Annotated in this window: 96 protein-coding genes and 3 pseudogenes (2 of these 99 cut by a window edge); 62 read left to right on the top strand and 37 right to left on the bottom strand. The window is 64.6% G+C overall.

The annotated features are described in order from the left end of the window. Together radA and HDG37_RS15530 are read left to right on the top strand one after the other, a co-directional pair. Window positions 1-542: the final stretch of a DNA repair protein RadA gene (radA, locus tag HDG37_RS15525; protein ID WP_184049076.1), read on the top strand. Its footprint begins 835 nt before the window's first position; 542 of the gene's 1377 nt are visible here — the last part of the coding sequence; its start codon lies beyond the left edge, outside the window; its stop codon occupies window positions 540-542. Window positions 543-695: 153 nt separating this feature from the next. Continuing rightward, window positions 696-974 (top strand): DUF2866 domain-containing protein, encoded by a 279-nt coding sequence (locus tag HDG37_RS15530; RefSeq protein WP_090800615.1) that lies wholly within the window; start codon window positions 696-698, stop codon window positions 972-974. Window positions 975-1044: 70 nt separating this feature from the next. On the opposite strand, the gene HDG37_RS15535 is transcribed toward HDG37_RS15530, so the two are convergent. Beyond that, window positions 1045-2100, bottom strand: a complete 1056-nt coding sequence (locus HDG37_RS15535) for a CaiB/BaiF CoA-transferase family protein (RefSeq protein WP_184049079.1) — start codon at window positions 2098-2100, stop codon at window positions 1045-1047. Window positions 2101-2208: 108 nt separating this feature from the next. Beyond that, entirely contained in the window at window positions 2209-4164 is a 1956-nt protein-coding gene (locus HDG37_RS15540; protein ID WP_184049082.1) for an ATP-binding cassette domain-containing protein, read from the bottom strand. A 166-nt stretch (window positions 4165-4330) separates the two neighbouring features. Between HDG37_RS15540 and HDG37_RS15545 the strand changes: the two genes are divergently transcribed. Then, entirely contained in the window at window positions 4331-4810 is a 480-nt protein-coding gene (locus tag HDG37_RS15545) for a glutathione peroxidase (protein WP_090800611.1), read from the top strand. A 10-nt stretch (window positions 4811-4820) separates the two neighbouring features. On the opposite strand, the gene cls is transcribed toward HDG37_RS15545, so the two are convergent. The 6 genes from cls to dapC all read right to left on the bottom strand — a co-directional run bounded on the left by cls (window position 4821) and on the right by dapC (window position 11176). Further along, entirely contained in the window at window positions 4821-6308 is a 1488-nt protein-coding gene (gene cls / locus HDG37_RS15550) for a cardiolipin synthase (RefSeq protein ID WP_184049085.1), read from the bottom strand. 201 nt (window positions 6309-6509) lie between these two features. Next, window positions 6510-7394: a 50S ribosomal protein L3 N(5)-glutamine methyltransferase gene (gene prmB / locus HDG37_RS15555; protein ID WP_184049088.1), complete on the bottom strand. Its 885-nt coding sequence runs from the start codon at window positions 7392-7394 to the stop codon at window positions 6510-6512. Window positions 7395-7408: 14 nt separating this feature from the next. Beyond that, window positions 7409-8548, bottom strand: coding sequence for a succinyl-diaminopimelate desuccinylase (gene dapE, locus HDG37_RS15560; RefSeq protein WP_184049091.1), 1140 nt, complete (start codon window positions 8546-8548; stop codon window positions 7409-7411). Window positions 8549-8689: 141 nt separating this feature from the next. Then, window positions 8690-9055, bottom strand: coding sequence for an ArsC family reductase (locus HDG37_RS15565; protein WP_090800605.1), 366 nt, complete (start codon window positions 9053-9055; stop codon window positions 8690-8692). Next, window positions 9055-9882: a 2,3,4,5-tetrahydropyridine-2,6-dicarboxylate N-succinyltransferase gene (gene dapD / locus HDG37_RS15570; protein WP_184049094.1), complete on the bottom strand. Its 828-nt coding sequence runs from the start codon at window positions 9880-9882 to the stop codon at window positions 9055-9057. The genes HDG37_RS15565 and dapD overlap by 1 nt, the downstream gene beginning before the upstream one ends. A 73-nt stretch (window positions 9883-9955) precedes the next feature. Further along, window positions 9956-11176 carry a succinyldiaminopimelate transaminase gene (gene dapC / locus HDG37_RS15575; protein WP_184049097.1) on the bottom strand — a complete coding sequence of 407 codons (1221 nt, stop codon included), beginning with the start codon at window positions 11174-11176 and terminating at the stop codon, window positions 9956-9958. Between the two features lie 304 nt (window positions 11177-11480). On the opposite strand from dapC, the gene HDG37_RS15580 reads away from it, so the two are divergent. The 5 genes from HDG37_RS15580 to def all read left to right on the top strand — a co-directional run bounded on the left by HDG37_RS15580 (window position 11481) and on the right by def (window position 20438). Continuing rightward, a complete protein-coding gene (locus HDG37_RS15580) occupies window positions 11481-12542 on the top strand; it encodes a DMT family transporter (RefSeq protein ID WP_184049100.1) in 1062 nt (353 codons plus the stop codon). A gap of 184 nt (window positions 12543-12726) precedes the next feature. Then, on the top strand, window positions 12727-16245 hold the full coding sequence (gene smc, locus HDG37_RS15585) for a chromosome segregation protein SMC (RefSeq protein ID WP_184049102.1): 3519 nt from the start codon (window positions 12727-12729) through the stop codon (window positions 16243-16245). 113 nt (window positions 16246-16358) lie between these two features. Then, window positions 16359-17675, top strand: a complete 1317-nt coding sequence (locus tag HDG37_RS15590; RefSeq protein WP_184049105.1) for a cell division protein ZipA C-terminal FtsZ-binding domain-containing protein — start codon at window positions 16359-16361, stop codon at window positions 17673-17675. A 166-nt stretch (window positions 17676-17841) separates the two neighbouring features. Further along, window positions 17842-19905 (top strand): NAD-dependent DNA ligase LigA, encoded by a 2064-nt coding sequence (gene ligA, locus HDG37_RS15595; RefSeq protein WP_184049109.1) that lies wholly within the window; start codon window positions 17842-17844, stop codon window positions 19903-19905. Further along, window positions 19905-20438 carry a peptide deformylase gene (def, locus tag HDG37_RS15600; protein ID WP_184049112.1) on the top strand — a complete coding sequence of 178 codons (534 nt, stop codon included), beginning with the start codon at window positions 19905-19907 and terminating at the stop codon, window positions 20436-20438. Before ligA ends, def begins: the two co-directional genes overlap by 1 nt. 96 nt (window positions 20439-20534) lie before the next feature. Here def and HDG37_RS15605 read toward each other — a convergent pair whose 3' ends face one another. From HDG37_RS15605 to map, 3 genes are read right to left on the bottom strand one after another with little or no spacing between them, the layout of a single operon-like run. Then, entirely contained in the window at window positions 20535-22679 is a 2145-nt protein-coding gene (locus tag HDG37_RS15605; RefSeq protein ID WP_184049115.1) for a pseudouridine synthase, read from the bottom strand. 6 nt (window positions 22680-22685) lie between these two features. Next, a complete protein-coding gene (locus tag HDG37_RS15610) occupies window positions 22686-25265 on the bottom strand; it encodes a [protein-PII] uridylyltransferase (RefSeq protein ID WP_184049118.1) in 2580 nt (859 codons plus the stop codon). Between the two features lie 29 nt (window positions 25266-25294). Further along, complete coding sequence (gene map / locus HDG37_RS15615; protein WP_184049121.1) at window positions 25295-26104, bottom strand: type I methionyl aminopeptidase; 810 nt, start codon at window positions 26102-26104, stop codon at window positions 25295-25297. Between the two features lie 555 nt (window positions 26105-26659). Here map and rpsB point away from each other — a divergent pair. The 16 genes from rpsB (at window position 26660) to HDG37_RS15695 (ending at window position 42957) form a co-directional block, all read left to right on the top strand. Beyond that, on the top strand, window positions 26660-27412 hold the full coding sequence (gene rpsB / locus HDG37_RS15620; protein WP_013089705.1) for a 30S ribosomal protein S2: 753 nt from the start codon (window positions 26660-26662) through the stop codon (window positions 27410-27412). 218 nt (window positions 27413-27630) lie between these two features. Next, window positions 27631-28512: a translation elongation factor Ts gene (gene tsf / locus HDG37_RS15625; protein ID WP_184049124.1), complete on the top strand. Its 882-nt coding sequence runs from the start codon at window positions 27631-27633 to the stop codon at window positions 28510-28512. A 222-nt stretch (window positions 28513-28734) separates the two neighbouring features. Further along, window positions 28735-29448 carry a UMP kinase gene (gene pyrH, locus HDG37_RS15630; protein ID WP_090800588.1) on the top strand — a complete coding sequence of 238 codons (714 nt, stop codon included), beginning with the start codon at window positions 28735-28737 and terminating at the stop codon, window positions 29446-29448. A 97-nt stretch (window positions 29449-29545) separates the two neighbouring features. After that, on the top strand, window positions 29546-30106 hold the full coding sequence (gene frr / locus HDG37_RS15635; RefSeq protein WP_184049127.1) for a ribosome recycling factor: 561 nt from the start codon (window positions 29546-29548) through the stop codon (window positions 30104-30106). A gap of 62 nt (window positions 30107-30168) precedes the next feature. Continuing rightward, window positions 30169-30948 carry a polyprenyl diphosphate synthase gene (uppS, locus tag HDG37_RS15640; protein WP_184049130.1) on the top strand — a complete coding sequence of 260 codons (780 nt, stop codon included), beginning with the start codon at window positions 30169-30171 and terminating at the stop codon, window positions 30946-30948. Further along, complete coding sequence (locus tag HDG37_RS15645) at window positions 30942-31763, top strand: phosphatidate cytidylyltransferase (RefSeq protein ID WP_184049133.1); 822 nt, start codon at window positions 30942-30944, stop codon at window positions 31761-31763. Before uppS ends, HDG37_RS15645 begins: the two co-directional genes overlap by 7 nt. Window positions 31764-31773: 10 nt before the next feature. Beyond that, the gene (locus HDG37_RS15650) at window positions 31774-32979 is read left to right on the top strand and encodes a 1-deoxy-D-xylulose-5-phosphate reductoisomerase (protein WP_090800582.1); all 1206 of its coding nucleotides are present in this window, start codon (window positions 31774-31776) and stop codon (window positions 32977-32979) included. 7 nt (window positions 32980-32986) lie between these two features. Beyond that, window positions 32987-34381, top strand: coding sequence for an RIP metalloprotease RseP (gene rseP, locus HDG37_RS15655; protein ID WP_184049136.1), 1395 nt, complete (start codon window positions 32987-32989; stop codon window positions 34379-34381). A gap of 67 nt (window positions 34382-34448) precedes the next feature. After that, window positions 34449-36752: an outer membrane protein assembly factor BamA gene (gene bamA / locus HDG37_RS15660; RefSeq protein WP_184049139.1), complete on the top strand. Its 2304-nt coding sequence runs from the start codon at window positions 34449-34451 to the stop codon at window positions 36750-36752. Window positions 36753-36841: 89 nt separating this feature from the next. Next, entirely contained in the window at window positions 36842-37363 is a 522-nt protein-coding gene (locus HDG37_RS15665; RefSeq protein ID WP_026225318.1) for an OmpH family outer membrane protein, read from the top strand. Between the two features lie 142 nt (window positions 37364-37505). Then, window positions 37506-38618, top strand: a complete 1113-nt coding sequence (lpxD, locus tag HDG37_RS15670) for a UDP-3-O-(3-hydroxymyristoyl)glucosamine N-acyltransferase (RefSeq protein WP_184049142.1) — start codon at window positions 37506-37508, stop codon at window positions 38616-38618. A 185-nt stretch (window positions 38619-38803) separates the two neighbouring features. Next, window positions 38804-39268 carry a 3-hydroxyacyl-ACP dehydratase FabZ gene (gene fabZ / locus HDG37_RS15675; RefSeq protein WP_006048683.1) on the top strand — a complete coding sequence of 155 codons (465 nt, stop codon included), beginning with the start codon at window positions 38804-38806 and terminating at the stop codon, window positions 39266-39268. Between the two features lie 100 nt (window positions 39269-39368). Next, window positions 39369-40157 carry an acyl-ACP--UDP-N-acetylglucosamine O-acyltransferase gene (lpxA, locus tag HDG37_RS15680; protein ID WP_184049145.1) on the top strand — a complete coding sequence of 263 codons (789 nt, stop codon included), beginning with the start codon at window positions 39369-39371 and terminating at the stop codon, window positions 40155-40157. Window positions 40158-40160: 3 nt separating this feature from the next. Beyond that, window positions 40161-41330 carry a lipid-A-disaccharide synthase gene (gene lpxB, locus HDG37_RS15685; protein WP_184049148.1) on the top strand — a complete coding sequence of 390 codons (1170 nt, stop codon included), beginning with the start codon at window positions 40161-40163 and terminating at the stop codon, window positions 41328-41330. Then, complete coding sequence (gene rnhB, locus HDG37_RS15690) at window positions 41327-42076, top strand: ribonuclease HII (protein WP_184049151.1); 750 nt, start codon at window positions 41327-41329, stop codon at window positions 42074-42076. Before lpxB ends, rnhB begins: the two co-directional genes overlap by 4 nt. Before the next feature lie 92 nt (window positions 42077-42168). Further along, window positions 42169-42957, top strand: a complete 789-nt coding sequence (locus HDG37_RS15695) for an RNA methyltransferase (RefSeq protein WP_090800571.1) — start codon at window positions 42169-42171, stop codon at window positions 42955-42957. Between the two features lie 63 nt (window positions 42958-43020). Here the strand turns inward: HDG37_RS15695 and HDG37_RS15700 are convergent, their stop codons facing one another. Then, complete coding sequence (locus HDG37_RS15700; RefSeq protein ID WP_090800570.1) at window positions 43021-43836, bottom strand: pyruvate, water dikinase regulatory protein; 816 nt, start codon at window positions 43834-43836, stop codon at window positions 43021-43023. Between the two features lie 515 nt (window positions 43837-44351). Between HDG37_RS15700 and ppsA the strand changes: the two genes are divergently transcribed. The 3 genes from ppsA to HDG37_RS15715 all read left to right on the top strand — a co-directional run bounded on the left by ppsA (window position 44352) and on the right by HDG37_RS15715 (window position 48362). Then, the gene (gene ppsA, locus HDG37_RS15705; RefSeq protein WP_184049154.1) at window positions 44352-46754 is read left to right on the top strand and encodes a phosphoenolpyruvate synthase; all 2403 of its coding nucleotides are present in this window, start codon (window positions 44352-44354) and stop codon (window positions 46752-46754) included. Between the two features lie 118 nt (window positions 46755-46872). Further along, window positions 46873-47328, top strand: coding sequence for an NfeD family protein (locus HDG37_RS15710; protein WP_184049157.1), 456 nt, complete (start codon window positions 46873-46875; stop codon window positions 47326-47328). 86 nt (window positions 47329-47414) lie between these two features. After that, window positions 47415-48362: an SPFH domain-containing protein gene (locus tag HDG37_RS15715; protein WP_184022647.1), complete on the top strand. Its 948-nt coding sequence runs from the start codon at window positions 47415-47417 to the stop codon at window positions 48360-48362. Between the two features lie 99 nt (window positions 48363-48461). Here HDG37_RS15715 and smpB read toward each other — a convergent pair whose 3' ends face one another. After that, window positions 48462-48908 carry an SsrA-binding protein SmpB gene (gene smpB / locus HDG37_RS15720; protein ID WP_013089686.1) on the bottom strand — a complete coding sequence of 149 codons (447 nt, stop codon included), beginning with the start codon at window positions 48906-48908 and terminating at the stop codon, window positions 48462-48464. Window positions 48909-49008: 100 nt separating this feature from the next. Here smpB and HDG37_RS15725 point away from each other — a divergent pair, with 100 nt between their 5' ends. Continuing rightward, complete coding sequence (locus HDG37_RS15725) at window positions 49009-49446, top strand: type II toxin-antitoxin system RatA family toxin (RefSeq protein WP_018417666.1); 438 nt, start codon at window positions 49009-49011, stop codon at window positions 49444-49446. Further along, on the top strand, window positions 49443-49775 hold the full coding sequence (locus tag HDG37_RS15730; protein ID WP_090800565.1) for an RnfH family protein: 333 nt from the start codon (window positions 49443-49445) through the stop codon (window positions 49773-49775). The genes HDG37_RS15725 and HDG37_RS15730 overlap by 4 nt, the downstream gene beginning before the upstream one ends. Window positions 49776-49841: 66 nt before the next feature. On the opposite strand, the gene HDG37_RS15735 is transcribed toward HDG37_RS15730, so the two are convergent. Then, on the bottom strand, window positions 49842-50828 hold the full coding sequence (locus HDG37_RS15735) for a DMT family transporter (protein ID WP_184049160.1): 987 nt from the start codon (window positions 50826-50828) through the stop codon (window positions 49842-49844). Between the two features lie 317 nt (window positions 50829-51145). Between HDG37_RS15735 and guaB the strand changes: the two genes are divergently transcribed. The 6 genes and pseudogenes from guaB to HDG37_RS15765 form a co-directional block, all read left to right on the top strand. Beyond that, on the top strand, window positions 51146-52606 hold the full coding sequence (gene guaB / locus HDG37_RS15740; RefSeq protein ID WP_184049163.1) for an IMP dehydrogenase: 1461 nt from the start codon (window positions 51146-51148) through the stop codon (window positions 52604-52606). Window positions 52607-52612: 6 nt separating this feature from the next. Further along, on the top strand, window positions 52613-53356 hold the full coding sequence (locus HDG37_RS15745; RefSeq protein ID WP_184049166.1) for a hypothetical protein: 744 nt from the start codon (window positions 52613-52615) through the stop codon (window positions 53354-53356). Window positions 53357-53569: 213 nt separating this feature from the next. Continuing rightward, window positions 53570-55153 (top strand): glutamine-hydrolyzing GMP synthase, encoded by a 1584-nt coding sequence (gene guaA / locus HDG37_RS15750; RefSeq protein WP_013089680.1) that lies wholly within the window; start codon window positions 53570-53572, stop codon window positions 55151-55153. Between the two features lie 307 nt (window positions 55154-55460). Next, window positions 55461-56670: pseudogene (locus tag HDG37_RS15755) on the top strand (tyrosine-type recombinase/integrase). A gap of 34 nt (window positions 56671-56704) precedes the next feature. Beyond that, the gene (locus tag HDG37_RS15760) at window positions 56705-57175 is read left to right on the top strand and encodes a GIY-YIG nuclease family protein (RefSeq protein WP_184049169.1); all 471 of its coding nucleotides are present in this window, start codon (window positions 56705-56707) and stop codon (window positions 57173-57175) included. A gap of 299 nt (window positions 57176-57474) precedes the next feature. After that, a pseudogene (locus HDG37_RS15765) lies at window positions 57475-57645 on the top strand (nucleotidyl transferase AbiEii/AbiGii toxin family protein); the annotation flags it as partial. 294 nt (window positions 57646-57939) lie between these two features. On the opposite strand, the gene HDG37_RS15770 reads toward HDG37_RS15765, so the two are convergent. Next, complete coding sequence (locus tag HDG37_RS15770) at window positions 57940-58422, bottom strand: GNAT family N-acetyltransferase (protein WP_184049172.1); 483 nt, start codon at window positions 58420-58422, stop codon at window positions 57940-57942. 73 nt (window positions 58423-58495) lie between these two features. Further along, a complete protein-coding gene (locus HDG37_RS15775; protein WP_260334877.1) occupies window positions 58496-58690 on the bottom strand; it encodes a DUF1778 domain-containing protein in 195 nt (64 codons plus the stop codon). Between the two features lie 103 nt (window positions 58691-58793). On the opposite strand from HDG37_RS15775, the pseudogene HDG37_RS15780 reads away from it, so the two are divergent. Both HDG37_RS15780 and HDG37_RS15785 read left to right on the top strand, forming a co-directional pair. After that, window positions 58794-58928 (top strand): annotated as a pseudogene (locus HDG37_RS15780) (integrase); the annotation flags it as partial. A 45-nt stretch (window positions 58929-58973) separates the two neighbouring features. Next, entirely contained in the window at window positions 58974-61685 is a 2712-nt protein-coding gene (locus tag HDG37_RS15785; protein WP_311541399.1) for a DEAD/DEAH box helicase, read from the top strand. 93 nt (window positions 61686-61778) lie between these two features. Here HDG37_RS15785 and HDG37_RS15790 read toward each other — a convergent pair whose 3' ends face one another. From HDG37_RS15790 to HDG37_RS15815, 6 genes are all read right to left on the bottom strand, one after another. Continuing rightward, window positions 61779-62963, bottom strand: a complete 1185-nt coding sequence (locus HDG37_RS15790) for a Wadjet anti-phage system protein JetD domain-containing protein (protein ID WP_090800543.1) — start codon at window positions 62961-62963, stop codon at window positions 61779-61781. Next, complete coding sequence (locus tag HDG37_RS15795; protein WP_184049175.1) at window positions 62960-66331, bottom strand: ATP-binding protein; 3372 nt, start codon at window positions 66329-66331, stop codon at window positions 62960-62962. The genes HDG37_RS15790 and HDG37_RS15795 overlap by 4 nt, the downstream gene beginning before the upstream one ends. Continuing rightward, window positions 66324-66980: a DUF4194 domain-containing protein gene (locus HDG37_RS15800; RefSeq protein ID WP_090800540.1), complete on the bottom strand. Its 657-nt coding sequence runs from the start codon at window positions 66978-66980 to the stop codon at window positions 66324-66326. The genes HDG37_RS15795 and HDG37_RS15800 overlap by 8 nt, the downstream gene beginning before the upstream one ends. Before the next feature lie 2 nt (window positions 66981-66982). After that, complete coding sequence (locus HDG37_RS15805; RefSeq protein WP_184049178.1) at window positions 66983-68443, bottom strand: DUF3375 domain-containing protein; 1461 nt, start codon at window positions 68441-68443, stop codon at window positions 66983-66985. 586 nt (window positions 68444-69029) lie between these two features. After that, window positions 69030-70010: an amidohydrolase family protein gene (locus HDG37_RS15810; RefSeq protein WP_184049181.1), complete on the bottom strand. Its 981-nt coding sequence runs from the start codon at window positions 70008-70010 to the stop codon at window positions 69030-69032. Between the two features lie 51 nt (window positions 70011-70061). Continuing rightward, entirely contained in the window at window positions 70062-71345 is a 1284-nt protein-coding gene (locus tag HDG37_RS15815) for an MFS transporter (protein WP_184049184.1), read from the bottom strand. Between the two features lie 125 nt (window positions 71346-71470). Here HDG37_RS15815 and HDG37_RS15820 point away from each other — a divergent pair, with 125 nt between their 5' ends. The 12 genes from HDG37_RS15820 (at window position 71471) to HDG37_RS15875 (ending at window position 82642) form a co-directional block, all read left to right on the top strand. Next, window positions 71471-72373 carry a LysR substrate-binding domain-containing protein gene (locus HDG37_RS15820; RefSeq protein WP_184049187.1) on the top strand — a complete coding sequence of 301 codons (903 nt, stop codon included), beginning with the start codon at window positions 71471-71473 and terminating at the stop codon, window positions 72371-72373. Between the two features lie 119 nt (window positions 72374-72492). Next, window positions 72493-73092 (top strand): 2'-5' RNA ligase family protein, encoded by a 600-nt coding sequence (locus HDG37_RS15825; RefSeq protein ID WP_184049190.1) that lies wholly within the window; start codon window positions 72493-72495, stop codon window positions 73090-73092. 507 nt (window positions 73093-73599) lie between these two features. Then, complete coding sequence (locus HDG37_RS15830) at window positions 73600-74001, top strand: DnaJ family domain-containing protein (RefSeq protein ID WP_184049193.1); 402 nt, start codon at window positions 73600-73602, stop codon at window positions 73999-74001. Further along, window positions 73998-74726 (top strand): tRNA adenosine(34) deaminase TadA, encoded by a 729-nt coding sequence (gene tadA, locus HDG37_RS15835; protein WP_184049197.1) that lies wholly within the window; start codon window positions 73998-74000, stop codon window positions 74724-74726. Before HDG37_RS15830 ends, tadA begins: the two co-directional genes overlap by 4 nt. A 26-nt stretch (window positions 74727-74752) precedes the next feature. Further along, entirely contained in the window at window positions 74753-75679 is a 927-nt protein-coding gene (gene ldcA / locus HDG37_RS15840; RefSeq protein ID WP_184049200.1) for a muramoyltetrapeptide carboxypeptidase, read from the top strand. Between the two features lie 319 nt (window positions 75680-75998). Continuing rightward, complete coding sequence (locus tag HDG37_RS15845) at window positions 75999-76712, top strand: GntR family transcriptional regulator (RefSeq protein ID WP_184049203.1); 714 nt, start codon at window positions 75999-76001, stop codon at window positions 76710-76712. Window positions 76713-77079: 367 nt separating this feature from the next. Beyond that, window positions 77080-78561 (top strand): NCS1 family nucleobase:cation symporter-1, encoded by a 1482-nt coding sequence (locus tag HDG37_RS15850; RefSeq protein ID WP_184049207.1) that lies wholly within the window; start codon window positions 77080-77082, stop codon window positions 78559-78561. 48 nt (window positions 78562-78609) lie between these two features. Continuing rightward, a complete protein-coding gene (locus HDG37_RS15855) occupies window positions 78610-79392 on the top strand; it encodes an aspartate/glutamate racemase family protein (RefSeq protein ID WP_184049210.1) in 783 nt (260 codons plus the stop codon). Between the two features lie 194 nt (window positions 79393-79586). Continuing rightward, window positions 79587-80537 (top strand): allantoinase PuuE, encoded by a 951-nt coding sequence (puuE, locus tag HDG37_RS15860; RefSeq protein WP_184049213.1) that lies wholly within the window; start codon window positions 79587-79589, stop codon window positions 80535-80537. Then, the gene (gene uraD, locus HDG37_RS15865) at window positions 80534-81055 is read left to right on the top strand and encodes a 2-oxo-4-hydroxy-4-carboxy-5-ureidoimidazoline decarboxylase (RefSeq protein ID WP_184049216.1); all 522 of its coding nucleotides are present in this window, start codon (window positions 80534-80536) and stop codon (window positions 81053-81055) included. The genes puuE and uraD overlap by 4 nt, the downstream gene beginning before the upstream one ends. A gap of 67 nt (window positions 81056-81122) precedes the next feature. Further along, window positions 81123-82133 (top strand): allantoicase, encoded by a 1011-nt coding sequence (gene alc, locus HDG37_RS15870; RefSeq protein WP_184049220.1) that lies wholly within the window; start codon window positions 81123-81125, stop codon window positions 82131-82133. Then, complete coding sequence (locus tag HDG37_RS15875; protein WP_184049224.1) at window positions 82130-82642, top strand: ureidoglycolate lyase; 513 nt, start codon at window positions 82130-82132, stop codon at window positions 82640-82642. Before alc ends, HDG37_RS15875 begins: the two co-directional genes overlap by 4 nt. Before the next feature lie 95 nt (window positions 82643-82737). On the opposite strand, the gene HDG37_RS15880 is transcribed toward HDG37_RS15875, so the two are convergent. The 4 genes from HDG37_RS15880 to uraH all read right to left on the bottom strand — a co-directional run bounded on the left by HDG37_RS15880 (window position 82738) and on the right by uraH (window position 86334). Beyond that, complete coding sequence (locus HDG37_RS15880; protein ID WP_184049227.1) at window positions 82738-84084, bottom strand: type II toxin-antitoxin system HipA family toxin; 1347 nt, start codon at window positions 84082-84084, stop codon at window positions 82738-82740. Then, the gene (locus HDG37_RS15885; RefSeq protein WP_184049230.1) at window positions 84081-84347 is read right to left on the bottom strand and encodes a helix-turn-helix transcriptional regulator; all 267 of its coding nucleotides are present in this window, start codon (window positions 84345-84347) and stop codon (window positions 84081-84083) included. Before HDG37_RS15885 ends, HDG37_RS15880 begins: the two co-directional genes overlap by 4 nt. A 270-nt stretch (window positions 84348-84617) precedes the next feature. Then, window positions 84618-85811, bottom strand: a complete 1194-nt coding sequence (locus tag HDG37_RS15890; RefSeq protein ID WP_184022672.1) for a urate hydroxylase PuuD — start codon at window positions 85809-85811, stop codon at window positions 84618-84620. Window positions 85812-85980: 169 nt separating this feature from the next. Then, a complete protein-coding gene (uraH, locus tag HDG37_RS15895; protein ID WP_090800513.1) occupies window positions 85981-86334 on the bottom strand; it encodes a hydroxyisourate hydrolase in 354 nt (117 codons plus the stop codon). 504 nt (window positions 86335-86838) lie between these two features. Between uraH and HDG37_RS15900 the strand changes: the two genes are divergently transcribed. Next, complete coding sequence (locus HDG37_RS15900; RefSeq protein WP_260334879.1) at window positions 86839-88227, top strand: 8-oxoguanine deaminase; 1389 nt, start codon at window positions 86839-86841, stop codon at window positions 88225-88227. A gap of 100 nt (window positions 88228-88327) precedes the next feature. Here HDG37_RS15900 and HDG37_RS15905 read toward each other — a convergent pair whose 3' ends face one another. Beyond that, window positions 88328-89260 carry a LysR substrate-binding domain-containing protein gene (locus HDG37_RS15905; protein WP_184049233.1) on the bottom strand — a complete coding sequence of 311 codons (933 nt, stop codon included), beginning with the start codon at window positions 89258-89260 and terminating at the stop codon, window positions 88328-88330. A gap of 281 nt (window positions 89261-89541) precedes the next feature. Between HDG37_RS15905 and HDG37_RS15910 the strand changes: the two genes are divergently transcribed. The 4 genes from HDG37_RS15910 to HDG37_RS15925 all read left to right on the top strand — a co-directional run bounded on the left by HDG37_RS15910 (window position 89542) and on the right by HDG37_RS15925 (window position 94467). Then, entirely contained in the window at window positions 89542-91140 is a 1599-nt protein-coding gene (locus tag HDG37_RS15910; RefSeq protein ID WP_184049236.1) for an ABC transporter ATP-binding protein, read from the top strand. A 93-nt stretch (window positions 91141-91233) separates the two neighbouring features. Then, on the top strand, window positions 91234-92340 hold the full coding sequence (locus HDG37_RS15915) for an ABC transporter permease (protein WP_090805345.1): 1107 nt from the start codon (window positions 91234-91236) through the stop codon (window positions 92338-92340). Window positions 92341-92379: 39 nt separating this feature from the next. Continuing rightward, window positions 92380-93309, top strand: a complete 930-nt coding sequence (locus HDG37_RS15920) for an ABC transporter permease (RefSeq protein WP_184049239.1) — start codon at window positions 92380-92382, stop codon at window positions 93307-93309. Window positions 93310-93372: 63 nt separating this feature from the next. Beyond that, a complete protein-coding gene (locus tag HDG37_RS15925) occupies window positions 93373-94467 on the top strand; it encodes a BMP family ABC transporter substrate-binding protein (protein ID WP_184049242.1) in 1095 nt (364 codons plus the stop codon). 109 nt (window positions 94468-94576) lie between these two features. On the opposite strand, the gene HDG37_RS15930 is transcribed toward HDG37_RS15925, so the two are convergent. After that, on the bottom strand, window positions 94577-94786 hold the full coding sequence (locus HDG37_RS15930; protein WP_184049245.1) for a dodecin: 210 nt from the start codon (window positions 94784-94786) through the stop codon (window positions 94577-94579). Between the two features lie 267 nt (window positions 94787-95053). Between HDG37_RS15930 and HDG37_RS15935 the strand changes: the two genes are divergently transcribed. Then, window positions 95054-95581: an NAD(P)-binding domain-containing protein gene (locus HDG37_RS15935; protein ID WP_184049248.1), complete on the top strand. Its 528-nt coding sequence runs from the start codon at window positions 95054-95056 to the stop codon at window positions 95579-95581. A gap of 93 nt (window positions 95582-95674) precedes the next feature. Then, the gene (locus tag HDG37_RS15940) at window positions 95675-97267 is read left to right on the top strand and encodes an ABC-F family ATPase (protein ID WP_090800503.1); all 1593 of its coding nucleotides are present in this window, start codon (window positions 95675-95677) and stop codon (window positions 97265-97267) included. 110 nt (window positions 97268-97377) lie between these two features. Here the strand turns inward: HDG37_RS15940 and HDG37_RS15945 are convergent, their stop codons facing one another. Together HDG37_RS15945 and HDG37_RS15950 are read right to left on the bottom strand one after the other, a co-directional pair. Next, the gene (locus tag HDG37_RS15945; RefSeq protein ID WP_184049251.1) at window positions 97378-97581 is read right to left on the bottom strand and encodes a DUF1289 domain-containing protein; all 204 of its coding nucleotides are present in this window, start codon (window positions 97579-97581) and stop codon (window positions 97378-97380) included. A gap of 123 nt (window positions 97582-97704) precedes the next feature. After that, window positions 97705-99006: an Nramp family divalent metal transporter gene (locus tag HDG37_RS15950; RefSeq protein ID WP_184049254.1), complete on the bottom strand. Its 1302-nt coding sequence runs from the start codon at window positions 99004-99006 to the stop codon at window positions 97705-97707. Window positions 99007-99540: 534 nt separating this feature from the next. Between HDG37_RS15950 and HDG37_RS15955 the strand changes: the two genes are divergently transcribed. The 4 genes from HDG37_RS15955 (at window position 99541) to HDG37_RS15970 (ending at window position 103642) form a co-directional block, all read left to right on the top strand. Then, window positions 99541-100641: a polyamine ABC transporter substrate-binding protein gene (locus tag HDG37_RS15955; RefSeq protein ID WP_184049257.1), complete on the top strand. Its 1101-nt coding sequence runs from the start codon at window positions 99541-99543 to the stop codon at window positions 100639-100641. Between the two features lie 90 nt (window positions 100642-100731). Next, window positions 100732-101898 carry an ABC transporter ATP-binding protein gene (locus HDG37_RS15960; RefSeq protein ID WP_184049260.1) on the top strand — a complete coding sequence of 389 codons (1167 nt, stop codon included), beginning with the start codon at window positions 100732-100734 and terminating at the stop codon, window positions 101896-101898. Next, the gene (locus HDG37_RS15965; protein ID WP_184049263.1) at window positions 101895-102827 is read left to right on the top strand and encodes an ABC transporter permease subunit; all 933 of its coding nucleotides are present in this window, start codon (window positions 101895-101897) and stop codon (window positions 102825-102827) included. Before HDG37_RS15960 ends, HDG37_RS15965 begins: the two co-directional genes overlap by 4 nt. Further along, on the top strand, window positions 102824-103642 hold the full coding sequence (locus tag HDG37_RS15970) for an ABC transporter permease subunit (RefSeq protein WP_090805341.1): 819 nt from the start codon (window positions 102824-102826) through the stop codon (window positions 103640-103642). The genes HDG37_RS15965 and HDG37_RS15970 overlap by 4 nt, the downstream gene beginning before the upstream one ends. 247 nt (window positions 103643-103889) lie before the next feature. Here the strand turns inward: HDG37_RS15970 and HDG37_RS15975 are convergent, their stop codons facing one another. Continuing rightward, window positions 103890-105380, bottom strand: a complete 1491-nt coding sequence (locus HDG37_RS15975) for an NAD(P)/FAD-dependent oxidoreductase (RefSeq protein WP_184049266.1) — start codon at window positions 105378-105380, stop codon at window positions 103890-103892. A 212-nt stretch (window positions 105381-105592) separates the two neighbouring features. Between HDG37_RS15975 and HDG37_RS15980 the strand changes: the two genes are divergently transcribed. After that, window positions 105593-106261: a TetR family transcriptional regulator gene (locus tag HDG37_RS15980; protein ID WP_184049269.1), complete on the top strand. Its 669-nt coding sequence runs from the start codon at window positions 105593-105595 to the stop codon at window positions 106259-106261. 93 nt (window positions 106262-106354) lie between these two features. Here the strand turns inward: HDG37_RS15980 and HDG37_RS15985 are convergent, their stop codons facing one another. From HDG37_RS15985 to HDG37_RS15995, 3 genes are all read right to left on the bottom strand, one after another. Beyond that, a complete protein-coding gene (locus tag HDG37_RS15985) occupies window positions 106355-107539 on the bottom strand; it encodes a M48 family metallopeptidase (protein ID WP_184049271.1) in 1185 nt (394 codons plus the stop codon). 161 nt (window positions 107540-107700) lie between these two features. Further along, complete coding sequence (locus tag HDG37_RS15990) at window positions 107701-108381, bottom strand: PspA/IM30 family protein (protein WP_184049273.1); 681 nt, start codon at window positions 108379-108381, stop codon at window positions 107701-107703. A gap of 478 nt (window positions 108382-108859) precedes the next feature. After that, window positions 108860-109525 (bottom strand): hypothetical protein, encoded by a 666-nt coding sequence (locus HDG37_RS15995; protein WP_184049275.1) that lies wholly within the window; start codon window positions 109523-109525, stop codon window positions 108860-108862. 557 nt (window positions 109526-110082) lie between these two features. On the opposite strand from HDG37_RS15995, the gene HDG37_RS16000 reads away from it, so the two are divergent. After that, window positions 110083-112584 (top strand): penicillin-binding protein 1A, encoded by a 2502-nt coding sequence (locus HDG37_RS16000; RefSeq protein ID WP_184049277.1) that lies wholly within the window; start codon window positions 110083-110085, stop codon window positions 112582-112584. Between the two features lie 76 nt (window positions 112585-112660). On the opposite strand, the gene HDG37_RS40335 is transcribed toward HDG37_RS16000, so the two are convergent. From HDG37_RS40335 to HDG37_RS16015, 3 genes are all read right to left on the bottom strand, one after another. Beyond that, complete coding sequence (locus HDG37_RS40335) at window positions 112661-112834, bottom strand: hypothetical protein (protein WP_184049279.1); 174 nt, start codon at window positions 112832-112834, stop codon at window positions 112661-112663. 390 nt (window positions 112835-113224) lie between these two features. Continuing rightward, entirely contained in the window at window positions 113225-114790 is a 1566-nt protein-coding gene (locus HDG37_RS16010) for an efflux transporter outer membrane subunit (protein WP_184049281.1), read from the bottom strand. A gap of 14 nt (window positions 114791-114804) precedes the next feature. Next, window positions 114805-115343: the 3' end of an efflux RND transporter permease subunit gene (locus HDG37_RS16015; RefSeq protein ID WP_184049283.1), read on the bottom strand. The gene runs 2590 nt beyond the window's last position; 539 of the gene's 3129 nt are visible here — the last part of the coding sequence; the start codon falls outside the window, past its right edge; its stop codon occupies window positions 114805-114807.

Consider the following 115343-nt stretch of genomic DNA (forward strand, 5'->3'; position numbering starts at 1 on the left):
ATCCGTCGGCATTGTTTTTATCGCAGCACGAGCAGTCGGTGCCGGGCTCATGTGTGCTCGTCACGCAGGAAGGCACGCGGCCGTTGCTCGTCGAAGTGCAGGCGCTCGTCGATGCGGCCAACGCGCCAAATCCGCGACGCCTTGCGGTCGGCCTCGAACAGAACCGGCTCGCGATGCTGCTCGCGGTGCTGCATCGGCACGCGGGCATCGCCTGTTTCGATCAGGACGTGTTCCTGAACGCGGTGGGCGGGGTGAAGATCTCCGAGCCCGCCGCCGACCTCGCGGTATTGTTCGCGATCCATTCGTCGATGCGCAACAAGCCGCTGCCGAAGGGGCTCGTCGTATTCGGCGAAGTGGGCCTCGCCGGCGAAATCCGGCCGTCGCCGCGCGGTCAGGAGCGCCTGAAGGAAGCAGCCAAGCTCGGCTTCTCGGTGGCGGTGATTCCGAAGGCCAATGCGCCGAAACAGCCGATCGAAGGCTTACAGGTCGTTGCGGTCGAACGGATCGAACAGGCCATCGACCGCGTCCGCACGCTCGAATAGACGGGGGCAGGGACGGCTCGCAAGTACTTTGTACGCTTGCGGTACCGTAATGCCCGGTAAATATCTTCATATTGGCTGTAACCTGGTCGCCATACCTTTTTTCTAAGCTGTAATGATATGCATCCCGTCTGATGCTCGAAAAAGGATCGCGCCTTGAAACAGTCTCGTGAAACCGCTGCCCACCATAACATCCAGGTGCGCGGCTGCCGGGTCTCCGCCCCGATTCATCAGCCGTGGGGCGGCGCTTGCCGGATCGTCGAGTGGATCGACACCGCGGGCCAGATCTCGCGGCGGGTGGTGGCCGAAGACGTAACGGCCGCCGAAGTGCGTGCCACGATCAGCCGCCATGTGGAAGGCCGCAAGCACCTGCTGTACGACGACGAAAAGTCGCCGCGGCAAACGCTGCCGAGGCAGACGCCGACGCGGCGTTGACGGCGGCGGGTTTTTCGATTGAGCGGGCCTTGATCTTCATTGCGCCCGCGTCGCGGCTGCGCCACGCGCATCAGGCCCCGTCGTCGTGTGAGTCGGCGGCGCTCGCGGCCACCGCCGCATACGCGTGCGGATTGAACAGCGGATGCTGCGCCGCTTCAGCGGGCGTCAACACCGGCGACACGCAGCAATCGAGCGATTCCAGCGATTCCACCCATTCGCCGAGCGTGCGCGTCGCAATCAGATTGGCGACTTCCTGAATGAGTGCCACGGCATCGGGACCGCCGATCGCCTGACCCAGGCTCCAGTGACGCGTCGCCCATTCCGGCCGATCGAGCGCCATGCACAGCGTTTCCCAGAACTTCAATTCGAGCGCGCCGACCGCGAGCCAGCGTTCATCGCTGGTGCGGTAGAGGTTGTAGCAGGGCACGCCGCCGTTCAACAGACCACTGCCCGCGGCGGGCGCCGCACCTTCGTTGACGAGCGACACCTGCGCGACGAAGTTGTGCGCATAGCTCGCGTGCGTCATCGATACATCGACGAAGCGGCCCGCGCCGCCTCGCGCGACATGCCAGAGCGCCGCGAGAATCTGCGTGACCGCGCTCAATGCGCCGCCGAGCAGATCGGCGATCTGGAAGTTCGGCAGGATCGGCGCACCGTCGCGGTTCGCCAGTTGATCGAGCACGCCTGCATAGCCGATGTAATTCAGATCGTGGCCGGCATGGTCCGCGAACGGACCGCTCGCGCCATATCCGCTGATCGCGCAATAGACGAGCCGCGCATTGGCTGCGCTGAGCGTCGCGTAGCCGAGGCCGAGCCGCTCCATCACGCCGGGCCGGAAGCTCTCGATCAGCACGTCGGCTTCAGCCGCGAGTGCGCGCAGCACCTGGCGTCCTGCTTCGGACTTGAGGTCGAGGCGCGTCTCGCGCTTGCCGCGATTGACCATCCGGTAAAACGCGCCGGGTCGGCCCGCGACACGATCGCTCGACGACTGCATCATCGTGCGAGTCGGGTCGCCCGCGCCGGGCGCCTCGATCTTCAGCACATCGGCGCCGAGCTCGGCGAGGCGCAGCGCGGCCACCGGACCCGGCAGCAGACGCGTGAGGTCGAGCACGCGCAGTCCTTGCAACGGCGGCGCATCGGCTGCCGATGCAGCTACGGATTCTGGGGCCGATAACCCGGACGATGAATTCGCAAATGACAAAGCCAAGCTCCCGTGGATGCCGGCGCGGTGCCGCTAGCCGATCTGTTCGAGTTCCTCGTGCGTCTCGAGCCATTCGGCTTCGAGCGTGTCGAGGCGCGCGTGCACGTCTGCCTGACGGCGGATCGACTCCGTCAGCTTGCTCTTCTGCTCCGGTTCGTAACTCGCGGGATCGGCGACGAATGTATCGAGCGTCGCTTTCTCCGCGTTGAGTGCGTCCATTTCCCTTTCGATCTTCGCGATGCGGCTTTGCAGCGGCTTCTTCAGATGCGCGAGCTTCTGCCGCGTTTCCGCTTCGAGGCGGCGCTGTTCCTTGCGATTGACGTTGCTGTCGCCACTTGCCGCGCCGTTGGACGCTGCGTCCGACGCACCGGAAGCATTGGCCTTCAGCGCGGCGCGCTGCTCGGCCGCATGCTGCAGCAGCCAGTCGCGGTAGTCGTCGAGATCGCCGTCGAATTCCTGCAGACGATGCTTCGCGACCAGCATGAACTGATCGGTCGTCGCGCGCAGCAGATGCCGGTCGTGCGAGACCAGGATCAGCGTGCCTTCGAATTGCGCGAGCGCCATCGTCAGCGCGTGGCGCGTTTCGAGGTCGAGGTGGTTGGTCGGCTCGTCGAGCAGCAGCAGGTTCGGCTTTTGCCAGATGATCAGCGCGAGCGCGAGGCGTGCCTTCTCGCCGCCCGAGAACGGCGCGATCTTCGCGGTCGCCATGTCGCCGGAAAAGTTGAAGCTGCCGAGGAAGTCGCGCAGCTCCTGCTCGCGCGTATCGGGCGCGAGACGCGCGAGGTGCTGCAACGGGGTGTCGTCCGGACGCAGCGTTTCGAGCTGATGCTGCGCGAAGTAGCCGATGCGCAGACCCTTGCCTTCCCGTACGTGGCCGCTCAACGGTTCGAGCGTGCCCGCGAGCGTCTTGATCAGCGTCGACTTGCCCTGGCCGTTCGCGCCGAGCAGGCCGATGCGCTGACCATTCTGGATCGACAGCGTCACGCGCTCGACGATCGGAATCTCGCTGCCGTCTTCGGCATGGTAGCCGCAGCGCACGTCTTCCATCACCATCATCGGATTCGGCGCGGAGTCGGGCGTGCGGAACTCGAACGTGAACGGCGACCCGACGTGCGCGGGCGCGATCAGCTCCATCTTCTCGAGCGCCTTCACCCGGCTTTGCGCCTGACGCGCCTTGGTGGCCTGCGCCTTGAAGCGGTTGATGTAGCTTTGCAGATGCGCGACCGTGCGCTGCTGCTTTTCGTACGCGTTCTGTTGCAGCGCGATCTGCTGCGCGCGCAGCACTTCGAATTGCGAGTAGTTGCCGCCGTAGCGTTTGATCTGCTGGTTCTCGAGATGCAGCGTGACGTTGCAGACGGAATCGAGAAACTCGCGGTCGTGCGAGATCACGATCAGCGTGCCTGCATAGCGATTCAGCCAATCTTCCAGCCAGACGATCGCGTCGAGGTCGAGGTGGTTGGTCGGTTCGTCGAGCAGCAGCAGATCGGAGCGGCACATCAGCGCCTGCGCCAGATTCAGGCGCATGCGCCAGCCGCCCGAGAAGCTGCTGACCGGCTCGCGGGTCTGGTCGAGCGTGAAGCCGAGGCCGAGCAGCAACGCTTCGGCGCGAGCCGGCGCGGTGTAGCCGTCGGCGTCGGCGAACGCGGCGTGCGCTTCGGCTTCTGCCGCGCCGTCGTGCGCTGCGGAGGCCGAAGCGATGCGCGCTTCGATGTCGCGCAGCGCGGCGTCGCCGTCTAGCGTGTAGGCGAGGGCGGTTTTGTCGACGGCGGGCGTTTCCTGCGCGACGTGCGCGATGCGCCAGGTCGGCGGGATCGAGAAATCGCCGCCGTCCGCATGCAGCTCGCCGAGCAGCACGGCGAACAGCGTCGACTTGCCCGCGCCGTTCGCTCCGACGAGGCCGGCTTTTTCACCGGGGTTCAAGGTGAACGTGGTGTTGTCGAAAAGCGGCTTGGTGCCGCGCGCGAGGCTGAACTGATTGAAGCGGATCACGACGTGGCCGGCTGAAGAAAACCGCTATTTTAGACTGCCCGGCGCGTTGCCGGGCGCGCGGCGCCGATTGCCCGTCTGTCACTTCGCGCGCAGCGCTCATCGGCCATCCGGCCGACTGTATCGGCAGCGCTTTTGGCATAGACTGACGGCTTTTACGGGAGGGCACATGACATCGATCTTTTCGTTTTCGGCACGCACGCTCGGCGGCGAGGAAGCGAGTCTCGCGCAGTACGAAGGCAAAGTGATGCTGATCGTCAATACCGCGAGCGAATGCGGGTTCACGCCGCAATACGCGGGCTTGCAGAAACTGTATGACGCGTACGCGGCGCGCGGGCTCGCGGTGCTCGGTTTTCCGTGCAACCAGTTCGGCAAGCAGGAGCCGGGCGACGCCGCGCAGATCGGCAGCTTCTGCGAGAAGAACTACGGCGTGACGTTTCCGATGTTCGACAAGATCGACGTGAACGGCCCGAACGCGCACCCGCTGTTCCGCTATCTGACGATCGAGGCGCCGGGACTGCTCGGTCTCGAGGCGATCAAGTGGAATTTTACGAAGTTTCTGATCGGCCGCGACGGCAACGTGGTCAAGCGCTATGCGCCGCTGACCAAGCCCGAGGCGATCACCGGGGATATCGAAGCGCTGCTGTAAGCAGGCACGCCTACAGGATCGGCGAAAAGAGCCGCGCGACGTGCATCAGCATGCGTCGCAGCGCGTTCGATTTGCGGTACTCGTCGCGGTCGATTTCGCGCGACTCGGCAAAGTCGTCGAGCAGCATCGTCTCGACTTCGAGCGCGAAGCCGCGGTCGACGGTCAGCACCATGATCTCGAAGTTCAGGCGAAACGAACGGTTGTCGAGATTGGCGCTGCCGATCGCGGCCGCGCTGCTGTCGATCAGCACGACCTTCTGATGCAGGAAGCCCGGCTGATAGCGGAAGATGCGAATGCCCGCGCGCAGCGAGTCGTACGCATAGAGCTTCGACGCCGCGAACACCACGAGGTGATCGCGCCGGCTCGGAATCAGGATGCGCACGTCGACGCCGCGCAGCGCAGCGAGGCGCAACGCAGCGAATACGGCTTCGTCGGGGACGAGGTAGGGCGTCGTGATCCAGATGCGTTCACGTGCCGCGTTGATTGCTTCGACGAAAAACAGCGAGCAGGTCTCCTGCTTGTCGGCCGGGCCGCTCGGCAGCACGAGGCAGTGCATGTTGTTCGCGGCGCGCTCGTTGGCGCCGTGGTCGCCGGGCTGGTCGAAGGATGGGGTCACGGAATCCGCGGCCGGCGCGTCGAACTCGGGCAACTGCTGCGTGGCCCAGTACCAGTCCTCGATGAAGACGAACTGGATGCTTGCGACCGCCGGACCACGCACTTCGATGTGCGTATCGCGCCACGGCGACAGCGGCGGCTTCGCGCCCAGATATTCGACCCCGACGTTATGACCGCCGACAAACGCGCGCTCGCCGTCGACCGCCACGATCTTGCGGTGATTGCGGAAATTCAGTTGCAGACGGTTGACGAAGAGGCGGTTCGTGGCGAACGGCTGCATCTCGATGCCGGCGGCGCGCAGCGCCGCGACGTAGCGGTGCGGCAGATCGAAGCTGCCGATACTGTCATACAGGAAGTAGACCCGCACGCCCTGTTTGGCTTTGGCGATCAGCGCGTCCTTCAGCATGTCGCCGAGCGCGTCGTCGCGCACGATGAAGAATTGCACGATCACATAGCGGCGCGCGTTCTCGATCGCCTCGAAGATCGCCTCGAAAGTCGCCGTGCCGTTGACCAGCGTGCGCACGGTATTGCCGGGCAGGAACGGCATGCCGCCGAGGCGCGTCAGCGACTGCACGAGCCGCGAGCCGAGCTGCTGCGTCGGCACCCCGGCCGACGACGCCTGCGTGTCCCACACCAACGGATGCGCGCGCGTGCGCAGCAGCTCGTTCTCGACGCGGCGCGCGTCCGCGTAGCCGGCGAACTTGCTGCGGCCAAGGAACAGGTAGGGTATGAGCGTCAGATAAGGCATCGCGACCAGCGACACGGCCCACGCGATCGCCCCTTGCGAGGTGCGGGTATGGAGAATCGCGTGAGCGGCCGCGATGATGCCGAGAATGTGGGCAACAGCAACCAGCGTGCCGACGTGAAGCAGGTCGAATGACATAAGCTCGCGAACAGTTGGCGAAGCGCCGTGGTTCAGGAAACGGAGGCGGGCACGGGCTCGCTCCGTGGTCTGCGGCGAACGCGTCGGGCAACGGGCTCAGGCTGCGGTTGCGGGCAAGGCCACGCGCTGTCGCGGCGATTGCTCGTGCCCCTGCCTGAGAAACGCGCTTGAAACGACGATCAAACGGTCAGCATGCCGGACTCAGACCGGCAAGTCGCTGGCCTGGATCAGAAACACGTTGTCGTCGCCGGCGCTGGTCGACAGCCACACGAGGTCGAGACCGCCGAACGCGGCATCGACGTGCTCGCGTTCGTTGCCGATCTCGATGACGAGCACGCCGTCTTCGGTCAGCCAGTTGCGCGCGTCGGCAATGATCCGGCGCACGATGTCCATGCCGTCGGCGCCACCGGCGAGCGCCATCTCCGGCTCGTGCTTGTATTCGGCCGGCAGCTCCTGCATCGAGGTGGCGTTCACGTACGGCGGATTGCTGATGATCACATCGTAGCGGCGCTCGGCGAGCGGCGCATACAGATCGCCTTCGAACAGCGCGATGCGCTCGTCGAGGTGGTAGTCCAGCACGTTGCGCGTCGCGACTTCGAGCGCGGGCGCGGACAGATCGACCGCGTCGACGTCGGCGTTCGGGAAGGCGTGCGCGGCGAGGATCGCGAGGCACCCGGAGCCGGTGCACAGTTCGAGCACCGCGCCGACCTGCTCGGGGTCCTCGACGTACGGCTGCAGGCCATCCTGCAGCAGCTCGCCGATGAACGAGCGCGGCACGATCACGCGCTCGTCGACGTAAAAGCGATAGCCGTGCATCCACGCTTCCTGCGTGATGTACGCGGCCGGCACGCGTTCGGCGGCGCGTCGCTCGATCACTTTCAGCACCGCCTCGATTTCGGCCGTGGTCAGGCGTGCGTCGAGAAACGGTTCGAGCAGGTCGAGCGGCAAATGCAGCGTGTGCAGGATCAGATAGGCGGCTTCGTCGTAGGCATTGGCCGAGCCGTGGCCGAACGACAGTTTGGCCTCGCTAAAACGCGACACTGCATAACGCAGCAGGTCGCGGACGGTGCAAAAAGGAAGCGTCATCGCAAAGTTCCAGGTTACGCGATCAGTTGTTCGAGCACGCGGCGATACACGTTCTTCAGCGGCTCGATATGGGCGACTTCGATATGTTCGTCGATCTTGTGGATGCTCGCGTTCAGCGGACCGAACTCGATCACCTGCTTGCAGATGCGCGCGATGAAGCGGCCGTCCGACGTGCCGCCGGTGGTCGACAGTTCGGTGTCCACGCCGGTTTCGTCCTTGATCGCCTGCGCGAGCGCGCTCGACAACTCGCCGCGCGGGGTGAGAAATGGCAGGCCGCTCACGGTCCATTGCAGTTCGTATTCGAGGCCGTGTTTGTCGAGAATCGCATGCACGCGCTTTTGCAGTCCTTCGACGGTGCTCGCGGTCGAGAAGCGGAAGTTGAACATCACGTCCGCGTGGCCGGGGATCACGTTGGTCGCGCCGGCGCCGCTGTGGAGGTTCGACACCTGCCAGGTGGTCGGCGGGAAATAGTCGTTGCCTTCGTCCCAGCGCTCGGCGACCAGTTCGGCGAGCGCTGGCGCCAGCAGGTGCACCGGATTCTTCGCCAGATGCGGGTAGGCGATATGGCCCTGCACGCCCTTGACGATCAGCTTGCCCGACATCGAGCCGCGCCGGCCGTTCTTGACCATGTCGCCGAAACGCTCGCTCGAGGTCGGCTCGCCGACGATGCAGTAGTCCATGCGCTCACCGCGCTGCTGCAATGCTTCGACGACCTTGACGGTGCCGTCGGTGGCGGGGCCTTCCTCGTCGCTCGTGATCAGGAACGCGATCGAGCCGCGGTGCTCGGGGTGCGCGGCGACGAACTCCTCGCTCGCGACGACGAAGCCGGCGATCGACGCCTTCATGTCCGCCGCGCCGCGGCCGTACAGCTTGCCGTCGCGCTGGGTCGGCTCGAACGGCGCCGAGCGCCACTGTTCGAGCGGGCCGGTCGGTACCACGTCGGTGTGGCCGGCGAACGCGAGCAGCTTGCCTTGCGTGCCGTCGACGCCGCGTTTGACGGCCCACAGGTTGGTCACGCCGTTGGATTCGATCGTCTCGTGCTCGAAGCCGAGCGCGGCGAGGCGCTCGATCAGGAGACGCTGGCAATGCTGATCGTCGGGCGTGACGGACGCGCGCGCGATCAGTTGTTCGGTAAGGGCGAGGGTGCCGGACATGGATTCAGTACAAGCCACTTTGAAATGAAAAAATGCCGGCTCGCGGTGAGGCACCGCAGCCGGCAACAGCCTTTGAACGACGCGGCGCGAGGCCGCGCGCTCGACTACCCCGTGCTGGAGCCTGGCGCTTCAGCGCCGCGCTCAGACAAACAGCGCCGCGTACTCGTCCGCCGAAAAGCCGAGCGACTTCACCCGCCCGTTCACGACCAGCACCGGCCGCTTGATCACCGACGGCTTGTGGATCATCAGCGCGATCGCGCCCGGCTGCGTTTCCGCGGCCGCCTTCATGTCGTCGGACAGAGCGCGCCACGTCGTGCCGCGGCGGTTCAGCAACGCCTCGAGCTTGACGTCCTTGAGCCAGTCCTGCACGAGCGGCTCGGTCACGCCGGCCTTCTTGAAGTCGTGGAACTCGAACTCGACGCCGTGCTCTTCGAGCCACACACGGGCCTTCTTCACGGTGTCGCAGTTCGGAATGCCGTAGACGACGGTTTTGGTGCCGCGCGCCATCAATCGCCTCGCAGCAACTCGTTCAGGCCGACCTTCGCGCGCGTCTTCGCGTCGACCTTCTTGACGATGACCGCGCAGTACAGGCTGTGCGTGCCGTCCTTCGACGGCAGGTTGCCCGCCACCACGACCGATCCCGCCGGAATGCGGCCGTACGTGACTGCACCGGTTTCGCGGTCGTAAATTTTGGTGCTCTGGCCGAGGTACACGCCCATCGAGATCACCGAGTTTTCCTCGACGATCACGCCTTCGACGACTTCCGAGCGCGCGCCGATGAAGCAGTTGTCTTCGATGATGACCGGGTTGGCCTGCAGCGGCTCCAGCACGCCGCCGATGCCGACGCCGCCCGACAGGTGCACGTTCTTGCCGATCTGCGCGCACGAGCCGACGGTGGCCCACGTGTCGACCATCGTGCCTTCGTCGACGTACGCGCCGATGTTGGTGTACGACGGCATCAGCACGACGTTCTTCGCGATGAACGAGCCGCGGCGCGCGATCGCGGGCGGCACCACGCGGAAGCCGCCGGCGGCGAAGTCTTCAGCGGTGTAGTTCGCGAACTTCGACGGCACCTTGTCGTAGAACTGGCTGTAGCCGCCGGCCGGCATCGGCGCGTTGTCTTCCAGACGGAACGACAGCAGCACGGCCTTCTTCAGCCACTGGTTGACGACCCAGTCGCCGTCCTTCTTTTCGGCGACGCGCAGCGCGCCCTTATCGAGTTGCTCGATCGCATGGGCGACGGCTTCGCGCACTTCTGCCGGCGCGGCTTTCGGCGACAGTTCGGCGCGGTTGTCCCAGGCGGTATCGATGATGCTCTGAAGTTGTTGCGGCATATGCGTGATTATCTGAAGGGTTGAAGTCTGAAGAAGGGGATGCCGTGTAGCTCGAGCGAGGCTCAGGCTGCACTCAGTTGACACTGAGCGAGCGGCAGAATTCGACGATCCGCTGCGCGCCCGCCGTGCATTCGTCGACGTCGGCGACGAGCGCGAGGCGCACGAAATTGCGGCCGGGGTTCACGCCGTGCGCGGTGCGCGCGAGGAACGAGCCCGGCAGAACCGTCACATTATAGTCGGCGTAGAGGCGCTGGGCGAACTCGGTGTCCGTGAGGCCGGTGCGCTCGACGTTGGCCCACAGGTAGAACGCGGCGTCGGGCAGGCGCACGTCGAGCACGTCGGCGAGCATCGGCGTGACGGTCGTGAACTTCTGCAGGTACTTCGCGCGGTTCTCGCGCACGTGTGTCTCGTCGCTCCATGCGACGACGCTCGCGCTCTGGAATACCGTCGAGAGCGCCGTACCGTGGTACGTGCGGTACAGCAGGAACGCCTTGAGAATCGAGGCGTCGCCGGCGACGAAGCCCGAGCGCATGCCCGGCACGTTCGAGCGCTTCGACAGGCTCGACAGCATCACGAGGCGCTCGAAACCGCGTCCGAGCTTGTGCGCGGCTTCCAGTCCGCCGAGCGGCGGCTTTGACTCGTCGAAATAGATTTCCGAGTAGCACTCGTCCGAAGCGATCACGAAGCCGTAGCGGTCCGACAGCGCGAACAGCTCGCGCCAGTCGTCGAGCGTGAGCACGGCGCCGGTCGGGTTGCCCGGCGAGCAGACGTACAGCAGTTGCGTGCGGGCCCACACGTCGGCGGGCACCGCCGAGTAGTCGCACGCGAAGTTGCGCGCCGGGTCGCTGTTGACGAAGTACGGCTGCGCGCCGCCGAGTAGCGCCGCGCCTTCGTAGATTTGGTAGAACGGGTTCGGACAGAGTACGATCGCAGGCTCGCCGTCAGCATCGCGGCGCGGATTGAGCACCGTCTGCGCGAGCGCGAACAGCGCCTCGCGCGAGCCCGCCACCGGCAGCACCTCGGTCAGCGGATCGAGCGGCGGCAGGTTGTAGCGTTGCGCGACCCATTTCGCGATCGACTCGCGCAGCGGCGCCGAGCCGAGCGTGGCCGGATACGCGGCGAGGCCGCCGAGCGAATCGATGACGGCGTCGCGGATCAGCGGCGGGGTTGGATGTTTCGGCTCGCCGATGCCGAAGCTGATGTGCGCAAGGCCGGCCGGTGGCGTGACGTCCTTGAAAAGCAGGCGCAGCTTTTCGAACGGATAGGGCTGAAGGGAGTCGAGTAGCGGATTCACGGACGAAATGGCCTGATCGGGATGGACGCGGACGAATGGCGGGACAACCGGGCACGCGCGCCGGCGGGCGGCGGCGAACAGACGATTATAGCGTGGCGCGCCCGCGGACCAGGCGGGCGCCTGGCGCGCGGCGCGGGAGCAATCCGCGTGGCGGCACACCGGGGCGCCGCGGCGGGAACGGCGCGAAATCCGCCACGGTTCGCGTAAAAGAATACGCAGGAGCAGCAATGTACGCAGCAGTTCAGGAGACGGCCGGCTGGACCCTCATACGACCCGCCCACGACGCCCGTCGGAGTCCCGCCCCATGACCAACTGGCTTCGCAACGGCTGGCCGACGCTCGCGATCATGCTGGGCGCGTCGGTCTGGGGGATGGTCTGGTATCCGCTGCGGATGCTGGCCGCGCTCGGGGTGACCGGCACCGCCGCGAGCGCGCTCACGAGCGGCACCGGCTGCCTGTTCGTGCTGCTCGTGCGGAATGGCGCGCTGAAGACCGTGCGGTGGCACTGGCTGCTGCCGGCGCTCGCGCTCGCCGCGGGCGTCACGAATCTCGGCTTCGTGTGGGGCGCGATCCACGGTCAGGTGATGCGCGTGCTGCTGCTGTTCTACCTGACGCCTGCGTGGACCGCGCTGTTCGCGCATTTCATCCTGCACGAGCGGCTCACGTGGTCGGGCGCGGCGCTGGCCGCGCTGTCGCTCGCGGGCGCGATGACGATGCTATGGTCGCCGCGTCTCGGCATTCCGGTACCCGGCAATCCCGCCGAATGGGCCGGGCTCGCCGGCGGCATGGGCTTCGCGATGAGCAACGTGCTGATCCTGAAGACGAGCCGCGTGCTGCCGGACATGAAGCCCGAAATGCGCACCGCGGTGATCTTCGGCGGCGCGGCGCTGTTCGGCGCGCTCGCGTCGCTGTTCGAGCCGATGCCCGCGCCGCCCGTCGGCGCGCATCTGGGCACGGCGGCGCTGCTGGTGCTCGGTCTCGGTCTGCTGCTCGCGTCGAACAACATGCTCGTGCAATACGGGCTCTCGCGCGTGCCGGCCAATCGCGCGTCGATCATCATGCTGTTCGAACTCGTCGTGACGGCGCTGTCGGCGTGGCTGTTCGCCGGCGAAGTGCCGGGCCCGCGCGAATGGGCCGGCGGCGCGTGCATCGTGCTCGCGTCGGCCTTGTCGAGCTGGGTGCATCGGACGAAATTGGCGCCGCCCGATCCCGCCATCGGGGACACGGAGGGACCCGGCGGCGACGATGGACGCGGTGGTCAATGCGGTAGCAAACGCGGCGACCAACGCGGCGACGAACACGGCCCTGACGGCGACAGTGACGACCACCGAAAGGGCGGTAAGAATCGTCCACGCGCGATGGTATGATTCCCCCTCATTAGCCGGCGCATGCGTACCTGCGTGTGCCTCAGATATGCATGAGCGCATGCAGCCGGCAACCAAATTGCGAAGGCTCGCGAGGTTGCGCGGGGCCGTCCCGCTGCGGCGGTGAACGACTGGCGCAACCTCGCGAGCCACCTATCACTCTCTCTTTTCAAACAGCGAAATCGCCGTGCGGCTCACCTCGATCAAACTCGCTGGTTTCAAATCCTTCGTCGATTCCACGCATTTCCAGGTCCCAGGCCAGTTGGTTGGCGTGGTCGGTCCGAACGGGTGCGGCAAATCCAACATCATCGACGCCGTGCGCTGGGTGCTCGGCGAATCGCGCGCCTCTGAATTGCGCGGCGAGTCGATGCAGGACGTGATCTTCAACGGCTCGACCGCCCGCAAGCCCGGCAGCCGCGCGAGCGTCGAACTCGTGTTCGACAACGCGGACGGCCGCGCGGCCGGCCAGTGGGGCCAGTATGCGGAGATCGCCGTGAAGCGCGTGCTGACGCGCGACGGCACGTCGAGCTACTACATCAACAATCTGCCGGCGCGGCGCCGCGACATCCAGGACATCTTCCTCGGCACCGGCCTCGGGCCGCGTGCGTACGCGATCATCGGGCAGGGCATGATCGCGCGGCTGATCGAGGCGAAGCCCGAAGAGCTGCGCGTGTTCCTCGAAGAAGCCGCCGGCGTGTCGAAGTACAAGGAGCGCCGCCGCGAGACCGAGAACCGTCTGCACGACACGCGCGAGAACCTGACGCGCGTCGAGGACATCGTCCGCGAGCTCGGCACGAATCTCGAGAAGCTCGAGGGGCAGGCGGTCGTCGCGACCCGTTATCGCGAGCTGCAAGGCGACGGCGAGGAAAAGCAGCGTCTGCTGTGGTTGCTGCGCAAGAACGAGGCGGCCGGCGAGCAGCAGCGCCAGCAACGCGCGATCGAGCAGGCGCAGATCGACCTCGAGGCGCAAACCGCAAAGCTGCGCGAAGTCGAGGCGGAACTCGAAACGCTGCGCGTCGCGCACTATTCGGCGAGCGACGCGATGCAGGGCGCGCAGGGCGCGCTGTACGAGGCGAACGCGGAAGTGAGCCGGCTGGAAGCCGAGATCCGCTTCATCGTCGAATCGCGCAACCGCGTGCAGGCGCAGATCGCCGCGCTGAGCGCGCAGCGCGAGCAGTGGCAATCGCAGGCCGACAAGGCGCAGGACGATATCGCCGACGCTGAAGAGCAACTGGCCGTCGCTGAAGAAAAAGCCGTGCTCGCCGAACAGGACGCCGCCGCGAAGCACGATGCGCTGCCCGCCCTCGAAGCGCGCTGGCGCGACGCTCAGGCGGAGCTGAACACCGAGCGCGGCGGCATCGCGCAGACCGAGCAGGCGCTGAAGCTCGAAGCCGCGCATCAGCGCAATGCCGATCAGCAGTTGCAGCAGCTGCAGCAGCGCCATGAGCGGCTGAAATCGGAAGAGGGTGGCCTCGACGCGCCCGACGAGGCGCAGCTCGAGGAATTGCGCGTGCAGCTCGCCGAGCACGAGGAAATCCTTCACGACGCACAGGGCCGCCTCGCCGACGCCCAGGAAACACTGCCGCGGCTCGACGGTGAACGCCGCGCCGCGCAGGAGCGCGTGCAGGCCGAAAGCGCGCAGATCCATCAGCTCGACGCGCGCCTCGCCGCGCTCAGGCAGTTGCAGGAAAACGTGCAGACCGAAGGCAAGATCCAGCCGTGGCTCGACAAGCACGAGCTGGGCAGCCTGCCGCGTCTGTGGAAGAAACTGCATGTCGAGGCCGGTTGGGAAACCGCGCTCGAAGCGGTGCTGCGCGAGCGCCTCGCCGCGCTCGAAGTGTCGAATCTCGACTGGGTCAAGGCGTTCGCAACCGACGCGCCACCGGCCAAGCTCGCGTTCTACGCGCCGCCCGCGGCTGGTCAGCCTGCTCCGGCCGCGGGCGCGCTGCGCTCGCTGCTGTCGCTCGTGCGCATCGAGGACGCGGGTATCCGCGCGGTGCTGACCGATTGGCTCGGCCTCGCGTTCGTCGCCGACGATCTGCAGCAGGCGCTTTCGATGCGCGCGCAGCTGCCCGAGGGCGGCGCGTTCGTCGTCAAGGCGGGGCATGTGGTCACGCGCGTCGGCGTACAGCTGTATGCGGCCGATTCCGAACAGGCCGGCATGCTGGCGCGTCAGCAGGAAATCGAAAACCTCGGCCGCCAGGTGCGCGCACAGGCATTGCTCGCCGACGAGGCGAAGGCCGCCGCGATCCGCGCCGAAGCCGCGCACACGCAAGCCGCGCAGGCGCTCGCCGAGCTGCGCCAGCAGGCCGAACGCGCGACGCAGCGGGTGCACGCGTTGCAGATGGACGTGCTGAGGCTCACCCAGGCACACGAACGCTACACGCAGCGCAGCACGCAGATTCGCGAGGAACTCGAAGAAATCGCCGCGCAGATCGACGAGCAGCGGGCGCTGCGCGCCGAGTCGGAAGCGAACTTCGAGCGTCACGACGGCGAGCTCGCCGAACTGCAGGCGCGCTTCGAAGACCACCAGCTCGCGTTCGAAGCACTCGACGAAGAACTGACGACCGCCCGTGGCGAAGCACGCGAGCTCGACCGCGCCGCTACCGACGCGCGCTTCGCCGCGCGCAACATGGCGAACCGCATCGACGAATTGAAGCGCAGCATCCAGGTCGCGCACGAGCAGAGCGAGCGCGTCGCGGGCGCGCTCGAAGACGCGCGCGCCGAACTGGAAACGATCAACGAGCAGACCGCGCACACCGGGCTGCAGGACGCGCTCGACATCCGCGCCGTGAAAGAAGAGGCGCTGCGCGCCGCGCGCGTCGAGCTCGACGACCTGACCGCGAAGCTGCGCTCGGCCGACGAAACGCGCCTCACCGCCGAGCGCGCCCTGCAGCCGCTGCGCGACCGCATCAACGAATTGCAGTTGAAGGAGCAGGCCGCGCGCATCAGCGGCGAGCAGTTCGTCGAGCAGCTGGCCGCGGCCGGTGTCGACGAGGCCGAGCTGCAAGCCAAGCTGACGGCGGACATGAAGCCGTCGTACCTGCAGGGCGAAGTCACGCGCATCAACAACGCGATCGCCGCGCTCGGGCCGGTCAACATGGCCGCGCTCGACGAGCTGAAGGCCGCGACCGAGCGTAAGAGCTTCCTCGATTCGCAGTCGGCTGACCTGACGAGCGCGATCGAAACGCTCGAAGACGCGATTCGCAAGATCGACGCCGAAACGCGCACGCTGCTGCAAAGCACGTTCGACGAAGTGAACCGCCATTTCGGCGAGCTGTTCCCGCGTCTCTTTGGCGGCGGCCAGGCGAAGCTGATCATGACCGGCGACGAAATCCTCGACGCCGGCGTGCAGGTGATGGCTCAGCCGCCAGGCAAGAAGAATTCGACGATTCACCTGCTGTCGGGCGGCGAGAAAGCGCTGACCGCGACCGCGCTCGTGTTCGCGATGTTCCAGCTGAATCCGGCGCCGTTCTGTCTGCTCGACGAAGTGGACGCGCCGCTCGACGACGCCAACACCGAGCGTTTCGCGAATCTGGTACGGGCGATGTCCGACAAAACGCAGTTCCTGTTCATTTCGCACAACAAGATCGCGATGGAGATGGCGCAGCAGCTGATCGGCGTGACGATGCAGGAGCAGGGCGTCTCGCGGATCGTCGCGGTCGACATGGAAACGGCGGCGGGTTTCGCCCAGAATATCGTTTGAGTTAACGCCTTCGCGGGCATCCGCATCCAGCGCAGCGGCCTCGATGAGCGCCGCGCGGTACGTGGAGCGGACGACAGGCCCGCGCGGATAGAAGAATTGCTGATGGAGCATGCATGGACGAGTTGACACTCGGTTTGATCGGCGCGGGTGCCGTGGTGGTGGGAGGCGTGGTCGTGTACAACGCGTGGCAGGGCGCGAAGGTGCGCCGCAAGATGCCGCGGCCGATGCCGGCCGACACCGCCGAGAGCTTTGCGCGGGACGAGCATGAGGAGCAGAGCCCGTTCATCGAGCCGGCCCGGCCGACCAAGCGGCGCGAGCCGAGCGTGAGCGCCGAGGCGGCCGCGGACCCGACCGCGGCGCGCGTCGAGCCGACGTTCGGCGCGGGCGCCGCACCGCTCGATACACCGGCCGATATCCAGGCCGAGATGACGTCGCCGAACGGTTATCCATCGGCGGACGCCGATACCGTGGGCGAAGGCGAACCTGCGGCGGCGCCGGGCGCGCACGCGAAGCGGCCCACGGCCGAAGCGCCCGCGGCCCAGCCCGCGTCCGCCGGGCACGAGCGGGTCGAACCGATCCTGCCGGCCGCCACGACGATTTCGTCGGCGCCGCCCGCGATCGTCGATCGACGCATCGACTGTATCGTGCCGATCCGGCTGAACGGCCCCGTGGCCGGCGACAAGGTGCTTCCGCTTGCGCAGCGCTTGCGTCGGGCGGGCAGCAAGCCCGTGCACATCGAAGGCAAACCCGAAGGCGGCGGCTCGTGGGAGCTGCTGCAGAACGGCACGCGCTATGAAGAGCTGCGCGCGGCCGCGCAGCTCGCGAACCGTAGCGGCGCGCTGAACGAGCTCGAATTTTCCGAGTTCGTGACCGGCGTACAGCAGTTCGCCGATGCGCTCGACGCGGCGCCGGAATTCCCCGACATGCTCGAAACCGTCGCGATGGCGCGCGAGCTCGACGGCTTTGCCGCCCAGTGCGACGCGCAGTTGTCGATCAACGTGCTGTCGGACGGCGCGCCGTGGTCGGCCAACTACGTGCAGGCGGTCGCATCGCAGGACGGTCTGCTGCTGTCGCGCGACGGCACGCGCTTCGTCAAGCTCGACTCGCGGCAAAGCCCGGTGTTCATGCTGCAGTTCGGCGACACCAACTTCCTGCGCGACGACCTCACGTACAAAGGCGGCGAGATGATCACGCTGGTGCTCGACGTGCCGGTCGCCGACGAAGACATCCTGCCGTTCCGGCTGATGTGCGATTACGCGAAGTCGCTGGCCGAGCGCATCGGCGGACGAGTGGTCGACGACGGTCGCCGGCCGTTGCCGGAAAGCGCGCTGCTCGCGATCGAAAAACAGTTGATGACGCTGTATGCGAAGCTCGAACAGGCGGGCATTCCGGCGGGTTCGCCGGCCACGCGGCGCCTGTTCAGCCAGTAAGCCTTTTGCAGCGTTCTACGCGTTTTGACGACGGCCGCACGATGTGCGGCCGTCGTCGTTTCCGGCTTGCGTCGCAGCGCGGCCCGCCCCGATTCAGCGATGTAAAGGGGCACGCTTCCTGCGATAATCCGATGTCCGACTTTCTTCTCGAGAAGCTTCCGACAGCATGGCCCGATCCTCCGTCCCTCCTTCCGCAACCAGCGCTCCGGCCGAGCGGGCCGTGTGGTTGCGCGCGGAACTCGAACGCGCGAACTACGCGTATTACGTGCTCGATCAACCGGACCTGCCGGACGCCGAGTACGACAAGCTGTTCAAGGAGTTGGAGCGCATCGAGGCCGAGCATCCCGATCTGATCGTGCCGGATTCGCCGACGCAGCGCGTCGGCGGCGAGGCCGCGAGCGGTTTCGAGCCGGTCGTGCACGATCTGCCGATGCTGTCGTTGAACAACGGTTTCGCCGACGAAGACATCGTCGCGTTCGACAAGCGCATCGGCGACGCGCTCGGCAACAACGCGAGCGAGCCGCCGGTTCCCGTCGACTACGCGGCCGAGCTGAAATTCGACGGCCTCGCGATCTCGCTGCGCTACGCCGACGGCGTGTTCGTGCAGGCCTCCACGCGTGGTGACGGCACGACCGGCGAGAACGTCACCGAAAACGTCCGCACGATCCGCTCGATTCCGTTGAAGCTGAAGGGTAAGCGGGTGCCGCGCGTGCTCGACGTGCGCGGCGAAGTGCTGATGTTCAAGCGCGATTTCGAGCGCCTGAACGAGCGCCAGCGCACCGCCGAACAACGCGAATTCGCAAACCCGCGCAACGCGGCGGCGGGCAGCTTACGGCAGCTCGATTCGAAGATCACCGCGCAGCGGCCGCTGTCGTTTTTCGCGTATGGCATCGGCGTGCTCGAAGGCATCGAGATGCCGGCCACCCATAGCGAACTGCTCGACTGGTACAAGGAGATGGGCTTGCCGGTCAATGGCGAGCGCGCGGTCGTGCAGGGCGCCGAAGGCCTGCTCGGCTTCTTCCACGCGGTCGGCGAGAAGCGCGACAGGCTCCCCTACGACATCGACGGCGTGGTCTACAAGGTCAACCGGCGCGACGAGCAGGATGCGCTCGGTTTCGTGTCGCGCGCGCCGCGCTTCGCGCTCGCGCACAAATTCCCCGCGCAGGAAGCCCTGACGAAGCTGGTCGCGATCGACGTGCAGGTCGGCCGCACCGGCGCGATCACGCCGGTCGCGCGGCTGGAACCGGTGTTCGTCGGCGGCGCGACGGTCACGAACGCGACCTTGCACAACGAGGATGAAGTGCGCCGCAAGGACATCCGCATCGGCGACACGGTGATCGTGCGGCGCGCCGGCGACGTGATTCCGGAGGTGGTCAGCGCGCTGCTCGAGCGTCGTCCGGCCGACGCGCGCGAGTTCGTGATGCCGACGCAGTGCCCGGTGTGCGGTTCGGCGATCGAGCGGCTGCCCGACGAGGCGATCGCGCGCTGCACGGGCGGGCTCTTCTGTCCGGCGCAGCGCAAGCAGGCGTTGTGGCACTTCGCGCAGCGGCGCGCGCTCGATATCGACGGCCTCGGTGAGAAGATCATCGATCAACTGGTCGAACAGAACCTGGTGCGCACGCCGGCCGATCTGTTCAATCTCGGCTTCACGACGCTCGCGGAACTCGACCGCTTCGCCGAAAAGTCCGCGCAGAACCTGCTCGACTCGCTCGACAAGGCCAGGCACACCTCGCTCGCGCGCTTTATCTACGCATTGGGGATTCGCCATGTCGGCGAATCGACCGCGAAGGATCTCGCGAAGCACTTCGGCTCGCTCGATCCGATCATGGATGCGTCGCTGGAGGAACTGCTCGAAGTCAACGACGTGGGGCCGGTCGTCGCCGAATCGATCCACCAGTTCTTCGCCGAGGACCACAACCGCACGGTGATCGAACAGCTGCGCGCGCCGGGCAAGGTCACGTGGCCCGAGGGGCCGCCAGCGCCGAAGGCGCCGCAGGGCGTGCTGGCCGGGCAGACGGTCGTGCTGACCGGTACGCTGCCGAACCTGTCGCGCGAGGACGCGAAGGAAATGCTCGAGGCGGCCGGCGCGAAGGTGGCGGGGTCGGTATCGAAGAAAACCAGTTACGTGGTGGCGGGGGCCGACGCGGGCAGCAAACTTTCGAAGGCCGAGGAACTCGGCATCCCCGTACTCGACGAAGATGGTATGCGCAAGCTCCTGGAGGGGCACTGATGATTCACGACATTCTGAAGATGGGCGATCCGCGCCTGCTGCGAATCGCCGGGCCGGTCGATCACTTCGACACGCCCGAGCTGCACCGGCTCGTGGAAGACCTGTTCGAGACCATGCACGCGGCGAACGGCGCGGGTCTCGCCGCGCCGCAGATCGGCGTCGATCTGCAGGTGGTGATCTTCGGCTTCGGTTCGAACGAGCGCTATCCGGACGCGCCGCCGGTGCCCGAAACGGTGCTGATCAACCCGACCGTCACGCCGGTCTCGCAGGACATGGAAGAAAGCTGGGAAGGTTGCCTGTCGGTGCCTGGGCTGCGCGGCGTGGTGAGCCGGTTTTCGATGATCCGTTATCACGGCTTCGATCAGTTCGGCAATCCGATCGACCGGGTCGCCGAGGGTTTTCACGCACGGGTTGTGCAGCACGAATGCGATCATCTGATCGGCAAGCTGTATCCGATGCGGATTACCGATTTCTCGAAGTTCGGCTTTACGGAGGTCCTGTTCCCGGATCTCGATACGAATAGCGACGACTGACACGGCTGCCGCCAACAAAAAACCCACGCCAAAGTGCGTGGGTTTTTTGTTGTGCCGATGCGCCCGCTCTCAGCAGGGAGGCGCATGGGATGGACCTCAGAACGACTCGTCTTCCGACAGATAGCGCCACTGTCCCGGCGGCAGCGCGCCGAGCATCACCTGGCCCATGCGCACGCGCTTCAGGCCCGCCACCTCGAGACCGACCAGTTCGCACATGCGGCGAATCTGACGCTTCTTGCCTTCGCGCAGCACGAAACGCAGCTGCTCGCCGTTCTGCCAACTGACCTGCGCGGGCTTCAGCGCGACGTCGTCGAGCGACAGGCCGTGGCGCAGCAGCGCGAGTTTTTCGGCCGGGAAATGGCTTTCGACGTCGACCGTGTGATCGCCGTAGGCGACGCGCACCAGATACTCCTTGTCCACGTCCGAGTGACCGCCGATCAGTTGCTTCGCGATGCGGCCGTCCTGCGTCAGCACGAGCAGGCCCGTCGAATCGATGTCGAGACGCCCGGCCGGCGCGAGCTGGCGCAGATGCGACGCCGAGAAGGGGATCCCCGAACGGTCGCCTTCCCAGCGATTCTCCGGCGTGACGAGCGTGATGGCCGGCTGATAGCCGTCCTCCGCCTGGCCCGACACGAGCCCGACCGGCTTGTGAACGATCACGGTCACCTGGCTCGACTGAAAGGCTTCGGCGGCCGGGTCGATGTCGATGCGCTGATCCGGGAACACCTTCGTGCCGAGCGTATCGACGCGCTCGCCGTCGACCATGACCCAGCCTTTCTCGATCCATTCGTCGGCCTCGCGACGCGAGCACAGGCCGAGCTTGGACATCAGCTTCGACAGACGCAGCATGCCCGGCGCGTCTTCGCGATCGCGGCGGGGCGGCTGCGGGGTGTCGATGGTGGTGTCGACGGGGCGGGCGGTTGCTGATGCCGAGGCTCGCGGCTTGGCGGCGCGGGCCGGTCGGTCGTCGCCGAAGCGGCGGTTCGCTGCCGGCAACGTGTCGTCGAAGCTGCGCGCAGGGCGCTCGCGACGCTCGGTGCGTTCGCCATAGCCGCCTTTTGCCGGCTTCGCGAAGCTGCGCTCGCCGCGCTCGCTTTCGAAGCGGCGCGAGGTGCTGTCGCTGCGCGCGCCTCGATCGCCACCGCGACGCTCCTGCGGCTCACCGCGATCGCTACCGAAGCGCGGACGGTCGGCGGCCTCGCGCTCCCGGCGCACCGGACGATCGCCACGCACGCCGCCTTCCGACGGCCTGCCTGTGCCTGGACGCGGACCGCTGAACGGACGGCGTTCGCCGGCGTCGCGGCCCGGTGCGCGCTCGCCGAAACCGCGCGGTGCGCGCTCGCCGCGCTCCGCATTGCCCTCGAAACGACGGGGTGCGCGTTCTGCACGCTCGCCGAATTCGCGCCGAGGAGCGCGTTCGCCACGCTCAGCGCTGCCTTCGAAACGACGCGGCGCGCGTTCGCTACGCTCGCCGAAATCGCGCCGAGGAGCGCGTTCGCCACGCTCAGCGTTGCCTTCGAAACGACGCGGCGCGCGTTCTGCACGCTCGCCGAATTCGCGCCGAGGAGCGCGTTCGCCACGCTCAGCGCTGCCTTCGGAACGACGCGGCGCGCGTTCAGTCCGTTCGCCGAATTCGCGTCGAGGCGCGCGCTCACCGCGCTCAGCGTTGCCTTCGAAACGACGCGGCGCGCGTTCAGTCCGTTCGCCGAATTCGCGTCGAGGAGCGCGTTCGCCACGCTCGGCGTTGCCTTCGAAACGACGCGGCGCGCGTTCAGTCCGTTCGCCGAAATCGCGCCGAGGCCCGCGTTCACCACGCTCAGCGCTGCCTTCGGGACGACGCGGCGCGCGTTCAGTCCGTTCGCCGAATTCGCGCCGAGGCGCCCGTTCGCCACGCTCGGCGCCGCCCTCAAAGCGACGCGGCGCGCGTTCTCCGCGCTCGCCTCGCTCAGCCGCACCTTCGAAGCGGCGCGGTGCGCCCGTGGCAGCCGCGCCCCGTTCGCGCACGCCCGACCCTTCGGCACGCGGCGCGCGTGCACCGGCGCCCGCCGGCTTCGCACCGACCGGCCGCTTCGCGCCACCACCCGTCGATGCCGCGCCTTCGCGCTTCGCGCCGGCCTCGGCCTCGAATGGCTTCGGCCGCGCTGGACGGGTCGGCTTACGCGCCGACACGCTGCCGGGGCGGACAGGGGCGCGTTCGGACGACGCCGGCCGCGGATGCTTCGCTGTTAATTTGATTCGCATGAAATCTCACACTGCGATCGCGCGCAGTAGTTCGGTCTCGACCTGAATTTGCAGGCGGTTGTCCGACAGGCTGTGTCCTTCGAGCAGAAACACGTCCTCGACGCGTTCGCCGAGCGTATTGATCCGCGCCGAGGCGACGCCGACCCGGTGCTCAGCCAGCACGCGCGCGATCGAATAAAGAAGGCCCGGCCGGTCGTTCGCCGACACGGACAGGATGTAGTATTGGCCGCGCTCATCGGCCCGCAGGTCGACGCGCGGCGTAATGGGGAAGGTGCGCGATAGCCGTGACAGCCGGCCCTTCGACGGTCCCGGCAGCAAGGTGCCGTGGCCCCCGAGGCGCGCGGTCAGCTCCTGCTCGACCAGATTGGCGATGTCGCGATAGTGCACGTCCTCTTCGGTGTGCGCGACGAGGAAGTTGTCGAGCGCGTAGCCGTGGCGCGTCGTGCTGACGCGCGCATCGAGCACCGACAGGCCGTTGCGGTCGAAATACGCGCAGATGCCCGCGAACAGATCGGGCTGGTCCTTCACGTAGACGAGCACCTGCAGCGCCTCGCCGATCGGCGACGGCCGCGCGCGTACGAGCGGCGTCGGCGTTTCGACGTGGCGGTACAGCACGCGCGTCTGCCACGCGATGTCCGCCGCGTCGTGGCGCAGGAAATAGCCGACGTCCAGCTTGTCCCACAGCGCCCGTTGCGCGCCTTCCGGCACGGTTTCGAGACGCAGCAGCGCGAGCGCCTCTTCCTGGCGCGACTTCAGCTCGGAATGCTCGTCCGGCTGAGCACCGCCAAGCACGGCGAGCGTGGTGCGGTAGAGGTCTTCGAGCAGCTTGCCTTTCCACGTGTTCCAGACCTTCGGGCTGGTGCCGCGGATGTCGGCGACGGTCAGCAGATAGAGCGCGGTCAGGCGGCGCTCGGTGCCGACCAGCTCGGCGAAGCGCTTGATCACTTCAGGGTCGCTCGTGTCCTGCTTCTGCGCGACCTGGCTCATCGTCAGATGCTGCTGCACGAGCCACACGACCAGCTCGCCATCCTCGCCTTCGATGCCGTGCTGGCGGCAGAAGCGCCGTGCGTCGGCCATGCCCAGCGTGGAATGATCGCCGCCGCGGCCCTTCGCGATGTCATGAAACAGCGCGGCCACGTACAGCACCCACGGCCGGTCGAAGTTGACGATCAACTGGCTGCAGAACGGGTATTCGTGCGCATGCTCGGCGACCGCGAAGCGGCGCAGATTGCGCAGCACCATCAGGATGTGCTGATCGACCGTGAACACGTGGTACAGGTCGTGCTGCATCTGCCCGACGATGCGCCGGAAATTCAGCAGATAACGCCCGAGCACGCTCGTCTGGTTCATCAACCGGAACGCATGCGTGATACCGGCCGGCTGCTTCAGGATTTCCATGAAGAGCCGGCGATTTTCCGGATCGCGCCGCCAGTGCTGGTCCATCACGTCGCGGGCGTTGTAGATCGCGCGCAGCGTGCGCGCCGACAGTCCCTTCACGCCGGGGGTGCGCTGGTATAGCAGGAACGCCTCGAGGATCGCATTCGGCTCGCGCTGGAACACGTCGTCGGAGGCGATTTCGAGCATGCCCTGCTTTTCGACGAAGCGATCCGACAGCACGCGCGTGATGCCGCTCGTGCTCGGAAACAGCTGCGCCTCGATGTTCTGGATCAGGATCGTCGCGAGTTGCGTGACCGCTTTCGCGGCCCAGTAGTAGCGGCGCATCAGCTGCTCGCTCGCGCGCTTGGTCGCGGTCGGCTTGAGGCCGAAGCTTTCCGCGACCGGCGTCTGCAGGTCGAACACCAGGATGTCCTGGCGACGCCCGGCGATCACGTGCAGCCGCGCACGCAGCGACTTCAGGAAGCCTTCGTTGTGGCGCAGCTCGCGCGCCTCGCGCTCGGTGATGAGTCCGCGTGCTTCGAGTTCGCGCCAGCTGCTGCCGAAGCCGGCCGCCTGTGTGATCCACAGGATCAGCTGCAGGTCGCGCAGCCCGCCCGGGCTTTCCTTGATGTTCGGCTCGAGCGCGTAGGGCGTGTCCTGAAACTTTGCGTGACGCTGGCGCATTTCGAGCACCTTCGCCTGGAAGAATGCCTTCGGGTCGAGCGCCGCACGGTAGCGCCGGGCGAAATCGTCGAACAGTGCGGTGCTGCCGGTGATGCGGCGCGCTTCCAGCAGCGAGGTACGCACCGTGACGTCGTTGGCCGCTTCCTCGATGCATTGCGACACGCTGCGCACGCTGCTGCCGAGTTCCAGCCCGAGATCCCACGCCAGACTGATGAAGCGCTCGATGCGCGCGTCCAGATGCTCGAGCCGCGCGTCGGGCAACAGCACCAGGATGTCGATGTCGGAGTGCGGCGCGAGCTCGCCGCGCCCATAGCCGCCAACCGCGACCAGCGCGAGGTCGTCGGGCAGCTCGCAGGTGTCCCAGGCGGCGCGCAGCGAATGGTCCGTGGCGCGCGCGAGGGCGGCCATCAACGCGTCGACGTTGGTGGCCGTTCGGAAGCGTTCCAGCAACTGGGCTTTGGCCACTTTGTAGTCCGCCTTGAGCGACGAGGCATGGGAGGGGGCGACGGCTGGAACGCTACTCATTGGCAGGAAGGCGGTGTGGTCGGAATCGGTCAGGCCGTGGCCGCGACCACGGGCGGACGCGCGGGCGTGCCGGCCGACACGGTCAGCACGTCGTAGCCGGTCTCGGTGACGAGCACCGTGTGCTCCCACTGCGCGGACAGGCTGCGGTCCTTGGTCTTGACGGTCCACTGGTCGGGCATCGTGCGGATGTCACGGCGGCCGGCGTTGATCATCGGCTCGATCGTGAAGATCATACCGGCCTGCAGTTCGAACCCGGTGCCGGGGCGACCGTAGTGCAGGATCTGCGGATCTTCGTGGAATACGGTGCCGATGCCGTGTCCGCAATATTCGCGCACCACGCTGTAGCCGAGGCCTTCGGCGTGCTTCTGGATCGCATAGCCGATGTCGCCGAGATGCGCGGCGGGTCGCACCTGGTCGATGCCGAGCCACATGCATTCGAAAGTGGCTTGCACGAGGCGCTTTGCCATGATCGACCCTTCGCCGACGACGAACATGCGGCTCGTGTCGCCGAAATAGCCGTCCTTGATCACGGTGATGTCGATGTTCAGCGCGTCGCCGGTTTTGAGCGCCTTGTCGCCCGGTATGCCGTGGCAGATCACGTCGTTGACGGAAATGCAGGTGGCTTTCGGGTAGGGCGGGTAGCCGGGCGGCTGGTAATTCAGCGGCGCGGGGACCGTGCCCTGGTCCTTCAGCATGTATTCGTGACACAGACGGTCGAGCTCGCCAGTGGTGACGCCGGCCTTGACGAACGGCGTGATGTAGTCGAGCACTTCGCTCGCGAGCCGGCAGGCGACGCGCATCTTCGCGATATCGTCTTCGTTTTTGATGGTGATAGCCATGGTTTCCTCGGAAGCCTTGCTGGATAAGGCTTGCTGGGTGTTGCGGTGGCCGGGCGGAGGGGCGTCTGCCGGGCACGGAATGCCGGTCGATCCTTAACGCCCCCCGCGCGTGGCGAATCGAGCCATTTTACAGCAGTGGGGGCCGGGTCGTTGCGCTGGATCGGGCGGCAATGGGCGAAAAGCGCCAGAATCGGCAAATTGGCGGCCCAAAGGACGCCAGGCCGGGCTTCGGGCCCGGCGGCGCGGTCCCGTGCGTAGGACCATCGGCCGGTGGTCGGGCCGGTTGAGTCAGTCGGTCGTCGCGTGCTATACTCTTTGGCTAAGTCGGTCCTAGTCCGCTTTTATTCGCGAGTCCCGCAAATTCGCGCATGGCAGCTGGGCGGAGCGGCTTCTCGCGGCACTCCGGTTGTTGGGTGTCGTGAGTGAGTGAAAGTCGTGTCAGGCAACCAATTCGCAAGCCGGCGCACCCAGGGTGTCGTCGCGTTCCAGCCAAGGTAGAGGCGGGCGCGGCCGATACGGCAGCCGGTTTAAGACCCAACCCTCGTGGAGAATTTCATGGCAGTTACGATGCGTCAAATGCTGGAAGCAGGTGTCCACTTCGGTCACCAGACCCGCTTCTGGAACCCGAAGATGGCCCCCTTCATTTTCGGTCATCGCAACAAGATTCACATCATCAACCTCGAAAAGACGCTGCCGATGTACAACGACGCGCTGAAGTACGCGCGTCAGCTGGCATCGAACCGCGGCACGATCCTGTTCGTCGGTACGAAGCGTCAATCGCGTGACACGATCGCCCAGGAAGCGCAGCGCGCTGGTATGCCGTTCGTGAACGCGCGCTGGCTCGGCGGCATGCTGACCAACTTCAAGACGCTGAAGGTTTCGATCAAGCGCCTGAAGGACATGGAGGCGGCGCTGGAAGCCGGTGAAACCGAGCGCATGAGCAAGAAGGAAGCGCTTCTGTTCGAACGTGAAATGGCCAAGCTGCAGAAGTCGATCGGCGGCGTGAAGGACATGGGCGGCATTCCGGACGCGATCTTCGTGGTTGACGTCGGCTACCACAAGATTGCCGTGACCGAAGCAAACAAGCTCGGCATTCCGGTCATCGCCGTGGTCGATACGAACCACTCGCCGGAAGGTGTGGACTACGTGATCCCGGGTAACGACGACGCCAGCAAGGCCGTCGCCCTGTACGCGGCTGGCGTGGCCGATGCGATCCTCGAAGGCCGTGCCAACGCGGTCAACGAAGTGGTCCAGGCTGCGCGTGGCGGCGACGGCGACGAGTTCGTCGAGGTCAACCCGGAAGCGTAAGGCTGCCCAGTGTCCGACATAAAAGGGGGCTTTCTACAGGCCCCCTTTTTTTAAGTCGCGACGTCTATGACAGTTGTTGTAACGGGCATCTGGCAGAGTGCTCGAGGCGACGCGAGGCGCGTCGCTCGCAAAAAATGCGCGAAAACGCTGAAACGAATTCCTGCCGCCGGCATCGAAATGCGGGCGGCGTGTGACAGACAGAACTCAAGGAGCAAATGATGGCGGCAATTACCGCAAGCATGGTTGCAGAACTGCGCGCGAAGACCGACGCGCCGATGATGGAATGCAAGAAGGCGCTGACGGAAGCCGACGGCGATCTGGCGCGCGCTGAAGAACTGCTGCGCGTGAAGCTCGGCAACAAGGCGAGCAAGGCGGCATCGCGCGTGACGGCCGAAGGCGTCGTCGCATCGTTCATCAACGGCAACGCTGGTTCGCTCGTCGAGCTGAACTGCGAAACCGACTTCGTCTCGAAGAACGACGACTTCCTCGCGTTCTCGAAGAGGATCGCCGAACTCGTCGCGACGCAAAACCCGGCGGACGTCGCGGCGCTGTCAGCCCTGCCGCTCGACGGCCAAACCGTCGACGCAGTGCGCCTCGCGCTGGTCGGCAAGATCGGCGAAAACCTGTCGATCCGCCGTTTCGTGCGCTTCGACACCGCGAACAAGCTGGCGGCATACCTGCACGGCACGCGCATCGGCGTGCTGGTCGAGTACACCGGCGCGGACGAACAGGTCGGCAAGGACGTGGCGATGCACATCGCCGCGATGAAGCCGGTTTCCCTGTCGTCGGACGACGTGCCGGCGGACCTGATCGCCAAGGAACGCAGCATCGCTGAACAGAAGGCCGCCGAATCGGGCAAGCCGGCTGAAATCGTCGCGAAGATGGTCGACGGCAGCGTGCAGAAGTACCTGAAGGAAGTGTCGCTGCTGAACCAGACGTTCGTGAAGAACGACAAGCAGACGATCGAGCAGATGCTGAAGGCGGGCAACTCGAGCGTGCAGAAGTTCGCGCTGTTCGTGGTCGGCGAAGGCATCGAGAAGAAGCAGGACGACTTCGCAGCGGAAGTGGCCGCCCAGGTCGCTGCTGCAAAGCAACAATAAGCGTTACCCAAGCTTCACCGCCGTACCGTTTGGACCCGCGACGAGGCAAGACCTCGCCGCGGTCGGCAGCGCCGCAAGGCCGCGCACGAGTTGACCCTCGCCGCGCGGCCGCCGCTGGCGAACCTCAGGGTTCGCCAATTTGGCGGTGCTTGCCCGAATCAGCATTTCACCCCTACATTAGTCCCTTGTTGTTGCCCTGTTCCGCGCGATCTGGATACCCCTATGCCCACTGCCTATAAACGCGTCCTGCTCAAACTCTCCGGTGAAGCTCTGATGGGCGACGATGCCTTCGGCATCAATCGCGGAACCATCGAACGAATGGTGGCGGACGTGGCCGAAGTGGTCCGTCTCGGAACGCAACTGGCCGTGGTGATCGGCGGCGGCAATATTTTTCGCGGCGTCGCGGGCGGTGCGGCAGGTATGGACCGCGCAACGGCAGACTACATGGGTATGCTCGCCACGATGATGAACGCGCTGGCGCTGCAGGACGCGATGCGTCACGCCGGCATCGAGGCGCGCGTGCAATCGGCGCTGCGCATGGACCAGGTCGTCGAGCCGTACATCCGGCCCCGCGCGATCCGCCAGCTCGAGGAAGGCAAGGTCGTGATCTTCGCGGCCGGCACCGGCAACCCGTTCTTCACGACCGACACGGCCGCTGCATTGCGCGGCGCGGAAATCGGCGCGGAAGTGGTGCTGAAGGCGACCAAGGTGGACGGCGTCTATTCGGCCGATCCGAAGAAGGATTCGAGCGCGACCCGCTACAGCACGATCAGCTTCGATGAGGCAATCGGCCGCAATCTGCAGGTGATGGACGCGACGGCTTTCGCTCTGTGCCGCGACCAGAAGCTGCCGATCCGCGTGTTTTCGATCGTCAAACCCGGTGCGCTCAAGCGCATCGTGCTAGGTGAGGACGAGGGCACCCTCGTCCACGTGTAAACTTCGTTTACATTACGTGGGCTTTGACGCGAGCCCGGGCCGCCGCATCGCGCGTGCCGGGCGGCTCGCACCGTTTTGAAGGTTCGGAGGTTTAAAAATGTCTGTGGCTGATATCAGGAAGGGCGCTGAACAGAAGATGCAGCGCTCCATCGACGCGTTCAGGAACGACCTGTCGAAGATCCGCACGGGCCGTGCGCACACGGGCCTGCTCGATCATATCCAGTGCGACTACTATGGCTCGCCGGTGCCGATTTCGCAGGTCGCGAACCTGACGCTGATCGACGCGCGCACGATCGGCGTGCAGCCGTGGGAAAAGAAGATGGTCCAGGTCGTCGAAAAGGCGATCCGCGAGTCGGATCTCGGTCTGAACCCAGCTACCCATGGCGATGTGATCCGCGTACCGATGCCAGCGTTGACCGAAGAGCGTCGCCGCGAGCTGACCAAGGTCGTTCGCAGCGAAGCCGAAACGGCCAAGGTGGCCGTGCGCAACCTGCGCCGCGACGCCAACGAGCAACTAAAGAAGCTCGTCAAGGACAAGGAAATCTCGGAAGACGACGAGCGTCGTGCCGGTGACGACGTCCAGAAGCTGACGGACAAGTTCGTCGCCGAAATCGACAAGTTCGTCACAACGAAAGAAGCCGAGATCATGACGGTCTGACGCCGTTCGGCTCAGCACCTTCTGATTTCCACTTCTTTACTGGCATTACTGTCCCGACGGCCATGACCTATACCAGCTCAACCGTGCGCGTGCCTGAAGTCGCCGCGGTGCCGCGACATATCGCGATCATCATGGATGGCAACGGCCGTTGGGCCACGCAGCGGCGTCTGCCCCGCGTGGCGGGCCATACGCGCGGCGTCGACGCGGTGCGGGCGGCCGTCGAGGCGTGCGCGCGGCGGGGCGTCGAATATCTGACGCTGTTCGCGTTCAGCTCGGAGAACTGGCGCCGTCCGAACGAAGAGGTATCGTTCCTGATGCGCCTGTTCGTCACCGCGCTCGAGCGCGAGATCGGCAAGCTGCACGCGAACGGGATCCGTTTGCGCGTGGTCGGCGATCTCGAGCGTTTCGACGACAAGATCCGCGATCTGATCAAGCGCGCGGAAACCAAGACCGCGCGCAATACCCGTCTCACGCTGACCATCGCCGCGAACTACGGCGGGCGCTGGGACATCATGCAGGCCACCCGCAAGCTCGTCGAGCAAGCGGCGGCGGGCAGGCCGGTCGAGGTCAACGAGGACGCGTTCGCCGAGCACCTGTCGATGGCCTACGCACCCGAGCCGGACCTGTTCATCCGCACCGGCGGCGAGCGCCGCGTCAGCAACTTCCTGCTGTGGCAGCTTGCCTACACCGAGTTCTATTTCACCGACACGTTCTGGCCGGATTTCGACGCCGACGCGCTCGGTCACGCCATCGCTTCGTACACGGAGCGGGAACGCCGCTTCGGCCGCACCAGTGCTCAGCTCGAGCCGCAATCGCAGAACGTCGATTCGCTTCCATGCTAAAGACCCGTGTCATCACGGCGATCGTGTTGCTGGCAGTGTTCCTGCCTGTCACGCTGTTCGCGCCTGTCGGCGCATTCGGCGCGCTGATCGCCTTCGTCGTCGTGTTCGCCGCGTGGGAGTGGGCGCGCCTGCTGAAGCTCGGTGGCGCGGGTCCGGTGCTGTACGCGCTCGTCGCGGCACTCGGACTCGTCACCAGTACGCGGGTGGGCATCGGCACCGAGCCTGCGCGGCCGTTCTTCCTGGCGGCGGCGATTTTCTGGGTGGTCGCCGGTCCATTCGTGCTGCTGCGCAAGCCCGTGCTCGCGCAGGGCGCGTGGCGCGCGTTTCTGTTTCTGGCGGGAATCGTCGGTTTCATCGCGTGCTGGCATGCTCTCGTCGCCGCGCGCATGCAGGGTGTGCCGTTCGTGCTGTCGCTGCTGCTATTGGTATGGCTCGCCGATATCGGCGCATACTTCTCCGGGAAGGCATTTGGCAAGCACAAGCTGGCGCCAGCGATCAGTCCGGGGAAAACCTGGGAGGGGGCGATCGGCGGCTGGCTGCTGGTCATGATCGTCGCGGCCGCGGCGATCTTTTTGCACGCGTTCGAGCCGACCCTGTATTCTGCGCTGCTGGCGCAACTGGGTGCGCTGCGCACGGTGCTCGCGCTGACCCTGCTGGTGGTTTTCAGCGTGGTCGGTGACCTGTTCGAATCGATGATGAAACGTCAGGCCGGCGTCAAAGACTCGAGCGGCCTGTTGCCGGGGCACGGCGGCGTGCTCGATCGCATCGACGCGTTGTTGCCGGTGCTGCCGCTCGCCATGCTGCTGCTCGGCTAGAGAAAGAGATATGCAAAAACGTCTGACATTGCTCGGTTCCACGGGCTCGATTGGAGACAGTACGCTCGACGTGGTCGCGCGTCATCCCGAGCGTTTTTCGATTTACGCGCTGAGCGCGCATCGCAACGGCGACAAGCTCGTCGGGCAATGCCTGCGCTTCGCGCCCGAAGTGGCGGTGGTCGGCGACGCCGACACGGCCGCGAAGGTCGCCGCGAAGCTGCGCGAAGCGGGCAGCAAGACCGAGGTCACGTACGGGCCGCAGGCGCTCGTCGACGTCGCGAAGAGCGAGGGCTGCGACACGGTGGTCGCGGCGATCGTCGGCGCGGCCGGTCTCGCGCCGAGCCTTGCCGCGGCGCGCGCCGGCAAGCGCATCCTGCTCGCGAACAAGGAAGCGCTGGTGATGTCCGGCGCGATCTTCATGGACGCGGTGCGCGACCACGGCGCGGTGCTGCTGCCGGTCGACAGCGAACACAACGCGATTTTCCAATGCCTGCCGCGTGAAGCGTCGCTGCATGGCGGCGTTTCAAAGATCATCCTGACCGCATCGGGCGGTCCGTTCCGCACGCGCGAACCGGCCACGCTCGTCGACGTGACGCCTGACGAAGCCTGCAAGCATCCGAACTGGGTGATGGGCCGCAAGATCTCGGTCGACTCGGCCACGATGATGAACAAGGGCCTCGAAGTGATCGAGGCGCACTGGCTGTTCAACCTGCCCGGCGAGCGCATCGACGTGCTGATCCATCCGCAGAGCGTGATTCATTCGCTGGTGTCGTACGCGGACGGTTCGGTGCTCGCGCAGCTCGGCAACCCCGACATGCGCACGCCGATCGCGCACGCGCTCGCGTTTCCGGATCGCGTCGATTCCGGGGTCGCGCAGCTCGATCTCGCGGAGATCGCGTCGCTGTCGTTCGAAAAACCCGACTACGCGCGCTTCCCGTGCCTCGCGCTCGCCATGAAGGCGCTTGCGGAAGGCGGCGTCGCGAGCGCGGCGTTGAACGCCGCGAACGAGATCGCGGTGGAGGCATTTCTCGCGCGCCGGATCGGCTTCATGGCGATCGCCGAGGCGGTCGACTCGGTGCTGAACGCGTTGCCGAACCGCAGCGCGCACGCGCTCGACGACGTCATCGAAGCGGACGCCGCCGCGCGCCGAGCTGCTACCGAATTCATCGCGCGTCTGCCTGACGGCGCCCGTCGCACGGAACGCGCCGTCCAGTGAGGCGTTTATGAATCTGCTGATCGAACTGCTCGCTTTCGCGGTTGCGATTGGCGTACTCGTGGTGGTCCACGAGTACGGGCACTACAGCGTCGCGCGTCTGTGCGGCGTGAAGGTGCTGCGCTTCTCGATCGGCTTCGGCAAGCCGCTCGTTCAGTGGGTCAGTCCGAAGACGGGCACCGAGTGGACGATTGCCGCGCTGCCGCTCGGCGGCTACGTGAAGATGCTCGACGAGCGCGAGACCGGCCCCGGTTCGATTCCCGAAGCGGATCTGCCGCATGCGTTCAACCGCCAGTCGGTGTGGCGGCGCTTCGCGATCGTCGCGGCCGGTCCGGTCGCGAATTTCCTGCTCGCGATCGTGCTGTTCGCGCTCGTGTTCGCAACTGGCGTGACCGAACCGGCCGCCGTGATCGCGACACCCGCGCCGAACACGCCGGCCGCGCTGGCGGGCTTCGAGGGCGGCGAGACCATCGTCGGTGTGCGCACCGGCCATAGCGATGAGACCGAGCCGGTGCGGTCGTGGTCGGATCTGCGCTGGAAGCTGCTCGGCGCCGCGTTCGATCAGCAGCGCATCGTGCTCAGTGCAAAAGACGCGCACGGCACGTCCGATTTTCCGATGGACCTGCGCGGCCTCGGCGAGAAAGACGTCGACGACGATCTGATGTCGCGCCTCGGCTTCGAGCCCGGCGGCGGCAAGCTGACGGTGGCGGGCGTGCAGGCGGGCAGCGCCGCGCAAAAGGCGGGGCTCGTCGCCGGCGACCGGCTGCGCGCGATCAACGGCACGCCGACCGATAATGCCTCGGCCTTCATCGCTTTTGTAAAATCGCACGCCGGCGTGCCGGTCACGCTGCGGGTGGAGCGCGGGGGCCGTGGCGGTCATGCGGCGGGCGCGCTCGAAGAAGTCACCATCGTGCCGCAGCTGCAGCGCGATGCGGCGAGCGGGCAGCAGATCGGCCGCATCGGCGCGGAGCTGGCGACCCAGGTGCCGTCGATCGACGTGCGCTACGGGCCGCTCGAGAGCCTCCACCTCGGCGCGCGCCGTACCTGGGATCTCGCGGTGTACTCGGTCAGGATGTTCGGCCGGATGATCGTCGGCGAGGCATCGCTGAAGAATCTGTCCGGTCCGGTGACGATCGCCGACTACGCGGGAAAGAGCGCACGTCTGGGTCCTGCCGCGTTTCTGTCGTTCCTGGCCCTTGTCAGCATTAGCCTCGGCGTGCTGAACCTGCTACCAATTCCGGTATTGGATGGGGGTCATCTGTTATATTATTTGGTTGAAGCTGTGACCGGTAAAGTTGTCTCCGATCGCTGGCAACTCGTTTTTCAGAGGGCGGGGCTTGCCTGCATCGTCGCGTTGTCGGCGATTGCGCTGTTCAACGATCTGGCTCGTTTAATCCATTTTTAAAGTGTCCGGCGGCGTTCACGAGGGCGGCCGCCAGGCCTGATGCAGCTATACATACTGGGGAAGCACGTTGTTCAAACCTCATCGCTTTGGTCCAAAGACGGTTGTAGCCGCGGCGTTCGCCGCGCATGGGCTGGTTGCTCACGCAACGACGCCCTTCGTGGTGCAAGACATTCGCATTGAGGGATTGCAACGCGTCGAACCGGGCACGGTGTTCGCGTACCTGCCCATCAAGCAAGGCGATACCTTTTCCGACGACAAGGCGTCCGAAGCGATTCGCGCGCTGTACGCGACGGGCTTCTTCAACGACGTCAAGATCGCGACCGAAGGCAACGTGGTGGTCGTGCAGGTGCAAGAGCGCCCGGCCATCGGCACGATCGACTTCGCCGGTATCCACGAGTTCGACAAGGACAACCTGATCAAGGCGCTGCGCGCGGTCGGGCTGTCGCAAGGCCGCTACTACGACAAGGCCCTCGTCGACAAAGCCGAGCAGGAACTGAAGCGCCAGTATCTGACGCGCGGTTTTTACGCGGCTGAAGTCACCACGACGATCACGCCGATCGACCGCAACCGCGTGGGCATTCTGTTCTCGGTGGCCGAAGGTCCGAGCGCGAAGATCCGTCAGATCAACTTCATCGGCAACAAGACATTCAGCACCGGCACGCTGCGCGACGAAATGCAGCTGTCCACGCCGAACTGGTTCTCGTGGTACACGAAGAACGACCTGTACGCGAAAGACAAGCTCACCGGCGACCTCGAGAACGTCCGCTCGTACTACCTGAACCGCGGCTATCTCGAGTTCAGCATCGAATCGACCCAGGTGTCGATTTCGCCGGACAAGAAGGACATGTACCTGACGGTCACGCTGCATGAAGGTCAGCCGTACACGATTTCGAACATCCGCCTCGCCGGCAATCTGCTCGACCGCGAAGCGGAACTGAAGAAGCTGATCAAGATCAAGCCGGGCGACCGCTTCTCGGCCGAAAAGCTGCAGGCCACCACGAAGGCGATCGTCGACAAGCTCGGCGAGTACGGCTACGCGTTCGCGACCGTCAATGCACAGCCGCAGATCGACCAGAACAACCACACCGTCGATCTGACGCTTAAGGTCGACCCGAGCCGTCGCGTGTACGTGCGCCGCATCAACGTGGTCGGCAACACGCGCACGCGCGACGAAGTGGTGCGCCGCGAAATGCGCCAGCTCGAAAGCTCGTGGTTCGATTCGAACCGCCTCGCACTGTCGAAGGACCGTATCAACCGTCTCGGCTACTTCACCGACGTCGACGTGACCACGGTGCCGGTCGAAGGCACGCCCGACCAGGTCGACATCGACGTGAAGGTCGCCGAAAAACCGACCGGCGCGATCACGCTTGGCGCGGGCTTCTCATCGACGGACAAGGTGGTGCTGTCGGCGGGTATCTCGCAGGACAACGTGTTCGGCTCCGGCACGAGCCTCGCGGTGAACATCAATACCGCGAAGACGTACCGTACGCTGACGGTCACGCAGGTCGACCCGTACTTCACGGTGGACGGCATCAAGCGGATCACCGACGTCTACTACCGCACATACCAGCCGCTGTACTATTCGACCGATTCGAGCTTCAAGATCGTCACGATCGGCGGTGACCTGAAGTTCGGCATTCCGTTCTCCGAAGTCGACACGGTGTTTTTCGGCGTCGGCTTCGAGCAGAACCAGCTCGACATCGACTCGAATACGCCGCAAAGCTATATCGACTACGTGAACCAGTTCGGCCGCGTGTCGAACAACGTACCGCTGACGGTCGGTTGGTCGCGCGACGCGCGTGACAGCGCGCTGGTGCCGAGCCGCGGCTACTTCACGCAGGCGAACGCCGAGTACGGCACGCCGATCGGGGGCACGCAGTACTACAAGGCCGACATCAACGCGCAGTACTATTACTCGTTCGCGCGTGGCTTCGTGCTGGGCTTCAACTTCCAGGGCGGCTACGGTAACGGCCTCGGCGGCAAACCTTATCCGATTTTCAAGAACTACTTCGCCGGCGGTATCGGTTCGGTGCGCGGCTACGAGCCGAGCTCGCTCGGTCCGCGAGACGCGAAGACCAACGACCCGATCGGCGGCTCGAAGCTGCTCGTCGGCAATATCGAGCTCACGTTCCCGCTGCCGGGCACGGGCTACGATCGCACGCTGCGTGTGTTCACGTTCCTCGACGCCGGTAACGTGTGGGGAACGGAAGGTAACAGCATCGGCGCAAATGGCCTGCGTTACGGCTACGGCGTGGGTCTCGCGTGGATCTCGCCGATCGGCCCGCTCAAGTTGAGCCTTGGCTTCCCGCTCACGAAGCACACTGGCGACCAGTACCAGAAGTTCCAGTTCCAGATCGGGACGGCGTTCTGATCGGGCGGCGTGTGTGCCCGGCGGCCGGCGTTGCCGGCGGCCGGCTGCGGCGGCGGACCCGGCCAAACTACAGTATCGAGAGGATGACTTTGCTAACCGGTATGTTTTCGAAACGTGTAGCGTGCGCATTGGCGCTGGCAATGACCCTCGGGGTCGGCATGGCGCACGCGCAGGAGGCGAGGATCGCCGCGGTGAATTCCGACCGCATCCTGCGCGAATCGGCGGCGGCGAAAGCCGCGCAGCTGAAGCTCGAGGCCGAATTCGCGAAGCGGGACAAGGATCTCGCCGACATGGCGCAAAAGCTCAAGTCGATGTCCGATGCACTCGACAAGAATGGCGCGACAATGTCGGCGACCGATCGCGCGCAAAAGCAGCGCGACCTGTCGCAGCTCGACTCGGACTTCCAACGCAAGCAGCGTGAGTTCCGCGAAGACCTGAACCAGCGCCGCAACGAGGAACTCGCGGCGGTGCTCGATCGCGCGAACAAGGTCATCAAGCAGATCGCCGAAACGCAGCACTACGATCTGATCGTCCAGGAAGCGGTGTACGTGAGCCCGCGCATCGATATCACCGACCAGGTGCTGAAGGCACTTGCGGCATCGGGCAACTGAGAGCAACTAAGGGCAATGAGGGCGACTGAGGGCGGCGCACGGTCGCCCCGCACGCCTCGGCGCGCGCCCTCGCAATGATTTGAATGGGACCAGAGTAAGCGCTAAAGCGCCAACTCTGGTCGACATTGGAGACAGGATAGGCATGGCATTTACGCTCGAGGACATCGTCCAGCGGTTCGGCGGTGAAGTAGTCGGCAACGGGGCGCAGCGCGTGAGCAGTCTTGCGCCGCTCGACCAGGCCGGCCCGGACCAGTTGGCGTTCCTCGCCAATCCGAAATATCTGTCGCAGGTCGAAACGACCCGCGCCGGCGCAGTGCTGATCAATGCCGGCGACCTTGCGAAGCTCGCCTCGCGCGAAGGTCGAAACTTCATCGTCACGCCGAATCCCTACGCTTACTTCGCGCGCATCGCGCAAACCTTCATCGACCTGGCCGCGCCGAGGGCGGTCCCCGGCGTGCATCCGAGCGCAACCATCGATCCTTCCGCCCAGGTCGCCGCGAGCGCGGTGATCGGTCCGCGTGTCACCGTGGAAGCGGGCGCAGTGATCGGCGAGCACGCGCGGCTCGACGCCAACGCCGTAATCGGCCGCGGCACCCGCGTCGGGGCGAACTCGCATCTGTATCCGAACGTGACCGTGTACCACGGCTGCAAGCTCGGCGAGCGCGTGATCGTCCACGCGGGCGCGGTGATCGGCTCGGACGGCTTCGGCTTCGCGCCCGACTTCGTCGGCGAGGGCGACGCACGCACCGGCAGTTGGGTCAAGATTCCGCAGGTCGGCGGCGTGTCGATCGCGAACGACGTCGAAATCGGCGCGAACACCACGATCGACCGCGGCGCGATGGCCGACACGATCATCGAGGAGTGCGTGAAGATCGACAACCTCGTGCAGATCGGCCACAACTGCAAGGTCGGCGCCTACACGGTGATCGCGGGCTGCGCGGGCATCGCGGGCAGCACGACCATCGGCCGTCATTGCATGATCGGCGGCGCGGTCGGCATTGCCGGACACGTGACGCTCGCCGATTACGTGATCGTCACTGCAAAGTCGGGCGTGTCGAAGTCGCTGCTGAAGCCCGGCATGTACACGAGCGCGTTCCCGGCCGTGAACCACGCGGACTGGAACAAAAGCGCCGCGCTGCTGCGCAATATCGACAAGCTTCGCGATCGCATCAAAGCGCTGGAGAACGCCACCGTCGACAAAGCCGGCAATGCCACTGACGGCGCCGCAGGTCAACCCGCAGGCAACAAGATCTGACAGTTATCCCGGCGACCCATCGGCACCGCGTAAAATAGTGGTCGAGCATCATGAAGCAAAGCCGGTGGCCGTGACCGGGTGGCACGATCACCGGTCATCGGAGGCGCCGGTCGTGCGCGTTTTCAACCCACCTGCACCAGCATCCGCAGTCATCATCGCGCAGTCAATGCGTGAGCAGAAACACCATGAGCACCGAAAAAATCAATCTCGACATTCATAAGATTCTCACGCTGCTGCCGCATCGTTATCCGATCCTGCTGGTTGACCGGGTGCTCGAACTCGAACCGCACAAGAGCATCAAAGCGTTGAAGAACGTGTCGATCAATGAGCCGTATTTCCAGGGACATTTCCCGACGCGGCCGGTGATGCCAGGCGTGCTGATCCTCGAAGCGCTCGCGCAGACCGCGGCGCTGCTGACGTTCTCGGAAGAGCCGAGCGATCCGTCGAATACGCTGTACCTGTTCGTCGGCATCGACAACGCGCGCTTCAAGCGCGTGGTGGAACCGGGCGATCAGCTGATCCTGAACTGCACGTTCGAGCGTCACATGCGCGGCATCTGGAAGTTCAAGGCGCGCGCCGAAGTGGATGGCGTCGTCGCGGCGGAAGCCGATCTGATGTGCGCGGTGCGCCACACGGACAAAGACGCGTAAAGCCCGCGTCGGGGCAGGTCGCGGCGCGGCAAGGCACGCGCGCGGCGGCCCTGACGGCAAGGCCATCCACACAACGCAACAGAATCAGAAGCGAGGACGCATGAGCAGGATCCATCCCACCGCGATCATCGAAGCGGGCGCGCAGCTGGACGAATCCGTCGAAGTCGGGCCCTATGCGGTGATCGGCGCACACGTGGCGATCGGTGCGCGCAGCACGGTCGGCTCGCACAGCGTGATCGAAGGCTATACCACGCTCGGCGAAGACAACCGCATCGGCCATTACGCATCGGTCGGCGGGCGTCCGCAGGACATGAAGTACCGGGACGAGCCAACCAGGCTCGTGATCGGCAACCGCAACATGATCCGCGAGTTCACGACGATCCACACCGGCACGGTGCAGGACGCGGGCGTCACCACGCTCGGCGACGACAACTGGATCATGGCCTACGTGCACATCGGTCACGACTGCCACGTCGGCAACAACGTGATCCTGTCGAGCAACGCGCAGATGGCCGGTCACGTGACGATCGGCGACTACGCGATCATCGGCGGCATGTCGGGCGTGCATCAGTTCGTGCGCATCGGTGCGCATTCGATGCTCGGCGGCGCCTCGGCGCTCGTGCAGGACGTGCCGCCGTACGTGATCGCCGCGGGCAACAAGGCCGAGCCGCACGGCATCAACGTCGAAGGGCTGCGCCGCCGCGGCTTCTCGGCCGACGCGATCTCGGTGCTGCGCACCGCGTATCGCGTGCTGTACAAGAACGGCCTGTCGCTCGAAGAAGCGAAGGTGCAACTGAAGGAACTCGGTTCGGCCGGCGGTGACGGCGACGCCCCGGTGCAGACGCTGCTCGCGTTCGTCGAAGCGTCGCAGCGCGGCATCATCCGCTAACCGATGACGTTGCAACCCAGTCCGCTGCGCGTCGCGATGGTGGCCGGCGAGCCGTCCGGCGACCTGCTCGCCGCGTCGCTGCTCGACGGCCTCGCCAGCCGGTTGCCGGCCGCCACGCAGTACTACGGCATCGGCGGTCCGCGCATGATCGCCGCGGGTTTCGACGCCCACTGGCCGATGGAAAAGCTGACGGTGCGCGGCTATGTCGAAGCACTGCGGCACATTCCTGAAATCCTCGGTATCCGCAACGAGCTCAAGCGGCAGCTGCTCGCCGAACCGCCGTCCGTGTTCGTCGGCGTCGACGCGCCCGACTTCAATTTCGGGCTCGAGCACGCACTGCGCGACGCCGGCATTCCGACCGTGCACTTCGTCTGCCCGTCCATCTGGGCGTGGCGTGGCGGGCGCATCAAGAAGATCGCCAAGGCCGTCGACCACATGCTGTGCGTGTTCCCGTTCGAAACCGCGCTGCTCGAAAAGGCGGGTGTCGCGGCGTCGTACGTCGGGCATCCGCTGGCCGACCAGATCCCGCTCGAACCCGACACCCTCGGTGCGCGCCGCGCACTCGGTCTCGCGGAAAGCGGGCCGGTGATCGCGGTGCTGCCGGGCAGCCGGCGCTCCGAGATCGACCTGATCGGCCCGACGTTCTTCGCGGCGATGGAGATGATGCAGCACCAGGAGCCCAGCGTGCGCTTCGTGATGCCGGCGGCGACGCCCGCGTTGCGCGCGTTGCTGCAGCCGCTCGTCGATGCGCATCCGGGCCTCGCGCTGACCATCACCGAAGGCCAGTCGCAACTCGCGATGACCGCCGCCGACGCGATTCTCGTGAAGAGCGGCACCGTCACGCTCGAAGCCGCGCTGCTGAAAAAGCCGATGGTGATTTCGTACAAGGTGCCCTGGCTGACCGGCCAGATCATGCGCCGCCAGGGCTATCTGCCCTACGTCGGCCTGCCGAACATCCTGGCCGGGCGTTTCGTGGTGCCGGAGATCCTGCAGCACTTCGCGACGCCGCAGGCGCTCGCCGAGGCGACGCTGAAACAGTTGCGCGACGAGGCGAACCGGCGCACGCTGAAGGAAATCTTCACGGAGATGCATCACGTGCTGAAGCAGAACACCGCGCAGCGCGCGGCCGAAGTCGTGGCGAGCGTCGTCGAGCAGCGGGCGGGGCGGCCATGACCGCCGCGGGCGCGCCTCGCCGGAAGATCGCGGCCACCGTTCGGGTAGTGGCGCAAGCCGGCCTGAACTTCGAGAGCGCCGACGACATCGTCTGCGGCGTCGACGAGGCAGGGCGCGGACCGCTGGCTGGTCCGGTCGTCGCGGCGGCGGTGATTTTCGATCCCGCCAAACCGATGATCCGTGGCCTCGACGATTCCAAGGCGCTGAGCGCACTCAAGCGCGAAGCGCTGTACGACAAGATCGTCGAGCGTGCGCTCGCGTACTGCGTCGCGTCGGCGACGGTCGAGGAAATCGATTCGCTGAACATCCTGCACGCCACCATGCTCGCGATGAAGCGCGCGGTCGAGGGCCTGTCGGTCGTGCCGACGCTCGTGAAGATCGACGGCAACCGTTGCCCGACGCTCAGCATCCGTAGCGAGGCGGTGATTGGCGGCGACGCGCTCGTGAAGAGCATCTCGGCGGCGTCGATTCTCGCGAAGGTCACGCGCGACCGCATGCTGGTCGAACTGCACCAGGCGTATCCGATGTACGGCTTCGACGCGCATGCCGGTTACGGCACGCCGCAGCATCTCGCGGCGCTGCGCGAGCATGGGCCGTGCGAGCATCATCGGCGCTCGTTCGCGCCGGTGCGCGAAGCGCATCTGCGGTTCGGCACTGGCGTGCCGTTGCCGCCGGCGGACGCCGTCGTCGTGGCCGACGCGCTGCTGCTCGACGGCGATGCGTTCGGCGAAGCCGGCTTCGCGTGACCGACCCCATCAGCGCGGCTCGAGCGCGCTGCGCGCTTGCGTGCCGTTGATTGCCGCTGATTCCTTTTCCCTTCTCACCGCCTTCGCTGCCTGTGAAAGCCATCACCTCGCGGGACAATCCGCTCTACAAGCGCCTGAAGGCACTGGCCGGCTCGACGCATCAACAGCGCCGCAGCGGCCACGCGCTGCTCGAGGGCTTCCATCTCGCGAGCACGTATCTCGACGTCGCAGGTCAGCCGGAGCTATGCGTCGTCACCGACGGCGCGTTGCGTCACGACGAAGCGCAGGCGATCGTGTCACGGATCGACGAGCATCGGCTCGTGACGCTGCCGGATGCGTTGTTCGGACAGTTGTCGAATGTCGTGCATGGGGTCGGGATTCTGCTGCTCGTCGAGAAGCTCGACGCACCGCTGCCCGAGCGCGTCGAGCAAAACTGTCTCGTGCTCGACGGCGTGCAGGACGCGGGCAACGTCGGATCGATTCTGCGCAGCGCGGCGGCTGCGGGTATCGAGCACGTGTTCTGCGCGCCGGGCACCGCATACGCGTGGTCGTCGAAGGTGCTGCGTTCCGGGATGGGCGCGCACTTCCTGTTGCAGATTCATGAGGATGTCGAAGCGCGTGCGCTGATCGAACGGCTCGCGGTACCGATCGTCATCACCGATTCGCACGGTGCCGAAGCGATCTATGACAGCGACCTGAGCCGGCCGCTCGCGTGGGTGTTCGGCAACGAAGGGGCGGGCGTGTCGCAGGCGTGGCGCGATGCCGTGTCGTTGCGGGTGACGATTCCGCAGCCCGGCGGTATGGAGTCGCTGAACGTGGCGGCCGCGGCGGCGGTCTGCGTGTTCGAGCAGTGCCGGCAGCAGCGCGGGCGCAAAAAGTAGACTTACTGTAAGTAGCGTTGCCGGGGCTCTGGCCCGGCAACGCAATGCCTGCCCGGCTGTCCGTCAATACGAAGGCCGATCCAGCTTGATCTCCTGCAGGATCGTCGTCGCGATTTCCTCGATCGACTTGTGCGTCGACGACAGCCACTTGATCCCCTCGCGCCGCATCATCGTTTCGGCTTCGTTGATCTCATAGCGGCAGTTTTCCGGCGCCGCATACTTGCTGCCCGGCCGCCGCTCGTTACGGATCTCCGACAGCCGCTGCGGATCGATCGACAAGCCGAACATCTTCTGTCGATGCTCGCGTAGCGGCGTCGGCAACTTGCCGCGTTCGAAATCTTCGGGAATCAGCGGATAGTTCGCCGCTTTCACGCCGTACTGCATCGCCAGGTAAAGGCTCGTCGGCGTCTTGCCGCTGCGTGACACGCCGACGAGGATCACGTCGGCGTCTGCGAGATTGCGATTCGATTGACCGTCGTCGTGCGCGAGCGAGAAATTGATCGCCTCGATCCGGTTCTTGTACTCCTCGGTGTCCGCGTTCTGGTGGCCGCGCCCCATCGCGTGGCTCGACTTCAGTTCCAGTTCCTGCTCGAGCGGCTCGACGAAGGTCTGGAACATGTCGAGCACGAGCGCGTTCGAACCCTTCACGATCTGATTCGACGAGCTATCGACGAGCGTGGTGAACACGATCGGGCGACGGCCGTCCTGCACGACCGCTTCGTTGATCTTTTCGAGCGTCGCATAGGCCTTCTCGGTCGAGTCGACGAAAGGCACGCGAACCAGGCGGAATTTCTGGTCGAACTGGGAGAGGATCGAATGCGCGAAGGTTTCGGCAGTAATCCCGGTACCGTCTGAGACGATGAATACGGTGGGCGGCATCAGAGGAGCTGTGAACGTGAAAGGCAAATGAGCCGGAAAGCGCGAGCGCGACAACGCGCTCGACTCAAACCGCGCGGCGGCGGGCGCGCCACGCTCGTGCCCCGCGCGGGCGGTCCCGCAAAAGCCCGCTGGCTCGGTCGGCGCGCGATTCGAGGCGCAATTCTCGACCGACTGCCACATTTCAGGAGTCGGCACGGTAGAATAGCGGCAACCTGTTGGATAAGCAATTGCAGGCGATTGGCCGCTAACTTGCCGCGAACGGTCGTTCAACGTCACGTTATCTAATGTCAATATGCGTTGAACGCAACAGATTGAGCGGAAAGTCCGCTCAACCGCGTTCTTCGGTGCGTCCGCCTCGTGCTCCACAGCCGGCGCGCCATGCAACGCATCTCCGCCGTCCAGGCGATTGCTTATCTAACAGGTTGTGCAAGACACGGGGTCGAGGCTTCCAATGGGCTGCCCGTGTTCAAGCCCACTTGCACAGCCGTGAATTTCTTTCACACTTAGGGGCTTGTATGACTAACGCAGTTACAGTCGCAAAGGACAAGGCGTATGTAGTTCCGTTCGAGCAGTTGCGGATGACCGACGTGGAGATCGTCGGCGGCAAGAACGCGTCGCTGGGCGAGATGATCAGCCAGCTCGCCGAAGCCGGCGTGCGCGTGCCGACCGGCTTCGCGACCAGCGCGCTCGCGTTCCGTGACTTCCTGCAGCACAACGATCTGACCGAGCGCATCGCCAAACGTCTCGAGACGCTCGACGTCGACGACGTGAAGGCGCTCGCCGAAGCGGGCAAGGAAATCCGTCAATGGATCGTCGACGCGCCGCTGCAGCCGCAGCTCGAGGCTGACATTCGCGCGGGGTTCGACACGCTGCAACAGAGCTCGCCCGAGGAGCTGTCGTTTGCCGTGCGTTCATCCGCGACCGCGGAAGACCTGCCGGACGCATCGTTCGCCGGTCAGCAGGAAAGCTACCTGAACGTGGTCGGCATCGACGACGTGCTCGATCGCATGAAGCACGTGTTCGCGTCGCTGTATAACGACCGCGCCATCTCCTATCGCGTCCACAAGGGCTTCACGCATGCTGAAGTCGCGTTGTCGGCGGGCGTGCAGCGCATGGTGCGTTCGGACGTCGGCGCCGCGGGCGTGATGTTCACGCTGGACACCGAATCGGGCTTCAAGGACGCCGTCTTCATCACGTCGAGCTATGGCCTCGGCGAAACCGTCGTGCAGGGCGCGGTGAATCCGGACGAGTTTTACGTGTTCAAGACTACGCTCGCGCAGGGCAAGTACCCGATCATTCGCCGCTCGATCGGCTCGAAGCTGATCAAGATGGAGTTCACGAAGCCGGGCGAGCCGGGCCGCGTGAAGACCGTCGACGTCGCGCACGAACAGCGCAACCGCTTCTCGATCACCGACGAAGACGTGATCGAGCTCGCGAAGTACGCGGTGATTATCGAGAAGCACTACCAGCGTCCGATGGACATCGAGTGGGGCAAGGACGGCCGCGACGGCAAGATTTTCATCCTGCAGGCGCGTCCGGAAACGGTGAAGAGCCAGGGCGGGGGCAAGGCCGAGCAGCGCTTCAAGCTGAAGGGCCAGTCGAACGTGCTGACAACGGGCCGCGCGATCGGTCAGAAGATCGGCGCGGGTCCGGTGCGCGTGATCCACGACCCGTCGGAGATGGACCGCGTGCAGCCGGGCGACGTGCTCGTCGCCGACATGACCGACCCGAACTGGGAGCCGGTCATGAAGCGTGCGTCGGCGATCGTCACGAACCGTGGCGGCCGCACCTGCCATGCGGCGATCATCGCGCGTGAGCTGGGTGTGCCGGCCGTGGTCGGCTGCGGCGACGCGACCGACGTGCTGAAGGACGGCGCGCTCGTCACCGTGTCATGTGCGGAAGGCGACGAAGGCAAGATCTACGACGGCCTGCTCGAAACCGAAGTCACCGAAGTGCAGCGCGGCGAACTGCCGCCGATTCCGGTGAAGATCATGATGAACGTCGGCAATCCGCAGCTCGCATTCGACTTCTCGCAACTGCCGAACGCAGGTGTGGGTCTCGCGCGGCTCGAGTTCATCATCAACAACAACATCGGCGTGCACCCGAAGGCGATCCTCGAGTACCCGAACGTCGATCAGGACCTGAAGAAGGCGGTCGAAAGCGTCGCGCGCGGTCACGCCTCGCCGCGCGCGTTCTACGTCGACAAGCTGACCGAAGGTATCGCAACGATCGCGGCGGCGTTCCATCCGAAGCCCGTCATCGTGCGTCTGTCGGACTTCAAGTCGAACGAGTACAAGAAGCTGATCGGTGGTTCGCGCTACGAGCCGGACGAGGAAAACCCGATGCTGGGTTTCCGCGGCGCGTCGCGCTATATCGCGGAAGACTTCGCCGAGGCGTTCCAGATGGAATGCGTCGCGCTGAAGAAGGTGCGTGAAGAGATGGGCCTCGACAACGTCGAGATCATGGTGCCGTTCGTGCGTACGCTGAAGCAGGCGGAGCGCGTGGTCGGGCTGCTCGCGAAGTTCGGCCTGAAGCGCGGCGAGAAGGGCCTGCGTCTGATCATGATGTGCGAAGTGCCGACGAACGCGATTCTCGCGGAAGAGTTCCTGCAGTACTTCGACGGATTCTCGATCGGCTCGAACGATCTCACGCAGCTCACGCTCGGCCTCGACCGCGATTCGGGCATGGAGCTGCTCGCGGTCGATTTCGACGAGCGTGATCCAGCGGTCAAGTTCCTGCTCAAGCGCGCGATCGAAACCTGTCTGCGTCTCGACAAGTACGTCGGTATCTGCGGCCAGGGGCCGTCGGATCATCCGGACTTCGCGCAATGGCTGACTGACGAAGGCATCAAGTCGATCTCGCTCAACCCCGACACGATCATCGATACGTGGCAGCAGCTGGCAAAGGCGAAGCAGTAACTCGCGAGGTATCGAATGCCGCTTTCGCAGGCGGCATTCGGCACGCGTTAAAGGCACGTGCGCTTCGTGCTATAAACACCCCGGTAGAACCGGGGTGTTTTGCTTTGTGGAGGTCGACGTGGCGCCTGGTGGACTGTTCTGGTGGATCGGGGCGGGTGTGCTTGTCGTGCTGGAGCTGATGAGCGGCACCTTCTATCTGTTGATGATCGCGTTCGGCTTCGTCGCGGCCGCGCTTGCGCGCATTGGCGGCGCCGGGACCGATCTGCAATTCGTAGTGGCGGCGCTGGTTGCGCTCGTGGCGGTCGTGGTGCTCAAACGCTCGCGCTTCGGCCGTCGTAGGCGCGAGCAGGCGTCGCGCAATCCGGATGTCAATCTGGATATCGGGCAGACGCTGAACGTGCCGGCCTGGCAGGGGCGCAAAGCACGCGCGACCTATCGTGGCGCGGCATGGGACATCGAGCTGGCCGCGGGCGAACCCGAAGACGCGCAGGTCTACGAGATCAGGGAGTTGCGGGGCAGTTGCCTCGTCGTCGTCGCGAGCCGGCAGCCGAAGGCGCGCGCGAGCGCGACCTGACGATCTGAGCGCCGGCCGCCCAGGCTGAAAACGCAGGCCGGCCAACCTGCGCACAACTATTCGAAGCAGAATCGGAGGGTAGCGATATGGATTCAACCATCGTCGGGGCAGTGCTGCTGATCGTCGTGATCGTGCTCGCGTCGCAGACCATCAAGATCGTGCCGCAGCAGCATGCGTGGGTGCTCGAGCGCCTCGGCCGTTATCATGCGACGCTGACGCCGGGTCTGAGCTTCGCGTTCCCGTTCGTCGACCGGGTCGCGTACAAGCACGTGCTGAAGGAAATTCCTCTCGAAGTGCCGAGCCAGGTCTGTATTACGCGCGACAACACGCAACTGCAGGTCGACGGTGTGCTGTATTTCCAGGTCACCGATCCGATGAAGGCATCGTACGGATCGAGCAACTTCGTGTTCGCGATCACGCAGTTGTCGCAGACCACGCTGCGCTCGGTCATCGGCAAGCTGGAGCTGGACCGGACCTTCGAGGAGCGCGATTTCATCAATCACAGCATCGTGTCCGCGCTGGACGAGGCGGCCGCGAACTGGGGCGTAAAAGTGCTGCGCTACGAGATCAAGGACCTGACGCCGCCAAAGGAAATCCTTCACGCGATGCAGGCGCAGATCACCGCCGAGCGCGAGAAACGCGCGCTGATCGCGGCATCGGAAGGGCGCAAGCAGGAGCAGATCAATATCGCGTCGGGCGGCCGCGAGGCGGCGATCCAGAAGTCCGAGGGCGAGCGTCAGGCAGCGATCAATCAGGCGCAGGGGCAGGCCGCGGCAATTCTGGCGGTGGCCGAGGCGAACGCGCAGGCGATCCAGAAGATCGCGGCGGCGATCCAGCTGAACGGCGGCATGGATGCGGTGAATCTGAAGGTGGCCGAACAGTACGTGAACGCGTTCTCGAACCTGGCCAGGCAGGGCACGACACTGATCGTGCCGGGCGACATGTCGAACATGAGTTCGATGATCGCGTCGGCGCTGACCATCGTGAACAGGAGCAAGGCGGCAGCGGAGCCGCCGCGCGGCGATTTGCGCTGACGAACGGCAATGCATGCGCAGTGAGTGCGTGACGTAAAAGCAAATGGCCCGCACATCGATGCGCGGGCCATTTTTGCATGAGCCGGAAACGAATCGCGTTCAGGTCGGCGAGCGCATCAAGCGCGCCTTCTCGCGCTCCCAGTCGCGCTTCTTCTCGGTCTCGCGCTTGTCGTGCATCTTCTTGCCCTTCGCGAGACCGATCTCGCATTTGACGCGACCGTTCTTGTAGTGAAAATTCAGCGGCACGAGCGTGTAGCCGCGCTGCTCGACCTTGCCGATCAGCTTGCTGATCTCCTCGCTGTGCAGCAGCAACTTGCGCGTGCGCACCGGGTCGGGATGGATGTGCGTCGACGCTTCGGGCAGCGGGCTGATGTGCGTGCCGATCAGGAACAGCTCGCCGTTGCGGATCACCACGTAGCCTTCCTTGATCTGGCCGCGTCCGGCGCGCAACGCCTTGACCTCCCATCCTTCGAGCACGAGGCCTGCCTCATAGCGTTCCTCGACCGAGTAGTCGTAGAAGGCTTTTCTGTTGTCTATGATGCTCATGAATGGAAAGTGCCCAACTCGTTTAAAATCACGATTTTAGCAAAGCGGGGCAAGGAAAGCCCGCGGCGCTCGTCCACCGTTGCCACGCGCTGTTCAATTTATGGCAGATGTTCAGAAAACCGTTTTGATTCGCCACTCGGCGGAGCAGATGTTCGACCTCGTCACCGACGTCGACGATTACCCCAAGTTCCTGCCATGGTGCGGGGGCATCGAAATTCGTCACCGGGACGACACCAGCATGGAGGCGAGGATCGATATCAACTTCAAGGGCATCAAGCAGCATTTCGCCACGCGTAACTCGATGGAGCGCCCCACGCGCATCGACATGGAATTCGCCGACGGTCCGTTTCGCAAGTTCACCGGTTTCTGGCGCTTCACGCCGCTGCGCGCCGATGCGTGCAAGATCGAATTCGCGCTGCACTACGAGTTCACCAGCATCCTGCTCGAGAAGATCATCGGGCCGGTGTTCAATCACATCGCCAATACCTTCGTCGAATCTTTCGTGAAGCGCGCCAACCAGCGCTATGGTCAGTCATGAGTGCGCGGCTAACGGTCGAGGTCTGCTATGCGCTCGCTGCCGAGCAGGCGCTGATTGCGGTCGAGTTGCCCGCGGGCGCGACGCTGCAACAGGCGATCGGCGCAAGCGGGATTCTGCAGCGCTTTCCGTCGATCGATCTGAACACCCAGAAGGTGGGCGTGTTCGGCAAGCTCAAACCGCTCGATACGGTGCTGGCGGACCATGATCGCGTCGAGATTTACCGGCCGTTGCTGGTGGATCCGAAGGTGTCGCGCCAACGCCGCGTCGAAAAGACACGCAAGGCGGGGTCGATCGAGGGGCGGCGTTGGTTGAACAAGGATTCGCGCTAGGCGGCGCTAGGGGGGCGGCGGACTTTTTCGCGCGCCGCCCGTCGTGCATCATCGCGTCACATTATCTCAAGGCGCCGCCGTCTGCGCCTTATCGTTCATGCCCTCGATGCGCGCCGCACCCGACGAATCGTCGTCCGAATGCCGGCGCACCGACCACCAGACCCCCGCCACCAGCAGCAGGACCGCCGCGAGTTCGAGCGGGCGCGGCAGGCGCTCGTCGTAAATGAACGCGTAAAGCAGCGCGAACAGCGTCTCGAACACGATCATCTGGCCGGACAGCGTTAGCGGCAGCCGTTTTGCCGCGGCATTCCACAGGCCGTTGCCGAGCCACGACGCGCCGATCGCGAGTGCGAGGTTGAGCAGCCAGAACGTGTGCCAGCGCGGGTCGGCCAACTCACCCTGCGGGCCGCCCGACGGCAGCACCGCGACCACGAGCCACAACGCGCCGCCGAGCGCGCCAGTCACGACGCCCCACAGCACCGACCACTCATTGCCGCTGAAATGCGTCTGACGCTGCAGGTAACGGGCGTTCTCGACCGCGAACCAGGTCCAGCAGATGAGCGCGCCCACCGCGCAGGCCACGCCGAGCAGGCGCGTCGCGATGCTCACCGGCGCCGCGCCGGCCACCGTAAAGACGTCGATATTGATGCAGACGATGCCCGCCATCACGGTCGCGAGCGGCCATGCGAGGCGCGCGAGCGGCACCGCGCCGTGATCGCGCCGGCCGACCAGCGTGACCGTGACCGGCAGCACGCCGACGATCAGCGAGGCCGGCGCGATTCCGATCAGGTGCACGGCGGCCGTCAGCAGCAGGTAATAGACGATATTGCCGGCCAGCGCGAGCTTGACGAGCGCGATCAGGTCCTTGCGGCTCAGCCGTTTGGCGAGCGAACGCGCGATCGGCAGCGCCGCGGCGAGCGACACGACGCCGTACATCGAGTAGCGGCCGGCGACGAGCAGGAGCGGGGAGAAGTCGGGCAGCACCCGCGGCACCAGAAACACCATGCCCCACAAGGCTCCGGCCATGACGCCATATACGACACCGCGCTGCATCGACTGCCTCTGCTGGATAAACTGGAATGGCCGGCAGAATAGCGGTTTTGCGAGCAGGGCGTCTTGTTCGATCCTGCATTCGGACCGCTCGAGCGCCGCTCGACAGGGTACCTGCCGCGAAAATGCCGCCGGCTCTGCCCCGATTTCGCCTGCGACCGCGCAATCGAAACCCGTTCGAACCCGACGCGAACAGGCAAGCGAAATCGACGCAGGCCGGAGCGGCAAAAAATCGTCTGAAATTCGCTAAGCTGCTGTTCGCGCAGTGAAAACCGGGGTGGTATCGCGTATAATTCGCTTTTGCGCCTATAGGATTTGCCATGCGTCTGATCCAAACAGCACTCACGTTCGATGACGTGCTCCTCGTCCCGGCCTTCTCCGATGTTCTGCCGCGCGACACCAGCCTCAAGACCCTGCTGACCCGCAACATCTCCCTGAACATGCCGCTCGTGTCCGCCGCGATGGACACGGTCACCGAAGCACGTCTGGCAATCGCCATGGCGCAAATGGGCGGCGTCGGCATCATCCACAAGAACCTCACGCCGGCCGAGCAGGCGCGTGAAGTCGCGAAGGTCAAGCGTTTCGAGTCGGGCGTCGTGCGCGATCCGATCACCGTGCCGCCGCATATGAAAGTGCGCGACGTGATCGCACTGTCGCGCCAGCATGGCATTTCGGGTTTCCCGGTCGTCGAGGGCTCGCAGCTCGTCGGCATCGTGACGAATCGCGACCTGCGCTTCGAAGAGCGTCTGGACGAGCCGGTGCGCAACATCATGACGCCGCGCGAGCGCCTCGTCACCGTCAAGGAAGGCACGCCGCTCGCCGAAGCGAAGGCGCTGATGCACAGCCACCGCCTCGAGCGCGTGCTGGTCATCAACGATGCATTCGAACTGCGCGGCCTGATGACCGTCAAGGACATCACCAAGCAGACCGAGCACCCGGATGCATGCAAGGACGAGCACGGCAAGCTGCGCGCGGGCGCGGCGGTCGGCGTCGGCGCGGACAACGAAGAGCGCGTCGAGCTGCTCGTGCAGGCCGGCGTCGACGTGATCGTCGTCGATACCGCGCATGGCCACAGCATGGGCGTGCTCGAGCGCGTCAAGTGGGTCAAGCAGAACTTCCCGCACGTCGAGGTGATCGGCGGCAACATCGCAACCGCCGCGGCCGCCAGGGCGCTCGTCGAATACGGCGCGGACGGCGTCAAGGTCGGTATCGGCCCGGGCTCCATCTGCACGACGCGAATCGTCGCAGGCGTCGGCGTGCCGCAGGTCACCGCTATCTCCAACGTGTCCGAAGCGCTGAACGGCACCGGCGTGCCGGTCATCGCCGACGGCGGCGTGCGCTTCTCGGGCGACGTCAGCAAGGCGCTCGCGGCGGGCGCCAGCGCGGTCATGATGGGCAGCATGTTCGCCGGTACCGAGGAGTCGCCGGGCGAGGTATTCCTGTACCAGGGCCGCCAGTACAAGTCGTACCGTGGCATGGGCTCGGTCGGCGCCATGAAGGACGGCGCGGCGGACCGCTACTTCCAGGACAACTCGGCCAACATCGACAAGCTGGTGCCGGAAGGCATCGAAGGTCGCGTCGCGTACAAGGGTTCGGTCAACGCGATCCTGTTCCAGCTGATCGGCGGCGTGCGCGCGAGCATGGGCTACTGCGGCTGCCGCACCATCGCCGAAATGAACGAGAAGGCCGAGTTCGTGCAGATCACCGGTGCGGGCCTGCGCGAGTCGCATGTGCACGATGTGCAAATCACCAAGGAAGCGCCCAACTACCACGTGGACTAAACGCCCATGAAGCCACTCCTGCGCGTTGTACTGATGCTCGATGCGTTGTTGCTGCTGGCGTTCGGCCTGCTGTTCGTGCTGACGCCGTGGACCTCGCTGTACGACGCGTTGCAACTGGTGCCAACGGAGCCGATGCTGGTCGGCCAGGCGTTCGGCGTCGCGCTGATCGGGCTCGCGTGGCTCGCGGTGCATGCTTCGTTCGACGGGGCGCTGACCTCGACGGTCGCGAAGGTCGTCGGTCATGTGCACTGGCTGATCGGCGTGCTGATGCTGGTCTGGCTGCTGGGGCTGCATACGCCGTCGCTGACCGGTTTCGGCCAGATGGTGGCGGTGCTGGCCGGTGTCGTGCTGGTGGTGATCGGGCTCGGCGGCGTGCGACTGTCGGGTGCGGTGCGGCGGCGCGAGAAGGGGATCGTGATCAAGCCCTCGTCAAGCAAGGCCGACAGCCGTGCCGATAAGCATGCCGCGAAAGAGGCCGAAAAGGATGCCGCACGGCAGCGTGAACCCGAACGCGACAACGTGCGCGAGCCGCGTGCCTCATCGGGCTTTCCGGTCTATCACGCCGAGCCGGTGCCAGAGCCCGTCGTGCCGGTCACGCGGCCGGCCAATCCGGCTGCCGCGGCTTCCGTTGCCACTAACGCGCCGCTTCATCCGGCCGCAAGCGAGCCCGGCCAGAGCGAGTCCGAACGCGCCGCACGCGACACCAGCAACGACGTGCCCGGCGCACCCCGCCCGCCGTTTCATGGTTGAAGCGCCGCGCGCCAGGCCGTTTGCCGAAGCTACCGGATTTCGTTTGCGCGCATCGCAGGCGGCGGGTTCCGTGGTTGGCCGCGCCCTTGTGCTTCATCGTAATTGGCTGTCCGCGCCGCGCCAAGACCGTCGCCGCGCGGACCGCTTTGAATTCGACGCCGCGCCTCGCGCGCGGCATTCCGTATCCGCTCACTTCTGATTCCGTCCGCTGCCATGCATGACAAGATCCTGATTCTCGACTTCGGTTCGCAAGTCACCCAACTGATTGCACGTCGCGTTCGCGAAGCCAACGTGTATTCGGAAATCCATCCGTACGACGTCGACGCGTCGTTCATCCGCGACTTCGCGCCGAAGGGCGTGATTCTGTCGGGCGGCCCGAGCTCGGTCACCGAGGAAGACACGCCGCGCGTGCCGCAAGCCGTGTTCGAACTCGGCGTGCCGGTGCTCGGCATCTGCTACGGCATGCAGGCGATGGCGCAGCAGCTCGGCGGCAAGGTCGACATCGGTCATCTGCGCGAATTCGGCTACGCCGAAGTGCGCGCGCGCAACCATACGAGCCTGCTCGAAGGCATCAGCGACTTCACTACGTCCGAAGGCCACGGCATGCTGAAGGTATGGATGAGCCACGGCGACAAGGTGCTGGAGATGCCGCCGGGTTTCGCGCTGATGGCATCGACGGAATCGTGCCCGATCGCCGCGATGGCCGACGAACAGCGCCGCTTCTATGGCCTGCAATGGCATCCGGAAGTCACGCACACGGTGCAGGGCCGCGCGATGCTCGAGCGCTTCGTGCTGCAGATCTGCGGCGCGAAGGCCGATTGGGAAATGGGCCACTACATCGACGAAGCCGTGGCGAAGATTCGCGAGCAGGTCGGTAACGAGCACGTCATTCTGGGCTTGTCGGGCGGCGTGGACTCGTCGGTGGCGGCGGCGCTGCTGCACCGCGCGATCGGCGATCAACTGACCTGCGTGTTCGTCGACCATGGCCTGCTGCGCCTGAACGAAGCCGAGCAGGTGATGGCGCTGTTCGCCGATCACCTTGGCGTGAAGGTGATTCACGTCGACGCGAGCGAAGCATTCCTCGGCAAGCTCGCCGGCGTGACCGATCCTGAAGCGAAGCGCAAGATCATCGGCGCGGAGTTCGTCGAAGTGTTCCAGGCCGAAGCCGGCAAGCTGACCGACGCGAAGTGGCTGGCACAAGGCACGATCTATCCGGACGTGATCGAATCGGCGGGCAAGGGCAAGAAGGCCGCGCAAACCATCAAGAGCCACCACAACGTCGGTGGTCTGCCAGAGACGCTGAACCTGAAGCTGCTCGAACCGCTGCGCGAGCTGTTCAAGGACGAAGTGCGCGAGCTTGGCGTGAAGCTGGGTCTGCCGCACTCGATGGTGTATCGCCATCCGTTCCCGGGTCCGGGTCTGGGCGTGCGGATCCTCGGCGAAGTGAAGCGCGATTTCGCGGACCTGCTGCGCCGCGCGGACGCGATTTTCATCGAGACGCTGCGCAACACGATCGACAAGGAAACCGGCAAGTCGTGGTACGACCTGACGAGCCAGGCGTTCGCGGTGTTCCTGCCGGTCAAGAGCGTCGGCGTGATGGGCGACGGGCGCACCTACGAGTACGTCGTCGCGTTGCGCGCGGTGCAGACGCTCGACTTCATGACCGCGCATTGGGCGCATCTGCCGCATGAACTGCTTGGGCATGTGTCGAACCGGATCATCAACGAAGTGCGCGGGATCAACCGGGTCGTCTACGACATCTCGGGGAAGCCGCCTGCGACGATCGAGTGGGAGTGATTGGGCATCTGGCACGTACTGGCACGACCTGGCAGTAAAACACACCTAAGCCCACGTAATTGTGGGCTTTTTTCGTATTAGACGTTGGCAACGTCTGGCACGGTAGAGCACCGGTAAGCAGCATTTTTGCGTGGTACTTCCAGTGGTATGATTCGCGCGGATACCATATGCCTCGCCCGATACCATAGACGCCTTTCCGGCGCCGCATGGTATCGAATTTTCGTAATGCTCTGTTTTTTAAGCCAATTCAGGCGTTTCGAGAGGCTATTTTCGAGCATGGTATTTTCTGCCTCTCTGGACGGATACCATGCTGACCGATACCAAGCTGCGCAATCTAAAGCCGCAGGAGAAGCTCTACAAGGTCAACGATCGCGACGGCCTCTATGTCGCGGTCACGCCTGCCGGTTCAATTTCGTTCCGCTACAACTACTCGATCAACGGACGGCAGGAGACGCTGACGTTCGGGCGTTATGGCGTCGGCGGCATCACCTTGGCTGAAGCCCGCGAGAGGCTGGGCGAGGCCAAGAAGATGATCGCGACCGGGAAGTCGCCGGCCAAGGAGAAGGCTCGGGACAAGGCGCGCGTCAAGGATGCGGAGACGTTTGGAGCTTGGGCGGAAAGTGACTGCGGGGCTACCAGATGGCCGAATCCACACGCAACATGCGTCGCTCGGTCCTCGAGCGCGAGTTAAAGCCGAAATTCGACAATCAGAAGCTGGTGGAGATTACCCACGAGGACTTGCGCGCACTGACCGATGCCATCGTGGAAGAGGCGCACCGGCAACCGCAGTGCATGCCCGCGAGGTAGTGTTGCAGGTCTATCGCTGGGCCATCGAGCGCGGCCAGAAGGTCGAGAACCCGGCAGAGTTGGTGCGCCCGACGAGCATCGCCAAGTTCGAGCCGCGAGACCGTGCGCTGACGCCTGACGAAATCGGCTTGATGTATCAGTACATGGAGCGCATTGGCACTACGCCATCCATCCGGGCGGCGGCCAAGCTGCTGCTGCTGACGATGGTGCGTAAGAGCGAGCTGACCAATGCGACCTGGAGCGAGATCAATTTCAGTGACGCGCTTTGGACGATCCCCAAGGAGCGGATGAAGCGGCGCGTTCCGCACCTGGTGTTCCTGTCCCGGCAGGCGTTGGATATCTTCATTGCCCTTAAAACCTTCGCTGGCGGGTCGGACTATGTGTTGCCATCCCGGTACGACTCAGACGCGCCGATGAGCAGCGCCACGCTCAACCAGGTGCTGACACTGACGTACCGGCTGGCGCAGAAGGAGGGTAAGTCGCTCGCCAAGTTCGGACCGCATGACTTACGGCGCACGGCAAGCACGCTGCTGCATGAGGCCGGCTACAACACGGACTGGATCGAGAAGTGCTTGGCGCACGAGCAGAGGGGCGTCAGAGCCGTTTACAACAAGGCCGAGTACCGCGAACAGCGCACGGCGATGTCGCAGGACTGGGCCGACATGATTGACGAATGGACACTGAAGCGGTCGAAGGGGCCAGCCAGTTGAAGTCTACCGCTAGGCCGCCAGAGAAATCGTACCAATGAACACGCACTATGTTTATCTAATTGCCTGCCGAGGCGAAAACAAGACTTACGTAAAGATCGGTTTGACATCGAGCATTCAGCGTCGCCTATCAAATATCCAGACAGGATGCCCGCATCCGATAACGCATGCTTTCGTTGTGCGATCTGCGTATCGTGAAGAAGTTGAGGGCCTAGAAAAGCTTCTGCATATTCTTTTAGAACCAGAATGCCTTCGTGCTGAGTGGTACGAGGGGACAGAGAGCTTTTTTGAAACGCTTGATGCCGTGCTTTCGAGAATAAATGAAGGTGGGTTCACCCACGAAGATTTTTGGGACATGCCAGACTTCGTGGGTCCGGGGTTCGAAATCATGCTGCATCGACATGAGTTTCAGTTTTTAAGAATTCAACTGCCTATTCGAAAGGGCTGTGATCCGATTGAGAACGCTCAAGACACATGCGCAGCGGAGATTGCCGACATCTTGCTGTGAGAGCTGTCTAACTCGTCCTCGGGTTTCATTGACACTTGAGGGGCGCAGCATTTAGCCGCTAAAGGGAGCGACGGAGCCGCCCGTCACGACAGACGGACTGAGACCGGGGCGGTTCAGTCTTGTGGTTGGTGACGGTAAAAAGTCGTTCCAACCATGCGCAATGACTCAGGATTTTTGCTACCAAGCAGCGGCTGTTGCCTCATGTAATTCGCTACCCGTCAGAATGCTGGCGGGGAGCGACTTATGACGAGGCGGCCGCCTGCATCCGATCTACCAGATCACCTTGCCGGGAGACCTCGATGGACACCTGGCTTGGTCATCGGGATCGGCGCTACACCGACCGCGTACGACTGCTCGTCGAGATTCTGCCGGCCTTGGCGCAAGAGCCTCACTTCGCGCTCAAAGGCGGCACGGCGATCAACCTGTTCGAGCACGACCTGCCCCGGTTGTCAGTGGACATTGATCTGGCCTGAACTGCCGGCGCGTGCTGAACAGCGGGGTTGAGCTCAGTCCTTGGGAGGGTTATACGTGCTCCGCTTCAGACCTAAAACCTCGGCCAGCCTTTCTGAGCGTCATTCGTCAGCTTCGGTACTACATGCCAGGGCTTCATGAAGCCGGGTTTCGGTCGTGCGCAAGCTCGTACACGGACAGCAATTTCCGCTGTCCACGGCACGTGTACCGACGTAAATTTTGGACAATTCTGTAGTGGCGGAAAGTTGGTCAGGTAAAGAAAAGCCGCACCCTGCGGCTTTTCTGCGCACTCGTCATGCCAATCGGAGCATGAGTGTGAGGGCATGAATCGGAGAAGGTGTGAACCCGCACGACTCATAGAAAGCCGCTGCGTGTGCGTCAATCGCATGCACAAGCATCGCACGTACGCCAAGATCTTTTACGATCGAGCTAGCGCGATTGAGGGCGTCCTTCAAAAGGGCAGCGCCGAGTTGGATGCCTTTTGTATTTACGTCTCGCGCTAGCCGGCCAATCACAACCACCGGAATTGGATCCGGCATATTTCGACGAAGGTTGCCGGTTGCATCGACGTGGGCAACGGCTCCAGCCGCGAGGGCATAGTAGCCGTAGACGCGGCCGGTATCATCGGTCGTTACAAATACACGGCTTGCCCCACAGTTGCGGTTAATCAGGGCGCGCCGCTTCAGCCTGTCGTCAAGCTCCAGCCTTCCGCAGGAAAAGCTGGCAACGCCGTGCTCGGCCAGCAGCGGCTGCGGAGCAGAAAGCTTCCGATTCATTCGCTGTTTTCATTCCAAGGGGTTTTCACGTCCATAAGACGTGCAAGACCCGCGTTTGCGACTTTCGGCGCGTCTAGCAATTCGGTGAACTGCTTAATTTTTCCGAATCAAGCCCAAAGAAAGTGCGATCCAGGACGACGGCCTGAGCGCGCTCGCAAGCGGCCTCCAACATAAAGTCAGAGCGGTTTTTGCCAAGCAGGCTCGCGGCGTAATCGATCAGATCACGTTGCTCTGGCAAGGCGCGAAGATCAATAGGTGCGTCGCGCATGATGCACTCATACCGTATCTACGATAGATATACGTATGGATAGAGCGATGTATATCTGATGTCAATACGCGCCGTGGCAGAATCAGTCAGGTTTCAGCCTGGCGACTGGATCGAGAAGTGCCTGGCGCACGAGGACGGACGTTCCTCGCGCTCGATCTACAACAAGGCAGAGTACGCCGAGCAGCGGCGCCACATGCTGCAAGAGTGGGCCAACATGGTCGATGCCTGGATCGACGGGTAGAGCTACGTGCCGAAACTATTGCCCGAGAATGAGGTAGTGCCGGTGCTGAGTGCCACCTTGTGTGTCGAATCTGCGGGCGATGGAGGACGAGGCCCGGGATATACTGTGTGTCCTCTTTTTTACCGAGCCGGTAGGCAATCGAGGACGCCTTACGGACTCGATCTGGAGGGCGGATTCAGCCGTTGGCGGATTGGCTGGATCTGCCCGCGTGGGAGGCAATCCGAGACCCGCTGGACTTCGCATTGTTGGAGCGGGTCGGTCGCGCAAATATCACGTCAAGTCATGACTAGCAAACACTCTTCCACCAAGTCACGTCGATCCTCGAAGCTTTCCCGCATCCACGCCCCCGATCACATGTCGCCCGCCGACTGGCAGCGCGCCTTGCGTCGGCAATTCGGGCAAGAGCAAGCGTTCTCGCTGGAGAATCTCGGGACGGAGACGTATTTCTCCGAATTCCGCGTCGGCAATCCGGAGTCGAACTTCAGCTATCGCGTGTCGATTCGTGGGGCCTGCCCGGGCGACAACTTTTGCGACTGTCCCGATTACGCCACCAACGAACTCGGCACCTGCAAGCACATTGAATTTACCTTGTCGCGACTGCTGCGCAAGCGAGGCGCAAAGGCGGCCTTCGCCCGTGGGTATCAGCCCGCATTCTCGGAGCTGTATTTGCGAAGCGAGGGAGGGCGAGCGGTCCATTTTCGCGCCGGCGCGGATTGTCCGGCAAAGGTAGCCAAAGCGGCCGCCGCTTTGTTCGACGAGTCTCGGCGATGGCATCTGCCGGAGGACCGTTTCGAAGATCTCGGGCGCTTTCTCTCCAGGGTGGCGAAGGCCGGGCACGAATTGCGCGCCCATGACGAAGCGCTCGATTTCATCGCCGGCCGAAACGATGCGGCGCGCCGTGCCAGGATGCTCGACGGGCAGTTTCCGCAAGGAGGGGCGACGCCCTCGCTGAAGAAGCTGCTCAAGGTGCCGCTCTATCCGTACCAGGCCGAAGGCGCATTGTTCGCCGTGCGTGCCGGGCGCGCCTTGATCGGCGACGAAATGGGCCTCGGCAAGACGGTGCAGGCCGTCGCGGCGGCGGAAATCCTGATCCGGCATTTTGGCGTGTCGAAAGTGCTGGTGATTTGCCCGACTTCGCTCAAGTATCAGTGGCAGAGCGAGATCACGCGGTTCTCCGGCCACGCTTCGAGGGTAGTCGCGGGCGGCCTTGCCCAGAGGCGGGGCGAATATGCGGCCGAGGATCTCTACAAGATCACCAACTATGAGAAGCTGAAATCGGACCTTGAGATGATTTCCGCGTGGGCGCCGGAGCTGGTCATCGTCGACGAGGCGCAGCGCATCAAGAACTGGAACACCATTGCGGCGAAGGCTCTCAAGCGAATCGACAGCCCCTATGCCGTCGTGCTGACGGGAACGCCTCTCGAAAACAAGCTGGAGGAACTCGTTTCCATCGTTCAATTCGTCGACCAGCACCGTCTCGGGCCCACGTGGAAGCTGCTGCACGAACATCAGGTCAAGGACGAGGCGGGACGCGTGACGGGATACACGGGCCTCGAGAAGATCAGCCAGACCCTGGCACCGATCATGATACGGCGTCGCAAGTCCGAGGTGCTGCTGCAGTTGCCCGGGCGCACCGACCAGAATGTGCTGGTGCCCATGACCGAGCTGCAGATGGCGTATCACACGGAAAACGCGGACATCGTGGCCAAAATCGTCCGGCGCTGGCGTAACACCAGGTTTCTGTCGGATCAGGACCAGCGGCGCCTCACCTGTGCTTTGCAGAACATGCGCATGTCGTGCAACAGCACCTATCTGCTGGACCAGGAAACCGATCATGGCGTGAAGGCCGACGAACTGGCGACGTTGTTCGAGTCGCTTTTCACGCAGCCGGACGAGAAAGTCGTGGTGTTCAGTCAATGGACGCGCACGCATGAGATAGTCATTCGCCGGCTCAAGAAGCTCGGCATCGGCTACGTCAGCTTCCATGGCGGCGTGCCGTCGGAAAATCGGCCCGCGCTGGTGCAGCGCTTTCGGGACGATTCGGACTGTCGGGTATTTCTGTCGACGGACGCAGGTAGCACGGGGCTCAACCTCCAGCACGCGTCGACGCTCGTGAACATGGATCTGCCGTGGAACCCGGCGGTGCTGGAACAGCGCATCGCGCGCATCTATCGGTTGGGCCAGAAAAAGCCGGTACAAGTCGTCAATTACATTGCGAAGGGAACGATCGAGGAGGGCATGCTGTCGGTGCTGGCTTTCAAGCGCTCGCTGGCGGAAGGCATCCTCGATGGCGGCGCCAGCGAAATTCTGCTCGGTGGTTCGCGCCTGACCCGCTTCATGAAGGATGTCGAAAACGTCGCGGGGCGCATGGGAGAGAGCGAGGTCATGGCCGCGGCGGAGGAAGCCGCGAGCGGCGCAGTCGTGTCCGGCGACGCGGCGCGTGACGCGAGCGTCGTGGAAACCGACCTCGCCGGTACCGGAGAGCGGCCTCAAGCTTCGACCATCCATACAGCGCAACGAGGCGCGTCCTTCGAACCGTGGTCAGGGTTGCTGCAGTTCGGCGCGGCGCTGGCGTCGGCGTTGAACGAGCCGGGCGATGGCGCGGTTGCCGCACACCCGTGGGTCGAGCGCGATGCCGTGACGGGCGCGCGAAGTCTCAGGTTGCCGCTGCCGTCTCCCGAGACGGCAAGACGACTGGCTGAGGCGCTGTCGACGATCTCGGATGCTCTGCTGCGCAACGGCAGCGCAAACTAAAGTCGCTGAACGTGGGGAGTTGGGGCAGGCATCTTCGAGGCGGCCTGCTTCGAGTCGTATTCGAGTTGTACCTGGCGGTGAGACGGGGAAGTTCTAAGCGCAAGCCCGCTCTTCGAGCGCCGCCCTGACCCACCCGAATCCCACGCGCTCCTGCTCGAGCCGCAATCCATGGCGAATCCGGTTGTCGCGGAGGTCATCGAAGAGTTCCCGCTCTTTGGCCGTGAGCCGCGGCAGATCGCGCGTGACCTGATCGCCTTCTTCTCCCCAGAACGCTTCATGCGCCACCAGCGTCGCGCGGTCCATCAAGAACGATCCAACATGCGGGAACCGGCTGCGCAATTGATCGAGAATGGCGAAGCCGTGCGTGTCGATATCGCCCCAGTAGTGGAGCGCACAGTCCGTCAGCCATCGCGCCGGCTCGAGAGCTTCCCAACCGTAGCCCGCCCCGAAGAGCACGATCGACTGCGGAACGTCGGGAAACGCCAAAAAATTTATCTCGTTTTCCGTAATGAACACGTGGCGGCATGGCAGTGTGAGGCGCGCGAAGCTGTCAGCGTCGAGTGCGATGTCGGGCCGGCCCATGCCGGGCAGAACGGCGAGCCTGTCATCGAGCGCGCGAAATCGAATCCGAGGCGGCTTCTCGCGGAACCCGTAGCGAGCAGCGAATTGGGCGGCGGCTGTCCGGCTGCTGTCGATTGACTCCGACGGCAGCACGAGATCGAGCCATTGGGCGAGGACGCCGCGCCGCGCCTCGATGAATTTCGTGTCGACGTTGGCGATTTCGGCTTGGCGAAGATATACGCCCGGCTGCGGATGTGCTTGCAGCCAATCGACGACTGCCAGCAGTCGTTCCCAATCGCCTGCGAATTCGAGTGCCTGCAACGGGCGCTGCGCAAGCCACGTGGTGAGCTTCGGCTGGCGGGAGCGCGTGATTTCGAGCAGCCGCTCGAACTGCGCTGCGTCGCGGCGCTTGCCGGCGACCGCGAGCGCGTCGTCCAGACTGTCCACCCAAGCTGCTTGTGGTAAACGCTGCAGGCCGAGAATTCGATGATTGATTTCTCGCCATTCGATGCGTACGCGCGGTGTCGCGGCAATCTCCGCGATCCATGCGCGTACCGCGTCGAAGCGTTCGGCCAATTCGGACGAGCTCGGGCCTTTTATCGTCAGACGTAGCGGGAACAGCCCCTCGGTGCCGTCTACGAGGCTCCGCAGCCATTCGCCACGCTCCCATAGGCGCTGGAGGCGAACGCGCAGTTCGGCGGTCGTCGTCCAATTCATTGCTCGAACTCCGCCTTGCGCGCGCGGTACTCCTCGATCGACAGGTTGCGCAGCTTCGAGGCGCGTCCGCCCTCGTTCTGAACGAATCCGACGCTCGAAACGAACGGCTCGATGATGTGAATCTTCTGCAGCGGCGTGACGATCAGCAGTTGCAGGTTCAGTTTTTGAAACAACGTGAGACCGTATTGCGCCGATTCGTCGGAGCCTCGTCCAAACGCCTCGTCGATGACGACGAAGCGGAACGATCGAGAACGCACGGCGCCCCATTCGAGGCCGAACTGATAGGCGAGACTCGCGGCAAGGATCGTATAGGCGAGCTTTTCCTTCTGGCCGCCCGATTTACCGCCCGAGTCCGAATAGTGCTCGTATTCGCTGTCGTCCTCATGCCAACGCTCGCTGGCGGCGAACAGAAACCAGTTGCGCACGTCGATCACTTTGGCGCGCCAGCGCCGGTCCTGCTCGGTCAACCCTTCGCGGCCGCGGAAGCGGTCAATGATCCGTTTGACTTGCAGGAACTTGGTCTCCGAGTATTGGCTATCGTCCGAGCCGGTGAGTTCGCCCTCGGTGCAAGCGCGCAGGTCGCTCTGGAATTCGCGGATCTCCGCGTCGGGGCTGGACTGACTCTCGAGGACGATGTATCGGCCCGCGTTGTAGTCGATTTGTCGCAACGATTCGTTGATGCGTTCGATCCGTTCCTTGATCGTTTGCCGTTCGCGGGCGAGCTGGCCGTGGAAGTTGGCGATCTCGTTGATCGTATTGACGTTGAGCAGCTCTTTGAAACGCGCTTCGAAGCGCGGCAGATCGTCCGCTTGCAGCCGCGCGAGCATGTCACGGTACTCTGAGGTCGCGTCGAGGCTCGCATCGAAATCGGCCGTTTCGAGCTTGTAGGCATCCTTGAAGGCCGCCATGGCCTTGACGATTTTTTCGGCAAGGCGGCCGAGCGACTTCGTTTCGTTGTCGATACGGGTTGTCAACGCCTCTCGCACGTCCCGCTCGCGGTTGTCGCATGACTCGACGGAAAGCTGGTGTTCGCCGAGAATCTCCGCTCGCAGCGCCTCGATTCGCTCGGCAAGTTCGGCCTTCACTTCCGCAACGAGCGCGTGCGTCTCGTCGCGCAACGTTTGCGCTGCCTCCCGCCTGGCCAGGATACCGCCCAGTTCCGAGTCGGTTTCCGAGATCGCCGCTTCAATCTCTGTCAACGACGCTTGCGCCGAATCCAATTGGGCCGTTAGTTCCGCGAGGGCGTCGCTTGCCGCTTCGAGGCGGGCTTTTTCGTCTGCCAGACGGGCGATCGCGGTCGCGCAGCTTCCCCAGTCGATGTCGCGGAAGTCGACGAACTCGCCGATGCGCGCAAGCGCTTCGAGCTGCTCGCGCACCTTCGCGTGCTCGCTTTGAGCTTCTCCAAGCTTCTGTCCGATCTCGCCAAGCCGAACCTCGAGCGCTCGCCGTTGTGCTTCGAGGGCGGCAATTTTGGCCGTGTTGCTCCAACCCAGCACGTAGCGGCTGCGATCGTCAAGCGCGTGGCGGTCGTCTTTTTCGTGGCGCTCGCCAGGCGCTTTCGCCTGGCCCGCACGCGTGATCGCGCGCATCTCGCGCCGAAACTGCTCCTGCGTATCGCAGCATGCATAGTCGAACCGGCGGCCGATTTCGCGCTCGAGCCAGCCATAGAACAGCGAATCGGGCTTGATCGCGAGCTTGTGCGCGAGCGAGTGGCGGTGTAGCTCGATGGCCTCGGCTGCACGCGCGGCGCGTTCAGAGCGCACGCGAAAGTAGACGAGCCGCCCCCGGAGATGAGTGCGATCGACCCACGCCGCGACGTTCGCATAGTGCTCGTCGGGCACGAGCAGCGACAGGCCGAAGTTGCGCAGGACGCGCTCGGCGGCGCCCTCCCAATCGCGCGCATCCTCTTGCACCTGAATGAGTTCGCCGGCGAACGGCAGGGCGTCTTCCTCCAGACCGAGCGCCGAGCATAGGCTCGCCCGCATCGCGACCTGTTGCGTCGGGATGTTGTTACGTCGAGCTTTCAGGCTCGCGATTTCGTCCTCCAGCAGATCACGCTGCGCTTTGCCTTCGCGAAAGGCCACGCTCCATTCGGTAATCGCATTTTGCTCTTGCGCTTCGTCGTCGACGAGCGAGCTACGCCGCTCGGCCAGACGTTGGCGTTGGGAAGCGAATGCGGCCTCGTCCGTGGCCTCGGTTTCGCCGAGCAGCGTAACGATGGTGGCATAGCGTTGCGCGCGTTCGCGGCGACGCGCGCTTTCTCGCTCGTGCTGGCGGATTTCGACCTCGAGTTGCGCGATGCGATCGCCGCCGTGTTCGGCCACGGCGCGGCGCAAATCGTCCACGCGCTGGCGCGCCTGGTCGCGCGCTTCTTCGTGCCGCGCCTTGCGTGATATTGCACGCGCGTGATCCTCGTCGAGCAATTGGAGGCGGTGCTCGATGAGGCCGAGCTTGAGCCCGGCGAAGTAGGGTTTCAGTGCTTCACGGCACGCTCGCCAGCCTTCGAGAACGTGTCCTTGCTCGCTGTGGCGATCGCAGTCGTCGACGAGCGGTGTCAGCAGTTCCACCTGGCGCTTGGCTTTCAGTACCGCCTCGTGCGCCCGATTCAGATCGTCGAAGTGAGTGATCAGTGCGTCGACGCGCGGCGCAACGTCGAACGGCTCAAGCATGTGGCTGCGTACGAAGTCGGTGAGATTGCCCACCGATTTCATCGATACCGTTTGATGGAAGAGCTCGAGCGCTTGCTCGTTTTCGATTCCGAAGCGCCGCCGGAACCAGGCGCTGTATTTCGGAAATGTGTCCTCGATTTCGGCACCCAGCCCGCGCAGCTTTTTGCGCAGCTGGGCGATCTCGGTGCCGAAGCGCGAGAAGTCAGCGGCGATCGAGAGATCGCGTTCGGCACAGACGAAGAATCGCGCGGGTTGAGCGTGTGCGTCTTTCATCCAGAACACCTGCGCGAGTGTGACTGTGGCATCGTACCCGGCGTTACGAAACACGCCCAAAATCACCGAATAGCTGTTATGGTCGCGCAGGCTCACGGGCTTGGCCGTCCCCGTGACCTCGTTGCGCTCCGACTTGTAGTAGCCAAGCACATACGAGCGTAACGTACGTTCCTTGCTGTCCGCGCCTGCCGCCTTGTTGTAGGCGATGCGCTGCGCGGGCACGAGGAGGGTGGTGATGGCGTCGACGAGCGTCGACTTGCCGGAGCCGATGTCTCCTGTCAGCAGGCCGTTGCGGCCATCGACCCGCAGCACCCAGACTCGTTGGTCGAAGGTTCCCCAATTGAAAACCTCGAGCCGCTCGAGGCGAAAGCCCGTCAGGGCGTCGTCGACTGCAAAATCGAGGCCGAGCGTACGCGGCTCATTCATCGCGACTCTCCTGTTGGTCAGAAACCGTCGAATCTTGAAGGTGGTGCGCCCGATAGCTCGCGAGCCGCGCGTCGAAATCGAGCAGCCATTGCGCATCGACGAACGCCTTGAGAATGCGCCGCACCTCGAATGTGGGCGGTCCGCTCGTGGTCTTCATCCGGCGTAGGAAGCCGAGCTCGACGATCTTGTTCACGTGTGTATCGATCTGATCGACCAGGCGCGCCTCGTTGGTGCTCGCGGGAAGGAATACGCGTACGAGCTCGACGATGTCCTCGCGCGCAAGGACGAGCCGCGTGTCGCCGCCGCCAGCATCCCATTCCGCCAGCTTCTTTCGCAGCAGCGCGAGCAGCAGGCTCACGGGGAACGAGAGTGGCCGCCGGGCAACGAGCCGGGGTAGCTTAGCCTGTTCCCCATCGACTTCAGCGTCATGCGCGGCGCGGCTTTTTACGAAGGCGTAGCCTTCCGCCTCGTCCACGACGAGCTCGAGGCCAAGCACGGCGACGTAGTCGCGCGCGTGCGTCTGCAATTCGAGCAGTGCGGCCCAGAGGCGCTCGTTTCCATCACGATAAACCACGCCCTTGAGCAGAGCGATGGCAACTGTCGACAAATCACCTCGACCAGGCGACGAGGCTTGCTGTTCTTCCGTCATCTCTACCTTGTGAAAATCACACGCGGCATCGTCGTGCGCTTAATGATTGGTGTTCCGTTGGCGTCGTTCGCCTGCCACTCGATCGTATCGGATATGGTCTCGTCGACGGTCGCGCGAAATGATCCAGCTTCGGCGCTCAGTTGCAAATAGGCGACGAGCTCGGCGAGCCCATGCTCGAGAGGCTGCGAAGCGGTCAGTTCGGCAAGCGTCACTTGCGGCCGATCTTGCAGGCATCGGCGGATATGGCCTGCGAGGCGCGCGCGATCGACGACGATCTGCGTGTAGAGTGCCGAGGCATCGAGGTTCGCCTCACCGGTTTCGATCGAGACGTTGGCAATGAGAGGGCGCAGCGCCGGCGCGTAAAGCGGGCGTTCCATCGGCAGCTCGATGTCAGTGGATGCGGTCTCGATCTCCATGACGCAGCCTGGTGGGGGCGCTTCGCGCAGCGCAAGCGCTTTCGTTTCGATACCGCGCAGAATGTCCATGATGCGGCGGTTTTCGAGCCACGCTTGATCGTCGAGGAAGCGTCGAAGCTGCTGCGAGAGCTGAGCTACCGTGCGCTGCGTATGCTCGCCGGCTTCCAGCCAGTCATAGTGGACGCGCCGCGTGCGCGCGTCGGGCCTCATTTCCATGACCGCCGGCAGCGCCAGCACGCGCTCGAGCCGTTTCGAGAGTTCCTCTTGACGGCGGCTCGACATCAGGAAGTCCCAAAACGCCCGGAAGCTGCTGCCCTGGTCGGAATCGGCGATCGCGTCGCGCTCGCCCATGATTTCCTCGATGAGCGCACCCTTCGATCCTTCCCAGAGCGCGATTCGCTCGCGCACATGTCGGTCCAGCAGCCGAAAGTTTTGTTCGACTTCACGGAAATCCGTGAGCAGGTCACGCGCCATCTGCATGAATTGCTGAAAGCGGTCCTTGAGCGCGGCATCGTCGAGCAGCCGAACATCACCGGCCTCCACGCGGGCGATTTCTTCGTCGATCTGGCCGCGCCGCGTGTGGAGCTCGGCAAGACGCTTTTCGGGGTCCGCCTCGCTGCCTTCGCCCATCTGCCGCAGCAGCTCGAAAAGTGTCAAGAGCCTCGATTCCGTGCCGACAAAGCTGCGTTCCGTCAGCGTGCCGAGCCACGCGATCGCTTTCTCCGTGGCGGGTGTCAGGTCGAACTGCGGTTCATCGGAACCTTGGCGATAGTACTTGCGCAACCATCCCTTTTCAGGGCTGGCCCAGTCGTTCAGATACTCGAGCGCCGGCTTCGGGAAGGCGTCATCGCCGAGTTGTTCGCGCAACGCGTAAAGCTCATCTTCGAGTGCTTCGGCAAGAAGCGGAGCCGCCACCACGCGCACGTTTGGCGCGACGAACACGCGGTGCAGGAAGCTGACAGCGAGCGGCGCGTGGTCGGAGCGTAACAGGCGCCAAGCGGGATGGCGCGTGCGCAGCGCATCGAGGGTAGGGTAGTCGAGGGGCATCGGTGCGAGATGACGGGTTCGGCCACCCCTGAGGAGATCGCCGATCTTTGGCTCAAAAGGCCAGTATCCTACTCCGATTGTCATCCCAATTTTGCAAGGCTCCGCTCTGGAATGAGTCTCACGGTGTTTCTGGCGGTGTTCGTGGGCGCCCGCGCAGGGGTTCGCTCACGGTATCGACGACGGTATTGAATCGGCTTCAGATGCTCGGTCTTGCCGGCTTTTTAAACGGAGCGGGTGCCTACTGTCCAATGCCGTGCAATGGAAGCCATTAACTGCCGAGCCAGAATTTCGGTATGACTGACGGTATCGACGCCGCGTGACCAGGCGGAAACGCCGTTCCCACAAGGCTCCCGCCGGCTGATTGACGATCGAGTGGGAGTGATTGGACGGTCCCGCACGTACCGGCACGATCGGAGGACCTGATGCGCCGGAATACGCTGGCAATTCTGTTCTCGCAACGACACCTCGCCCTTGCACCGCGCGCGACGACTACCGCGGCGCTCGCGCGATCAGATCGTCGAGCAGCGCCGCGTAGGCGGCGACCAGCTGACGGTTACCTGGCAGGTAGCTGCCGCCGCGACTCGCGTCAGAACCCGAAGACCCGCAGCGCGTTGTTGCCGCGGATCGCGTCGCATTGCTCCTTCGGCAGACGCGCGGTGTTGGCGAACGCGCCGCGAATGTCGTACACCTGATGCGGCCAGTCGGTGCCGAACATCACGCGATCCGCGCCGACCACCGAGACGAGAAATTCGAGCGACGCCGGGCTATACGTGATGCAGTCGTAGTAGATATGGCGCAGATAATCGATCGGATTGCGCTTCATCTTGCGACGTTGCGGGATCTCGACCTCGTTGCCTTTCTCGAAGCGGCCCGCCAGATAAGGCAACGCGCCGCCCGCATGTGACGCGATGAGCTTCAGATTCGGATACTGATCGAAGAAGCCTTCGAAGATCATGCGCGTGATGGCGAGCGTCGTGTCGAACATGAAACCGACCGCCCAGCTCAGATCGAACTTCGTCATGTCCATCAGATCGACGCCGGGCGGATCGGTCGGATGCACGAGCACCGGCAACGCGCGACGGTCGATCTCGGCCCAGATCGGCGCGAACATCGGATCGGTGAGGCTGCGTCCCGCGATGTTCGCGAGCACCATCACGCCGCTCGCGCCGTTCTCGCAGGTGCGGCGCAGTTCGTCGAGCGCCGCTTCCGGATATTCCCACGGCAGCGACGTGAACCAGCGGATGCGGCCGGGATATCTGGCCTGTGCTTCGGCGATCGTGTCGTTCGATTCGCGCGCGGCGAGGCAACTGGTTGCCTGATCGCCCCAGTACACGTTCGGGCAGGTCAGCGACACGACCGAAATATCGATGCCCGATTCATCCATCTGGCGGATCCGCATGTCGAAATCGAAGTGGCCTTTTTGCGGAATCACGACCGGCGTGTTGCCGCGAAACACTTCCTGCTGACCGTCGGGGCGCGTCTGAATGTTGTACGCACCGCCGCGCTGCCGCAGCAGTTCGAGCCATTTGTGCGTGAAGATGTGCGTATGAACGTCAATGACAGGCATGCGGGATCTCCCGGAGAAAGTGCGGGTAAGAAGAAAACGGGGATGAGCGGGCTACTGGGTGGCGAACTCGTTCACCGGCGCGGCGCGGCGTTTCAGCATGAACGCGCCGACCAGGCCGAGCGCGAAGAACACCGCGCAGAAATGCGCAGGCATCATGTTGTTGCCAGTCACGTGCAGCAGCCACGTCAGCACCATCGGCGAGAAGCCGCCGAAAACGGCCGCGCCGATGTTGTACGAGATCGCGAGGCCGGTCGAGCGGAGTTCGGTCGGAAACAGGCCGGCGAGCGCGGTCGGAATCGGCGCGTTCGACGCGCTGATCAGCAGCGCGAAGCCGAGTTCGACGGACATGATCGACGCGAATGACGGCGCGCTGACGATCCAGTAGTAAGCGGGGTACAGCACGACGAGAAACAGCGCGAGCGCGACGCGAATCATGCGCTCGCCGCCGATGCGATCCGCGAGATGACCGAATAGAGGAATCGTCACCACGCGCAGCAGCACGCTCGCGAGCAGCACGGAAAACGGCAGCGTCACCGGCATATGCAGGTTCTGCACCGCGTAAATCGGCAGATACGTAATGATCACGTAGGCCATCACGTTGAGCGCGGCCGACAGCGCGGTGGCGACGAACAACTCGCGCGGATAGTGCATCACGACGCGCGAGAACGGCACCTTCACACGCGCGCCGAGCTTCTGGAACGCCTCGGTTTCGGGCAGCTTGCGGCGGATATAGAAGCCGACCGGGCCGATCAGCAGACCAAGCAGGAACGGAATGCGCCATGCCCACGACTCGAGCGCCTCATGCGTGAACAGATGCGTGAGCGCGCTACCCATCGCGACCGCGAGCAACGCGCCCAGGGCCTGCGCGAACATCTGCCAACTGCCATACAGATTGCGGCGCGCTGTCGGTGCATATTCGATCAACATCGCGGTCGCGGTGCCGAATTCGCCGCCGGCCGAAATGCCCTGCAACAGACGCGCGCACAGCACGATCGCCGGCGCGATCAGGCCGATCTGCTGGAAGCCGGGGGTGAGCGCGATCATCGCGGCGGCCACCGTCATCATTGCGATGACGAGCGTGAGGCCTGCCTTGCGGCCTTTGCGGTCCGCGTACATGCCCAGCAGAATCCCGCCGAGCGGCCGCACGACGAAGCCCGCGCCGAACGTCGCCGTGGTGAGCATCAGCGCGGCGTACTCGCTGTGGCTGGGGAAGAACTGCTTCGCGATGATGATCGACAGAAACCCGAACACGACGAAGTCGTACCACTCGAGCACATTGCCGAGCGTCGACGCCATTGCGCCGATCAAGCGTTTGCGCGAATCGATTGCTGTCACGACTGTCTCCTGTCGTTTTTTGAACGGCTGTGCGCTGCGTAGGAGAGCAATGTAGGGTACTGTCCGAATGAAAACAATCGAACAAAATCAATGGTCCCATAAAGTAACTTTATGATTGCGCTTCCATGACTCCAACCATCAAACAGTTGCGCGCATTCGCGCTCGTCTGCCGTTTCGGCGTGCTGACGCGCGCGGCCGACGAGATGTTCATCACCCAGCCCGCGGTCAGCGTATTGATCCGGCAAATGGAGGAGGCGCTCGGCCTGCGGCTGTTCGACCGCACGTCGCGCTCGCTGCGGCCGACCGCGGCCGCGCATGAAATCCTGCCGACCGTCGAGCGGATGCTGCGTGATCTCGAGTCGATCCAGTCGAGCGTGAAGGAGCTGGCCGGGCGCGAGCGCGGTCGGCTGCGCTTCGCGGCGACGCCGTCGATCGCGGCGGCGATCGTGCCGAAACTGCTCGCCGAATATCGCGCGCTGTACCCGAATATCGAGGTCTCGGTCGACGACGCCGCGCCCGATCGCCTGACCGCGTCGACGCTGACGGGCGACGTCGAGTTCGGCATCGGCACGATCAGCGAGCGCCCCGAGGGCATCACGCTGCAATGCCTCGCGCGCGACAACTTGTGCGCGATCTGCCGCAAGGATTCGGCACTCGCGAAAAAGCGGCGTGTGAGCTGGAACGATGCGCTGCAGTGTCCGTGGATCGGCATCAAGTCGACGAGCGGCATCCGCAAGTTGATCGACGAAACGTTGTTCACGCTCGGCACGCGCAAGGCGGTCGAGTACGAAGTGTCCTATATGACGACCGGGCTTTCGATGGTGCAGGCCGGTCTCGGCATCGCGATTTTTCCGGGCATTCTGCTCGGGTCGTTTCCACATCGCGATCTGGTCGCGCGCAGGCTCGAAGCGCCGCTCGTCACACGCGACGTGAATCTGATCCGACGCGCCGAGCATTCGCTGTCGCCGGCGGCCGAGTCGTTTATCGAGCTTTGGTACAAACGCATCGGCGAGCCGGCCGATCTGTAGCGCGTCGCAGTTGCACACGGCCTGTCATACTGTATGAATATACAGTATCATGACTGCAATGGGCCGCTTGTGCGGCGGTGTGCGGATCGGCGGAAAAATCAGCGAAGGAACGAGGCGCGATGCCTGAACAACTGTGGTTGCCCGGGCTCGAGGCGCCGTCCCCGCCCACCGACGGGCTCTTTTTCGCGGTCTATCCCGATGCCAATACCGCGGCCGGTATCGCGAAGTTCGCGCAGCAGCTTTGTGTGGAGGCACGCGTGCGCAGCGGCGTGCGCGGCAAACCGCTCGCGGCGAACCGCTTGCACGTCACGCTCAGGCATCTCGGCAATTTCGCGGGCGGCTTGCCGGCGGATGTGGTCGAGGCGGCGAAACGGGCGGCCGCGGCGGTCAGCATGGCGCCATTTACGGTCGAATTCGACGCGGTCGCCAGCTTCGCGAAAAGGCCGCGGCTCGGGCCGGCGGTGCTGGTGGGCGAGCACGGTGTGCACGGACTGCAGGCGCTTCACGATGCGCTCGAAGCGGGCTTGCGCGACGACGGCATCGAGCCCGACGTACGTTTTACGCCGCACGTGACGCTGGCGTACGGGATGCAGTGGATCGAGCGCCATACGGCCGAGGCGGCTTGCTGGAATGTGCGCGAGTTTGCGCTGATGCACAGCCTGCTGGGACGGACCAGACATATCGTCCTCGCGCGTTGGCCGTTGGTGGGGCCGAGCTGAGGGAGGGGCGTAGGCCACCTCGGTAACGAATTCGCGGCTGTTTCGCGAGGCGCCGGCTAGAACCGCACGCTCGTCCCGCAGCCCCCGGCATAGGCGCCGCCGCTCGCCGCGGCGCCACCGCAAAAAACGCCGCAGCCGGAAAGCAGCGCGGCCGCGGTAATCGCCGCCAGCGCGCTACGCACGCCGATCCGCCGAGACGCTTGCTGGCCCCCTCGCACTGGCTGCGCTGCGCAGATCGGACGCGGTTCCGCGACGGGAAGAGCACTGCGACGGCCGATCGGTTTGAATGGCATGGCGGCGTCAAATTCGACGAGAGGGAACCTCTACGTGCCGCGCCGGTTAAGCGCCGCGCGCGTTGTGCGACTTGATGACTTACTCTAAGTCCACGCTGAAGCACCGTCAAATGCCGGGTTGCCGGCAAATCGGCGCCTTTATGCCGTCAAGTGAGCACGGAGCGCCCGTGCGCTCCCTGATAGAATGCTCGGGCCGCAACGTTGTGGATTGCAGATGAAATTGCTTGATGCGCTTGTCGAACAGCGTATTGCCGCCGCCGCCGCGCGCGGAGAGTTCGACGACTTGCCGGGAGCGGGCGCACCGCTAGCCCTCGACGACGATGCGTTGGTGCCGGAAGAGGTGCGCGTCGCCAACCGGATTCTGAAAAATGCGGGCTTCGTGCCGCCCGCCGTCGAGCAGCTTCGCGCGTTGCGCGATCTGCAAACGGAGCTGAATGCCGTGAGCGATCAGGTGATCCGTTGCCGTCTTCAGGCGCGCATGCTCGCGCTCGATATGGCGCTCGAATCGCTGCGCGGCGGCCCCATGGTCCTGCCGCGCGAATATTGCCGCCGCATCGCGGAGCGTCTCTCTGAGCGCGTGGGCAACGTCGATGTAGCCGCCGCGGGTTCGCAGTGAACGAGCCGCTTCCGTGTGCCGCCTCGATCGGCTCTTCTGCGCAAGCCGAGGCCGGTGAGAAATCCGTTGGCGCTTGCATCGGCGCGGTCTTCGCACCGGCGGCTGATCACCCGATGGCCGCTGCCGCCATCCCTCCCGGAAATTCCGACGCTCCCATCATCTCCGAACGCGACCTGCGCTTCATGGCGCTCGCTCAGGCCGCCGCCGAAGAAGCGCGCGCTGCCGGCGAAGTACCGGTCGGCGCGGTGCTCGTGCGCGGCGACGAAGTCATCGCCACGGGCTTCAATCATCCGATCGGCGCGCATGACCCGTCCGCGCACGCCGAAATGGCTGCGCTGCGCGCAGCCGCGCAGTCGCTCCAAAACTACCGTCTGCCGGGTTGCGAACTCTATGTGACGCTCGAGCCTTGTCTGATGTGCGCCGGCGCGATCATGCACGCGCGCATCGCCCGTGTCGTGTTCGGCGCGCGCGATCCAAAAACCGGCGCGTGCGGCAGCGTGGTCGATGCGTTCGCGAATCCTCGGTTGAACCATCACACGTCGGTCAGCGGCGGCGTCCTCGAAGCCGAATGCGGTGCCGCGCTCAGGTCGTTTTTTGCCGAGCGGCGTCGGACGAGTCGCGCAGCCCGCGCGGCGGCGCGCGGCGAAACGGCTGAAGCGGCCGAAGCGGCCGTTGACACCGCCACACCCTCCAGCAGCGAACCGCCCCCAACCACGCCGCTCTAAAACAACCACGCCCAACGGGTCTCGCCATGACCGCATCTCGCACCATCGAACTGATTGCGCCATCCGGCTATCCGCATGATCCGGAGGTGCTGCATCGCGCGCTGCATCGGCTGCGTGCGCAGGGGCATCGAGTCGACGGCGAGGAGGCCGCGAAGCGCCGCTACCAACGTTTCGCGGGCACCGACGGCGAGCGCGCGGCCGATCTGAACCGGCTCGCCGATCCATCGCGTGAGCTGCCCGATGTCGTGTTGGCCGTGCGCGGCGGCTACGGCGCGGTGCGGATTCTGCACGGTCTCGACTACGAAGGGCTGCAGCGGCGGCTCGCCGATCAGCCGATAGCGCTGGTCGGTCACAGCGACTTCACCGCGATCCAACTGGCGCTGCTCGCGCGCGCCGGCTTGAAGACCTTCGGCGGCCCGATGCTGATGAGTGATTTCGGCGCCGAGCAGCTCAGCGAATTCACGATGCGGCATTTCTGGTCGGCGTTGACGCAGCCGACCATCACGGTCGCGAGCGACACGCCGCAAGCGCAGAGCGTCGACGTAACGGGCACGCTGTGGGGCGGCAATCTCGCGGTGGTGGCCTCGCTTGTCGGCACGCCGTACATGCCGCCGGTGCAGGGCGGCATCCTGTTCGTCGAGGACGTCAACGAGCAGCCGTTCCGCATCGAGCGGATGATCTATCAACTGCATCTGGCCGGCATCCTCGCGCAGCAGAAGGCGCTCGTGCTCGGTGATTTCTCGGGCGGCAAGCCGTACGACTACGACAACGGCTACGACCTGCACGCGATGGTCGAGCAAGTGCGCTCGCTGATCGGCATTCCTGTCGTGACGGGGCTGCAGTTCGGGCACGTTCATAACATGGTGACGCTGCCGGTCGGCGCGGACGCGCATCTGGTCGCCAATGCGCATGGCTTCAGGCTGACGGCGTCGGGCTATCCGAGCATTGGCTGAAGCCGTCGTGGGCGGGGCAGAGGCGGGCGGATCGCCCGTTTTTTTTTGCGTCAGTAACGCAACTAACTGTCAGTATTTCCACACTCACCACCTCCCACACCCATCGCCAATGTTTTCAGTTTTTGTTGACAAAAACTGCCTGCCAGTGCTCGTCTTGGCGTTATGAAAACCGGGTAAGATTCCCGCCTGACAGCCGCGCAGCTTGGCTCACAGCCTTCCGCTGACGCAACGCAGCACAAAAACTGTCGAAAATCGACGCAAAAATTGTTGACAATATTTGTGTCCGTCCTATGATGACCAACATACCGAGACGCCAATCATGTCCGACACCGAATCCGTCGCGAACAGTTCGAAGCCCGAAGCAATCGCCGAGCGCATCCGCGCGGCGATCCTCGAGCACCGGCTGGCACCCGGCGCGAAGCTCACCGAAGCTCAGCTATGCGAAGTATTCGGTGTGAAGCGCGGCCCCATCCGCCAGGCGCTGTCGCAGCTGGCGAGTGAGCGCCTCGTCGATCTCGAGCCGAATCGTGGCGCGTTCGTCGCGAGTCCGTCGCTGCAGGAGGTGCACGAGGTGTTCGAAATGCGCCGCATCATCGAGCTGGCCGTCGTCGAAAAGATCTGTAGCGGACACGGCATGCGGCGTCTGAAGAACATTGGCGGCATGATCGGCCGGGAACGCAAGGCATTCGAAACGCGGGATTTTCCAGCATGGATCCGCTTGTCGGGCGAGTTTCATACGGAGCTCGCGAACCTGACCGGCAACTCAGTGTTGTGCGATTGCCTGAACGGGCTGGTCGCGCGTTCCACGCTGATTTCCGCGCTGTACGAATCGCTCGGGCGCAGCCCGTGCTCGTTCGAGGATCACGAAGCGATTCTCGCCGCGCTCGACGCCGGCGATGCGAAGCAGGCGGCCGCGCTGATGTCGCGCCATCTGCAAAGCGTCGAGTTGAAGATGCTGGATCGCCCCGCGCGCGGGGCAGCGGATCTGCATGAAGTATTCGGCGCGCTTGCGTCGAAAGAAGCATCCACCTAGACAGCCGAAGCCGACTCCACCCCAGGCTGAGGCAAGCAGCAGACGAGCGCCCGTTCGTGGTGCGCGCCGCACTGAATTGAACTGAACCGATAGATGCACGGCCAGGCGGCCTCGCGTGAGCGCCGCCGGCCTGAACACGCACGTCCGTCGCGAGACGACGGAGCTCGGGTAGCGACGCATCGCCGGAAAGCCGCGGCGGCTGGCGATGCGACAACCACAAGTACGTCAGTACGGAGACACGCGCGGCACGGTCCGGGACCACGGCGCCGACTTCTTCGACCCACGCGGGACGAGAAGCGAGCAACTGGCATGGCCGATGCAATGTCCGTCGATGCTCTTTCGACGGTCCCTATCCAAAGGAGGAATCATGGCTCAGTTCAGTGCAGCGCCAGGCAGTCACCCCATCTCCAACTATCCGGACGGTACGGCTCAAACCGATCCGTCGATGCCGGCCGGCTACAGCGAGCGGCTTTATAACGAGGACCTCGCGCCGCTGCGCGCGCAGAACTGGAGCGCGTACAACATCTTCGCGTTCTGGATGTCGGACGTGCATAGCGTGGGTGGCTATGTATTCGCGGGGAGTCTGTTCGCGCTCGGCCTGACGAGCTGGCAGGTGCTGGTGTCGCTGCTGATCGGCATCACGCTCGTGAACGTGCTGTGCAACCTGATCGCGAAGCCGAGCCAGTTGAACGGCGTGCCGTATCCGGTCGCGTGCCGCGCGACCTTCGGCGTGCTCGGCGCGAATGTCCCCGCAGTGATCCGCGGCCTGATCGCGGTCGCGTGGTATGGCATCCAGACCTATCTCGCGTCGAGCGCGCTCGTGATCGTCGTGCTGAAGTTCGTGCCGCAACTGCTGCCGTATGCGGACGTGCATCGGCATGGCCTGCTCGGTCTGTCGACGCTCGGCTGGGCGGGCTTCATGCTGCTGTGGGTACTGCAGGCGCTGGTGTTCTGGCACGGCATGGAGACCATCAAGAAGTTCATCGACTTCGCCGGGCCAGCCGTCTACGTCGTGATGTTCATTCTCGCCGGCTACATGGTGTATCGCGCGGGTTGGCGCAACATCGGCATCAACCTCGGCGGCGTCAAATATCACGGCATGGAAGTGGTACCGGTGATGATCACGGCGATTTCGCTGGTGGTGTCGTACTTCTCCGGACCGATGCTGAATTTCGGTGACTTCTCGCGCTACGGCAGGAGCTTTCGCAGCGTCAAGCGCGGCAACTTCTGGGGCCTGCCGGTCAACTTCCTCGCGTTCTCGCTCGTTACGGTGATCACGACCGCGGCCACGCTGCCGGTGTTCGGCGAACTGATTACGGACCCGGTCGAGACGGTGGGCCGCATCGACTATCCGATGGCCGTGATTCTCGGCGCGCTGACCTTCACGATCGCGACGATCGGCATCAACATCGTCGCGAACTTCGTGTCGCCGGCCTTCGACTTCTCGAACGTTGCACCGCGTCTGATCAGCTGGCGCGCGGGCGGCATGCTCGCGGCGGTCGCTTCGGTGTTCATCACGCCGTGGAACCTGTTCAACAATCCGGCCGTGATCCACTACACGCTCGACGTGCTCGGCAGCTTCATCGGGCCTTTGTACGGCGTCCTGATCGTCGACTTCTACCTCGTCAAGCGTCAGAAGGTCGTGCTCGACGATCTGTACACGGTCGCGCCGAGCGGCTCGTACTGGTACCGCAACGGCGTCAACTATCGCGCGGTGGCCGCGTTGCTGCCGGCCGCGCTGATCGCGGTGATCTGCGTGATGGTGCCGGGGCTCGACGGCTGCGCGAATTTCTCGTGGTTCATCGGCGCGGGACTCGGCGCGCTGTTTTACCGGATGCTCGCACGCTGAGTTTCACGGGCTTTCGTCGCTGCAATAACGAGTCGAACAGGAGTCGCCATGCGTATCAAACTGATCAATCCGAACACGACGCGCCGCATGACCGAGGCGATGGGGCGCTGCGCACGCGACGTCGCCGCGCCCGGCACCGAAGTGATCGCCGTCAATCCGACGATGGGGCCGCCGTCGATCGAGGGCTATTACGACGAAGCGCTCGCCACGCCCGGTCTGCTTGCCGAAGTCGCGGCCGGCGAACTGGACGGCTGCGACGGCTACGTGATCGCGTGCTTCGGCGACCCCGGTCTCTATGCGGCCCGCGAGTTGGCGCGCGGCCCGGTGATCGGCATCGCCGAGGCGGCGATGCACGCGGCGAGCGTGCTCGCGCCGGGCTTTTCGGTCGTGACGACGCTCGCGCGCACCTGCGGCATGGCCTGGCATCTGGCCGAGCGCTACGGCATGAAGCGCTTCTGCCGCAACGTGCGTGCGACCGACGTCGCCGTGCTCGATCTCGATCAGCCGGGCTCGGCGGCGCGCCGCATCATCCTCGACGAATGCCGGCGCGCGCTCGCCGAGGACGGCTCGGACGCGATCGTGCTCGGCTGCGCGGGCATGGCCGAACTGTGCGCGGAGATCGAGGATGCGCTCGGCGCGCCGGTGATCGAAGGCGTGACGGCGGCCGTCAAATGGACCGAGGCGCTGGTGACGCTGCGTCTCGCGACGGCCAAGCGCGGCGACTACGCGCGGCCGCTCGCGAAGCGCTACGACGGCGCGCTCGCGTCGTTCAGCCCCGGTCCGCTGCGGGTAAACGCCGAGTCGGCGGACTCGCACATACACTCGCTGTAACACGCACTATCTGCCCGGCTGTATGGGCGCACCGGGGTGTTTTCGCTACACTGGGTCAACTCGGCGCTGCGGTTTCGGCAGCCGCTGAAGCCGCCTGTTGCGTGGCTACACGTGTGAACCCCGCACCGTTGCCGAGGGGTTTCGAACCGCGTTCACGCGCATTCCTGGTCCCGTCACTACGCATCCGTCAAACCATGCCACTCGACCCGAACTACCCACGCGATCTGATCGGCTACGGCCGCCACCCGGTGCATCCGAACTGGCCGGGGCGAGCGCGCGTTGCGGTGCAATTCGTCCTCAATTACGAAGAGGGCGGCGAAAACTGCGTGCTGCACGGCGATCCCGGTTCCGAGCAGTTCCTGTCGGAGATCGTGGGCGCGGCGGCGTATCCGGCGCGGCACATGAGCATGGAGTCGATCTACGAATACGGCTCGCGCGCGGGCGTGTGGCGCATCCTGCGCGAATTCGAAAGGCGCGACCTGCCGCTGACGGTGTTCGGCGTCGGCATGGCGATCGAACGGCATCCAGAAGTTGCGCGGGCATTCGTCGAACTCGGACATGAGATCGCGTGCCACGGCTATCGCTGGATTCACTATCAGGACATGTCGCCGGAGCAGGAAGCGCAGCACATGCGCCTCGGCATGGAGGCGATCGAGCGCGTGACCGGCGTGCGGCCGCTCGGCTGGTACACCGGCCGCGACAGTCCGAATACCCATCGGCTGGTCGCCGAATATGGCGGCTTCCTGTACGACTCCGATTACTACGGCGACGACCTGCCGTTCTGGATGGACGTCGAGGTGGCGGGCGGCAAGACCGTGCCGCAACTGATCGTGCCGTACACGCTCGACACCAACGACATGCGCTTCGCCACCCCGCAAGGCTTCAACACCGCGGACCACTTCTTCACCTACCTGCGCGACGCATTCGACGTGCTGTACGAAGAGGGCGACGAAGTGCCGAAGATGCTGTCGATCGGCATGCACTGCCGGCTGCTCGGGCGGCCGGGGCGTTTCCGGGCGCTGCAGCGCTTTCTCGACCACATCGAACAGCACGATCGCGTGTGGGTGTCGCGGCGCGTCGATATCGCCCGGCACTGGCACGAAACTCATCCTTACCAGCAAGGCAACCGCGAGGCCGCGGCATGAAGGCGATGCAATACACCCTGGACCAACTCAACGGGATCTCGACCGACGCGTTCGTCGCGGCGCTGTCGGGCGTCTTCGAGCACTCGCCGTGGGTCGCGGAGATTGCGGCGCGGGAGCGGCCGTTCGCGAGCATCGACGAGCTGCATCGCAGGATGTCGCAGATCGTCGAAACGTCTGGCGAGGACCAGCAGCTCGCGCTGATCAACGCGCACCCGGAGCTGGCCGGCAAGGCCGCGGTGCGCGGCGAGCTGACCGCCGAGTCGACGCGCGAGCAAAGCGGCGCGGGTCTCGCGCAATGCACGCAGGAAGAGTTCGACAAGCTGCATGCGCTCAATCAGGCGTATCGCGAGAAATTCGGTTTTCCGTTCATTCTCGCGGTGCGCGGCTACGACCGCCACGGCATCATCGCGGACTTCGAGTCGCGTGTGAACAACAGCCGCGCCGACGAACTGCGCGCGAGCCTCGATCAGATCTATCGCATTGCACGTTTGCGGCTCGACGACCTGATCGGCGCGTGACGCGCACTGCGTCACGCAGCGAGCCGTAACGTTTTTCCCGCACCAATCGATCTCAAGGACGACAAAGATGGCACTTCCGATTCTCGACCCCAACGCACCGGAATTCACGCGCCGTTACGTGAACCTGGCGGACCCGCGTCTGGGCGCGCAGGCGCTCGAGGCCAGCGACGAATTCTTCGCGCCGAAGGACCGCATGCTGAATCCGGAACCGGCCGTCTTCATTCCGGGCAAGTACGACGACAACGGCAAGTGGATGGACGGCTGGGAAACGCGTCGCAAGCGCACGACCGGCTACGACTGGTGCGTCGTCAAGCTCGCGCGGCCCGGCGTGATCAAGGGACTCGACCTCGACACGAGCCACTTCACCGGTAACTTCCCACCGGCGGCGTCGGTGGAAGCGGCGCGCGTTGCGGATGGCGAGCCGAATCAGGCGACGCAATGGACCGAGATCGTGCCGTCGACCACGTTGCAGGGCAATAGCCACCACTACCTCGAAGTCGGCGACGCGAGCGCGTACACGCATCTGCGCGTGAACATCTATCCGGACGGCGGCATCGCGCGTCTGCGTGTTTACGGTCAGCCGCAGGTCGACTGGGCCGGCGCGAGCCGCACCGAGCAGTTCGATCTCGCGGCGGTGGAAAACGGCGCGTATCTGGTCGGCGCGAACAACCAGCACTTCGGCGCGGCCTCGACGCTGCTGATGCCGGGGCGCGGCGTCAATATGGGCGACGGCTGGGAAACGCGTCGTCGTCGCGAGCCGGGCAATGACTGGGCGATCATCGCGCTCGCGCAGCCGGGCGTGATCTGCAAGATCGAAGTCGACACCGCGCACTTCAAGGGCAATTATCCGGATCGCTGTTCGATCCAGGCCGCGTACGTGAAGGGCGGGACCGACAGCTCGCTCGTCACGCAGGCGATGTTCTGGCCGGTGCTGCTCGGCGAACAGAAACTGCAGATGGACAAGCAGCATTTCTTCGAGAGCGAGATCGCGGCGCTCGGGCCCGTTACGCACGTGCGCTTCAACATCTATCCGGACGGCGGCGTGTCGCGTCTGCGTCTGTGGGGTACGCTCGAATGAAAACACTCGCCATCGAACCGCTGACGAAAGAGGCGTTCGCCGCATTCGGCGACGTGATCGAACTCGAAGGCGCGAAGCAGATTCCGATCAACCTCGGCACGACGATCCGCTATCACGACCTCGCGAAAGTCGACGTGGCCGACGAGCACGGCCGCACGCTCGTCAATCTGTTTCGTGGCCAGCCGCGCACGCTGCCGTTCGAAGTGAAGATGCTCGAGCGTCATCCGCTTGGCAGCCAGGCGTTCGTGCCGCTCAACGACAAGCCGTATCTGGTCGTCGTCGCGCCCGCGGGCGAACTCGACACGAAGAAGATCCGCGCGTTCGTCACCACTGGCTGGCAGGGCGTCAACTACGCGAAAGGCGTGTGGCACCATCCGCTGATCGCATTGGGCGAGACGAGCGACTTTATCGTCGTCGATCGTGGCGGCGAGGGGCTCAATCTGAACGAGCAGGATCTGGCGGAGTCGCTGTGGCTCACGGAAGATGCGCTGAGCGCGGTGGCGGTTTGATGGCGATGCAGCTGCCGCGTCGCCGGCAGCGTTGTGGTTCGAAGAACAGGCCCGCGACGTGCGTTACGTCGTGGGCTTTTTTGCATGGATGGCGATCACTTGCGCCTGCCAAGCAGCGGCGAATGCCCAATGACTTCCCTTGACCGCTCGGGCGGCTCCGGCGCCGAAAATCCCGCTGCTTCGATGGCCGGCTTGAGCCCCCTGAATTGCAGGCTTTTCTTCGGCGAGCGCAGCGATGTCATGCCGTCGTCCCATGCATGCAGCATCTGCTTGGCGAGCGCACGCCACTGCGGTTCGTTGCGCGCTGCTTCGATCAACTCGTGGCCGACGTCGACAGCGGAGTCGCACAGCGCTTCAACCATCTGCGCATATTGCCGCGGGGCGATGCCCATGCGCGTGTTGAAAAATCGTTCCAGCGTTTTACCCGCTGCCCAGGTTTTGCGGCCGTCGACAGGCAGCCCGGGCGGATTGGCTGCGAAGCGCGGATAAGCCTGGGTCGTCACGACATCGTAGACGGGCGTGAACGCGACATCGTCGACCGTGGTATAGAACAGTGCGACGTTCTTGGTGTGGCAGTCCGCATTGCGCACGACGTAGTTCGTCAGCAAATGCCAGCCGAGCTGCTGGAGTTGCATCCGCATGGTGTCGCGATCGAGCAGATACGCTCTTGCCGCGTTGAGCATTTTCTCGCTCGTCGAATGGTATTTTTCGTGCGGCGGCAAGCCGAGCAGACCGCACAAGTCTTCGACGCCATAGGCCGGCAGTCCCTGCGCGTCGACATCGAAGCGCTCGACGACGAGCGCCCTGCCATCGTCCGACATCCGCGTGCGCGCAACGTGCGCCACTCCCAGCCGCTCCAGCACCCGCATCGAATGGAACTCGTTGAAACCGAGAAAGGGCGTGTTGTCGTCCGAACCTTTGACGATGTGACGGCTCGTTCGAATCGTCGGCTTACCGAGCTGCACCGGTGTCGATGCGGCAGACTGCGCCTCCGGCGCGATGAACTTCGGCACGACGCCCGAAATGGCCGCTCGCGCGTATTCACGGACGAGTTGCGCGAAATGTTCGGCGGTGTTGTCGCCGTGCAGGATGTGCTGGACGTCGAGCGCCTGGAGTTCGGTGCCCGGCGCCACGCCTTCGGGCGTCACGGTGACCCGGCCGATCCCCATCGAGCCCACGACGGCGAGCAGTGACAGATCGGTTCCGTCGAGCAAGGGCCCGAATTGCTCGCGGATCAGATTCAGCAGATAGCCTTCGGGCAGGTTCTGCCGGAAAAACGGATGCAGGTCGCGTGGCCAGCGCCAAGGCTCTTCGCGCACCGGCATCGTCAGGCTGACGAAGTCGGCCGCGTTCGCATCGCCGTGATATTTGAGGACATAGTCGTCGCGCTCGCGAAACAGCGTGGCAACGTTCTTGCCTAGCACCTGAACGTCGAGCTTCATGGCTGCGCGTCCGGGTTGCGCTGTTCAGCGAGGATGTCTTCCAGCGTGCGGCCATGTCCATGCTCGACGAACTTGAGGTCGTAACCGGCGGCCTCGAGCAGGCGCACGAGCACGGACACGCTCATATCGTTCCTGGCGAGCGTTTCCATCCGCGCGACGGTCGTGCGGGCCACGCCCGCGCGGCGCCCAAGTTCTTCCTGCGATAGTTTGCTGTCGTGTCGCACGGCTTTCAGCATGTCCGAGACATCGGCGAGGTTGGTCATTTGTAGCCTCAGGGCGTCAAATTCAACGTAATTGATATTTATTGTAGCCCAAGAGACACAACATGGTTACTCGTATTTGTGTCTCTTGGGCTACATTTTATGTGTCTTTGGCGATTTTTGTAGCCCAAGGGCGACAAATTCCGATTATCGATCTCGCAGACCGCGCACGTCACCTTCCCAAACGACAACGGGCTTGCCGCTCTCGCGACAAGCCCGCTTCGCACTCCAGCCTCTGCCTCGGCACCGGCTCCGTGATCCGGACAGAGGTCCTTACTTCGCCGCGCCGCCTTCGAACCACGCGGCGATCTTCATCCGCTCGTCGTCGGTCATATGCGTGACGTTGCCGAGCGGCATCGCCTTCAACGTGACCGCCTGCTGGTAAATGCGCTGCGCGTTCTGCGAAATTTCGTCGGGCGTATCCATCAGCACGCCGGCGGGCGCGCTGCCCATCATCGTCGGATGCGCGGAGTGACAGGCCACGCAGCGCTGCTGCAGCACCGGCGCGATGTCGGCGACCTTCAGCGTCGGCGCGTTGGCGGCCTGCGCCTGCGGCACCACCGGACGCGGCATGGTCCACACGAGTGCCGTGCACATCAGCGCGACGCCGACGATCGGCAGATACCACAACACCTGGCCGCGATGGCGCATCACGAAGAACTGACGGATCAGCGCGCCGGCCAGCATGATGACGACGAGCACCGCCCAGTTGTACGGATGCGTGTAGGTCATCGCGTAGTGGTTCGACAGCATCGCGAACACGACCGGCAGCGTGAAATACGTGTTGTGCACCGAGCGCTGCTTGCCGCGCTTACCGTAGATCGGGTTTGGCGTGTCGCCCTTCAGCATCGCGTCGACCATCTTGCGCTGGCCCGGAATGATCACGAAGAACACGTTGGCCGACATGATCGTCGCGAGCATCGCGCCCATGATCAGATACGCTGCGCGGCCCGCGAAGATATGGCAGGCGAGATACGCCGCGATCAGCACATAAACGCCGACGCAGATGCCGAGAAGTTTGTCGCGTGTGCCGAGAATGCGGCACAGCGAGTCGTAGACGATCCAGCCGGCCGCGAGGAAGCCGATCGCCGAGGCGACGGCGACCACCGGCCCCATGTCGAGCACGTTCCTGTCGATCAGGTAGGTGCTCGGCGAGAACAGATACAGCACGGTAAAGAGACCGAAGCCCGACAGCCACGTCGTGTACGACGGCCATTTCGACCAGTGCAGGTCTTCGGGCATTTCGGGCGGCGCGACCGTGTACTTCTGCATGTTGTAGAAGCCGCCGCCGTGCACGTGCCACAGTTCGCCGAACACGCCGCGACGGCGCTGATTCGGATCGGTCGGCGGCTTCAGGCTGTTGTCGAGCGCGACGAAATAGAACGATTCGCCGATCCATGCAATCGCGGCGATGACGTGGAACCAGCGAATCGCGAGGTTCAACCAGTCGGTGATAAAGCCTTCCATGAAACTCCTCCACTTCTGATTCGTTGCGCGCGCGATGACGTTCGACGTCGTCGGTCATCGCGCCGACTGCGCATAGAAGACGCAGCGCGGGTTGTTATGGGTATCGCGGGGCGTTGTGCCTGTCCAGGTCTGTTCGTGCCGGTTCGGACGCGGCTCGCATCCAGCAGGGCTAGCTGCCCCGATACGTGCTGTACGAAAACGGCGACACCAGCAGCGGCACGTGATAGTGCGCATCGGCATCGGCGACGCCGAAGCGCAGCACGACGCGATCGACGAAGCGTGGTTCCGGCACCTTCGTGCCGAGCGACGCGAAGTAGTCGCCCGCGCCGAACACGAGTTCGTACTCGCCCGCGACGAGCGCGTCGCCTTCGAGCAGCGGCTCGTCGCAGCGGCCGTCGTGATTGGTGAGCGTGGTTTTGAGCGCGCGGCGCGTGTCGCCCGCGAGCGCGAAGAGTTCGACCTTGATGCCTGCGCCGGGACGGCCGTTCGCGGTGTCGAGCACGTGGGTAGTGAGCTTGCCCATTCGCAATTGTCCTTGTGTGAATGCGAGGTGTCGGCGGCGGCCCGATCCATTACGTTTGCGGCGGATCGAGGCTCCACGTCAGTGGCTACATACCCGTCGGCGAATCGAAGCGAGCGCCGTGACAGCCATTGTAGAAAGGATGCTCTGTCCCGAGCGCGAGCGATAGGAAAGATAATAGTTCGCGCATGATGGACAGCCAGACGAAAGCCGCGCCGGCTCATCGGCCGATCGTACCGGCGCCAAAAATGCACCACTATATTGGCGGTGTGAAGTTGGGTATCGCAACCGCGCGGGTTGTCAGCGGGATTTTGGCTACCGAAGGTAAGCGCTGTGCGGCGCGACCCACCCGTGCAAAGGCAGGCCTTTGGCACGGACAACCCCGAAGACGGCGACTCATGCTGGGTAACCGGGCCAATGGCGTTCAACGGAACGCGACGGCACGGTGGCGTGCCGGCGCATCGCGTTCGAACGGCTTTGCATGCAGGCAATCAGGCGGACAGACGAATGACGATGAATGAAGCACTGAAACAACCCGGTAAAACGATGCTCGTGAAGCACGCAGACGTGCTGGTCACGATGGATGACGAGCGGCGCGAACTGCGCGACGCCGGGCTGTATATCGAGGACAACCGGATCGTCGCGGTCGGACCGACCGCGCAACTGCCGCAATCGGCCGACCAGGTACTCGACCTGCACGGCCATCTCGTGATTCCGGGCCTCGTCAACACGCATCACCACATGTACCAGAGCCTCACGCGCGCGATTCCCGCCGCGCAGAATGCCGAGTTGTTCGGCTGGCTCACGAACCTGTACAAGGTGTGGGCGAACCTCACGCCTGACATGATCGAAGTATCGACGCTGACCGCGATGGCCGAGCTGCTGCTGTCGGGCTGCACGACGTCGAGCGACCATTTGTATATCTATCCGAACGGCAGCCGTCTCGACGACAGCATCGCGGCCGCGCGCCGAATCGGCATGCGCTTTCATGCGGCGCGCGGCAGCATGAGCGTGGGACGCAAGGACGGCGGCCTGCCGCCCGATTCGGTGGTCGAGCGCGAAGCGGACATCCTGAAGGACACGCAGCGTCTGATCGAGACGTATCACGACGATGGGCGCTACTCCATGCTGCGCGTCGTCGTGGCGCCGTGCTCGCCGTTTTCGGTGAGCCGCGACCTGATGCGCGAATCGGCGGCGCTCGCGCGCCAGTACGGCGTGTCGCTGCATACGCATCTGGCGGAGAACCTCAACGACGTCGAGTACAGCCGCGAGAAGTTCGGCATGACGCCGGCCGAGTATGCGCACGATCTCGGCTGGGTCGGCCATGACGTATGGCATGCGCATTGCGTGCAACTCGACGACGCGGGCATCGCGCTGTTCGCGCGCACCGGCACCGGCGTCGCACACTGTCCGTGCTCGAACATGCGGCTCGCGTCGGGCATCGCGCCGGTCAAGCGCATGCGGCTCGCGGGCGTGCCGGTCGGGCTCGGCGTCGACGGCTCGGCGTCGAACGACGGTGCGCAGATGGTCGCCGAAGTGCGCCAGGCGCTGTTGCTGCAGCGCGTCGGTTTTGGGCCCGATGCGATGACCGCGCGCGAGGCGCTCGAAATCGCGACCCTGGGTGGTGCGCGCGTGCTCAATCGCGACGACATCGGCGCGCTCGCGCCCGGCATGGCCGCGGATTTCGTCGCGTTCGATCTGCGTCAGCCGCACTTTGCCGGCGCACTGCACGATCCGGTGGCGGCTCTGGTATTCTGCGCGCCGTCGCAGGTCAGCTATAGCGTGATCGACGGCAAGGTGGTGGTAAAGAATGGGCAGTTGGCGACGCTCGAACTCGGGCCGGTGATCGAGCGGCATAACGCGCTCGCGCGGCAGCTTTACGAGGCGGCCGCTTGAGCTCGAGCGCAAGGGGCGGCACTCGCGCCGCGCCGCGCGCAAGCCGCGAGTCGCTGATCCGTGAGCGGCGGCGCCGGTGCGATCGGCGCCGCATGCGGCGTCAGGGCTTCTCGATCAACGTCCGGGTCGCCTCGCCAACCACGCCGCGCAGCCAGCGCACTTCATCGGAATAATGCACGCGCTCGTGCCACAGCTGGTAGTACTGCATCGGCGGAAAGTCGAGCGGCGCGGGCATCACGGTCAGCGGCAGAAACTTCGCGTAGTAGTCGGCAAAGAGGCGCGTCGTCGTGAAGATCAGATCGGATTTGATCAGCACGTACGGCGCGAGATTGAAGTAGGGCAGCGTGACGACCACATGGCGCTTGAGCCGCTCGCGCGCGAGGTGCACGTCGATCGCGCCGCGCTGGCCGACCGAATACGGCGTCGGCGCGAGATGTGGCGCGTTCAGGTACTGGTCGAGCGTGAGCCCGCCGCGTTTGGCGAACGGATGCGTGTTGCTCATCAGGCACACGATCTGATCGACGAACAGGTTCGACAGATGCAACTGCTCGGGCGGCTCCGGCCAGTTGCCGACCACGATGTCAAGCTTGCCGTCCTCGAGCGCGAGTTCGTAGTCGAACGCGGGGCCGAGTGAATGGAATTCGAGCGTCGCGTTCGGTGCGGCCTTGCGGAAACGTTCGACGACCGTCGGCACGAACAGCACGTTCAGGTAGTCGGGACAGCCGATCCGGTAGCAGCGGATCGACGTGGCCGGATCGAAGTTGTGCTGCTGGAACTTGATGCGCTCGATTTCGCGCAGCGCGTTCTGCACCGGTTCGAGCAGGCGCAGACCGTACTCGGTCGGCACCATGCCGGACTTGCCGCGCACCAGCAGCGGGTCGCCGGTGATGTCGCGCAGACGGCGCAGCGCCGCGCTGATGGCAGGTTGGGACTGGTTCAGTTTGACGGCGGCGCGGGTGACACTGCGCTCCATCAGTAGCGTGTGCAACACGCGCAGCAGGTACGTGTCGATCGCCTCGCGTTGCTGGCTCATGGATTCTCCAAATATATGTGCTGGCTGATCGAACGAGCGTGGGGGTATATGCGTTTTAATATGGACGAAAAACGGCGTCAAGGGCGACATACCCGCAGAGCTTGTAGCGGCGGGGGTTTGCGGGAATTTTGTCAACTCGACTGAGTGGGGCGAATTAGGTATTGTCATCCGGTTGTGGTGACGGATCGCCCGCCGGCGAGGCGGACCGATAGTCCGCAATCCGGCGGCAAACAGGTGACAAGCAGGCGGCAAGCAGCGTCACGAACGCACTACGGAATCTCATGAGCGACACTCCACTTAGCGACGGCGCGCAACTCACCGGCCAGGCGGTGCCTCGGCTCGCGCTGACGGGCATCACGAAGCAGTACCCGGCCGTGCGCGCCAACGACGACGTCACGCTCGTCGTCGCGCCCGGCGAAATCCACGCGGTGCTCGGCGAGAACGGCGCGGGCAAGAGCACACTGATGAAGATCATCTACGGCGCCGTGCGACCCGACGCCGGCGAGATCCGTTGGGAAGGCGAGACGGTCGAGATCGCGAGTCCGGCGGCCGCCCGCAAGCTCGGCGTCGGGATGGTGTTCCAGCACTTCTCGCTGTTCGAGACGCTGACGGTCGGCGAAAACATCGCGCTCGCGCTCGACGAACCGTTCGATCTGAAGACGTTGGCCAAACGCATTCGCGAGGTGTCGGCCGACTACGGGCTCGACATCGATCCGCAGCGGCATGTCCACAGCCTCACCGTCGGCGAGCGGCAGCGTGTCGAAATCGTGCGCTGCCTGCTGCAGAATCCGCGTCTGTTGATCATGGACGAACCGACCTCGGTGCTGACGCCGCAGGCGGTCCGCAAGCTCTTCACGACGCTGCGCCGGCTCGCGGCCGAGGGCTGCAGCATCCTCTACATCAGCCACAAGCTCGACGAAATCCAGGAGTTGTGCGACACCGCGACGGTGATGCGCGGCGGTCGCGTGACCGGCCATGTGACGCCGAAGAACGAGACGCATGCATCGCTCGCGCAGTTGATGGTCGGCCACTCGCTGCCGGACTACACGCGGCGCGAGCACAAACCGGGCGCGGTGCTGCTCGATGTCAGGCAGTTGTCGGTCGCGAGCGACGATCCGTTCGGCACCTCGTTGCGCGACGTGTCGTTCAGCGTGCATGCGGGCGAGATCTTCGGCATTGCCGGTGTGTCGGGCAACGGGCAGGCGGAACTGCTCGCGGCGTTGTCCGGCGAGAAGCGCGCTGAAACACGCAGCCTGCCGGCCGACGCGGTCACGATCTGCGGCAAACCGGCCGCGCGCCTCGGCGCGGGCGCTCGGCGCGCGCTCGGCTTCGGCTTCGTGCCCGAAGAGCGGCTCGGCCGCGGCGCGGTGCCGGCGATGAGCCTCGCCGACAACGCGCTGCTCACCGCGCATCGGCAGAGCATGGTCAACTCGGGCTGGATCAAAACGGGTGTGATGCGCGCATTCGCGAAGCGCTGCATCGACGCGTTCGACGTGCGCTGCGGCGGCCCCGACGCGCTCGCGCAAAGTCTGTCGGGCGGCAATCTGCAGAAATACATCATGGGCCGCGAGATTTTGCAGGCGCCGAAGGTGCTCGTGGTCGCTCAGCCGACGTGGGGCGTCGATGTCGGCGCGTCGGCGTTCATCCGTCAGCAACTGCTCGATCTGTCGGCGCGCGGCGTTGCGATTCTGGTGATCTCGGAGGAACTGGAAGAGCTGTTCGATATCTGCGATCGCATCGCGGTGCTCGCGGGCGGGCGGCTTTCGCCGGTGCGCGCGACCGGTGCGACCAACGCCGAGGAAATCGGCCGCTGGATGGCGGGGCTGTTCGGCGACCGCGAGGGCGCGGCGCCCGCGGCGGATCAACCGGCGCATGCATGAGGCGAGGCGTTGCCCGCCGGCCACGCCAACACGCTAACCACGCACGCGAATGCGGACCCTGAAGAACAGAACCCGAACAAATACACGCTACCCATGATGCTTCCCTATCGACTCGAAGCCCGCACGTCGCCGTCGCGCACGATGCAGCTCGCCGTGCCGCTGATCGCCGCGTTGCTGACGCTCGCGATCGGCTTCCTGATCTTCGGCCTCGTCGGCCGCGACCCGCTGCAGGCGATGCACGGGTTTTTCATCGAGCCGCTGTCGAGCATCAACGGCTGGTCGGAGCTGCTGCTGAAGGCGTCGCCGTTGTGCCTGATCGGCCTCGGTCTCGCGATCGGCTATCGCGCGAACGTGTGGAACATCGGCGCCGAAGGGCAGATGCTGCTCGGCGGCATCGCGGCGAGCGGCGTCGCGATCTATTTCGATCAGGCGAGCGGCTGGTGGATCCTGCCGACCATGATGGCGGCCGGCATCCTCGGCGGCATGGCGTGGGCCGCGATTCCCGCGTTTCTGAAGAGCCGCTTCAATACCAACGAGATTCTCGTGAGCCTGATGCTCACGTACGTCGCGACGCAACTGCTGATCTATCTCGTGAGCGGCCCGTGGCGCGATCCGCAGGGCATGAACTTCCCGCTGTCGGAGATGTTCAGCGGCGACGCGCTGTTTCCGACGCTGTATGGCGACTGGCACTGGAAATTTCTGCGTGGCACGCGCCTGAACGCGTCCGTGTTCCTCACGCTGATCGCGATTCCGCTCGTCTGGCTGTTCATGCGCAAGAGCTTCGCGGGCTACCGGATGAACGTCGGCGGACTTGCGCCGCTCGCCGCGCGTTACGCCGGTTTCTCCGACAAGAAGACGATCTGGACGTCGCTGCTGATTAGCGGCGGCCTCGCGGGCCTCGCCGGTATGGGCGAAATCGCCGGTCCGATCGGCCAGTTGCAGGCGACGTGGTCGCCGGGCTACGGCTTCACCGCGATCATCGTCGTGTTCGTCGGCAGGCTGCATCCGCTCGGCATCGTGCTCGCCAGTCTGCTGATGGCGTTGCTGTATCTCGGCGGCGAAGCGGTGCAGACCTCGATGCAATTGCCGCAGGCGCTCTCGGGCGTGTTCCAGGGGCTGCTGCTGTTCTGCCTGCTCGGCGCCGACCTGTTCGTGAACTACCGCGTGCGGCGCCGCTCGGCCGCAGCAGTGGCTCGTTAAGTTTGCCAATCAGCTCGCTAATCCGCTTTCAGACTCGATATGGATATCCAGCAAGCCAGCGCGCTCACGTCGAGCGCGATCACCGCGTCGATCCCGCTGATGTTCGCGGGCGCCGGCGAACTCGTCGCCGAAAAATCGGGCGTACTCAATCTTGGCGTGGAAGGGATGATGCTGATGGGCGCCGTCAGCGGCTACGCGGTCACGTCGATCACCGGCAGCCCGTGGCTGGGCGTGCTCGCCGCGATCGGCGCCGGTCTCGCGATGTCGCTGCTGTTCGCGTTCCTCACGCTGACGATGCTCGCCAACCAGGTCGCGACCGGCCTGTCGCTGACGATCTTCGGCATCGGGCTGTCCGCGTACGTCGGCAAGCCGTACACGTCGGCGGCGGTGCGCGCGACGATCGATACGTGGACGATCCCCGGCCTGTCGAACATCCCGGTGCTCGGCCCCGCGCTGTTTAACCTCACGCCGCTCGATTACCTCGCGTTCCTGATGTTCGCCGCGATCGGCTGGTTCCTCTATCGCACGCGCGCGGGACTCGTGCTGCGCTCGGTCGGCGAATCGCCGCAGGTCGCGCATTCGGTCGGCTTTCCGGTGGTCGGCGTGCGCTATGGGGCGGTCGCGTTCGGCGGCGGCATGGCGGGGCTCGCGGGCGGCTACTATTCGATCGTCAATCTGCACCTGTGGCAGGAGAACCTGACCTCGGGCCGCGGCTGGATCGCGCTCGCGCTCGTGGTGTTCGCGACGTGGCGCCCTGGGCGACTGCTGATCGGCTCGCTGCTGTTCGGCGCGGTGACGGGGCTGCAGTTCTATGCGCAGGCGATCGGTGTGCCGGTGCCGACGCAGTTCCTCGCGATGCTGCCGTACGTCGCGACGATCGTCGTGCTCGCGCTGATCTCGCGCAATCCGAACACGATTCGCCTGAATGCACCCGCGTCGCTCGGCAAGCCGTTTTTCTCGGCGGGCTGACGGCGACACAGGTTCTCTATCGATCCGCTCAAACTATTCGCTCATTACGACAGGGAAAAAAACATGAAGAGAAGAAATCTGCTGACCGCTTTCGCTTGGGGTGCGGCGTCGCTGGCGCTTGCGGCGCCGCTTGCGCAAACCGCGCAGGCCGCCGACGTGCCGGGCGTCGCGTTCGTCTATCTCGGCAATCCGGGCGATGCCGGCTGGACCTACGCGCACGACCAGGGCTCGCGGGAAGCCGAAGCGAAGTTCGGCAACAGGATCAAGATCACGCGCGTCGAGAACGTGCCCGAATCGGCCGACTCCGAGCGCGTGTTCCGCGATCTCGCGAACAAGGGCAACAAGATCATCTTCGGCACGAGCTTTGGCTACCAGGACTTCGAGCTGAAGGTCGCCAAGGACTTCCCGGACACCATCTTCCTGCACGCGACCGGCTACAAGAAGGCGCCGAACTTCGGCACCTACGACGTGCGCATGTACCAGGGCGCGTATCTGGCCGGCGTCGCCGCGGGCTACGTGACGAAGAGCAACACGCTCGGCTTCGTCGCGTCGGTGCCGATTCCGGAAGTGGTGCGCAACATCGACGCGTTCACGCTCGGCGCGCGCTCGGTGAATCCGAAGGTGCATACGAAGGTGATCTGGATCAACAGCTGGTTCGATCCGGGCAAGGAAAAGCAGGCCGCCGAAACGCTGATCGGCCAGGGCGCCGACGTGCTGCTGCAGAACACCGATTCGAGCGCGACGCTCGCGACCGCGTCGGAGAAGCACGTGCACGCGTTCGGCTGGGATTCGGACATGAAGAAGTTCGGTCCTGATGCGCATCTCGGCTCGGTCGTCGCGCACTGGGGCGTGTACTACAGCGCGGTGATCCAGCAGGTGCTCGACGGCAAGTGGAAGAACGATCCGGTGTGGTGGGGCATTCCGCAGAAGGCTGTCAACCTCGAGGACCTGAACACGTCGGCGATTCCGGCCGATGGGCAGAAGCAGGTTGCCGCGAAGCGCGACGAACTCGCGAGCGGCAAGCGCGACGTGTTCACGGGCCCGATCAAGGATCAGTCGGGCACGGTGAAGGTGCCTGAAGGCAAGACGCTGACCGATCCGGAACTGCAGCGCCTGAACTGGTACGTGGAGGGTGTCGACGGGTCGCTGCCGAAGTAAATCGGGCGGTCCGTTGTTGAAAAAAAGCTGCGTCCAGCCCCGCCTGGACGCAGCTTTTCTGTTTGCGGCTTGCGCGTCGCAACGGGCAAGCGTGTCGTGCGGTCGCCGCTCAGTCCTCGATGCGCAGGCCGACCTTCAACGTTACCTGCCAGTACGCGACCTTGCCGTTCTCGATCTGGCCGCGCGTTTCCGTGACCTCGAACCAGTGCAGATTGCGCAGCGTTTCCGACGCTTTGGCAATCGCGGTGGTGATCGCGTCGTCGATCGATTGCTTCGACGAACCGGTCAGTTCGATCTTCTTGTAAACGTGTTCTGACATGAGTTCCTCCTTGGTGTGCGCCGCTGGTCAGTAAAACGCTGCTCGGAAACGTGCATGGAAAAAAGTATAGGCAACGGTTCGCGCAGTCCGACGGACATATGCGTCCTCGCCAGCGCAATCGCCTGCGCGGCGGACCAGACGTCGCCGCTCGAACCATCGATACTGCACATCGCATGCCCGGTATCGCGCGACTTCAGCGCGGGGCGCGGTCGCGATCATCTGTACGCAACATAAGCCATTCAATCTGATAGCCGACGAGGTTCGAACGTGGAAACTGGTTTTTGCGGCCCCGGCCTGATGGGCGCGCCGATGATCCGGCACCTGCTGCGCGCGGGTCATAGCGTGCATGTGTGGAACCGCACGCGAGCCAAGGCCGAGGCCTTGCGGGCCGAGGGCGCGCACGTCGTCGATACGCCGCGTGAGCTGGCCGCGCGCTGCGACGCGGTGCTGCTGTGCGCAGCGGACGCGGCGGCGGTCGAGCAGATCGTGTTCGGCCCGGCGGGGCTGCTCGATGGCGGCCCTGCGGCGCCGCGCCGCATGCGCTGGATCGTCGATCATTCGAGCATTGCGCCGGCCGCGACGCGCGCGCTGGCGCGGCGGGTGGCGGATTTCGGCGAGGCGGGCGGGGGGCGGACGGCGCGGCGGGGGAGCGCCTACGAGACCGGCACGCCGATGCCGGTCGCGTCGACGGTCCAGCAATTGCTGCGACAGGGTGCCGCGATGGGGCTCGCCGACGCGGATTTTTCGGCCTTTATCGACATTCTGCAGACGCCGCGCGGCGGCTCGAACGGGTGACGCGGGCCGCGCCGGACCAACTGTCGGGTTGAAATCTCTAAACCTGCTAAAATATTGGGTTTTTCGCCGATATCACATTCAAAGGGACGCGCTGTGCTGTCTACTGCCAATATCACCATGCAATTCGGGCCGAAGCCCCTCTTCGAGAACATTTCGGTCAAATTTGGGGGAGGGAATCGCTATGGCCTGATCGGTGCGAACGGCTGCGGTAAATCCACCTTCATGAAGATTCTCGGTTCGGATCTCGAGCCCAGCTCGGGCAACGTGATGCTCGAGCCGAACGTGCGTCTGGGCAAGCTGCGCCAGGACCAGTTCGCGTACGAAGACGTGCGCGTGCTCGACGTCGTGATGATGGGCCACGCCGAAATGTGGGCGGCGATGACCGAGCGCGACGCGATCTACGCAAACCCCGACGCGACCGACGACGACTACATGCACGCGGCCGAGCTCGAAGCGAAGTTCGCCGAGTACGACGGCTACACGGCCGAAGCGCGCGCGGGCGAGCTGCTGCTCGGCATCGGCATTGCGATCGAAGACCACAACGGCCCGATGAGCAACGTGGCGCCCGGCTGGAAGCTGCGCGTGCTGCTCGCGCAGGCGCTGTTCTCGAAGCCGGACGTGCTGCTGCTGGATGAGCCGACCAACAACCTCGACATCAACTCGATCCGTTGGCTGGAAGATGTTCTCAACCAGTACAACTCGACGATGATCATCATCTCGCACGACCGGCACTTCCTGAACCAGGTCTGCACGCACATGGCCGACATGGACTACGGCACGCTGAAGGTCTATCCGGGCAACTACGACGACTACATGCTCGCCAGCACGCAGGCGCGCGAGCGTCAGCAGGCCGCCAACGCGAAGGCGAAGGAGCGCGTGGCCGATCTGCAGGACTTCGTGCGCCGCTTCTCGGCGAACAAGTCGAAGGCGCGCCAGGCCACCAGCCGTCTGAAGATGATCGACAAGATCAAGATCGAGGAATTCAAGCCGTCGTCGCGGCAGAACCCGTTCATCCGCTTCGAGTTCGAGAAGAAGCTGCACAACATCGCGGTGGTCGCCGACAGCATCTCCAAGAAATACGAGCGCTCGATCTTCAATAACTTCAGCATCAGCGTACAGCCGGGCGAGCGCATCGCCATCATCGGCGAGAACGGCGCGGGCAAGACCACGCTGCTGCGCTCGCTGCTCGGCAATCTGCAACTCGACCACGGCACGGTGAAGTGGGCGGAAAACGCCAACGTCGGCTACATGCCGCAAGACACGTACGAAGAGTTTCCGGGCGACGTCACGCTGATGGACTGGATCGACCAGTACCGCAAGGAAGGCGACGACGAGCAGATGGTGCGCGGCACGCTCGGCCGGCTGCTGTTCAACGCGGACGACATTCGCAAGTCGGTCAAGGTGCTGTCGGGCGGCGAGAAGGGCCGCATGATCTGGGGCAAGCTGATGCTGGGCCGCCACAACGTGCTGCTGATGGACGAGCCGACCAACCACATGGATATGGAGTCGATCGAGTCGCTGCAGATCGCGCTCGACAAGTTCGACGGTACGCTGATTTTCGTGTCGCACGACCGCGAGTTCGTGAGCGGTCTCGCGAACCGGATCATCGAAGTGAAGACCAATGGCACGCTGAACGACTTCGGTGGCAACTATGAGGACTTCCTGACGAGTCAGGGCGTGCAATAAGCGCTTCGGTTCACGCTGATCGAATCGCGTCACAGCAAAAAAAAGCCCGCTTCGTCGAAGCGGGCTTTTTTTATGGTCGCGTCAACGTGCGATGCGCGCAACGAACACCCTCACACCCTGTCGTTCTGAAACCGCATCGCCGTGCCTTCCCGTTCGATCCGGGCCCAGATCGCGAGCTTTTCCTCGTCGCTCAGAAACACCCAGTTCGACACCTCGCTGGCGGTGCGGCCGCAGCCTTTACAGACCTCGTCGAAGAGCGTGGAGCAGACGCCGATGCACGGGCTGTCGGGAAGATCGTGGAGATTCGAAGTCATCGGAAACCTTGAGGCGGGGAGGCGAAGTCCCGCTATGTTAACCGATGCGCGCCGTGCGCCTTGCATGCGCCGCTCAGCGTCGTGCGAACTTCATGTCAATTGCGCTGACCTTTGCGTCTGCGATCATGCCGAAGTCGCCAGTTGCCACATCAGCGCGCCATTGAGCGCAATGATGAACGCCGCCGACAGCCATGACAGCGCGAGCGGCACGCCGTGCACGCGCCAGCCGCGCATCAGCGCCGCGTCGGACGCGCAGCGGATCAGCGGCACGACCGCGAGCGGCAATTGCAAGCTCAGCACGACCTGGCTCGCGACCAGCAACTGATTCGAGCCATGCTGGCCGAACATGCCCACCGCGAGCAGGGCCGGCCCGATCGCGAGCGCACGCGTGAGCAGCGCGCGTTTCCAGCGCGGTAACCGCAGCCGCAGGAAGCCCTCCATCACCGTCTGACCGGCCAGCGTGCCGGTGACGGTCGCGCTGAGTCCGCACGCGAGCAGCGCCGTCGCGAACAGGATGCCGGCCCAGCGGCTGCCGACGAGCGGCGCGATCAGCCGGTGCGCATCGGCCAGATCGGTCACGTCGCGATGACCGCTGGCATAGAACACGGCCGCCGCGACGATCAGCAGCGCCGCGTTGATCACGAACGCGAACGCAAGCGAGCCGAAAGTATCGAGATTGACGACGTGCAGCGCGGCCTTGATCTGCGCGTCGCTGCTGTCGGGCGCGTGATGCTTGACGAGTGCCGAATGCAGATACAGGTTGTGCGGCATGACCGTCGCGCCGACGATGCCCGCCGCGAGCCACAGCATGCCCGCGCTTCTGATCAGCTCCAGGCTCGGCGCGGTGCCGGCGAGCGCCGCGTGCCAGTCGGGCCGCGCGAGCGCGAGCTGCACGACGAAGCACAGGCCGACGAAGCCGATCAGCGCGGCGATCACCGCTTCCAGCCTGCGGCCGCCTTTCTGCTGGAGCGCGAGCAGCGCGAAGGTGCAGACCGCCGACATCAGCACGCCGACCGTCAGCGACACGCCGAGCAGCAGTTGCAGCGCGACCGCGCTGCCGACCACCTCGGCGACATCGCAGGCGATGATCGCGACCTCGCTCGTCAGCCACAGGAACAGCGTCGCGCGCCGGCCATTGCGCTCGCGGCACAATTGCGCGAGGTCGCGCCCGGTCACGACGCCGAGGCGCGACGACAGCCACTGCATCAGCATCCCCATCAGGCTCGACAGCAGCACGATGCCGAGCAGGCGGTAGCCGTAGCCCGCGCCGGCGCCGAGCGCGGTCGCCCAGTTGCCGGGATCGATATAGCCGACCGCGATCAGCGCGCCGGCGCCGAGGAACGAGAACCAGTGCGCGGGACGCGTCGGCTCGCCCGGCAGGCGCCGGCGCCGGTCGGGACGCATCGCGAAAGGATTGGTGTTCATCGTGCCAGAGCTTGTGGGAAACGCATCCTGTTGCAAGTCACATGCCCATCGCACGCGCGCAGCGGCTGGCCGGCCGTCGCGCGACGACGTCGCGCAATACGCATCAAAAGATCATGATAGGAGCATTCGAGCCGTCGTGGCGGCGCCGCGGCGCATGAAAGGCGCGCCGGACGCCGACGCGGCTTTGCACCGGCAAGCACCGTCCGGCACTCGCGCGCGCCAGAGCGGCGCACCGCCCAGGTGCGAGCCAACGCCGAACTGACAACCAGATAACAGCGACGCGATGAAACCCTCGCAACCTGTGCCCAGCGCGGATAAAGCGCGGCCGACGACGGCGTATTTTTCGGTAGACACGGGCCGATAACCCGCTAAAATTGCGCCCATTTTGCAAGGGTGCGGCCAGAGCCTGTACCGTTTGCGCGACAGCTCCGGGTTTTTTTTTGTGCGGGCAATAATTGGTGGTAGTTTTCGGGGTTTTCAGGGGACCGTGCGGGCGACGGCGCGGCTTGAGTGACGAGAGGATCGGAGAACGGGATGAACAAGCGGATAGTGGGGCATATGGCGGCGCTGATCTTGTGCGCGGCGCCGTGGTTGACGGCCGCTGCGAAGGATACGCAGCTCAATGTGTATAACTGGTCCGACTACATCGCAAAGGACACGATACCGAACTTCACCAAACAGACCGGCGTCCAGGTCAAGTACGACAACTACGACAGCGACGACACGCTGCAGGCGAAGCTGCTCACCGGCAACTCGGGCTACGACATCGTCGTGCCGACCAGCAACTACGCGGGCAAGCAGATCGCCGCGGGCATCTTCGAGCCGCTCGACAAATCGAAGCTGCCGAACCTGAAGTACCTCGACCCGTCGCTGATGGCGCTCGTCGCCGGCGCCGATCCGGGCAACAAGTACGTGGTGCCCTGGGCGTACGGCACGACCGGCCTCGGCTACAACGTGACGAAGGTCCAGCAGATCCTCGGCAAGGACGCGCCGCTCGATAGCTGGGACATCCTGTTCAAGCCGGAATACATCTCGAAGCTCAAGGCCTGCGGCGTGTCGGTGCTCGACGCGCCGGACCAGATGTTCGCAGCCGCGCTGCACTACATGGGCAAGGACCCGATGAGCACGAACCCGGCCGACTACCGCGCCGCGCTCGCGATGCTGAAAAAGATCCGCCCGTACATCACGCAGTTCAACTCGTCGGGCTACATCAACGACCTCGTCGGCGGCGACATCTGCTTCGCGTACGGCTGGTCGGGCGACGTCGTGATCGCCAAGCATCGCGCGATCGAGGCGAAGAAGCCGTACAAGATCGAGTACTTCGTGCCGAAGGGCGGCGCGCCGGTGTGGTTCGACGTGATGGCGATTCCGAAGGACGCGAAGCACAAGGAAGCCGCGCTCGAGTGGATCAACTACATCGAGACGCCGCAGGTGCACGCCGCGATCACCAACGCCGTGTACTACCCGAGCGTCAATATGGAAGCGCGCAAGTACGTGGACAAGGACGTCGCGAACGATCCGGCCGTGTACCCGTCGCCGGAAACCATCAAGACGCTGTTCCTGTTGAAGCCGCTGCCGCAGGAAATCCAGCGGCTGCAAACGCGGCTGTGGACCGAGTTCAAGTCCGGCCGCTGAGCGCGACAACAAACAGATAAGCAGCCTATGAAGCCCTCGGTGTTCACCGGGGGCTTTGTTCGTCAAACGCCGGAGTGAAGCAGCATTATGATGAGTAGTGACCAGCCGGGCGCGCTGTCCGGGACGGCCGTGCCGTCGACGGGCTCGAACGCCGTGACGGGAGACGCAGCGGAGCAGTTCATCCAGATCGTCGATGTCGTGAAGAAGTTCGGCGAAACTGTCGCGGTCAAAGGGGTCAATCTGACGGTGAAGAAGGGCGAGCTGTTCGCGCTGCTCGGCAGCTCGGGCTGTGGCAAGTCGACGTTGCTGCGCATGATGGCCGGGCTCGAAACCGTGACGTCGGGCAAGATCCTGATCGATGGCGAAGACCTCGCGCAACTGCCGCCGTATCGCCGGCCGGTCAACATGATGTTCCAGTCGTACGCGCTCTTTCCGCACATGACGGTCGAGGCGAACGTGGCGTTCGGCCTCAAGCAGGAAGGTGTGCCGAAGGCCGAGCTGAAAGACCGCCTGCACAACGCGCTCGACCTCGTGCAGATGGGCCGCTTCGCGAAGCGCAAGCCGCATCAGCTGTCGGGCGGCCAGCAGCAGCGCGTTGCGCTCGCGCGCTCGCTCGTCAAGCGGCCGAAGCTGCTGCTGCTCGACGAGCCGATGTCGGCGCTCGACAAGCAGATCCGCCAGCGCACGCAGATCGAGCTCGTCAATATTCTCGACCAGGTCGGCGTCACCTGCATGATGGTCACGCACGATCAGGAGGAAGCGATGACGATGGCCAACCGCCTCGCCGTGATGAGCGAAGGCCAGATCGTGCAACTCGGCACGCCGCATGAAGTCTACGAGTACCCGAACAGCCGTTTCTCGGCGGAATTCATCGGCTCGACCAATCTGTTCGAAGGCCGCACGGTCGAGGACGAGCCCGATCACGTGTTCATCGAAACGCCGGATCTGACGTGCCATTTGCACGTCAATCACGGCATCACCGGTCCGCTCGGCATGCCGGTGACGATCTCGGTGCGCCCCGAACGCGTCGCCCTCACGCGTAAGCCGCCGGAGGGCGCCTACAACTGGGGCAGGGGCGTCGTCACGAATATCGCGTACATGGGCGGCTATTCGCTGTATCACGTGAAGCTCGACGGCGGCAAGACCGTGATCGCGAACGTGACTAGCCTGGCGCTCACCGAAATCGATCCGCCATCCTGGGGCGACGAAGTCTACGTGCGCTGGAGCGCATCGGCCGGCGTGGTGCTGACGTCATGAAAGAGGCGCTTTCGTCGTTTTTCGCGTGGCCCGTGCGGCGTCTGAAGTTCAGGGGACGCACCGCGGTGGTGGCGGGGCCGTTCATCTGGCTGCTGCTGTTCTTCCTCGTGCCGTTCCTGCTGGTCGTGAAGATCAGCTTCGCCGATTCGCGGCTCGGCATTCCGCCGTACACGCAGCTCGTCACCTTCGCGGAAGGCGCGCTGCACATCACGCTCGATCTGTCGCACTACGCGTTTCTGTTGACCGACAGCCTGTACTTCGCGACCTATGTGAATTCGGTCGTGGTCGCGGCGATTTCGACCGTGCTGTGTCTGCTGATCGGCTATCCGATGGCGTACTACATCGCGCGCTCCAATCCGGCCACCCGCAATCTGCTGATGATGGCCGTGATGCTGCCATTCTGGACCTCGTTCCTGATCCGCGTGTACGCATGGATCGGCATTCTGAAGAACAACGGGCTGCTAAATAACTTCCTGATGTCGGTCGGCCTGATCCATTCGCCGATCGAGCTGTATCACACGAACACGGCGGTCTATATCGGCATGGTCTATTCGTACCTGCCGTTTCTCGTGATGCCGCTGTACGCGCATCTCGTGAAAATGGACCTGACCTTGCTCGAAGCCGCCTACGACCTCGGCGCGAAGCCGTGGAAGGCGTTCTGGCAGATCACGCTGCCGCTGTCGAAGAACGGCATCATCGCCGGCTGTCTGCTGGTTTTCATTCCTGCGGTCGGCGAGTACGTGATTCCTGAGCTGCTCGGCGGCGCGAACACGCTGATGATCGGCCGCGTGATGTGGAATGAGTTCTTCGACAACGCCGACTGGCCGATGGCGTCTGCCGTCACATGCGCGATGGTGTTGCTGCTGCTGGTGCCGATGGCGCTGTTCCAGCATGCCCAGGCGAAGGCATTGGAGGAGGGCCGCCAATGAAGCCGAATCGCATGCTGCAGCTGATCGCTCTGGGCATCGGCTTTCTGTTTCTGTATATCCCGATCGTCAGCCTCGTCGTGTATTCGTTCAACGAATCGCAACTGGTGACGGTGTGGACGCGCTTCTCGACGCGCTGGTACGCGGCGCTGTTGCAGGACGGCGAGCTGATCACGTCGGCGTGGCTGTCGCTGCGTATCGGCCTGCTCACGGCGTTCGCGTCGGTGATCATCGGCACGTGGGCCGGCTTCGTGCTCGCGCGCATGGGGCGCTTTCGCGGCTTCACGCTGTACACCGGCATGATCAACGCGCCGCTGGTGATCCCCGAAGTGATTCAGGGCATCTCGCTGTTGCTGCTGTTCATCGAAATGGCGCGCTGGATCGGCTGGCCGGCCGAACGCGGCATCTTCACGATCTGGATCGGTCACGTGATGCTGTGTATTTCGTACGTCGCGATCATCGTGCAATCGCGCGTGCGCGAGCTGCATCCGTCGCTCGAGGAAGCCGCGCTCGACCTCGGCGCGACACCGCTGCGCGTGTTCTTCTTCGTCACGCTGCCGCTGATCTCACAGGCGCTGGTGTCGGGCTGGCTGCTGTCGTTCACGCTGTCGATCGACGACCTCGTGCTGTCCGCGTTCCTGTCGGGTCCCGGCTCGACGACCTTGCCGCTCGTCGTGTTCTCGCGCGTGCGACTTGGTCTGAACCCGGAGATGAATGCGCTCGCGACGCTGTTCATCGCGGTCGTCACGGTCGGCGTCGTCGCGGCGAACTTCTTCATGCAGCGCGCGGAGCGCAGGCGGGCCGTGATGGCGGTTTGAGCTTGCGCGACGCGCGGGCATCGCCCGCGACGCGTGCTCGAACTGGAAATCGCGGCCCTCACTTCTTCTGACGATAGCGATGATCGAGTCCCTTCTGCGCGTGCTGGACTGGCAGCCGCTGTATCGGCTGTGGGAACTGATCGTGATCATCGTGAAGTTTCTGTGGGAGCTGTTGCAGTTGCTGAGCGGTGGCGGGTAACGAATGCGCCGGCCCATGCCCGCGGCGCCGGATTGCCATTGTGCGGACTCAACGCGCGAAGCGGTAATCCTGCGGCCGCACGCGGCGCGTACGCTTGCGAAAGCTGAACGTGAAGCCGGGCCAGATCGCGGTGACTTTGCCGCTCTGTGTTTGATACCAGCTGTGGCAGCCGCTCGTCCACACCGCGTGCCGCATCTCCTGTTGCAAACGCGCGTTGAAATCGCGCTGCACGTCGGCGCGCAAGGTCATCGTGCGCGCATTCTGTTTGCGCAGCACGCGCAGGCAATCGCCGATATACCGCAGTTGCGACTCGATCATGTAGATCATCGAGTTATGGCCGAGCCCCGTGTTCGGGCCGACGATCATGAAGAAGTTCGGGAAGTTCGCGATGCTCGTGCCGAGATAGGCCTCGGGGCCATCGCGCAGCCATAGCGTGCTGAGGTCGGTGCCGTCGAGGCCGGTCACTTCGAACGGCGCGGGCACGTCGTTGACCTGGAAGCCGGTGCCGCAGATGATCGCGTCCGCGTGGTGGTGCACGCCGTCGTCGGTCACGATGCCATCCGCGACGATCTCGCGGATACCGCTCGTCACGACGCCGACGTTCGGCTGACAGACGGCCGGGTAATAGTCGCTCGACAGCAGCACGCGCTTGCAGCCGAGCCGGTAGTTCGGCGTGAGCTTCGCGCGCAGCACCGGGTCCTTGACGCGTCGCTGCAAATAGCTGAGGCCGAACTTCATCGGCATCTTCATCAGCTTCGGATTGACGACGAACGCGATCCCACGCGACTCGAGCTGCCAATAGATCGCGCTGCGAACGAAGCGCTGCGTGAACGGCAGCGTACGGAACAGCCATTGCGCGCGAAGGCCGATCGGCTTGTCGCGCTTCGGCATCACCCACGGCGCGGTGCGCTGGAACAGAGCCAGATGCGCGACATGTGGCTGAATTTTCGGCACGAACTGGATCGCGCTCGCGCCGGTGCCGATGACCGCGACGCGTTTGCCGTCGAGCGGATAGGCGTGATCCCAGCGCGCCGAATGGAACAGCTTGCCCTCGAAACGTTCGATGCCGGCGATGCGCGGCAGCGCGGGACGCGACAGCGGACCGTTCGCGGCGATCAGCACGTCGGCCTCGACGATTTCGCGTGCGCCGTTCGTGTCGAGTTCGACGAGCCAGATCTGCCGCGCTTCGTCGAAGCGCGCGGCGCTCACTTTCGCATTGCAACGCACGTAGCGATCGACGCCGTACTTGCGCGCGCAGTGCTGCAGATACGCGAGAATTTCGGCCTGGCTGCTGAACGAGCGCGACCACGCCGGATTCGCCTCGAACGAGAACGAATAGAGATGCGAGGGGACATCGCAGGCCGCGCCGGGGTAGGTATTGTCACGCCAGGTGCCGCCGATGCCGCTCGCGGCCTCATAGACCGTAAACGACGTGATGCCCATTTGCTGCAGACGGATGGCCATGCCGATGCCGGCAAAGCCACTGCCGACGATCGCAATGCGCAGCGCGGTGGGTGAAGCGGAAGGGGCAGGCGTCACGGCGGTCTCCGGCACGGGGCGAAAGCGGCGGGTGAAACGATAGCGGCTACGGCGCGCTGGACTCGTGCGGCGCGACGGGCAGGGGCGAGATCGCGCGTCTACGGCTGTCTACACACGGCTTAACGCGCAGGGTAGACAACTGTACACATCGCGTCAAGATCGTTTAGAGTGCAGCTATTAAACGCGCATACCGCGCGACGATTGAACGCACGATGACGACCGTCCCCGAAGCAGCGTCCGTCGCCGGCCCGGAGTTGCCGCCCGGCAAGCGCAAGCTGATCGAGGCCGCGCTGCGGTTGACCGCCGGCGGCCGCAGTTTCGCGAGCCTCGGCTTGCGCGAACTCGCACGCGAGGCGGGGCTCAATCCGAACACGTTCTACCGCCATTTCAGCGCGCTCGACGAGCTTGCGCGCGAAGCCGTTGCCTCGGTGAGCCGACGGCTTCGGCCGATGCTGCGGCGCGAGCGCTGGCTCGCCGCGCACGACGAACCGCACAGCGTGCCGCGGCGCGCGTGCGTCGCGTTTTTCGCGTTCGCGCTCGCGAACCGCGAGGCGTTCCTGAGCGCGCTGGCCGAATACCACGGCACGTCGCCGGCTTTGCGCGAAGCGGTGCGCGCGAACCTGCACGAGGTGTCGGCGGAGATGGCGGACGACGTCGTGCAGCTCGAATTGATGCCGCGACTCGCGCGCGAGACCGTCGACGAAGTCTGCACGCAGATCGTGCTGCAACTGTTTCATCTATCCGCTGAATATATCGATGCGAACCCCGCGCGCCGCGACGCATTGATCGATTACGCGGAACGTTTCATCGTGCGGCTGTTTGCGGGGGCGGTCGTGCTCGCGCAGCACGAGGGTAGCCAGGCGGAGTCGGCGCGGGCCTGACTTGAACGAAGGCGGTACACAAAACCGGCAGGCAAAAAACAGGCTCCGCGAAGGAGCCTGTCTTTTCATTCGACGCGGATCGATCGGGTTCGATCAGGTATCGGTCCAACCGCCGGAATCGTCGTTGCTGCCCATGTCGATGCCGCCGCCGCTGCCGTCATCGTTCCAGTCGTTCGAACCCTGACCGAAGTCGAGGCCGCCGCCGTTTCCGCCGTCGTTGCCGCGCCGGCGCAGTTCGTCGGGGTCGACGATCACGTCGCGCTCGACTACGCGGTCACGCCCGTGACTGAGCGCCTCGCCAAGCAGCACGCCGGTCAGCAGACCGCCCATGCCGCCACCCATGCCACCGCCTTGCTGAACGATGACCTGCGGCTGCTGCTGATAGGGACCCTGTTGCGGATAAGGCGGTTGCGGGTTGCCGAAGCGCTCGGCCTCCTGAGCGTACGTCGATTGCTGAGCGCTGCCCACGGACGCGGCGGTCGGATCGGGCCGGCCGTCGGCGCGCGCGCGCAGGCTCGCGATGCGCTGCTCGAACTCGTCGAGTGCATAGGGCGGCAGCGGATTCTTGCCGTTCGACAGCGTTTCGACGGCGCCGCGCAACTGCTCTTCGGTCGCTTCGACGTCTTTCTCGAGCAACTCGTGACCCGGCACGGTGGATAGCTTCACGTCGAGCTTGATCGAACGCACCGTGTTGAGCATGTCGGTGGCGCGCTTCAATTGCGCGCGGCGGTCCTCGTCGGCGCGCGTGTCTTCCTGGCTGCGCGCGCGGCGCAAGGTCCAGCGCAGCACGAGCGCGATCACCGCGATCAGAACAATGATACCGATCCACATACCCACCCCCGGACCATGCCGTTGTTGCGCTTGCGACATCATCGCCGACTGTTGCTGCACAGCAGGCGCATTCTGCTGCGCGAACGGATTCGCGGCGTGACGGGTGACGTTGCCGCCCGCGCGTTCCGCGTCGCGGCGCAGGCGCGCTTCGGTTTGCGCGAAGCGGCTCGGGTCGGTGAAGCGGACCTGCGGATCGAGCGTCTTTGCCTGTTGGAGCTGCGCGAGCGCCTCGGCGGAACGGCCTTCGCGATCGAGCACCTGGGCGTACAGATAGTGCGCGTGCGCGTTGTTCGGATGCGCTTGCAACACTTCGGTGAGGCCGGCGTCGGCCTGCTGCCAGTTGCCCTGCGACATCGCCGATTCGATTTGCTGAGCGGTCGGCACCGCGAACGCCGCGGCCGACACGAGCAGCAGCGAAGCGAAGGCGGTTGCGAAAAGTTTTTTCATTTGCGGACCGGGCGGGGCGCGCCCGTCTCCATCAGTCGATTGCGGTGGCTGCCTGTGGCGGCCGGTATGCCGGTGCGTTCAGAAGCGAGCGCACCGGCATGTACTGCTACTGCTGTCATTGCTGCGTGTACTTGCTGCGAGGAAGTACACGCATCCGGCATTTACTGCGCCGGCGTATTGAGCTGCTTCTTCAGCGCTTCGAGCCGATCGTCGACGGACGGGCCGCGGTTCAGATCCGCGAGCTTGTCGTCGAGCGCCTTGCCGCTTTTCTCGTCGGCGGAGTTCAGACGTGCGTCGGAACGCGCGTTCGACAGCGCGACTTTATCTTCGAGCTTCTGGAAATCCTCGGACAGGTTCTTGCCGCCGATGCCGCCGAGTGCGGTGGCCGCGGTATCTTTCGCCTGCGCGATCTGCTGCTTGGCTTGCAGGATGTTCGAGCGCGCGTTCAGGTCGTTGCGGCGCGTGCGCATGTCCTCGATCTGGCTCGTCAGTTGCGCGACCGACGGCTCCAGCGAAGTCAGTTCTTTGGTCAGCGCATCGCGTTCGGCTTCGGCCGTGGCCTGCGCGCCGAGCGCTTCACGCGCGAGCGCTTCGTCGCCGGACTGCAGCGCACGGCGAGCACCGTCTTCATACTTCTTCGCCTTGTCCGCGGCAACATCGCGCTTGCTTTGCTGGGTGGCGACCTGCGCCTGAATCTCGATCAGCGAGTTCTCGGCCTTGCCGATGCTGTCGTCGAGTTCGCGCACGATCTGGCGCGAGTCGCGCGACGGATCCTGCACCGAGTCGGCCGCATCGTTCAAAAGACCTTTGAGCGTGCGCGAAATGCTGTCAAAAAGCGACATGAAAACCTCCAGAGAATGTGAGCGGCGCCGACGATGCGTGCGCGCCTGACTGCCTTGAACTACTGCTACTTTACGCCGCCGTGCGCCATGCTGCGCAACGTTCGGACCGGAGTTCGGGGCGCACTTGCCAATTGCAATAGCGCGGTCCGTTTTTGTTGAGCGCAACGCTGGTTGAGGATTGCCGCGATGATGGAAAGCCGCGATGGGCATGGACTTGACGGCGGATCATTTACTTGACGGCGGATATTACACCACCGGCTGTCTTAAAGATGGCTTAATCGATGCGGCTTCCCGAAGGCTCGAACGATGCGCGAAAAGCCGCTGTTTGCGGGTGTGGGCGGGCGTTACCGAGCGGAGTTTCACGCAGGTGTCACTGATGTAACGATATGCAACGGGGACTCGTTGCGTACGCTCGCCTGCATCGCTCGGATGCAGTGATTGCGGCTCGGTGCGCAGTAATTTTCCGTCACGCTTTGCGTCACGCGAAACGGCCGCTGTCGGCGCTCGGGTCGCTGTGCGGTTCGTCGTCGTCGGAGTCCTGGTCGTTGGGGCGGCGCTTGAGTGAGTTGCGCAGACGCGCCGACGTGCCGGGCAGCCGTTTCGATGCGGCGTTGTCGATTGCGTCCGCTTCGGCGTTTTCCGCGTTTTCGGCGGCTCGTGCTGCCGTCAGACGCGCGACGGCTTCGGCGGTGGCCGCGGCCTGTTCGTCCTGCTCGGCGGCGAGCGCGGCGGCGACGCCCGCGGGAAGCAGCGGGGCGGGGGCATCCACAGCGTCGGTCACGGGAGCGGGGCGACCGGCTTGCTGCATCGAGGGCGAAGCCACGGCATCGGCCGCGCCGGCAGGCGCCGGAGCCGCCGCGTCTTTCTCATCCGCTTGCAGCGCTACCGGCAGCGCGGCACGCGCATAGCGCGTACCGCGCGCGACGCGCTGCAGCGCCGCGTTCAGCGGATCGGGCGCGCGCGGCGCGCGCAGCCGGTCGACGATGCTCGCGGCCTTGACCTGTTCGCTGGTCGCGCCGAAGCTCAGCACCGCGCGCCGCATCAGTTCACTCACGCTGATGCCCAGATCCTCGGCAGTCGCGGTGATCGCACGTTTCTGCGCGGTCGTGACGAATACGACGATGCGCTCACTGGGCTTGGACATGATCGACTCGCAGTCTTGTTAGCATGGGCGGATCAGCGCGTGCCTTCGGATACGGTGTCGGAACCCGTCATCGGAACTGCCGTTGGATCCCGCCGTTGGGGTCCCCGTCGCGCGCATCGAGGGACGCGCGCGGGGTTCATCATATGACGAGTTGCGCCGCCACGGAACAAGCGCGGTGCGAAAATCCCGTGACATCAATGAGTTGTAGTGTTTGCGGCCGGTTTGTCCACAGCCCTTTCAACAGAAAATGTTGATAACCCCGCATAAGCTGCGCGTCGCGCGCACGCTGCAATGCGCGCTGCGCGAAATTACAGACCCTTGCCAGGAAAAGGCGGCCGGCAAAGGGAATTCTTACAAAAAAACTGCCTTGGACCGCTGCCGATTTCTTTAAAATGCGCTGTTACGTTGCGCCGGACATGGCCCGAGGCGTGCCGTGCGGCCGGCCGGGGGCAAGGTCCGCAGGGCGGCGTACGTCCCGGCCAGGACGTCGAACACGACCCATGCGCGCCGCGAGCGCGTGCAGACAGGCGCGCAGTTGCGGGCTCATTATTCCAGTCATGCCAATCATCAAACGACCGCATTCCTCGAACTCTCCGGCTGGTGAAGACCGGGACTCCCACCAACGCACCCCTGGACGCAATGCCGCCTCGCGCGAGCCCGAGCGCGGCCGTCGTTCGATCGGAGCGTCGCTCGTGCTGTGGTTCTTCGGCCTGATCGCGACCGTCGCCGTGGTCGGAGCGCTGATCGTCGGCTATGCGCTCGTCGTGATGGGGCCGCAATTGCCGTCGCTCGACGCGCTGACCGACTATCGCCCGAAAGTGCCGCTGCGCGTCTACACCGCCGATCACGTGCTGATCGGCGAATTCGGCGAGGAGCGGCGCAGCCTCGTGCGCTTCCAGGACATCCCCGACCAGATGAAAAAAGCGGTGCTCGCGATCGAGGACTACCGCTTTTACGAACACGGCGGCGTCGACTTCGTCGGCATCCTGCGCGCCGGTTTCGCCGACCTTGCGCATGGCGGCGCGTCGCAGGGCGCGAGCACGATCACGATGCAGGTCGCGCGCAACTTCTTCCTCTCCAGCGAGAAGACGTACACGCGCAAGATCTACGAGATGCTGCTCGCGTACAAGATCGAGCGCGCGCTGACGAAAGACCAGATCCTCGAGCTGTACATGAACCAGATCTATCTGGGCGAGCGCGCGTACGGCTTCGCCGCGGCCGCGCGCGTGTACTTCGGCAAGGACCTGAAGGACCTCACGCTGGCCCAGGCCGCAATGCTCGCGGGCCTGCCGAAGGCGCCGTCCGCGTATAACCCGGTCGTCAATCCGAAGCGCGCGAAGATCCGTCAGGAGTACATCCTGCGACGCATGCTCGAGCTGAACTACATCACGCAGCAGCAGTACGACCAGGCCGTGAAGGAAGACATTCACACGAAGAATCCGGGCAACGAGTACAGCGTGCACGCCGAGTACGTCGCCGAAATGGTGCGGCAGATGATGTACGCGCAGTACAAGGACGAAACCTATACGCGCGGCCTGAACGTGACCACCACGATCGATTCCGCCGATCAGGACGCTGCGTATCGCGCGGTGCGCAAGGGCGTGATGGACTACGAGCGGCGCCACGGCTATCGCGGACCGGAAGGCTTCGTGCAGTTGCCCGAGGCGGGCGACGACCGCGACCAGACGATCGACGACGCGCTGACCGATCACCCGGACAACGGCGAGATCATCGCCGGCGTGGTGACGGACGCGAGCGCGAAGCAGGTGGCCGCGCAACTGGTCGACGGCACCCGGGTGACGGTGTCGGGCGACGGCCTGCGCTTCGTCGCCGCGGCGCTGAGCCCGCGCGCGAACGCGACGCTGCGCATCAAGCCGGGTTCGATCGTGCGCCTCGTCGCCGACGACAAGGGCAACTGGCAGATCACGCAGTTGCCGCAGGTCGAGGGCGCGCTCGTGTCGCTGACGCCGCAGGACGGCGCGATCCGCGCGCTGATCGGCGGTTTCGACTTCAACAAGAACAAGTTCAACCACGTAACGCAAGCGTGGCGGCAGCCGGGTTCGAGCTTCAAGCCGTTCATCTATTCGGCGGCGCTCGACAAGGGGCTCGCACCGGCGACGATCATCAACGACGCGCCGCTGTACTTCCCGCCGAGCACGCCGGGCGGCGACGCGTGGGAGCCGAAGGACGACGACCAGCCTGACGGTCCGATGTCGATGCGCCTCGCGCTGCAGAAGTCGAAGAACCTCGTGTCGATCCGCATCCTGTCGTTCATCGGCACCAGGTACGCGCAGGACTTCGTCACGCAGCGCTTCGGCTTCGACGCCGACAAGACCCCGCCGTATCTGCCGATGGCGCTGGGCGCGGGCCTCGTCACGCCGCTGCAGTCGGCGGGCGCGTACTCGGTGTTCGCGAACGGCGGCTATCGGATCAATCCGTATCTGATCAACGAAGTGACCGACGCGCGTGGCGTGGCGATCTCGCGCGCGCAGCCGCTCGTCGCTGGGCACGACGCGCCGCGCACGCTCGAGCCGCGTAACGCATACATCATGAACAGCCTGTTGCACTCGGTCGCGACCGCGGGTACGGGCGCGGGCACCAACGTGCTGAAGCGCTCGGACCTGCAGGGCAAGACCGGTACGACCAACGACGCGAAGGACGGCTGGTTCGCCGGCTATCAGCAGTCGCTGGTGGCGGTCGCGTGGATGGGCTACGACCAGCCGAAGAGTCTCGGCAGCCGCGAATTCGGCGCGCAGCTCGCGCTGCCGATCTGGGTCGAGTACATGCAGCGCGCGCTGCGCGGTGTGCCACAGGCCGAGCCGCAGCAACCCGACGGTGTGACGGTGATGAACGGCGAGCTGTTCTTTACCGACAAGTTGCCGGGGCAAGGCTTCGTCGCGAGCATCGGTCTCGATTCGGGCAATCCGATGGCCGGCGCGACCGATGCGATGGGCGGGGTCGGCCCGGCGGGCATGACGCCGCCGGTGGTGCCGCCGCCGAGCGTGTCGACGACCGAGAAGAAGCAGATTATGGATCTGTTCGAGTCGAACAAGCCTTGATGTCTCGGATGGCGGGTGCGCGGGGGCCGTGGATTCTTAAGCGATACGGGCACCGGCCCGCTCTCGCCGCATACCGTCATGTCAGCGGCGAAACACCTCGACAATCGCCTTCCGGCACGGTCATGGTACGGCCATCGTCTAGCCGGATGAGCAATACGATCGAATTTCCAATCCATTGTTCTGACCGCGTAGCGACGATTTCGCAAATATCTTCCCAGGCAATGTGTTGCTCGCCTTGCTGATTTGTCACGACGAGACCCTTATCGCTCAGGGATAGAGCGAAGGAGAATCTTCGTCGTCATTCGATCAGAGACCGATCATTTGCCTCTCGAAGCGCAACGGTCGCAGTGGCTATCTGAGGCGCTTGCTCGTCTTGAGCCCGAGTTCAAAAGCTCGCAAGAGTGGGCAAGTTCTTTCGCGCCTCAAGCATGCATCGATCTGATAGCACGATTCAGTGATCGATAAACACCGTTGAGGCGCTGTAGAGCACGCGTCCTGTGGCTTGCTTCTGATTCGTTTCGCACCGTACAAACAAATCGTATTAGGTTCAATGCGTTAGCCCGTTGTTCAGACAGTTTTCAACAGGCTCATCAACACGAACTGGGGATAAGTGTGCCGCGTTCCGTACGGAATCCGAGATTTAGTTGGATGTCGCCGTGTTCGTCGTCCCAACCGATGCAGGCGCAGAAGCCGAAGTCGCCGCAGCCGATGATACGCCTGCCTGATCAACCAGCGGATTCCCCATCGCCTGAAACAACGCCGCCGTATCCGTCAGCCGCGCGCTCATATAGCGGATCTCATCGAGCTGCGCGTTGCGCCATTGCTGCTCGCTCGAACGCGTCGCGGCGACGGGCAGCGCGCCGAGCCGAGAGCGCGCCGAGGTCTCGTTGAACACGCCCTGTGCCGAACGCGCGGCGACGTTCGCGGCATCGAGCGACTGCGCGTCGTGCTCGAGTGAGGCGAGCGTGTCGGCGACGTTCTGAAACGCGGCCAGCACGGTCTGTTTGTACTGCGACACGCTCGCTTCATACGTGTGCTGCGCCGCGCGGCGCTGCGCGAGCAGCGCGCCGCCGTGAAACAGCGGTTGCGACAGCGACGCGCCGATGCTCCAGATGGCCCCCGCACCGGACATCGCGACCGGCCAGCTAAACCCGCCTTGTCCCATCGATGCCGACAGCGACAGACTCGGGAACATCTGCGCGGTGGCGACGCCGACATCGGTCGCAGCGGCCTTCAGCGCGGCGTCGGCGGCCTCGATGTCGGGCCGCGTGCGCAGCAGCTCCGACGGCACCACCACCGGCACCTGCTCCGGCACATGCAACTGCGCGAGATCGATGTCGTCGGGCGCGGCATCGGGTGTGCGGCCAAGCAGCACCGCGAGCGCGTGACGCGTAGTGAGCCACTGTTGCTTCAGCGCCGGCAGACTCGCCGACACGCTCGCCGCGCTCTGCTGCGCGTTCAGCAGATCGGCATGCGATACCGCACCGAGCGCGAAGCGCCGCTCGGTATCGCGCGCCTGATCGTTGGCGAGGACCACGAGCCGCTCGGTCGTGTCGATCTGAGCATGCAGCGCGGCGCTCGTGATCGTCGCGGTCACGATGTTCGCGGCGAGCGCGCGCCGCGCCGCCTCGAGCTGGTAGACCTGCACGTTCACGCGCGCGGCGAGCGCCGCGTTCGCGAGACGCGCGGCGCCGAACAGATCGAACGTGTAGCGCGCCTGCAACTGACCGACGAACACGTTGTACAGAAACGTGTTCGGTCCGATCTCGGGGATCGCGAGCGCGCGATTGCGGGTGGCCTGGCCGCCGGCGTCGATGGTCGGCAGCAGCGAGCTGCCGACCTGCGCGCGCAATTGCTCGCGCGCGGCCGCGAGACTGCGGTCGGTCGCGTCGAGCGTCGGACTGTTGCGCAGGCCTTCGTCGACGAGCGCGTTCAGCGCATCCGAGCGGTACAGCTTCCACCATTCGGGCACCGGCTGCGCGCCGGTCACGAACTGCTGCGAGACGCCCTGCGCAGTCACGGTTTGCGTCGGTAGCGGCTCGGCACCGTAGTGCGCGGGCTGCGGCATCGCGGGCGCGTCGCCGTTCGGTCCGAACGAGCAGGCGCCGAGCATGCAGGTGATGCCGGCGATGCTGGTGGCAAGCGTGGTACGGGCCAGCGCGTCGAAGCGCGCGCGGCGGTGGCGGGATAGGGCGGGAGTAGTCATGCTCGTGCTCATGCTCAGTTACCCGTGTGCGTGGCGCCGGCACCGGACGGCGTCTGCGGCTCGCGCTCGTCGGCGCGTACGCGGAACGACGCGGCGTACAACGCGGGCAGATAGAACAGCGTGAGGATCGTCGCGCTCGTGATGCCGCCCATCAGCGCGGTCGCCATCGGCCCGAAGAAGTTCGAGCGCAGCAGCGGGATCAGCGCGAGCACGGCGGCCGCGGCGGTCAGCGTGATCGGCCGGAACCGCCGCACGGTCGCGCCGACGATCGCATCGAAACGCTTCTGCCCCGACGCAATGTCCTGCTCGATCTGATCGACGAGAATCACCGAGTTGCGCATGATGATGCCGAACATCGCGATCACGCCGAGCATCGCGACGAAGCCGAACGGCTGGCCGAACAGCAGCAAGGTGAGCACGACGCCGATCAGGCCGAGCGGCGCGGTCAGCACGACCATCAGCACGCGCGCGACGCTTTGCAGCTGGATCATCAGCAGCGTGAGCACCGCGATCACCATGATCGGAATCTGCGCGTTGATCGAGGTTTGACCCT

The sequence above is a fragment of the Paraburkholderia sp. MM5384-R2 genome (genome assembly GCF_014201025.1).
Lineage (GTDB): Bacteria > Pseudomonadota > Gammaproteobacteria > Burkholderiales > Burkholderiaceae > Paraburkholderia > Paraburkholderia tuberum.

Coding starts and splice junctions, on each gene's coding strand:
- HDG37_RS15545 (WP_090800611.1), top strand. CDS start 4,331: ATGACATCGATCTTTTCGTTTTCGGCACGCACGCTCGGCGGCGAGGAA.
- cls (WP_184049085.1), bottom strand. CDS start 6,308: ATGTCATTCGACCTGCTTCACGTCGGCACGCTGGTTGCTGTTGCCCAC.
- prmB (WP_184049088.1), bottom strand. CDS start 7,394: ATGACGCTTCCTTTTTGCACCGTCCGCGACCTGCTGCGTTATGCAGTG.
- dapE (WP_184049091.1), bottom strand. CDS start 8,548: ATGTCCGGCACCCTCGCCCTTACCGAACAACTGATCGCGCGCGCGTCC.
- HDG37_RS15565 (WP_090800605.1), bottom strand. CDS start 9,055: ATGGCGCGCGGCACCAAAACCGTCGTCTACGGCATTCCGAACTGCGAC.
- dapD (WP_184049094.1), bottom strand. CDS start 9,882: ATGCCGCAACAACTTCAGAGCATCATCGATACCGCCTGGGACAACCGC.
- HDG37_RS15580 (WP_184049100.1), top strand. CDS start 11,481: ATGACCAACTGGCTTCGCAACGGCTGGCCGACGCTCGCGATCATGCTG.
- HDG37_RS15590 (WP_184049105.1), top strand. CDS start 16,359: ATGGACGAGTTGACACTCGGTTTGATCGGCGCGGGTGCCGTGGTGGTG.
- ligA (WP_184049109.1), top strand. CDS start 17,842: ATGGCCCGATCCTCCGTCCCTCCTTCCGCAACCAGCGCTCCGGCCGAG.
- def (WP_184049112.1), top strand. CDS start 19,905: ATGATTCACGACATTCTGAAGATGGGCGATCCGCGCCTGCTGCGAATC.
- HDG37_RS15605 (WP_184049115.1), bottom strand. CDS start 22,679: ATGCGAATCAAATTAACAGCGAAGCATCCGCGGCCGGCGTCGTCCGAA.
- HDG37_RS15610 (WP_184049118.1), bottom strand. CDS start 25,265: ATGAGTAGCGTTCCAGCCGTCGCCCCCTCCCATGCCTCGTCGCTCAAG.
- map (WP_184049121.1), bottom strand. CDS start 26,104: ATGGCTATCACCATCAAAAACGAAGACGATATCGCGAAGATGCGCGTC.
- rpsB (WP_013089705.1), top strand. CDS start 26,660: ATGGCAGTTACGATGCGTCAAATGCTGGAAGCAGGTGTCCACTTCGGT.
- tsf (WP_184049124.1), top strand. CDS start 27,631: ATGGCGGCAATTACCGCAAGCATGGTTGCAGAACTGCGCGCGAAGACC.
- pyrH (WP_090800588.1), top strand. CDS start 28,735: ATGCCCACTGCCTATAAACGCGTCCTGCTCAAACTCTCCGGTGAAGCT.
- frr (WP_184049127.1), top strand. CDS start 29,546: ATGTCTGTGGCTGATATCAGGAAGGGCGCTGAACAGAAGATGCAGCGC.
- uppS (WP_184049130.1), top strand. CDS start 30,169: ATGACCTATACCAGCTCAACCGTGCGCGTGCCTGAAGTCGCCGCGGTG.
- HDG37_RS15645 (WP_184049133.1), top strand. CDS start 30,942: ATGCTAAAGACCCGTGTCATCACGGCGATCGTGTTGCTGGCAGTGTTC.
- HDG37_RS15650 (WP_090800582.1), top strand. CDS start 31,774: ATGCAAAAACGTCTGACATTGCTCGGTTCCACGGGCTCGATTGGAGAC.
- rseP (WP_184049136.1), top strand. CDS start 32,987: ATGAATCTGCTGATCGAACTGCTCGCTTTCGCGGTTGCGATTGGCGTA.
- lpxD (WP_184049142.1), top strand. CDS start 37,506: ATGGCATTTACGCTCGAGGACATCGTCCAGCGGTTCGGCGGTGAAGTA.
- fabZ (WP_006048683.1), top strand. CDS start 38,804: ATGAGCACCGAAAAAATCAATCTCGACATTCATAAGATTCTCACGCTG.
- lpxA (WP_184049145.1), top strand. CDS start 39,369: ATGAGCAGGATCCATCCCACCGCGATCATCGAAGCGGGCGCGCAGCTG.
- lpxB (WP_184049148.1), top strand. CDS start 40,161: ATGACGTTGCAACCCAGTCCGCTGCGCGTCGCGATGGTGGCCGGCGAG.
- rnhB (WP_184049151.1), top strand. CDS start 41,327: ATGACCGCCGCGGGCGCGCCTCGCCGGAAGATCGCGGCCACCGTTCGG.
- HDG37_RS15700 (WP_090800570.1), bottom strand. CDS start 43,836: ATGCCGCCCACCGTATTCATCGTCTCAGACGGTACCGGGATTACTGCC.
- ppsA (WP_184049154.1), top strand. CDS start 44,352: ATGACTAACGCAGTTACAGTCGCAAAGGACAAGGCGTATGTAGTTCCG.
- HDG37_RS15715 (WP_184022647.1), top strand. CDS start 47,415: ATGGATTCAACCATCGTCGGGGCAGTGCTGCTGATCGTCGTGATCGTG.
- smpB (WP_013089686.1), bottom strand. CDS start 48,908: ATGAGCATCATAGACAACAGAAAAGCCTTCTACGACTACTCGGTCGAG.
- HDG37_RS15725 (WP_018417666.1), top strand. CDS start 49,009: ATGGCAGATGTTCAGAAAACCGTTTTGATTCGCCACTCGGCGGAGCAG.
- HDG37_RS15730 (WP_090800565.1), top strand. CDS start 49,443: ATGAGTGCGCGGCTAACGGTCGAGGTCTGCTATGCGCTCGCTGCCGAG.
- HDG37_RS15735 (WP_184049160.1), bottom strand. CDS start 50,828: ATGCAGCGCGGTGTCGTATATGGCGTCATGGCCGGAGCCTTGTGGGGC.
- guaB (WP_184049163.1), top strand. CDS start 51,146: ATGCGTCTGATCCAAACAGCACTCACGTTCGATGACGTGCTCCTCGTC.
- HDG37_RS15745 (WP_184049166.1), top strand. CDS start 52,613: ATGAAGCCACTCCTGCGCGTTGTACTGATGCTCGATGCGTTGTTGCTG.
- guaA (WP_013089680.1), top strand. CDS start 53,570: ATGCATGACAAGATCCTGATTCTCGACTTCGGTTCGCAAGTCACCCAA.
- HDG37_RS15760 (WP_184049169.1), top strand. CDS start 56,705: ATGAACACGCACTATGTTTATCTAATTGCCTGCCGAGGCGAAAACAAG.
- HDG37_RS15770 (WP_184049172.1), bottom strand. CDS start 58,422: ATGAATCGGAAGCTTTCTGCTCCGCAGCCGCTGCTGGCCGAGCACGGC.
- HDG37_RS15775 (WP_260334877.1), bottom strand. CDS start 58,690: ATGCGCGACGCACCTATTGATCTTCGCGCCTTGCCAGAGCAACGTGAT.
- HDG37_RS15790 (WP_090800543.1), bottom strand. CDS start 62,963: ATGAATTGGACGACGACCGCCGAACTGCGCGTTCGCCTCCAGCGCCTA.
- HDG37_RS15795 (WP_184049175.1), bottom strand. CDS start 66,331: ATGAATGAGCCGCGTACGCTCGGCCTCGATTTTGCAGTCGACGACGCC.
- HDG37_RS15800 (WP_090800540.1), bottom strand. CDS start 66,980: ATGACGGAAGAACAGCAAGCCTCGTCGCCTGGTCGAGGTGATTTGTCG.
- HDG37_RS15805 (WP_184049178.1), bottom strand. CDS start 68,443: ATGCCCCTCGACTACCCTACCCTCGATGCGCTGCGCACGCGCCATCCC.
- HDG37_RS15810 (WP_184049181.1), bottom strand. CDS start 70,010: ATGCCTGTCATTGACGTTCATACGCACATCTTCACGCACAAATGGCTC.
- HDG37_RS15820 (WP_184049187.1), top strand. CDS start 71,471: ATGACTCCAACCATCAAACAGTTGCGCGCATTCGCGCTCGTCTGCCGT.
- HDG37_RS15825 (WP_184049190.1), top strand. CDS start 72,493: ATGCCTGAACAACTGTGGTTGCCCGGGCTCGAGGCGCCGTCCCCGCCC.
- HDG37_RS15830 (WP_184049193.1), top strand. CDS start 73,600: ATGAAATTGCTTGATGCGCTTGTCGAACAGCGTATTGCCGCCGCCGCC.
- ldcA (WP_184049200.1), top strand. CDS start 74,753: ATGACCGCATCTCGCACCATCGAACTGATTGCGCCATCCGGCTATCCG.
- HDG37_RS15845 (WP_184049203.1), top strand. CDS start 75,999: ATGTCCGACACCGAATCCGTCGCGAACAGTTCGAAGCCCGAAGCAATC.
- HDG37_RS15850 (WP_184049207.1), top strand. CDS start 77,080: ATGGCTCAGTTCAGTGCAGCGCCAGGCAGTCACCCCATCTCCAACTAT.
- HDG37_RS15855 (WP_184049210.1), top strand. CDS start 78,610: ATGCGTATCAAACTGATCAATCCGAACACGACGCGCCGCATGACCGAG.
- puuE (WP_184049213.1), top strand. CDS start 79,587: ATGCCACTCGACCCGAACTACCCACGCGATCTGATCGGCTACGGCCGC.
- uraD (WP_184049216.1), top strand. CDS start 80,534: ATGAAGGCGATGCAATACACCCTGGACCAACTCAACGGGATCTCGACC.
- alc (WP_184049220.1), top strand. CDS start 81,123: ATGGCACTTCCGATTCTCGACCCCAACGCACCGGAATTCACGCGCCGT.
- HDG37_RS15875 (WP_184049224.1), top strand. CDS start 82,130: ATGAAAACACTCGCCATCGAACCGCTGACGAAAGAGGCGTTCGCCGCA.
- HDG37_RS15880 (WP_184049227.1), bottom strand. CDS start 84,084: ATGAAGCTCGACGTTCAGGTGCTAGGCAAGAACGTTGCCACGCTGTTT.
- HDG37_RS15885 (WP_184049230.1), bottom strand. CDS start 84,347: ATGACCAACCTCGCCGATGTCTCGGACATGCTGAAAGCCGTGCGACAC.
- HDG37_RS15890 (WP_184022672.1), bottom strand. CDS start 85,811: ATGGAAGGCTTTATCACCGACTGGTTGAACCTCGCGATTCGCTGGTTC.
- uraH (WP_090800513.1), bottom strand. CDS start 86,334: ATGGGCAAGCTCACTACCCACGTGCTCGACACCGCGAACGGCCGTCCC.
- HDG37_RS15900 (WP_260334879.1), top strand. CDS start 86,839: ATGACGATGAATGAAGCACTGAAACAACCCGGTAAAACGATGCTCGTG.
- HDG37_RS15905 (WP_184049233.1), bottom strand. CDS start 89,260: ATGAGCCAGCAACGCGAGGCGATCGACACGTACCTGCTGCGCGTGTTG.
- HDG37_RS15910 (WP_184049236.1), top strand. CDS start 89,542: ATGAGCGACACTCCACTTAGCGACGGCGCGCAACTCACCGGCCAGGCG.
- HDG37_RS15915 (WP_090805345.1), top strand. CDS start 91,234: ATGATGCTTCCCTATCGACTCGAAGCCCGCACGTCGCCGTCGCGCACG.
- HDG37_RS15920 (WP_184049239.1), top strand. CDS start 92,380: ATGGATATCCAGCAAGCCAGCGCGCTCACGTCGAGCGCGATCACCGCG.
- HDG37_RS15925 (WP_184049242.1), top strand. CDS start 93,373: ATGAAGAGAAGAAATCTGCTGACCGCTTTCGCTTGGGGTGCGGCGTCG.
- HDG37_RS15930 (WP_184049245.1), bottom strand. CDS start 94,786: ATGTCAGAACACGTTTACAAGAAGATCGAACTGACCGGTTCGTCGAAG.
- HDG37_RS15945 (WP_184049251.1), bottom strand. CDS start 97,581: ATGACTTCGAATCTCCACGATCTTCCCGACAGCCCGTGCATCGGCGTC.
- HDG37_RS15950 (WP_184049254.1), bottom strand. CDS start 99,006: ATGAACACCAATCCTTTCGCGATGCGTCCCGACCGGCGCCGGCGCCTG.
- HDG37_RS15955 (WP_184049257.1), top strand. CDS start 99,541: ATGAACAAGCGGATAGTGGGGCATATGGCGGCGCTGATCTTGTGCGCG.
- HDG37_RS15960 (WP_184049260.1), top strand. CDS start 100,732: ATGAGTAGTGACCAGCCGGGCGCGCTGTCCGGGACGGCCGTGCCGTCG.
- HDG37_RS15965 (WP_184049263.1), top strand. CDS start 101,895: ATGAAAGAGGCGCTTTCGTCGTTTTTCGCGTGGCCCGTGCGGCGTCTG.
- HDG37_RS15970 (WP_090805341.1), top strand. CDS start 102,824: ATGAAGCCGAATCGCATGCTGCAGCTGATCGCTCTGGGCATCGGCTTT.
- HDG37_RS15980 (WP_184049269.1), top strand. CDS start 105,593: ATGACGACCGTCCCCGAAGCAGCGTCCGTCGCCGGCCCGGAGTTGCCG.
- HDG37_RS15985 (WP_184049271.1), bottom strand. CDS start 107,539: ATGAAAAAACTTTTCGCAACCGCCTTCGCTTCGCTGCTGCTCGTGTCG.
- HDG37_RS15990 (WP_184049273.1), bottom strand. CDS start 108,381: ATGTCGCTTTTTGACAGCATTTCGCGCACGCTCAAAGGTCTTTTGAAC.
- HDG37_RS15995 (WP_184049275.1), bottom strand. CDS start 109,525: ATGTCCAAGCCCAGTGAGCGCATCGTCGTATTCGTCACGACCGCGCAG.
- HDG37_RS16000 (WP_184049277.1), top strand. CDS start 110,083: ATGCCAATCATCAAACGACCGCATTCCTCGAACTCTCCGGCTGGTGAA.
- HDG37_RS16010 (WP_184049281.1), bottom strand. CDS start 114,790: ATGACTACTCCCGCCCTATCCCGCCACCGCCGCGCGCGCTTCGACGCG.